The 115343-nt window shown below is 60.3% G+C and carries 105 protein-coding genes and 2 pseudogenes (2 of these 107 cut by a window edge); 63 read left to right on the top strand and 44 right to left on the bottom strand.

Translation table 11 applies throughout. From position 1 onward, the window contains the following. Positions 1–216 (top strand): annotated as a pseudogene (locus K3759_RS13395) (IS3 family transposase) (its annotated part extends 429 nt beyond the left edge of the window); the annotation flags it as partial. 380 nt (positions 217–596) lie between these two features. Here the strand turns inward: K3759_RS13395 and K3759_RS20240 are convergent. Then, the gene (locus tag K3759_RS20240; RefSeq protein ID WP_311199007.1) at positions 597–962 is read right to left on the bottom strand and encodes a hypothetical protein; all 366 of its coding nucleotides are present in this window, start codon (positions 960–962) and stop codon (positions 597–599) included. Between the two features lie 16 nt (positions 963–978). Next, positions 979–1497 (bottom strand): DUF305 domain-containing protein, encoded by a 519-nt coding sequence (locus tag K3759_RS13380; protein WP_259982519.1) that lies wholly within the window; start codon positions 1495–1497, stop codon positions 979–981. A 98-nt stretch (positions 1498–1595) separates the two neighbouring features. On the opposite strand from K3759_RS13380, the gene K3759_RS13375 reads away from it, so the two are divergent. The 13 genes and pseudogenes from K3759_RS13375 to K3759_RS13315 all read left to right on the top strand — a co-directional run bounded on the left by K3759_RS13375 (position 1596) and on the right by K3759_RS13315 (position 13342). Next, a complete protein-coding gene (locus K3759_RS13375; RefSeq protein WP_259982517.1) occupies positions 1596–1868 on the top strand; it encodes a metal-sensitive transcriptional regulator in 273 nt (90 codons plus the stop codon). A 180-nt stretch (positions 1869–2048) separates the two neighbouring features. After that, on the top strand, positions 2049–2429 hold the full coding sequence (locus K3759_RS13370; RefSeq protein ID WP_259982516.1) for a hypothetical protein: 381 nt from the start codon (positions 2049–2051) through the stop codon (positions 2427–2429). Between the two features lie 82 nt (positions 2430–2511). Continuing rightward, positions 2512–2805, top strand: coding sequence for a hypothetical protein (locus K3759_RS13365; protein WP_259982515.1), 294 nt, complete (start codon positions 2512–2514; stop codon positions 2803–2805). Further along, the gene (locus K3759_RS13360) at positions 2805–4268 is read left to right on the top strand and encodes a TolC family protein (protein ID WP_259982514.1); all 1464 of its coding nucleotides are present in this window, start codon (positions 2805–2807) and stop codon (positions 4266–4268) included. Before K3759_RS13365 ends, K3759_RS13360 begins: the two co-directional genes overlap by 1 nt. Positions 4269–4285: 17 nt before the next feature. Continuing rightward, positions 4286–5644 carry a multicopper oxidase family protein gene (locus K3759_RS13355; RefSeq protein WP_259982512.1) on the top strand — a complete coding sequence of 453 codons (1359 nt, stop codon included), beginning with the start codon at positions 4286–4288 and terminating at the stop codon, positions 5642–5644. Positions 5645–5690: 46 nt separating this feature from the next. Continuing rightward, positions 5691–6425 (top strand): copper-binding protein, encoded by a 735-nt coding sequence (locus K3759_RS13350; protein WP_259982510.1) that lies wholly within the window; start codon positions 5691–5693, stop codon positions 6423–6425. Positions 6426–6495: 70 nt separating this feature from the next. Beyond that, positions 6496–7047 (top strand): helix-turn-helix transcriptional regulator, encoded by a 552-nt coding sequence (locus tag K3759_RS13345; RefSeq protein ID WP_259982508.1) that lies wholly within the window; start codon positions 6496–6498, stop codon positions 7045–7047. A gap of 61 nt (positions 7048–7108) precedes the next feature. Beyond that, positions 7109–7558, top strand: a complete 450-nt coding sequence (locus tag K3759_RS13340) for an ion channel (protein ID WP_259982506.1) — start codon at positions 7109–7111, stop codon at positions 7556–7558. 79 nt (positions 7559–7637) lie between these two features. Then, a pseudogene (locus K3759_RS13335) lies at positions 7638–8691 on the top strand (IS3 family transposase). Positions 8692–9449: 758 nt separating this feature from the next. Further along, positions 9450–10289: a hypothetical protein gene (locus K3759_RS13330; protein WP_259982504.1), complete on the top strand. Its 840-nt coding sequence runs from the start codon at positions 9450–9452 to the stop codon at positions 10287–10289. An 84-nt stretch (positions 10290–10373) separates the two neighbouring features. Continuing rightward, entirely contained in the window at positions 10374–11573 is a 1200-nt protein-coding gene (locus tag K3759_RS13325) for a DUF1611 domain-containing protein (protein ID WP_259982502.1), read from the top strand. Next, positions 11570–12691, top strand: coding sequence for an alanine/ornithine racemase family PLP-dependent enzyme (locus K3759_RS13320; RefSeq protein ID WP_259982501.1), 1122 nt, complete (start codon positions 11570–11572; stop codon positions 12689–12691). The genes K3759_RS13325 and K3759_RS13320 overlap by 4 nt, the downstream gene beginning before the upstream one ends. Positions 12692–13063: 372 nt before the next feature. Then, a complete protein-coding gene (locus K3759_RS13315) occupies positions 13064–13342 on the top strand; it encodes a hypothetical protein (protein ID WP_259982499.1) in 279 nt (92 codons plus the stop codon). Positions 13343–13444: 102 nt separating this feature from the next. Here K3759_RS13315 and K3759_RS13310 read toward each other — a convergent pair whose 3' ends face one another. Genes K3759_RS13310 through K3759_RS13295 form a run of 4 tightly spaced genes read right to left on the bottom strand, consistent with a single transcriptional unit; the run spans position 13445 to position 16740 of the window. Then, positions 13445–13600, bottom strand: coding sequence for a hypothetical protein (locus K3759_RS13310; RefSeq protein WP_259982497.1), 156 nt, complete (start codon positions 13598–13600; stop codon positions 13445–13447). Positions 13601–13623: 23 nt separating this feature from the next. Beyond that, the gene (tcuB, locus tag K3759_RS13305) at positions 13624–14688 is read right to left on the bottom strand and encodes a tricarballylate utilization 4Fe-4S protein TcuB (RefSeq protein WP_259982495.1); all 1065 of its coding nucleotides are present in this window, start codon (positions 14686–14688) and stop codon (positions 13624–13626) included. Continuing rightward, entirely contained in the window at positions 14678–16063 is a 1386-nt protein-coding gene (tcuA, locus tag K3759_RS13300; RefSeq protein WP_259982493.1) for an FAD-dependent tricarballylate dehydrogenase TcuA, read from the bottom strand. Before tcuA ends, tcuB begins: the two co-directional genes overlap by 11 nt. After that, positions 16060–16740: a GntR family transcriptional regulator gene (locus tag K3759_RS13295; RefSeq protein WP_259982491.1), complete on the bottom strand. Its 681-nt coding sequence runs from the start codon at positions 16738–16740 to the stop codon at positions 16060–16062. Before K3759_RS13295 ends, tcuA begins: the two co-directional genes overlap by 4 nt. Positions 16741–16830: 90 nt before the next feature. Between K3759_RS13295 and K3759_RS13290 the strand changes: the two genes are divergently transcribed. Then, complete coding sequence (locus K3759_RS13290; RefSeq protein WP_259982489.1) at positions 16831–17877, top strand: AbrB family transcriptional regulator; 1047 nt, start codon at positions 16831–16833, stop codon at positions 17875–17877. Here K3759_RS13290 and K3759_RS13285 read toward each other — a convergent pair. The 6 genes from K3759_RS13285 to K3759_RS13260 form a co-directional block, all read right to left on the bottom strand. Continuing rightward, on the bottom strand, positions 17852–18826 hold the full coding sequence (locus K3759_RS13285) for a D-2-hydroxyacid dehydrogenase family protein (RefSeq protein ID WP_259982488.1): 975 nt from the start codon (positions 18824–18826) through the stop codon (positions 17852–17854). The genes K3759_RS13290 and K3759_RS13285 overlap by 26 nt on opposite strands. 8 nt (positions 18827–18834) lie before the next feature. Further along, the gene (locus K3759_RS13280) at positions 18835–18993 is read right to left on the bottom strand and encodes a hypothetical protein (protein ID WP_162931835.1); all 159 of its coding nucleotides are present in this window, start codon (positions 18991–18993) and stop codon (positions 18835–18837) included. 7 nt (positions 18994–19000) lie between these two features. Continuing rightward, positions 19001–19816, bottom strand: coding sequence for a universal stress protein (locus K3759_RS13275; protein ID WP_259982487.1), 816 nt, complete (start codon positions 19814–19816; stop codon positions 19001–19003). Position 19817: 1 nt separating this feature from the next. After that, positions 19818–20906, bottom strand: coding sequence for a 4-oxalomesaconate tautomerase (locus tag K3759_RS13270; protein WP_259982485.1), 1089 nt, complete (start codon positions 20904–20906; stop codon positions 19818–19820). A gap of 11 nt (positions 20907–20917) precedes the next feature. Then, positions 20918–22948 (bottom strand): tripartite tricarboxylate transporter permease, encoded by a 2031-nt coding sequence (locus K3759_RS13265; RefSeq protein WP_243261316.1) that lies wholly within the window; start codon positions 22946–22948, stop codon positions 20918–20920. A 71-nt stretch (positions 22949–23019) separates the two neighbouring features. Next, positions 23020–24096: a tricarboxylate transporter gene (locus tag K3759_RS13260; RefSeq protein WP_243261315.1), complete on the bottom strand. Its 1077-nt coding sequence runs from the start codon at positions 24094–24096 to the stop codon at positions 23020–23022. A 150-nt stretch (positions 24097–24246) separates the two neighbouring features. On the opposite strand from K3759_RS13260, the gene K3759_RS13255 reads away from it, so the two are divergent. From K3759_RS13255 to K3759_RS13220, 8 genes are all read left to right on the top strand, one after another. Continuing rightward, entirely contained in the window at positions 24247–24918 is a 672-nt protein-coding gene (locus K3759_RS13255; RefSeq protein ID WP_243261314.1) for a response regulator transcription factor, read from the top strand. Beyond that, a complete protein-coding gene (locus tag K3759_RS13250) occupies positions 24915–26285 on the top strand; it encodes a sensor histidine kinase (protein WP_259982482.1) in 1371 nt (456 codons plus the stop codon). Before K3759_RS13255 ends, K3759_RS13250 begins: the two co-directional genes overlap by 4 nt. Before the next feature lie 511 nt (positions 26286–26796). Continuing rightward, a complete protein-coding gene (locus K3759_RS13245) occupies positions 26797–29235 on the top strand; it encodes an FAD-dependent oxidoreductase (protein WP_259982481.1) in 2439 nt (812 codons plus the stop codon). 104 nt (positions 29236–29339) lie between these two features. Then, positions 29340–30353 carry a D-cysteine desulfhydrase gene (locus tag K3759_RS13240; protein ID WP_259982478.1) on the top strand — a complete coding sequence of 338 codons (1014 nt, stop codon included), beginning with the start codon at positions 29340–29342 and terminating at the stop codon, positions 30351–30353. A 15-nt stretch (positions 30354–30368) separates the two neighbouring features. Further along, positions 30369–31562 (top strand): DegT/DnrJ/EryC1/StrS aminotransferase family protein, encoded by a 1194-nt coding sequence (locus K3759_RS13235; protein WP_259982476.1) that lies wholly within the window; start codon positions 30369–30371, stop codon positions 31560–31562. Then, positions 31559–32260, top strand: a complete 702-nt coding sequence (locus K3759_RS13230; protein WP_259982474.1) for an aspartate/glutamate racemase family protein — start codon at positions 31559–31561, stop codon at positions 32258–32260. The genes K3759_RS13235 and K3759_RS13230 overlap by 4 nt, the downstream gene beginning before the upstream one ends. A 4-nt stretch (positions 32261–32264) precedes the next feature. Further along, positions 32265–33542 carry a histidinol dehydrogenase gene (hisD, locus tag K3759_RS13225; RefSeq protein WP_259982472.1) on the top strand — a complete coding sequence of 426 codons (1278 nt, stop codon included), beginning with the start codon at positions 32265–32267 and terminating at the stop codon, positions 33540–33542. A 23-nt stretch (positions 33543–33565) separates the two neighbouring features. Then, on the top strand, positions 33566–34552 hold the full coding sequence (locus K3759_RS13220; RefSeq protein ID WP_259982471.1) for a YeiH family protein: 987 nt from the start codon (positions 33566–33568) through the stop codon (positions 34550–34552). Positions 34553–34770: 218 nt separating this feature from the next. Here K3759_RS13220 and K3759_RS13215 read toward each other — a convergent pair whose 3' ends face one another. Next, the gene (locus K3759_RS13215; protein WP_259982469.1) at positions 34771–35247 is read right to left on the bottom strand and encodes an A24 family peptidase; all 477 of its coding nucleotides are present in this window, start codon (positions 35245–35247) and stop codon (positions 34771–34773) included. A gap of 185 nt (positions 35248–35432) precedes the next feature. Here K3759_RS13215 and K3759_RS13210 point away from each other — a divergent pair, with 185 nt between their 5' ends. Continuing rightward, the gene (locus K3759_RS13210; RefSeq protein WP_259982468.1) at positions 35433–37058 is read left to right on the top strand and encodes a DUF4331 domain-containing protein; all 1626 of its coding nucleotides are present in this window, start codon (positions 35433–35435) and stop codon (positions 37056–37058) included. A 23-nt stretch (positions 37059–37081) separates the two neighbouring features. Next, a complete protein-coding gene (locus K3759_RS13205) occupies positions 37082–37279 on the top strand; it encodes a hypothetical protein (RefSeq protein ID WP_259982467.1) in 198 nt (65 codons plus the stop codon). Between the two features lie 77 nt (positions 37280–37356). Here the strand turns inward: K3759_RS13205 and K3759_RS13200 are convergent, their stop codons facing one another. From K3759_RS13200 to K3759_RS13190, 3 genes are read right to left on the bottom strand one after another with little or no spacing between them, the layout of a single operon-like run. Then, positions 37357–38232: a general secretion pathway protein GspK gene (locus K3759_RS13200; RefSeq protein WP_259982465.1), complete on the bottom strand. Its 876-nt coding sequence runs from the start codon at positions 38230–38232 to the stop codon at positions 37357–37359. Positions 38233–38237: 5 nt separating this feature from the next. Then, complete coding sequence (locus K3759_RS13195) at positions 38238–38765, bottom strand: prepilin-type N-terminal cleavage/methylation domain-containing protein (RefSeq protein WP_259982463.1); 528 nt, start codon at positions 38763–38765, stop codon at positions 38238–38240. Then, entirely contained in the window at positions 38762–39904 is a 1143-nt protein-coding gene (locus K3759_RS13190; RefSeq protein ID WP_259982461.1) for a penicillin-binding protein activator, read from the bottom strand. The genes K3759_RS13195 and K3759_RS13190 overlap by 4 nt, the downstream gene beginning before the upstream one ends. Here K3759_RS13190 and K3759_RS13185 point away from each other — a divergent pair. Then, the gene (locus K3759_RS13185) at positions 39883–40557 is read left to right on the top strand and encodes a type II secretion system protein N (protein WP_259982459.1); all 675 of its coding nucleotides are present in this window, start codon (positions 39883–39885) and stop codon (positions 40555–40557) included. The genes K3759_RS13190 and K3759_RS13185 overlap by 22 nt on opposite strands. On the opposite strand, the gene gspF is transcribed toward K3759_RS13185, so the two are convergent. The 4 genes from gspF to gspL are packed head-to-tail and all read right to left on the bottom strand — an operon-like array spanning position 40554 to position 44780. Continuing rightward, complete coding sequence (gene gspF, locus K3759_RS13180; RefSeq protein WP_259982457.1) at positions 40554–41771, bottom strand: type II secretion system inner membrane protein GspF; 1218 nt, start codon at positions 41769–41771, stop codon at positions 40554–40556. The two genes, K3759_RS13185 and gspF, sit on opposite strands and share 4 nt — an antisense overlap. Further along, positions 41771–43285, bottom strand: a complete 1515-nt coding sequence (locus K3759_RS13175; RefSeq protein ID WP_259982455.1) for a GspE/PulE family protein — start codon at positions 43283–43285, stop codon at positions 41771–41773. The genes gspF and K3759_RS13175 overlap by 1 nt, the downstream gene beginning before the upstream one ends. Beyond that, positions 43282–43728, bottom strand: a complete 447-nt coding sequence (locus K3759_RS13170) for a type II secretion system protein M (RefSeq protein ID WP_259982453.1) — start codon at positions 43726–43728, stop codon at positions 43282–43284. The genes K3759_RS13175 and K3759_RS13170 overlap by 4 nt, the downstream gene beginning before the upstream one ends. Positions 43729–43733: 5 nt before the next feature. Beyond that, complete coding sequence (gene gspL / locus K3759_RS13165; protein WP_259982451.1) at positions 43734–44780, bottom strand: type II secretion system protein GspL; 1047 nt, start codon at positions 44778–44780, stop codon at positions 43734–43736. Between the two features lie 181 nt (positions 44781–44961). Between gspL and gspG the strand changes: the two genes are divergently transcribed. The 5 genes from gspG to gspD are packed head-to-tail and all read left to right on the top strand — an operon-like array spanning position 44962 to position 49097. Continuing rightward, positions 44962–45447 carry a type II secretion system major pseudopilin GspG gene (gspG, locus tag K3759_RS13160; RefSeq protein ID WP_259982449.1) on the top strand — a complete coding sequence of 162 codons (486 nt, stop codon included), beginning with the start codon at positions 44962–44964 and terminating at the stop codon, positions 45445–45447. After that, on the top strand, positions 45444–45926 hold the full coding sequence (locus K3759_RS13155) for a prepilin-type N-terminal cleavage/methylation domain-containing protein (RefSeq protein WP_259982447.1): 483 nt from the start codon (positions 45444–45446) through the stop codon (positions 45924–45926). Before gspG ends, K3759_RS13155 begins: the two co-directional genes overlap by 4 nt. Next, positions 45923–46285 (top strand): type II secretion system minor pseudopilin GspI, encoded by a 363-nt coding sequence (gspI, locus tag K3759_RS13150; RefSeq protein ID WP_259982445.1) that lies wholly within the window; start codon positions 45923–45925, stop codon positions 46283–46285. Before K3759_RS13155 ends, gspI begins: the two co-directional genes overlap by 4 nt. Further along, entirely contained in the window at positions 46282–47157 is an 876-nt protein-coding gene (locus K3759_RS13145; protein WP_259982443.1) for a type II secretion system protein N, read from the top strand. The genes gspI and K3759_RS13145 overlap by 4 nt, the downstream gene beginning before the upstream one ends. After that, positions 47154–49097 carry a type II secretion system secretin GspD gene (gene gspD, locus K3759_RS13140; protein WP_259982441.1) on the top strand — a complete coding sequence of 648 codons (1944 nt, stop codon included), beginning with the start codon at positions 47154–47156 and terminating at the stop codon, positions 49095–49097. The genes K3759_RS13145 and gspD overlap by 4 nt, the downstream gene beginning before the upstream one ends. Positions 49098–49736: 639 nt before the next feature. Here the strand turns inward: gspD and K3759_RS13135 are convergent. The 12 genes from K3759_RS13135 to K3759_RS13080 form a co-directional block, all read right to left on the bottom strand. Further along, complete coding sequence (locus K3759_RS13135) at positions 49737–49958, bottom strand: hypothetical protein (protein ID WP_259982439.1); 222 nt, start codon at positions 49956–49958, stop codon at positions 49737–49739. Positions 49959–50235: 277 nt separating this feature from the next. Beyond that, positions 50236–52020 (bottom strand): TRAP transporter fused permease subunit, encoded by a 1785-nt coding sequence (locus K3759_RS13130; RefSeq protein WP_259982436.1) that lies wholly within the window; start codon positions 52018–52020, stop codon positions 50236–50238. 63 nt (positions 52021–52083) lie between these two features. Next, entirely contained in the window at positions 52084–53037 is a 954-nt protein-coding gene (locus K3759_RS13125; RefSeq protein WP_259982434.1) for a TAXI family TRAP transporter solute-binding subunit, read from the bottom strand. 267 nt (positions 53038–53304) lie between these two features. After that, on the bottom strand, positions 53305–54186 hold the full coding sequence (locus tag K3759_RS13120) for a lytic transglycosylase domain-containing protein (protein WP_259982432.1): 882 nt from the start codon (positions 54184–54186) through the stop codon (positions 53305–53307). 318 nt (positions 54187–54504) lie between these two features. Then, the gene (locus K3759_RS13115; RefSeq protein ID WP_259982430.1) at positions 54505–54897 is read right to left on the bottom strand and encodes a response regulator; all 393 of its coding nucleotides are present in this window, start codon (positions 54895–54897) and stop codon (positions 54505–54507) included. A gap of 38 nt (positions 54898–54935) precedes the next feature. Then, entirely contained in the window at positions 54936–56384 is a 1449-nt protein-coding gene (locus tag K3759_RS13110) for a sensor histidine kinase (protein ID WP_259982429.1), read from the bottom strand. Then, on the bottom strand, positions 56381–57898 hold the full coding sequence (locus K3759_RS13105; RefSeq protein ID WP_259982427.1) for an ATPase domain-containing protein: 1518 nt from the start codon (positions 57896–57898) through the stop codon (positions 56381–56383). The genes K3759_RS13110 and K3759_RS13105 overlap by 4 nt, the downstream gene beginning before the upstream one ends. Before the next feature lie 1233 nt (positions 57899–59131). Continuing rightward, on the bottom strand, positions 59132–60460 hold the full coding sequence (locus K3759_RS13100; RefSeq protein ID WP_259982425.1) for an aspartate aminotransferase family protein: 1329 nt from the start codon (positions 60458–60460) through the stop codon (positions 59132–59134). A gap of 5 nt (positions 60461–60465) precedes the next feature. Next, positions 60466–61578: a phosphotransferase gene (locus tag K3759_RS13095; protein WP_259982423.1), complete on the bottom strand. Its 1113-nt coding sequence runs from the start codon at positions 61576–61578 to the stop codon at positions 60466–60468. After that, the gene (locus K3759_RS13090; protein ID WP_259982422.1) at positions 61575–62864 is read right to left on the bottom strand and encodes an ArgE/DapE family deacylase; all 1290 of its coding nucleotides are present in this window, start codon (positions 62862–62864) and stop codon (positions 61575–61577) included. Before K3759_RS13090 ends, K3759_RS13095 begins: the two co-directional genes overlap by 4 nt. Before the next feature lie 18 nt (positions 62865–62882). Beyond that, entirely contained in the window at positions 62883–64445 is a 1563-nt protein-coding gene (locus tag K3759_RS13085) for an acetolactate synthase large subunit (protein WP_259982420.1), read from the bottom strand. After that, positions 64442–65470 (bottom strand): histone deacetylase family protein, encoded by a 1029-nt coding sequence (locus K3759_RS13080; protein ID WP_259982418.1) that lies wholly within the window; start codon positions 65468–65470, stop codon positions 64442–64444. Before K3759_RS13080 ends, K3759_RS13085 begins: the two co-directional genes overlap by 4 nt. A 123-nt stretch (positions 65471–65593) precedes the next feature. Between K3759_RS13080 and K3759_RS13075 the strand changes: the two genes are divergently transcribed. The 8 genes from K3759_RS13075 to K3759_RS13040 all read left to right on the top strand — a co-directional run bounded on the left by K3759_RS13075 (position 65594) and on the right by K3759_RS13040 (position 75176). Further along, positions 65594–66253 (top strand): GntR family transcriptional regulator, encoded by a 660-nt coding sequence (locus K3759_RS13075; protein WP_259982416.1) that lies wholly within the window; start codon positions 65594–65596, stop codon positions 66251–66253. Positions 66254–66353: 100 nt separating this feature from the next. Next, entirely contained in the window at positions 66354–67928 is a 1575-nt protein-coding gene (locus K3759_RS13070) for an ABC transporter substrate-binding protein (RefSeq protein ID WP_259982414.1), read from the top strand. Positions 67929–68004: 76 nt separating this feature from the next. Continuing rightward, positions 68005–68976 (top strand): ABC transporter permease, encoded by a 972-nt coding sequence (locus K3759_RS13065; protein WP_259982412.1) that lies wholly within the window; start codon positions 68005–68007, stop codon positions 68974–68976. Beyond that, positions 68973–69812 (top strand): ABC transporter permease, encoded by an 840-nt coding sequence (locus K3759_RS13060; protein ID WP_259982410.1) that lies wholly within the window; start codon positions 68973–68975, stop codon positions 69810–69812. The genes K3759_RS13065 and K3759_RS13060 overlap by 4 nt, the downstream gene beginning before the upstream one ends. Further along, positions 69809–71431, top strand: a complete 1623-nt coding sequence (locus K3759_RS13055; protein ID WP_259982408.1) for an ABC transporter ATP-binding protein — start codon at positions 69809–69811, stop codon at positions 71429–71431. Before K3759_RS13060 ends, K3759_RS13055 begins: the two co-directional genes overlap by 4 nt. A gap of 27 nt (positions 71432–71458) precedes the next feature. Beyond that, positions 71459–72217 carry an SDR family NAD(P)-dependent oxidoreductase gene (locus K3759_RS13050; protein ID WP_259982406.1) on the top strand — a complete coding sequence of 253 codons (759 nt, stop codon included), beginning with the start codon at positions 71459–71461 and terminating at the stop codon, positions 72215–72217. A gap of 183 nt (positions 72218–72400) precedes the next feature. Further along, on the top strand, positions 72401–72871 hold the full coding sequence (locus tag K3759_RS13045) for a (2Fe-2S)-binding protein (protein WP_067940853.1): 471 nt from the start codon (positions 72401–72403) through the stop codon (positions 72869–72871). Between the two features lie 4 nt (positions 72872–72875). Then, positions 72876–75176: a xanthine dehydrogenase family protein molybdopterin-binding subunit gene (locus K3759_RS13040; RefSeq protein WP_259982404.1), complete on the top strand. Its 2301-nt coding sequence runs from the start codon at positions 72876–72878 to the stop codon at positions 75174–75176. Between the two features lie 94 nt (positions 75177–75270). Here the strand turns inward: K3759_RS13040 and K3759_RS13035 are convergent, their stop codons facing one another. The 5 genes from K3759_RS13035 to K3759_RS13015 form a co-directional block, all read right to left on the bottom strand. Further along, a complete protein-coding gene (locus K3759_RS13035) occupies positions 75271–76947 on the bottom strand; it encodes an amidohydrolase (protein WP_259982402.1) in 1677 nt (558 codons plus the stop codon). Between the two features lie 76 nt (positions 76948–77023). Continuing rightward, positions 77024–78043, bottom strand: coding sequence for an extracellular solute-binding protein (locus K3759_RS13030; protein ID WP_259982400.1), 1020 nt, complete (start codon positions 78041–78043; stop codon positions 77024–77026). Positions 78044–78063: 20 nt separating this feature from the next. Beyond that, positions 78064–78867 carry an ABC transporter permease gene (locus tag K3759_RS13025; RefSeq protein WP_259982398.1) on the bottom strand — a complete coding sequence of 268 codons (804 nt, stop codon included), beginning with the start codon at positions 78865–78867 and terminating at the stop codon, positions 78064–78066. Further along, the gene (locus K3759_RS13020; RefSeq protein WP_259982396.1) at positions 78860–79771 is read right to left on the bottom strand and encodes an ABC transporter permease; all 912 of its coding nucleotides are present in this window, start codon (positions 79769–79771) and stop codon (positions 78860–78862) included. Before K3759_RS13020 ends, K3759_RS13025 begins: the two co-directional genes overlap by 8 nt. A gap of 3 nt (positions 79772–79774) precedes the next feature. Further along, on the bottom strand, positions 79775–80848 hold the full coding sequence (locus K3759_RS13015; RefSeq protein ID WP_259982394.1) for an ABC transporter ATP-binding protein: 1074 nt from the start codon (positions 80846–80848) through the stop codon (positions 79775–79777). A 136-nt stretch (positions 80849–80984) separates the two neighbouring features. Between K3759_RS13015 and K3759_RS13010 the strand changes: the two genes are divergently transcribed. From K3759_RS13010 to K3759_RS12920, 19 genes are all read left to right on the top strand, one after another. Then, a complete protein-coding gene (locus K3759_RS13010) occupies positions 80985–81782 on the top strand; it encodes a helix-turn-helix transcriptional regulator (protein WP_259982392.1) in 798 nt (265 codons plus the stop codon). A gap of 163 nt (positions 81783–81945) precedes the next feature. Then, complete coding sequence (locus K3759_RS13005; protein WP_259982391.1) at positions 81946–82281, top strand: Hpt domain-containing protein; 336 nt, start codon at positions 81946–81948, stop codon at positions 82279–82281. A gap of 12 nt (positions 82282–82293) precedes the next feature. Continuing rightward, on the top strand, positions 82294–84237 hold the full coding sequence (locus K3759_RS13000) for a beta galactosidase jelly roll domain-containing protein (RefSeq protein ID WP_259982390.1): 1944 nt from the start codon (positions 82294–82296) through the stop codon (positions 84235–84237). Positions 84238–84243: 6 nt separating this feature from the next. After that, the gene (locus tag K3759_RS12995) at positions 84244–86136 is read left to right on the top strand and encodes a glycosyltransferase family 2 protein (RefSeq protein ID WP_259982389.1); all 1893 of its coding nucleotides are present in this window, start codon (positions 84244–84246) and stop codon (positions 86134–86136) included. Next, positions 86133–87548 (top strand): hypothetical protein, encoded by a 1416-nt coding sequence (locus tag K3759_RS12990; RefSeq protein ID WP_259982388.1) that lies wholly within the window; start codon positions 86133–86135, stop codon positions 87546–87548. Before K3759_RS12995 ends, K3759_RS12990 begins: the two co-directional genes overlap by 4 nt. Before the next feature lie 4 nt (positions 87549–87552). Then, positions 87553–88518 carry a response regulator gene (locus K3759_RS12985; protein ID WP_259982386.1) on the top strand — a complete coding sequence of 322 codons (966 nt, stop codon included), beginning with the start codon at positions 87553–87555 and terminating at the stop codon, positions 88516–88518. Beyond that, positions 88505–90508, top strand: a complete 2004-nt coding sequence (locus tag K3759_RS12980; protein ID WP_259982384.1) for an ATP-binding protein — start codon at positions 88505–88507, stop codon at positions 90506–90508. Before K3759_RS12985 ends, K3759_RS12980 begins: the two co-directional genes overlap by 14 nt. Continuing rightward, positions 90505–90864, top strand: a complete 360-nt coding sequence (locus K3759_RS12975) for a response regulator (RefSeq protein WP_259982382.1) — start codon at positions 90505–90507, stop codon at positions 90862–90864. Before K3759_RS12980 ends, K3759_RS12975 begins: the two co-directional genes overlap by 4 nt. Positions 90865–90911: 47 nt before the next feature. After that, on the top strand, positions 90912–91625 hold the full coding sequence (locus K3759_RS12970) for a hypothetical protein (protein ID WP_259982381.1): 714 nt from the start codon (positions 90912–90914) through the stop codon (positions 91623–91625). Positions 91626–92006: 381 nt separating this feature from the next. After that, positions 92007–92987, top strand: a complete 981-nt coding sequence (locus K3759_RS12965; protein ID WP_259982378.1) for a TAXI family TRAP transporter solute-binding subunit — start codon at positions 92007–92009, stop codon at positions 92985–92987. Positions 92988–93075: 88 nt separating this feature from the next. Beyond that, positions 93076–95316 carry a TRAP transporter permease gene (locus K3759_RS12960; RefSeq protein ID WP_259982377.1) on the top strand — a complete coding sequence of 747 codons (2241 nt, stop codon included), beginning with the start codon at positions 93076–93078 and terminating at the stop codon, positions 95314–95316. Between the two features lie 110 nt (positions 95317–95426). Continuing rightward, positions 95427–96338 (top strand): AEC family transporter, encoded by a 912-nt coding sequence (locus tag K3759_RS12955; RefSeq protein ID WP_259982375.1) that lies wholly within the window; start codon positions 95427–95429, stop codon positions 96336–96338. A 120-nt stretch (positions 96339–96458) separates the two neighbouring features. Continuing rightward, the gene (locus K3759_RS12950; RefSeq protein ID WP_259982374.1) at positions 96459–97049 is read left to right on the top strand and encodes a TetR/AcrR family transcriptional regulator; all 591 of its coding nucleotides are present in this window, start codon (positions 96459–96461) and stop codon (positions 97047–97049) included. A gap of 2 nt (positions 97050–97051) precedes the next feature. Further along, the gene (locus K3759_RS12945; protein ID WP_259982373.1) at positions 97052–98125 is read left to right on the top strand and encodes an efflux RND transporter periplasmic adaptor subunit; all 1074 of its coding nucleotides are present in this window, start codon (positions 97052–97054) and stop codon (positions 98123–98125) included. 4 nt (positions 98126–98129) lie between these two features. Continuing rightward, on the top strand, positions 98130–101180 hold the full coding sequence (locus K3759_RS12940; protein WP_259982371.1) for an efflux RND transporter permease subunit: 3051 nt from the start codon (positions 98130–98132) through the stop codon (positions 101178–101180). A 190-nt stretch (positions 101181–101370) separates the two neighbouring features. Beyond that, positions 101371–102285: an ABC transporter substrate-binding protein gene (locus K3759_RS12935; RefSeq protein ID WP_259982369.1), complete on the top strand. Its 915-nt coding sequence runs from the start codon at positions 101371–101373 to the stop codon at positions 102283–102285. Positions 102286–102302: 17 nt separating this feature from the next. After that, a complete protein-coding gene (locus K3759_RS12930) occupies positions 102303–103469 on the top strand; it encodes an ABC transporter permease (protein ID WP_259982368.1) in 1167 nt (388 codons plus the stop codon). Further along, positions 103466–104401 carry an ABC transporter ATP-binding protein gene (locus K3759_RS12925; protein WP_259982366.1) on the top strand — a complete coding sequence of 312 codons (936 nt, stop codon included), beginning with the start codon at positions 103466–103468 and terminating at the stop codon, positions 104399–104401. The genes K3759_RS12930 and K3759_RS12925 overlap by 4 nt, the downstream gene beginning before the upstream one ends. After that, complete coding sequence (locus K3759_RS12920) at positions 104398–105132, top strand: ABC transporter permease (protein ID WP_259982365.1); 735 nt, start codon at positions 104398–104400, stop codon at positions 105130–105132. Before K3759_RS12925 ends, K3759_RS12920 begins: the two co-directional genes overlap by 4 nt. 3 nt (positions 105133–105135) lie before the next feature. Here the strand turns inward: K3759_RS12920 and K3759_RS12915 are convergent, their stop codons facing one another. From K3759_RS12915 to K3759_RS12905, 3 genes are all read right to left on the bottom strand, one after another. Then, a complete protein-coding gene (locus K3759_RS12915; RefSeq protein ID WP_259982364.1) occupies positions 105136–105831 on the bottom strand; it encodes a haloacid dehalogenase type II in 696 nt (231 codons plus the stop codon). Positions 105832–105903: 72 nt separating this feature from the next. Beyond that, on the bottom strand, positions 105904–107214 hold the full coding sequence (locus K3759_RS12910; RefSeq protein ID WP_259982362.1) for an FAD-binding oxidoreductase: 1311 nt from the start codon (positions 107212–107214) through the stop codon (positions 105904–105906). Continuing rightward, a complete protein-coding gene (locus K3759_RS12905) occupies positions 107214–108563 on the bottom strand; it encodes a glutamine synthetase family protein (protein ID WP_259982361.1) in 1350 nt (449 codons plus the stop codon). The genes K3759_RS12910 and K3759_RS12905 overlap by 1 nt, the downstream gene beginning before the upstream one ends. 109 nt (positions 108564–108672) lie before the next feature. Between K3759_RS12905 and K3759_RS12900 the strand changes: the two genes are divergently transcribed. The 3 genes from K3759_RS12900 to K3759_RS12890 all read left to right on the top strand — a co-directional run bounded on the left by K3759_RS12900 (position 108673) and on the right by K3759_RS12890 (position 111608). Further along, entirely contained in the window at positions 108673–109431 is a 759-nt protein-coding gene (locus tag K3759_RS12900; RefSeq protein WP_259982359.1) for a GntR family transcriptional regulator, read from the top strand. A gap of 79 nt (positions 109432–109510) precedes the next feature. Then, a complete protein-coding gene (locus K3759_RS12895) occupies positions 109511–110602 on the top strand; it encodes an alpha/beta hydrolase (RefSeq protein WP_259982357.1) in 1092 nt (363 codons plus the stop codon). Positions 110603–110690: 88 nt separating this feature from the next. Further along, entirely contained in the window at positions 110691–111608 is a 918-nt protein-coding gene (locus tag K3759_RS12890) for an MYG1 family protein (RefSeq protein ID WP_259982355.1), read from the top strand. Positions 111609–111643: 35 nt separating this feature from the next. Here K3759_RS12890 and K3759_RS12885 read toward each other — a convergent pair whose 3' ends face one another. From K3759_RS12885 to motA, 4 genes are all read right to left on the bottom strand, one after another. Beyond that, positions 111644–111982, bottom strand: a complete 339-nt coding sequence (locus K3759_RS12885) for a peptidoglycan-binding protein (RefSeq protein WP_259982353.1) — start codon at positions 111980–111982, stop codon at positions 111644–111646. A 350-nt stretch (positions 111983–112332) separates the two neighbouring features. After that, positions 112333–112758 (bottom strand): hypothetical protein, encoded by a 426-nt coding sequence (locus tag K3759_RS12880; RefSeq protein ID WP_259982351.1) that lies wholly within the window; start codon positions 112756–112758, stop codon positions 112333–112335. Then, a complete protein-coding gene (locus K3759_RS12875) occupies positions 112755–113012 on the bottom strand; it encodes a hypothetical protein (protein ID WP_259982350.1) in 258 nt (85 codons plus the stop codon). The genes K3759_RS12880 and K3759_RS12875 overlap by 4 nt, the downstream gene beginning before the upstream one ends. After that, complete coding sequence (gene motA, locus K3759_RS12870) at positions 113009–113875, bottom strand: flagellar motor stator protein MotA (protein ID WP_259982349.1); 867 nt, start codon at positions 113873–113875, stop codon at positions 113009–113011. The genes K3759_RS12875 and motA overlap by 4 nt, the downstream gene beginning before the upstream one ends. A gap of 93 nt (positions 113876–113968) precedes the next feature. Here motA and K3759_RS12865 point away from each other — a divergent pair, with 93 nt between their 5' ends. Both K3759_RS12865 and K3759_RS12860 read left to right on the top strand, forming a co-directional pair. Next, positions 113969–115069, top strand: coding sequence for a hypothetical protein (locus K3759_RS12865; RefSeq protein ID WP_259982347.1), 1101 nt, complete (start codon positions 113969–113971; stop codon positions 115067–115069). 186 nt (positions 115070–115255) lie between these two features. Continuing rightward, positions 115256–115343 carry the beginning of a MucR family transcriptional regulator gene (locus K3759_RS12860; protein WP_259982346.1) on the top strand. Its footprint extends 380 nt past the window's final position, so only the first 88 of its 468 coding nucleotides appear in the window; the start codon lies at positions 115256–115258; its stop codon lies off the right edge, out of view.

Genomic DNA, 115343 nt, shown 5'->3' with positions numbered 1-115343 from the left:
AATGAGGAGATCTTCGACACTTTGGATGATGCGCGGCGGAAGCTGGCCCTCTGGCGCTACGACTACAACACCGTCAGGCCACACTCATCGCGCGGAAACCAGACGCCAAAGCAAGCGCGGCAGGCGCTTGAGCAATTTGAGAGCTCCGCGCCTGCCGCGCTTGCCCAATCCGGAACCCCCAACTATCAAAACCAAACCTGCAAACTCTCGTTATGAGTGAGGGACCAGTGGGGAGCAGGTCAATGATTTTTGGTTTTGATAGATCGACATGAAGAAGATTTGGGTTCATGTCGATCTGGCCGGAAATCTAATATGATGATTTATTGCGACCTGGCGAGAGGACTGCGCAAATGGACCTATTCGAGATAATGATATCGGCTGGGAGTGTCGCTATTGCACTCTGCGGCCTTTGGTATGTTCGAAAAATCATCCGTACGAGCGGACGGGATCGACCTCATGATCCTGAGCGCGTTCGGCGTTTGGTTGAGAGTACAAAACGTAGGCGAAAATTAAGTTTTGGTTTAATGTCGGACTGAACTCCAAATCTAACTCTGCGGCACTTCGGTCGGCGATGCACAAGACTTTTTGCAGATTTGTCAAAGCAAACTCCACTGTCGGGCTGGTGGCGGCGGCGGCCAGTTTTGCTGCCTACACAATCGCTGTTTGGGCGATGACAGTCGCGCCCTTTGCCCTTTGCCCTTGTCGCTGCCCTGCGCGAGACCTCCACCCTCATTGGGATGGTTGTTGTTTGGGGACACGATGAATGCGTCCACCTCGGACCGCGCGCGGAACAAGCGGTCATCGACCTCGTAGCCTTTGCGCTCCAAAAGCCATCGCGCCTTCTGCCCCGCCGGGCACAGGTGGTTTGGCAGGGCCATGCGGTAGAGCAGGGCGGTTTTTCCGGTCGCTGCGGTCGCCGGGTCAGATGTTACGTCGGCCACATCACGGGTGTCTCTGGGCATGATATGCTCCTTGATCTTAGGGTTTGGTGCGGGGCGTGCCAGGCGCTGCATCCCCGTTGGCTTCGATGTCTTCGATATAGAGCTTCATCTCTTCAATCTCGCTGCGCTGTGCCTTGATGATCGCGTCGGCCAACTCGCGCACGCGCGGATCGGACAGATTTGCGCGTTCGCTGGTCAGGATCGCGATGGAATGGTGCGGGATCATGGCTTTCATCCAGGCCGTGTCGCCCACCGTATCTTGCGAACGGACCAGGTATAGGCCAGCCGCAAAGGCGATGGCGGCTCCGGCGAAAATCGCAAGATTCATTTTTCGATTGGAATACATGCCGAGCATGAAGGCGAGCATGATGATTGCCATCACCCCGCCCATATAGAGCGCCATCCACATCCGCGTCTGCGAGAAGAAGACATGGTCAAGGGCATAAGTGTTAAGATACATCAGGCCATACATCACGACCGTTGAGGTGCCGATCATCGCGAAGAACCGACCATAGCCGCTGCCTGTGCTATCGTCGTGCTTATTCTTTGAATCCATTGTATTGTCCTCCTAATTTGCCAATGTGTGCCTTCGTTTTATACCCATGTGGGGTATATTTTACGATTGGCAACAAATCTCTACTGGAGCGACGCCTCATGAAGGCTAACAAGGAAAAGACGCTGGACCGCCTATCACGGCTCGAAGGACAAGTGCGCGGCATCGCAAAAATGGTTGAGGCCGACCGCTACTGCATGGACATCTTAGCTCAGACTGCGGCCATCCGATCCGCCGTTCTAGGCGTCGAAAAGCTTGTGCTGGAGAACCACGCCCAGCATTGCGTCGAGGCTGCGATTGCCAGCGGTAACCCGGAAGAACAACGCGCCAAGTTTGACGAGCTAATCGGTCTTTTGCAAAAGGCGTCGAAGTAGGCGTTTCGGACCGAATGCCCATCGCGCTTTGGCACCTTAGCCAGCGCCTCTGGCCTCCTCTTTGGGTTAAAACGCCAAACCGCTGCCCCGCACATTAGGCCGGTTTCCGCCAGAAGACCGCAATCCTTCCAGCGCTGGACGCGTTGACAGGCTCTGCGACTTACGACACTGCTAACACCTATGCGTGCTCTGGCAAACATATCCAACCTCTGTCGCGTCCTTCTCGGCGTGGTTTTGGCCTGTGGTCTGTTGCTGCTGCCGCCCTCGTCGGTTCATGCCGAAAACGGGATGCATGACAGCGCGCAGGCGGCGCATCACGCGGGCCATCTGATGGCCACCGCGTCCGAGCCGCACCAGGACGCGGCGGCCATGCCGGACCAGCCAGAAATACCAGACAGTTTTGAAGGCGAGCCTTGCTGTGGTGGTATCTGCTTGACGGCGGCGCTGACCACCTCACAGGATGCAAAAGTGACTGGTGTGCGATCCGTTGAATACACCAGCGTGTCCCATTCTGTCGCCTCTGGCCAACCCGCTGGCCAATTGCGCCCGCCTCGAGCCTGAGTTGATCCCGGCCGACTAACGGCCTTTGCATCCGTCGCCGCTGGCTGCGGGTAAGATCACCTCATTCTCAGGCAAAAAACCAATGAAATTACCACTGATTGCAGGGGCGATATCCCTGACCCTCGGGGCTTGCGCCACGTCGCTCCCCCCGTTTCCCGACATCACTGCCGCCTATGTGCAGCAGCCCACGCCTCTGCCCGAAGTCGCCGCGATGACCGCCGCTGACAACAGCACGCGCGGCAGTGCCACGACCGCCGAAGAGCAACCCTTTGCAGGTTACCGTCGGCGCGGCGTGGTGGAGCCGCTCGATTGGCGACGATTGAACGCTGAACAGGCACCTATGCAAGGGATGGATATGCAGGGGATGAACCACTGATGCGTTGGAAACTCAAAACCGCCGCCGTCATTACACCACTGATCTTGGGCGCCTGCACGACAACGGACCTGCCGGTGAGCTTCTCGGCCCGTGATGCTGGCTTTGCCACCGTAGAGGCACGCACCTCCAAAGCCATCGGCAAACGCACTGTCTGGGCGCAGTCGCAGGCCGAGACCGTCGCCGCCTCCAAACAGGTCCGCGCCATGGTGCAGGGCAAGACTATTAGCGCGGAAACCGCGGTGCAGGTTGCGCTGTTGAACAACAAGGGGCTTCAGGCATCCTATGCGCAGATCGGTCTGTCCGCAGCGGAAGCATGGCAGCAATCTACGCCCGAGAACCCCGTCGTCTCAATCGGCTTACTGGGCATCGGCGCGCCTGAGGTCGGGCTTTACCGTGCCTTGGAAAGCATGATCGCCGTGAACCTGCTTGACGCTCGCACCCGCAAACAGCGCATCGCCGCTGCCGAGGCGGAGTTCCAGCACGCGCAGATGCAGGCGGTGAGCGACACGCTGGCATTGGCCAATGAAACGCGCGAGGCATGGATCAATGCAGTGGCGGCCTTTGAGACGGTCAGCTACCTCAAACGCGCTTCCGTCACCACCGACGCCGCGGCGGAACTGGCGCAGCAATTGGGTAAGACCGGCGCGCTCAACAAGGCCGCGCAGGCCCGGGAGCAGGCCTTCAACGCCGAAATGGCCGGACAGTTGGCGCAGGCGCGGCTGGATGCGCAGTTGGCCAAGGAACAGCTGACCCGGCTTATGGGGCTCTGGGGTCAGGACGTGGCCTATTACGTGCCCGATGCCCTACCGCGTGTGCCGAACACGGTCAGCAGCCACAGGGGCATTGAACGGCTGGCGCTGGCCAATCGTGTTGATTTGGAAGTCGCCCGGCTGGGGTTGGAGGCCACGGCGAAAGCCTACGGTCTGACCGATGCCACCCGCACCCTGACCGACCTCGAAGTTATTGCCGGGGCAGAGATCGAGCGTGAGGAAGAGGACGGAGAAGTCGAGACCAGTATCTCACCTCAGGTCGAGTTCGAGTTCGTCATCCCAATTTTCGACAGCGGCAAGGCGCGGCTGCGCAAGGCCGAACTCAGCTATCTTCAAGCCGCCAATGTGCTGGCCGAACGGGCGGTGAACGTCCGCTCCGAAGCGCGGGCGGCGGCCACGGCCTACCGCTCAAGCCATCAGATCGCACGGCACTACTCGGACGTCGTGCTGCCCCTGCGGCGCACAATCGATGAAGAGGCATTGCTCAGCAACAACGGCATGATCACCAGCACCTTCGATCTGTTGAACGACGCCCGCGAAAAGATCGGAAGCCAGCTTGAGGCGGCCAATGCCAAGCGTGAGTTTTGGCTGGCCTCTGCCGGTCTGACCGCCGCGATCTACGGCGGTGGCAGCGGCGGCGGTGGCGCCGGCGGAGAGGCACAGATTGCCGCCGGTGGCGGCGCAGGACATTGAGACAAGGAAGCAATCAGATGATTAACAGACGTCAACTGCTGGGGGCCGGTGCTGCGGGAGCGACGCTCGTGTCCTCCAAAGCATGGGGCCAGACCATGAATATGGGCCTGCCCGAAGCCGCCGTCATGGACAGCGCGCTGACCCAATCGCCAACCCGCCCCACCAGCGGGCCGGATTACAATCCCGTGGTCACGCTCAACGGCTGGACCCTGCCGCATCGGATGAACAACGGGGTGAAGGAATTCCACCTCGTTGCCGAACCGGTGGAGCGCGAACTGGCTGACGGGATGGTCGCGCGCCTCTGGGGCTATAACGGCCAGTCAACCGGTCCCACCATCGAGGCGGTGGAGGGCGACCGGGTGCGCATCTATGTCACCAACCGCCTGCCCGAACATACCACCGTGCATTGGCACGGGCTGATCCTGCCCTCTGGCATGGACGGTGTCGGCGGGCTCAGCCATCCCGGCATCCCGCCGGGCAAGACCTTTATCTACGAGTTCGATCTGACCAAATCCGGCACCTTCATGTATCACCCGCATGGGGATGAGATGGTACAGATGGCGATGGGGATGATGGGCATGTTCGTGGTCCACCCCAAAGATCCGTACTTCATGCGCGTGGATCGGGACTTCCTGATCATGCTGAACGCCTTCGACATTGATCCGGGTAGCTACATTCCGAAGATCATGACGATGACGGATTTCAACCTGTGGACATGGAACAGCCGGATCTTCCCAGACATCGACCCATTGGTCGTCAACCATGGCGATAAGGTCCGGGTGCGCGTCGGCAACCTGACCATGACCAACCACCCGATCCACATGCATGGCTACGACTTCAAGGTCACCTGCACCGATGGCGGCTGGGTGCCGGAATCGGCGCAATGGCCCGAGGTCTCCATCGACATCCCCGTGGGCGCCATGCGGGCCTATGAGTTCGTGGCCGAGCATCTGGGCGACTGGGCGATCCATTGTCACAAGTCGCACCACACGATGAACGCCATGGGCCATGACGTGCCAACACTGATCGGTACCAACAGTTCCAACATGACACGTCAGGTCCGCCGCGTGCAGCCCGAGTTCATGCCCATGGGCACGGCGGGCATGGCGGATATGGGCGAAATGTCGATGCCGCTGCCCGACAATACCGTGCCGATGATGGCCGGTTGGGGGCCACATGGCCCGCTGGAAATGGGCGGCATGTTTTCGGTCGTGAAGGTGCGCCAAGGCATCGACGCGGACGACTACGAAGATCCCGGCTGGTATGAAAACCCGCCGGGCACCGAAGCGTATGAATGGACGGGCGAACTGCCGGACTTCGCGCAGAACCACAGCCCGAAAACCCAGATTACGCCAAAACCAACCTCCAAGGGCTAAGCGGCCCTTGGACCAAAATGACCTCTAAAACCATACAGGAAACACCATGAACAAACTTCTTCTCTCAACCGCCCTCAGCCTTCTCATCACCGCTCCGGCCTATGCGGCAGGCACCCATGGCGGCGGTCACGCCGATGACGGCCATGGCGACATGCACAAGGAAATGGCCGCAGGCATGCCCGGCAAGGCCGAGGCGGTTGACCGCACGATCGAGGTGACCATGCGCGAAACCGACGACGGCGAGATGATCTTTGAACCCGCCGAGTTCGACATCAAAAAAGGCGAGACCATTCGCTTTGCCGTCACCAACAAAGGCGAGATCGAGCATGAGTTCGTAATCGACACGATGGAAGGCAATGCCAAGCACAAGGAAGCCATGGCCAAGATGGACATGGAGCATGACGACCCAAACTCCGTTCGCCTTGATCCCGGCATGGAGGGCGAGGTGATCTGGACCTTCGCCAATGAAGGTTCCTTCGAGTTCGCCTGCCTGATCCCCGGCCATTACGAATCCGGCATGCATGGCCCGATCACCGTGAAGCAGTCTGATGAGGCCCCCGCGGCGCCCGCCGTCTACTCAACCGGCAAGATCAAGAAAGTCGACGCCAAGGGCAAGAAAGTGACCATCATTCACGGCCCGCTGGAAAACCTCGACATGCCGTCGATGACCATGGTGTTCAAAGCCGATGAGACGCTGATCGCCAATATGAAGGAAGGCCAGAACATCGAATTCGTGGCCGACCGTGTGAAAGGCAAGCTGACCGTCACAGCGATGAAGTAAGCGCCGACAGCAGGGCCGTCGAACGGGCTGGCCCTGCTCTTTCCACCAAAAAAATAAGGCAGTTCGAGCAATGAGAACGCGTGGAACCATCGCCCTTTGGGCCATCGCTGCACTACAGGCCATTGTGGCAATCTTCTTTTCCGTCTGCTTCTTGCTGGACGCTGTCGGACTGGAACCTGAATTTCTGATTTGGCAGAGCCATGAGTATCAGCAGACCGTGTTGGCCATCGGCCTGAACCTCGGTGTGGCGCTTGGCTGGATCGCCCTTAGGACCAGTCTGCAACGTGCGCGGTTGGCCGAAGAGAAGATGCGCAGATGCACCTCGGAGTTCTCGCTGGTGATGACGCAGCATTTCACCGACTGGCGTCTGACGCCCGCAGAGCGGGATGTCGCCGTCTTTCTGGTCAAAGGCCTGAGCACCCGCGACATTGCGGAACTACGCGGCACCTCCGAAGGCACGATCAAGGCGCAGACGAACGCAGTTTATCGCAAGGCTGCCGTCACCGGGCGCACGCAGTTGCTGAGTACTTTCATTGAGGACTTGATGGATGATGCATTGATGCCGGCGGACGCACCGCAAACAGTGGCTGTAAAGAACTCGGATATGGTTGCCGCCGCATGAGCGTCAGCTGTCGCATAGTCGCACGCAGAAATGGCCCTGATACCAAACAGGTGGCCCCTCAATGATCCAAGCAATGCTTCTATCCATTCTGGTCGTCGGCATCTGCACGACAATCCACTATTTCGTCCTTAAGTGGGTTTCCGATACGATTGCGCAGCGCAACAGAACGGCCCAGGGCCGGAACCTAGGATTGGCCGTCGGAGCAATTACGATAGCCCATGTCATTGAGGCTTTTATCTATACGCTCTTCTTTCTCTGGGCGGTGCAGGGGTTACAAATCGGCGCGCTGAACGCCTCCGGCCCGGCAGGTGCGCCGATCACTTTGATGGACTACTTCTATTTCTCACTGGTTAACTTCACCACCTTAGGACGCGGCGACCTGACACCCTTGGGGCACCTGCGTTTCCTCACCGGGATTGAGGCGTTTCACGGCTTTCTCATGATCACGGCGTCTGGAAGCTTTGTGCTGCAGGTCATGGGGGGAGGCGCCCCCCTGTCAAAGGAAGGATGACCCGAATGGTTCGTCCAGATTTCTTGCTCGTAAGAGGGCGCATATGCGCTCCCCACCCGGTCGGCCACTGGCAGTTGAAATCGGCCCCGCTGTTAACAATTTCGCGCTACGGCGGGCGGCGCGCCTGGCTGGGCTTGGTGCAAAGGAATTGTGTCGCAAGCATGGGATCGGCGATGCGACTTTTCACAAGTGGCGGTCGAAGTATGGCGGTATGGAAGTGTCCGACGCGCGGCGTTTGAAGGCGCTGGAAAGCGAGAGCGCTTAGCTGAAGAAGATGCTGGCAGAGCAGATGATGGATGTGGAGACGCTGAAAGAAATGCTCGGAAAAAACTTTTAAGGCCCGGCTCGCAGAGGAAAGCTGTGGACTGGGCGATGAAGACTAAGGGTTACAATCAACGACGCACTTGCGCGTTGGCCGGGATCGATCCGCCTGTGTATCGGCGCAGGTCTAAGCGCCCTGCCGACACGGAACTGCGGACAAGGATGTAAGAATTGGCGTCCGAACGGCGGCGGTTCGGCTATCGACGCCTGCACATCCTGCCGTAGCGCGAGGGGTGGCAAGTGAACTGGAAGAAGCTGTATCGGCTCTACCGGGGAAGAAAGTTTAACCGTTCGCAATTGAGCGGACGCAAGCGCGCAGTGGGCACGAGAACCCCGATGGCAATCCCGCAAGGTCCAAACCAGAGATGGTCGGTCGACTTCGTGTCGGACGCGCTGGAGGATGGCCGTCTTTTCCGCGCGCTAATGTTATTGACGACTTCAGCCGAGAATGTCTGGCCGCTGTGTTCGATACAGCCATCGGCGCCGCACGCGTCGCCCGCGAATTGGATCGGATTGCCGAACTGCGCGGTTATTCTTGTTTAGTGGTCTCGGACAACGGGACGGAGCTGACCAGCAACGCGATGCTCAAATGGCAAGAGCACCGCAAGGTCGGTCGGCATTACATTGCACCGGGCAAGCCAATGCAGAATGGCCTGGTCGACAGTTTCAATGGGCGGATCCGTGAGGAATGCCTAAACGAACACCTGTTCCCGTCTTTGCGCCATGCCTGCCGCATGATTGCGGCATGGTGCGCCGACTACAATCACCACCGGCCTCACTCCAGCCTCGCGGGCCTGACGCCATACGAATAGGCTAACCGGTCAAAGGAATACCAAAACCTGAACAGAGCTAACCTATAAACGCGGACCCCAAGGGGAGCAGGTCATTGTATTTCCGTCTCTTTAAGACTAAGTAGGAGATACGAAGTTGTGGTTCTCTGCGGCATAGGCGCATCAGCCTGCCAGAGCCGACCACAACCTTTCATCATGAAAATTCAGCTGTCACGTCCGTTAGCAGGGATTTGATATTTGGGACTGTTGCCGATGTGATCGCGCACAATCAGGTCGATTATGGCATTCCCCAGCCGCTTACGATCGCGGGACACACGGATGAGCGTTCCGATGATGACTACGAAAATTGGTAGGCGGCGCAGCCATTGAAGGCTTCAGCTCTGCGGCCTGCCGACGAAAAACGACGCTTCTATCTGGTCTATCGGCGCTGGAGAGCAAAGCTTCGCGCAGCGGATCATCGAGGCCTAAAGCTGGCTCTGGCGCAAGATCAGGCGAATGCAATCACGTACTCAATCAAAAACAGTGAGGCGGGGCTTTCGCCGTCAGAGGATCGAAAATGACACTTCCCGGATCGACGAAACCCAGTATTTATAGCGCCGCAGTTGGTGCAGGTGCTGTCTCGAGCCTTGGCCTTGCCCGTGACGGGTTGACCACCTCTTGCGGCACACAGAAGATCGCTGACACCCCTGTGGAAGAACGAGTGACCTTGGACTTAGTGCCGGGCATTAGAGCTTCGAGCCGGGAATTGGCAGTCGCCTGCCCTGCGGGGCTCAAGAGAGATGGATCGTAAATCACAACTCACAGGGCCGCGCGGCCCTCAGGCACTCGCTTTCTGCACCCCTGCGCAGCGCCCCACAATCATCGGCCTATTTGCCGGTTCAATCTTAGCGCTTATGCTTTTTGTGCTGCCTGCATTGGCCCAAAACAGCGCACAACCGATGCCGGAGAACGCCAGTACCAGAAGTTACGGCGATGGATGGGAATGCGATATTGGTTTCCGGCTGAATGAAAAAGCCTGCCTCGCAGTCAATGTCCCGCAAAACGCATATGAAACGAAGCGGTCTTACGGGTCCGGATGGGACTGTCTACATGGGTTTCGCAAAACCGATATGGAAACCTGTGTTGCGGTCGCGGTGCCTGAAGGGGGGTTCCTAGACCCGACAGGCGAACGGTGGGGATGTCTGCGGGGCTACGACAGGGTCGATGACACCTGTAAGGAAATCGTCCTGCCAGCGCATGCGTATTTGGTAGATTCCTCATATGGGTCCACCTGGAGGTGCGAACGTGGGTACGAAGCAACCGGGGGTCAGTGTGCTCAGATTGCGGTTCCGGCCAACGCCTATCTGAATGGAACGGGGTACGGTCAGCCTTGGACGTGTGAGCGTGGCTTCGTTGAACAGGCCGGTCTTTGCAAAGCCGCCGTGATCCCCGAAAATGCCTATTTCGATGGCACAAGCTATGGAAAAGGCTGGAAGTGCGATCGTGGATATGCCGCATCGGGCAAGACATGCGAATTGATAGATATTCCTGAGTACGCGCATCTGGGCAGGTCGGGCAACCGATGGGAATGCAACAGAAATTTCCAGAAATCCAAAGGGCAGTGCGTCCTTAACAACTGAGCGCGAAACATCGCAACACAGGCATCAGCCTGTGGGGCTGCGAACGGGCCTGTCCTTGATGCTAACATAAAAAGAGAGAATAAAATGGAAACGAAATCTGACACTGTCGATACCATCCGCCGTCCGGCCAGCGGTGCGCAAGCGCCGCCAATGAGCCGGAGCGATGCGTCTGTAGCACTATCAAACACGCAGATCGCGGCTCATCCAACAGCGATTGCCTATTGCGAAGGCAACTTTACGCGGATTGATGGCAAGACGGCGAATGGCCTTGTCCGCCATTCCCAAGCGTATCGCATCCTTTCAGTCATCGACAGCACTTATAGCGGACAAGACAGCGGCGTCGTTCTCGATGATAGGGCTAACCAAATACCGATCTTTGGTCATCTCGAAGCAGCGGTGGCCCATGAAGCCGTCACGCCCGATACGCTGATCTATGGGATGGCCCCCTCAACAGGGCGTCTCTCGACTGCGGACCGGGGCGTTGTTCTGAAAGCGATTGAGCTTGGCATGAATATCGTAAGCGGGCTGCATGAATATCTGTGCGATGATACAGAAATAGCCAGTGCTGCATCGGACCTGAATGTCACGATCCGCGACATCCGAAAGCCGAAAGCCAGCAAAGACATGCGCCTCTTTGATGGGAGTGTCGCTGATGTCAAAGCGCTGCGGATTGCCGTTCTCGGCACCGATTGCGCCATCGGGAAGCGGACAACGGCCACCGTCTTGGCGCGGGCGCTGAATGCAAAAGGTATCAAGACCGTGCTTGTTGGCACGGGCCAGACCGGCCTGATGCAGGGCGCAAAATACGGGATCGCAATGGATGCCGTGCCGCCGCAATTCTGCTGTGGCGAGCTTGAGGGCGCGGTAGTTGCCGCGTCTGACGGCGAACAGCCCGATGTGATCCTAATCGAAGGACAGGGCGCCCTGAGCCACCCTGCCTTTTGCACATCGGCCTTCATTCTGCGGGGGAGCCAGCCGGATGCGGTCATCCTGCAGCACGCGCCAAAACGTGCCCATCGCTGCGACTTTCCAACTATGCCGATGCCCACGTCATCAAGTGAGATCGCTTTGATCGAAGCCTTTGCTGATACCAAGGTCATCGGTGTTACGCTCAATCACGAGGGGATGTCTGAGGCCGAGATCACCGATACGATCGCGGCCCAATCACAAGAGCTTGGGCTGCCGGTCACCGATGCATTGGCCAGACCGGTTGCAGAACTGCTTGCGATGGTCACTGCCGCATACCCGGCACTGACGCGAAGGCCTGTTGTGGCAACAGTATGAGTTGCCCACGCATCGAGGTGGACCTATGCAAAATCAGGCACAACACGCAGACATTGGTCAAGCGTTTGGGCCTGCGGGGGGTCGGCGTCACTGGCGTGACGAAGGCTGTCTGCGGGCATCCTGCAATCGCTCAGGCCATGCTCGATGGTGGGGCCACGGCGCTTGCGGATGCACGTATCCGCAATGTGCAAAGGCTACGGTCGACAGGGCTGACAGGCCCGATCACACTGATCCGGACGCCGATGTTAAGTCAGGCTGATGAAGTCGTTCAATCCTGCGAAGCGAGCTATAACACAGAGATTCCAGTCATCTCGGCATTGGCAGCCGCTGCGATCCGCAATGGTTCAGTTCACGGTATCATCCTCATGGTCGAGATGGGGGACCGGCGCGACGGAATATTTCCCGAGAAGCTGGCTGAAATTGCGCAGCAGGTCCGGCAGATGCCCGGGGCCACGCTAGAGGGGATCGGTGCTAACTTTGCTTGTTTGAACGGGCGCGCTCCGACAGCGTCTCAAATGGCCGCGTTAAGCGAGTTGGCGAATGAGATTGAGCGGGGGGGCGGCCCCAGCCTCAAGATCGTATCTGGTGGAGGATCTGCAAACCTACCTTGGGCATTAGGCGGCCACGCAACGGGCCGCGTCAATGACCTCAGGCTGGGCGAGGCGATCCTTCTGGGTGTCGAACCCCTGTCCGGTGAACGGATCGGGGGGATGCATACGGATGCCTTCACACTTGTTGCCGAAGTCATTGAAACGGGTGCAAAACCCGCGCCTTTCCCCATCGCCCTGATCGATCCAACCACGGAACGCCTTCGCATTAAGCCTGCCGGTGGTGCGCCCGCGCTCATGATCCTCGCGCTTGGGCAGCAGGACACCGACATTCAGGGACTTTCATTGCCTGTTGGGACTAAAGTGGTTGGTGCGACCAGCGATCATCTTGTGGTTGGGACGAATCGATCCCCGCTGTCGGTGGGCTCGGAAATGAAAATCCAGATGAACTACAACGCGTTGATGCATGCGATGGCTGCGCCCGACATCGAAGTGAGCCTGTTGGACGATCCACCTACAGGCTTGCCAAAGCGCACCCAAGGCAAGTTTGAACATTTGGTGCCAGTTTAAAAGGGCTCGTTTGGTCCACCTAGGCGTAAACCACAAAGGAAACTGACAATTGTCAAAGCATACAAAAAAGAACCTGTCCAAAGTCTACGCCGCCAAACCGGAAACTCCGATGGAAAAGACGACGCGTGTCGTGAGACAAATGGTCGACGAAGAAGCGGAGCAGCGACATGCGAAGAACTCCAGATTGCGTAACGCTCGCCTCGAAAGAGAAGCGAACACGCCATCCGAGACGACAGTCAAACCACCGCGCAAAACGCGCCGCTCTGAAACTGGTTCATAGTGGCAATCAAGCGCCGACAGCCTTTCTTTAAGTCAGACGCTGAACTGCGCAACAGGGCTACATTCTAACAAACCGTGTTTAAGGTCCCATTCATGACAAACTCCGAGCGTTCACCAGAAAAAATTCACTATATTTGCCAAACGTATGTTGAGGTAAAGGCCGGGCGCAGCGGGCAGACCGGCCTGAAAATTGCCAAGCAGTTTGAGTATCCCTCAGCGCAGGAGGCCCAGAACCGTGCCGAACGGGAGGTTTTATCCGATGATTGTGCAGGTGCCGACGCTTATATGATCTGCGAGGATCCAAACAGCGGAGAGGTCGCCGATCCAAGCTTCATCGTAAGACTGGGGAATGTTCCCGGATTTGACGAATGATAGAACTCAATGCGTCCAGTCAGATAGACACTCGGCATACTTCGTCCTAAGTCCTGCAAGGTGCTCTCCCAAGCTCGAATTGTAGACCGGCACATAGCCCAGTTATACTGCATTAAAAATAAGGTTCTTGGTCAGTTCCGCGCCCTCAGCGGGGTTTGACGCGTCTGGCAAGCCAAAGGAGCGACCCTCTTTACGCGCGCGACGTTTGCCGGTTTCGGTCCAGTTGCGGACCAGCGGCAACCCAATACCAAAGGTCATGCGGTCGATGGTTTTGAGCCTGCCTAATAGTCATGCCGCTGCGCATCCCGCACCAATGCGGCCAGGCGATAGAACCCATGCGCCATCTTGGTGAAAGGTGTCAGCAAGAAAAACGCCAGCACCGCGCCGAGGTGGATGACCAGAAGGCCCGGCATCCAGCCAGAACCGCTTGCCGCATAGAGCAACAGACCACTCAGCCCGACGAACCCCAACAAACCGGTGAAGGCAATCTCACCGCCAAAGGCATTGCTTGCGCCGAGTGATTTGTCCGAGCGCAGCTTGAGCCAAACCATCTTGCTACAGCCCAACACCAATAGAACTCCACCAGAAAGCCCCAAAACCTTGGGCGCCGAAAACAGCCCATAGGGGGCGGGCATATCCAGCAGATAGTGCATCAGAGTTCCCGCGCTGGTCGAAGCGAAGCACAGAAGGAAGCCGTACATGATCGCCTGATGCGCATAGCGCCGTGCATGGGTGAAGCGGTCTTCGTCTTCAAAGTTGCAGCCGTCGCCGTGGCCGCCCTTGAGGTTGCGCATGTTCGCGGCCGAAGCGATGGCTCCGTTTAGGTGAGATAGGCGGACCGGAGCACCACCCACCGTTTGCCAATAGCGCCGCAGGCCGATGGCGATGCTGAGCAGTGGAAACAGAAAGGCGGGTAGAAAGATCGCCACCATCGCATTGTGAGACAACACCGCATAGAAACCTTCGCCCCCCGCAGCGGCCAGCGCAAGGGCAGCCCAGAACAGCAATGCAAAGCCCAAAACAGTGGCGAGCACGATGGCGAGGCCGTTTTTCTGGAAGGCTTTCCCGGCGGCACGTGGAAAGGCGAACTCTTCCCAACTATCTTGGCGCACATCGGCTAAGGCTTGCGGCAGGTTCAGTTCAAACTCATGCGGGGCGGTGTATTGGCAGGCGTAGTAACAGCCCCGGCAATTGTGACAGAGGTTCGCCAGTTGCGTCAGGTCTCCGTCCGAGAAGGCACGTTCGGCCTGTAGGGCCGGGAAGACAGAACAGTAGCCCTCGCAATAGCGACAGGCATTGCAGATTTCGGCCTGACGGCGGGCCTCTTGGAGTAGATCAATTTGCATGGGCCGCGGCCTCCTTGCCTGCGATACGTCCGAATACGGTGCCGATGGTCATGCCAAACCCGGCGAGGTAGCCTTGGCCCAAGATCGAGCCCGCCATGGTTTCGCCCGCCGCCCAGAGGTTGCTGACCAGACGGTCGCCGATGGAGCATTGCGCGTTTTCATCCACCTTCAGCCCGAGATAGGTAAAAGTGACGCCAGTGCGCAGCGAATAGCCGTAGAACGGCGGCTCGGTGATCGGTCGCGCCCAGTTGGTTTTGGGTGGGGTGAGGCCGGAGGTCGCCACGCCATCAAGCTCGGTGGGGTGGAAGGCAGTTTGATCGCCACAGGCTTCGTTGAACGCGGCCACGGTCTGCTCCAGCGCATCACCGGGCAGGCCCATCTTACCCGCCAGTTCCGCCAGCGTATCGGCTTTGATTGGTGGAAAAACCGAAGGCATGAACAGGTTCAGCGATTTCGCGTCGATAATGACATAGCCGACCTGATCGGGCTGGGCGGCCACCAGTCGGCCCCAGATGGCGTAGCGTTTGGGCCAGACATCCTCGCCTTCGTCATAGAACCGCTGTGCGTCTTTGTTCACGACGATGGAGAAGGGCACGCAATCCAGCCGTGTGACGATCCCACCGTCGAACTTCGGCGCGCGCCCGTCGATGGCGACGGCATGGCATTGGGTCGGATCGCCGACCTGTGCGATGCCTTGATCCAGCAGATCCGCCAGAACCACGCCGCGGTTATAGGGCGTGCCGCGGATCAGGAAATTCTTTGCCGCTGGCCCCCATGCGCGTGCCAGCCAGTCGGTATCGGCCTGAAAGCCGCCAGAAGCCACGACGACGGATTTGGGCGAAAGGCTCTTGGCGGCCCCCTCATGGGTATAGTCCACCCGCGTCACCCGGTCGCCTTCCAGTTCGAGATGGGTCACGGCGGCTTCATAGAGCACATCCACGCCCAGCCCTTCGGCGGTGCGATAATAGGCGTTCACGAGGCTTTTGCCACCGCCGCGAAAGAAGGCGTTGGTACGTGCAAGGGATAGGGTGCCCGAGAGCGAAGGCTGAAACCGCACGCCATGTTCTTCCATCCAAGGCAGGCATTCCTCAGAGGTGCGGATGGCAAGGCGCGCAAGATGTTCATCGGTCTTGCCACCCGTCACCTTCATCAGATCGGCAAGATATTCGTCTTCGGTGTAGCTTTCGACCAGCGGCCCCAGTGGCCCGTGGTGCATGCAGCGGAAGTTGCGGGTATGGCGGGAATTGCCGCCCCGGTAGGGTTTCGGTGCCGTTTCAAGGATCAACACGCGGGCGCCCGTTTCGGCGGCGGTGATCGCGGCACAAAGGGCTGCATTGCCGCCGCCGATCACGACGATATCGTAGGCTACGGTCACAGTAGGTCTCCGTCATAGGTCTGATCGCGCGACGGCTGTGCGCGCAGGGCGCGAACACGCACTCGCTGAGCCGCTTCGATATGCGCGCGCATGGCAGCTTCAGCGAGAGTAGCATCGCGGGCCTTGATCGCGTCCAGAACGCCAAAGTGCTCCTCTACCGCTCTCTCGGCGCGGGCAGGGTCGGTGAGGGTTGTCGGGCCGAGGATCATCAGCGTCTTTTGCAGCGTATGGATCGACCGGGTCAGAAAACGGTTCTTTGCGGCGTCCAAGAGGGCTGCGTGAAACTGACGGTTTAGGGTGAAGGCTTCGGGCACATTGCCCAGAGCGGCAAGCTGCTGGTTCATGTCCTGCAGCTCTTCAATCTCGATGTCCGAGGCGGCGCGGGCGGCCAGCCGTGCGGCGGTGCCCTCCAACACGGCGCGCATCTCGTAAAGTTCCATCACCTCGGCGTAGTCGAGCGTGCGGATGCTCGCCCCTTGCCGTGGAATATGCGCCACGACGCCGTCGGCCTCCAACTGGCGGATCGCCTCGCGCACGGGGGTGCGGGAGACGCCCAGACGGTCGGCCAGTTCGGTTTCACGCAGCCTGTCGCCGGGGTTCAGCCGACCGGCACGCAGTTCGTCCATCAGTTGCGCATAGGTAGAGTTGCCCTGCGGTGTGCGGTCTTCATCGCTCATGGAAACGTCCCTAGGTTCGCTATTGCATACAGGTGGATACAATCGTATCCCAAAGGGGTCAAGCCCGGAAGAATGAGTGAGTGGACGCCCATGCGCATTTCCCAATCGACCCTAAGTCGCACGCTGACCCTGATCCTCGCCGGAGGTGGTACTTTGGTCTTTTGGCGGCTTGATCTGCCGCTGCCATTTCTTTTCGGGCCGATGGCAGCCTGCCTTATCGCGGCATTGTCGAACGTACCGATAAAGGGCTTCGGTCAAGTCTCGGTCGCAGCGCGCACGATCCTCGGGGTGGCGGTCGGCGCCTCGATCACGCCTGACCTGTTCCACCAACTCCCGCAAATGGCGATGTCGGTGGCCTTGGTGCCGGTTTTCATTACACTCATTGGCTTGATCGGCGTTCCGTTCTTCCGCCATGTCTGGGGGTTCGACGGGCCAACGGCCTATTACGCTGCCATGCCAGGTGGCCTGCAGGACATGGTGATCTTTGGTGCCGAAGCGGGGGGCGACCCGCGCGCACTGTCCCTGATCCATGCCACGCGGGTGTTGATTATCGTCACCCTTGCGCCTGCCTTTCTGACGCTGGCCTACGGGGCAGGGCTGACCAATCCCATCGGCGCACCGGTGACGGAGCTTCCGGTGAGCGAGATGGCCCTGATGGCCGCCGCGGCCTTGATCGGCTGGAAAGGGGGAGAGCGGATCGGCCTCTTTGGCGCGTCAATCCTTGGCCCCATGATCGTCACCGCTGTCTTGTCGCTCTCCGGTCTGATCCACAGCCGCCCGCCAGCCGAAGCCATCCTTGCCGCGCAGTTTTTCATCGGCTGCGGGATCGGCGTGCATTTTCTGGGCGTGACATGGGGCGAGCTGACGCGGGTGGTGCTGGCGGGCGTCGCCTATGTGCTGGTGCTCGCCGTCTTGGCCGCAGGTTTCACCGGCCTCGTCACCTGGGCCGGGTTGGGCGATCCGGTCGAGGCATTCCTTGCCTTCGCGCCGGGCGGGCAGGCCGAGATGACGGTGCTGGCCATCGTTACCGGGGCGGACTTGGGATTCGTCATCACGCACCACCTAACGCGCATTGTGCTGGTGATCGTCGGCGCGCCGCTGGTCGCGGGGCTTATGGCACGTAGACGGAAGGGTTGATCATATGGATCGGGGCACCCGCCGCATAAGCGTTCACCTGCGCGAAGATATCCGCGAATTGCTTGTCGAATTCGTCTTCGGTGACAAAGCCGATATGCGGGGTGGCGATCAGCTTGGGGTGTGAGAGCAGCGGGTCGTTGGGATCCGTTAGCGGCTCAGTATCAAAGACATCCACCGCCGCCGCGCCGAGATGCCCGGCGTCGAGCGCTTGCAGCAGCGCGCCTTCGGCAATCAGCCCGGCGCGGGAGGTGTTCACCAGTACCGCGCGGGGCGACATGGCGCTGAGGTCTTCCGCGGTGACACTGCCGCGAGTCTCAGGTGTCAGCCGCAGATGCAGAGACACCACGTCGCAGGACCCGAAAAACGTCGCGCGGCTTTCGGCGACGGTCTCGCCATCGGCTTCCGCCCGCGCGCGCCCGGCCTCGGAACTCCACCAGATGACCTCCATCCCGAAGGCGCGGGCATAGTCCGCCACCACACGTCCGATACGCCCATAGCCATAAATCCCCAGCCGCCGCCCGCGCAGGCTGCGCCCGACGCCCATCTGCCAGTTGCCTGCCTTTACGCTCGCCATCTGCTGCGGCAGTTGCCGCATGGCTGAAAGGATCAGTGCAAAGGTGAGTTCAGCTGCCGCATGGTTGGCCCCATCCGCACCTTTGTTGGAACACAGCAGCACGCCCTGATCGGTGCAGGCCGCGACATCCACATGCGGATAGGCGCCGCGCTGCGAAATCAGGCGCAGGTTTGGCAGACGTTCCAGCAACCCCCGCGTCACCTTGGTTCGCTCGCGAAACAGCACCACGCAGTCGGCATCCTGCAAACGGTCGGCCAAGATCGCCTCGTCAGGCTGATGATCTGTCCAGACGGTCACGTCGTGCCCCGCCAGCAGGTCAAAGCAAGGCAACCCGCGCAGCGTGTCGAACCAGTCGTCGAGGATATGAACCTTCATCCCTGCACCTATGCAGACAGCGCGTTGATCGCTTTGCTGACCCGCTCATGCAGGATCAGCAGATCGGGGTCGCGGTCCTTCTGCGTGCCGATGCTGGCAATCAACTCGGCGCGCAGTTTTTCCAGATCACGGCGGGCGACGTGGATTTTCTCGTAATTGGTCATCATTCGCTTCTCAATGGGATAACAGAACGGGAATTTTGATCTTTTCCAGCACCTCGGCGGTCACGCCACCAAGGAAATCTTCGCGGAACTTGGAGTGCTCATAGGCACCGAGGACCAGCAGCGAGGGATCGTGCCTTTCGCAATAGGACAGCAGAGTCTGCGCCACCGGATGGGTGGTGGGAAAGTTCTCATGCACCGCTTCGACGCCGTGGCGGTCGAGATGGGTCATCAGATCGGCGATCGGCCAAGAGGTGCGTTTGCCCACCGTCAGAACGCTGACCCGGCCATCGGCCTCAAGCAAGCGCAGGCTGTCCGACAGCGCCCGCGCGGCGGCGCGTCCGCCGTCCCATGCCAGCGCCGCATGGCTGTGCCGCGCGCCTGCGTCATAGCCCGCGGGCACCACGATCACAGGACGCCCAGATTGCAAGGCGATGCGGTCCGGGTGGTGGGTCACATGAGCGTCGTCACTCTCGGTCCGGGCGCCGACGATCAGCATGTCATAATAGCGCGCGCCCTCTGAAAGCAGCGTGTCGACGCGGCCCGTCTCTTCGCGGAAATCCAGCGCGTCGCCCAGACCGAGGGCGGGGCGGAGTTCTTCGAACCGGCGGGTGACCTCGGCCGAGATTTCGCTGTTGGCTGCCTCCAACAGGGCACGGGCCTCTTCAGGGATCCAACGGGAACGACGGTCGATCACCTCATGCGCGGTATGCGCAAGGATCGCCGTCACATGTGCGCCGCGCTGTTTGGCGAGAGAAGCGGCATAGCGCAGCGCGGCGACGGAGGCGTCGGAGCCGTTGAAGGCGACAAGCAGGTTCATCACGGGCATGTCAGCGACCCTCCCAAATGCGCGAGGGGACAAAGACACAGCCATCCGCCAGCTTGCGCGCCGTCCGCAGCAGCCCGGCGGAGTTCAGCGCGAAGCCGTCGGACGTGTCGTAATCCACCAGCACGTCAATCGTGCCAGAGGCATGTTCGAGCACAACGTCGGCGGGGCTTTGAATGGGGCGTTCCAACAGGCCATCGGCCACACTGCCGGGCGTGAGCGCGCAGGACGCGAGGCATTGCGCCCCGGTCACCGCCATGGAGGGGTGCGTGTTCCACGGCATGAAATAGCGTGTCGCGATGGTGCCGCCCTCGCGGGCAGGGGCCAGCAAGCCGAACTTGGGCGTGACGGATTTCGACACGTCTCCCATGCCCATAGCGGCCCCGGCCTGAAGGCGGATTGCTTCCATACGGGCAAAGAAATCCATGTTCGCGTCGAGTTCGGCGACGCTTTCATACCCCGTCAGGCCAAAGTCCGTCGCGCGGGCGATGACCATCGGCATGGCCACATCCATGCAGGTGACTTCGACCCCGTCAAAGGTATCGCGGATGTTGCCCGTAGGCAAAAACGCCCCGGTCGAAGAGCCGACGACCCCCATGAAGTTTAACGCCACGGCCGCTCCGGCTCCGGGCACACCCGCGATCTGGGTGTCGCCGTCATAGGTGAGCACGCCGCCGGGGGTCAGCACTTTGGAGAGCACCTTGGCCCCAGTGTTGACGGCGTGGATCTTCACATCCGTCACATCGCCGGTGGGTTGGACGAGGCCCAATTCCACCGCCGCAGGGCCGACACCCGACAGGATATTTCCGCAGGTCGGTTTGAAATCGACCAGCCGATCCTCGACCGAGACTTGGGCGAAAAAATAGTCCACATCGGCCCAACTGTCGTCTGAAGGCGATAGCATTGCGACCTTGGTGGTGACCGCCGCGCCGCCGCCGATGCCGTCGATGTTGAGCGGATGGCCAGAGCCCACCACGGCGAGTAGCACTTCGGCCAGCGTTTCGCGGTCTTCCGGCAGATCCGCGCGGTTGAAGTATGGCCCCCGCGAGGTGCCGCCGCGCATGAAGAGATAGGGGATAGCAGTCTGTGTCATCTCTAAGCTCCTCAGTTCAGCGGCCACGGCAGATCGACTGCGCCTTGCAGCAGACCGGGTGGGAAATCACGGTTAAGCGCACCGGCCATGACGCACATCAGCGCGATGCCGCAGGCGGTCAGGATCAGGGTTTTCGGCCAACGTGCTTGTGCCCGGACCCGCAGGAAGCTGACCAAAAAGCCCAAGAGTGCGAGGATGAAGCCGACGAAGTAGGTGGCGATGATCAGCCCCACGAACCAAGCCAGCGTGCCCCACAACCCGTAGGGCGCATCCGCGTCCTCGCCAGAGACTTCCTTGTCGGCAAAGATCGCATCGCTTTCGGGGCGCAGGATCATCTGCACCAGCAGGATCAGCAGCGCGGCCAAGGCGATGCCCCCCACAACCAGCGGCACGATCTTATCGGTCATGTTGTAGTCAGGGATCAGCGAGGCATTGATCAGCGCGGCCACGACGTAGCCCATGATGATCAGCAAAAAGACCAACGGTGCGCGTTTGGATCCTGACTGAACGTCGCCTTCGGCCATGATCGACTTGGCCTGACGCAGGCCCAGCACGACAGAGACCACGGTGACGATCAGCAGCACGATGACGATTGGAGAGAAGATATAGTCCATGCCTTCCTCAAAGGATTTGCGGAACCGAAACGATGCGATCTGAAACGCTTGGTTCGAGAATTTCTCGACCGGGTTGGACAGCACGAAACCGATGAGGAAAGCCGGGCGCGACCAGTCAAAACGGCGCAGGAAGATGCCGATCAGCCCGATCAGGAAGAGCGCGAGGATGTCTTCGAAGTTCTGCCCGGACTGAAATGCCGCGAAGGAGATCAGCATGAAGAGGAACGGTGCGAGGTAGGTGAAGCGGATTGTGGTTAGCTTCGCGATGCCGCCCGAAGCCGCGATGCACAGAAGCGTGCCGACGACATTGGCCAGCGCCAGCAACCAGACGATCGAATAGGTGATGTCGAGGTTGTCGCGCAGCATCGATGGGCCGACTTCGATCTCGCCAGATCCCAACAGCGCGATGGCACCAATGAAGATCGCCATGGAGCCAGAGCCCGGAATGCCGAAGAGCAGGGTAGGGACCAAGCCGCCGCCCTCTTTCGCGTTATTCGAGCTCTCCGGCCCGATCACACCGCGCACTTCGCCTTTGCCGAAGTTCGATTTGTCCTTCGTTGTTTGAACTGCGTGCCCATAGGCGATCCAATCAACGACAGAGCCACCAAGTCCGGGAATAACGCCAACCACCACGCCGATCAGCGAGCAGCGCACCGAGAGCCATTTGTTATCAACCCAGTCCCGCACGCCTTCGCCCCAGCCCGCGCCAAGCTTGGCTTCTTTTGAAATGGCCCGGTCTTGGCGCAGGAGCGATACGATCTCGGGCACGGCAAAGATGCCAAGGCCGACGATCACCAGTTTCAAGCCGTCCGTGAGGTAGGGGATGTCATAGGTCGCCATGCGCAGGGAACCGCCCGCGTCGGCCTCACCGATGGTGCCGATGAGCAGGCCGAGGCCCGCGGCCGCCAGACCTTTGAGCGCCACGCGCCCGGCCAATACCGCGACCATCGACAGGCCAAGGATCGAGATCATCAACATTTCAGGCAGGCCGAAGGACAACACGATGGGCCGCGCGATGACGATGAACATCGTCAGGAACGCCGCGCCGACCAGACCGCCGAAGAGCGATGAGGTGAATGCCGCCGAAAGCGCCCGCGCGGCTTGGCCTTTCTTGGCCATCGGAAAGCCATCGAGCACCGTGGCTTGGCTGGCCGAAGAACCCGGAATGCCCATCAGGACCGAGGCGAAGGTGTCAGAGGTCGGCACCACGGCGACCATGCCGATCATCAGTGCCAGACCCAGCACCGGGTCCATGCCGAACATGAAGGGCAAGAGCAGCGACAGCCCCGCGATCCCGCCAAGACCGGGAAAGACCCCGACAGCCAGGCCCATGACCACGCCCAGCACCAGATATCCCAGAACCATAGGTTGCAGAATGAGAGCCCATGCCTGGCCAAGCGCAGGCAGAGCGGTTGCGAACAGATCCATCGCACCGACCTCGAAATGTTAGATTAAAGGGGGGTAGCCCCGGGGATCGCCCGGGGCCGAGAGGGTTTCGCTTACTTCAGCGAAACGCCATAGGCTTCTTGCAGCCAGTTGGTGACGAAGGCCTTCGCCTCTGCAGAGACAGTCGTGCCGCGCTGTGTTGCCTTGGCTGCGCCTTCGCCTACGAAGACGGGGTATTTCCCGACACGCTTCTCGGCGATCTGGGCGAAATCTTCGCGGTTGCGCACCGCGTCAAAGGCCGCTGTGTAGGTCTCGATCACGTCATCGGGCGTCCCTGCAGGCAGGAAGGCGATCTTTTGCACCGGGAAGCCAGCGATAAAGAAGGCCTTCCACGCGTCCCAAGCCTCACCTTCGGTCTCACAGCCTTCGGTCGCTTCGCAGACTTCTTTAAAGGTCAGGATGTCGGGGAAAGTGGGGTCACGAACGATGTTACCGTCCTCGTCCAGCGCACCCCAGGTCATCATCGGCACGGCTTGACCCTTTTCGACCAAATCGGCAGAGGCACCGAGGTAGCTTGACGAGGTCTGATAGTCGATCGTGGCCTCGCCGCGCTCAAACATCAGACGGCCATCGCCACGGCCCTTGATGCCAAAGACCGGCTCGACATTCATCCCCAGCATCTCCCATGCCAGCAACGGCACGAGGTCAAGGCGCGTGGCCCCCTGCGAGCCGTAGATGAAGTTGACGTCTTTGAGGTTATTGGCAGTGCCGTCGAATTTCTCACCGTCTGTGGGGTTCAGATAGGCGACCCCGCCGGTGCCCGATGCCATGACAGGCTTCCAGTCGCTGTACTCATACCGCACGCGCGGATCGTCCAGCAGATAGGGGAACTGGGTCGAGCCAGAGGTGCCGAAAAGGACCGTGCCCTCGTCATGCTCTTGCTCTTGGAACCAGTTGGCGCCTTTGGTCGAACCAGCACCTGGCATGAACTTGACGACGACGGTGGGGTTGCCGGGCAGTTCTTCGGACAAAAGCGGGGCAAAGAAGTTGGCCCATTTGGCCGAGCCACCCGTTTCCGAGAAGGGGATGACCCACTCGATGGTCTTGCCTGCAAAGTCAACCTCGGCCAGCGCCGGAGCGGCGAGGCAGGCGGCGGATGCAGCGGTTGCGGCGAAATACTTGATAGTCATAGGTGTCCTCCCGTAGACATTCTGTAGCGGTCAGACTTTCACATCTGCCGTCGTTCGGATTTGTTTTAGGGAACGAATCCCTCCTCCAACACGGGCACACTGCCTTTCCAACCTTGCGCGAAACTTGCGCATCAGGATTAAGTTTTAATCATGCGCATAGCAGTCATCGAAGACAATGAGGCCCTTGCTCAAGGAATTGCCCATCGCCTGCGCGATCGCGGCCATGCGGTGGACCTGCTGCACGATGGGGAAGACGCGGATGCTTTTCTGCGCCATGAGGGGGCAGACTTGATTGTACTGGATTGCAATCTGCCCGGTTGCGACGGGCTGGAGGTTCTGACCCGGCTGCGCCGCCGTGGCGATGGCACGCCGGTGATCCTGCTGACCGCGCGGGCGGAGACTTCAGAGCGAGTAGCAGGGCTGGATGCCGGGGCCGATGATTATCTAACCAAGCCCTTCGAGATGGATGAGCTAGAGGCCCGGCTGCGGGCCATGGCGCGGCGCAAAAACCTTGAGTTCGCCGCCCGCGACGCGCTCGGCCCCTTGGTCTTTGACCGAACCAACCGCCAATTGCTGAAGGATGAACAGCCACTGGCCTTCCCCCGCAAAGAACTGGCGACGCTTGAATGCCTGCTGGAGAGGCGCGGGAGGATCGTGTCGAAATCCCAGTTGATCACCCATGTCTACGGCACCGGGGCCGAGCAGGAAGACAGTGCCATCGAACCGCATGTGTCGCGTCTTCGCAAACGGTTGGAGCCCTTCGGCATCCGCATCAAAGCCGCCCGTGGGCTGGGCTATATGCTGGAAGTCGACAGCGCATGACCGCAATGTCGCTGCGCTCGCGGCTTTTCATGCTGATCCTGCCGCCGCTGCTGCTGCTCTCCATCATTCTGGGGTTTTGGCGCTTTGAAGTGGCGCAGCGCACCTCTGAAACCCTGTTCGACCGGAGCCTGCTGGCCGCAGCTTTGGCGATCTCCCGCGATGTGGCGATTTCGGGCGGGGACGCACTGTCCCCCAGCACGCGGGATTTTGTCTCTGACGCGGGGGGCGGCGAGCTTTTCTACCACGTCACCGGCCCCGGTGGCATCTACATTACCGGCTATGCCTATCCGCCCGTATCTAAAGGCCAAACGGACGAGGAAAGGCTCAACTACACGATAGCTGAGTATCGGGGCGAACCTGTACGCGTGTTGCGGATGACGGAGAGCACGACCATCGGGAACCTGACCGGCGACACGATCGTCACGGTTTGGCAAAGGGACAGCGATCGCAATGCCTTTGCCGCGGCATTGGCGCGGCGGGCAGCTGCCCTGATAGCCAGTCTGATGGCAGCCCTTGCCTTGGTGGTCTGGTTCGGCGTGAAGATCGGCCTGCGCCCCTTGAACAATTTGCAAGACGCGATCCAGCACCGGTCCCCCGACGACCTGCGCGATATTCGCCGCGCGGTGCCAGCAGAGGTCTTTGGCATTGTCGCCACGTTGAACCGGCTTTTTGGACAGGTACGGCAAAGCATAGAGGATCATCAGGTCTTTATATCGAATGCCGCGCATCAACTACGCAACCCCGCATCGGCGCTGTTGTCATTGGCCGAGGTTTTGCCGGATGTCAGCGATCCGCAAGAGCGCCGCCAAAGGGAACGCGAATTGATTGCAGCCGCACGTAAATCGGCGCGGCTTGCAAATCAGCTGCTGTCTCTCGAACGGTTACGCTACGACGATGCGCCAACATTCGGTGCGCTTGAGCTCAATGCCCTCGCGGCAGAAGCGTGCAGTGACTTTGCCCCCACGGTCCTGTCGCGGGACATAGATTTCGGCTTTGAACCCTATCCAGACTCGCTACCGGTTAAAGGCGACACTGTGCTGCTCGGTGAGGCGATCACCAATCTACTTGAGAACGCGGTGACCCATGGCGGAACAGGCCTCTCCGCGATCCGCGTGAGGACCATGGTTGAGGGGCAAAATGCAGTTCTGACCGTGGAAGACGACGGCGTGGGCATTCCCGAAGACAGCGCTCAGGCCGCTTTTGAAAGGTTCGGCCAGCTAAGCGAAGGGGAAGGAAGCGGTCTCGGTCTTGCGATCGTTCAGGATGTCCTGCGCCGACACGGCGGCAAAGCTGAGCTAATACCACAAGAAAAGGGGCTGGTGGTTAAGCTAAAAATCCCGTTGGCGTCGCCGCCTGTCGATACCTGATATAAAACCCGCGTCACGGGTTGGCGTAAGCCGCGCAGTAGCATCTTGAGGCGCAGAGCCTTTCAGCTGTCTTTCCGTTATTGAGCTTAGCGAACTATTGATGCCGAAAGCGCTCGGTAACGGCATGGTCCACTCCGAGACCTGCGCTTGCACTTGGCCTTGGACAGCCTATGTCTCCCGCCGGGAGGGTGAGAGTTTATCGGTTTGTCGCTACGGCGCTGCTTATAACTGGAATCCACAGGAGCATCTGATCCGCCGGCAAACGTCATACCCACCTCGGCAACGAACGGGACTAGAGCTGGCATGCTATTCGATTTGTGCCTTCCGATCCAGCGGCGGCGGTGACCCTGCATGTTTCCTCTTGACCCTCGGGGTCGTGCGGAATCGGGGTCCACGAAATTAATCAAACTATCCAAGGTATCCTTGGATGTTCTCGAATATCGAGATGAGCGCTTGCCCTTTTAGGATACCTCTGCCCCTCTGATCCCAATATGTATCGGAGGCTCACCCCATGAAATCTCGGACCAAAGTGGTTGTTATCGGCGGCGGTATCGCCGGCTGCTCGACGCTTTATCATCTCACACAGGAAGGCTGGACAGATGTTGTCTTGGTTGAGCGTGATGAGCTTACCTCAGGCACGACTTGGCATTCGGCGGCGCAGGTCACGAACTTTGGGGCCAATCAAACGATGGTGGGGCTCAAGACCCATTCCATCAACCTATACAAACGCTTGTCCGAAGACCCAGAGTATCCGATCAACTACCATCATGCGGACGGCGGCATCCGACTGGCCAACACCGAAGCGCAGATGCAGGGCTATCGCCATTTTGCCTCAATGGCGCGCGGCATGGATGTGGATCTGGAAGTCATCGACGCTGAAGAATGCGCCCGGCGACACCTGCTGATATCGACCGAGAATCTGCTGGGCGGGCTTTGGGATCCGCTCGATGGCGACATTGATCCCGCGCAGCTTTGTCAGGCTTTGGCCTATCACGCACGCAAAGCCGGGGCCGAGGTCTACCGCAATACGCCGGTCACAGCCCTGACGCAGCACAAAGACGACACTTGGACGGTCCACACCAAACACGGCGATATCGACTGCGATATTGTGGTCAACGCCTGCGGCTACCGGGTGAATGAGGTCGGCAGTATGATGGGGGTGCATCACCCGGTGGCCTCAATGGAGCACCAGTATTTTCTGACCGAGGACATTCCCGCCATCGCCGAGGCCGGGCATCGCATGCCCCTGCTGCGCTGTCCTATTTCCGACTACTACAGCCGTCAGGAAAAGAACGGCCTGCTGGTCGGCTTTTATGAGCAGAACTGCAAAACTTGGGGGATGGACGGGATCGACCCGAATTTCGTCAACGCCCTTTGTCCGGATGATCTTGAACGGGTCATGGACGTGCTCGAAGGCGCCTTTGAGCGCATGCCCGCACTGGCCGAAACCGGCATCCGCTCCATCGTCAACGGACCGATCACCTATACCATCGACGGCGCGCCGCTGGTCGGTCCGATCCCCGGCAAGCGCAACGCCTTTTGCATCATCGGCCTGCGCGCAGGTCTGGGCGAGGGCGGGGGGCACGGTTGGCTTTTGGCTCAGCAGATCGTTCACGGGGAAGCCTGCTATGACACCTGGGTCATTGATCCGCGCCGCTTCACCGGCCATGCCAATGTGGAACTGACGGCGCTCAAGGCCATCGAAGACTACCAGAACGAATTCCGCTTCCACTTCCCGCATGAGCATCGCCCCGCTGCGCGACCCGCCAAGACCACGCCGCTGACCCCGGTGATGGCCGCCGAAGGGGCCGAGTTCACCATGGTCAACGGTTGGGAGCGGGTCGATTACATCAAGCCGTCGCCGGACTTCCACCCAACCTTGAGCTTTGACTTCGACGAGGCTTTTGACGTGGTCGCGGCTGAAGTGAGGAACGTGGCCGAGAATGTCGGCCTCTGCGAGGTCAACGGCTTCAACCGGTTTGAGATCACCGGCAGCGACCGCCACAGCTTCCTTGACCGGATGCTCTGCGGCGTGGTCACAAAACGCGACGGTCGTGTGGGCTTGGGCTACCTACTGAACCACCACGGCATGGTCAAAGGCGAGGCCACAGTCGCCAACTTGCCCGCCTCGGACCGCGGCCCGCAGCGGGTCTGGTACGGTTCGGCAGCCGCCAGCGAATATCACGACATGGACTGGCTCAAACTGCATCTGCGCGACGACGAAGATGTGCAAATCCGCAGCCTCACCAATGACCAAACGATCCTCGTGCTCGCCGGGCCAAAGGCACGCGATGTGCTCAGCGCATGTGCGCGCGGCGACTGGTCGAAAGAGGCGTTCCCATGGCTCAGCCTGCGCGAATGTTTCATCGGATTTGCGCCTGCCACGGTGCTAGGCGTCAGTTTCTCGGGCGAGTTAGCCTATGAAATCCACGTGCCAAACAACGCGCTCTATGCCGCCTATCTGGCCCTGCGCGAGGCTGGCAAGACGCATGGCCTTAAGCTCTTCGGTGCCCGCGCGGTGGAATCGATGCGGATGGAGAAAGGCTTTATGCACTGGAAAGCTGACCTGCTGACCGAGTTCGACCCGTTTGAGACCGCGCTGGACCGTTTCGTAAAACCCGAAAAGCCCGCCGATTTCATTGGGAAGGAGGCGCTTCGCAAGCGCATGGAAGAAGGGCCGCGCAAAAAACTGGTAACGCTCAAGGTCGACGCGACCCATGCCCCGGCCCATGGCGGTGCCTCACTCATGCAAGACGGGAAGGTCGTCGGCACCGTAACCTCAGGCGATTGGGGGCACCGGGTGGGCATGAACCTCGCCTATGCTTTTGTCGATCCGGCGCTGGCCTCCCCCGGCACGCAAATCCCGCTTGATCTCTATGGGGAAATCGTTGGCACCGAGGTGATCGACCCCTCGCCATATGATCCTTCCTATGCGCTAATGCGCGGATAACATGATGGGCAGGGGCCGGTGCAACACTGGCCCCGTCCCGCACCAAGGTCATCCAGCGGCAATGCGTTCCGCTGCACACCCAATAGCTACGACAAGGATTATCCATGCACCTCTCCCGTTTTCCCCGCGTCCACCTTGCCCATCTGCCGACACCGCTTGAGCATATGAAACGGCTGTCAAAAGAGCTTGGCACCGAGATTTGGATCAAGCGGGACGATTGCACCGGCCTCTCCACGGGCGGCAACAAGACCCGCAAGCTGGAATTTCTGATGGCCGAGGCCATCGAGCAGGGCGCTGACATGGTGATGACTCAAGGTGCCACCCAAACCAACCACGGCCGCCAGACCGCTGCCGCTGCGGCGAAGCTGGGGCTTGCCTGTCACATCCTGCTAGAAGACCGCACCGGATATGACGACGCCAACTACAACACCAATGGCAATGTGCTGTTAGATCACCTGCACGGCGCGACGACTGAGAAGTTCCCCGGTGGCCATGACATGCCCGGCGAGATGGAAAAGGCCGCCGAAAAGAAACGGGCCGAGGGTCATAAGGTTTACGTCATCCCCGGCGGGGGCTCGAACCCCACAGGCGCATTGGGCTATGTGAACTGTGCGTTTGAGCTGCTGAACCAAGTGAACACTTCCGGCATGAAGATCGACCGGCTGGTGCACGGCACCGGGTCCTCGGGCACACAGGCGGGGCTTGTCACCGGCATGTGCGCGATGAACGCCCAGATCCCCATTCTCGGCATCGGCACCCGCGCGCCGCAGCCCAAGCAAGAGCAGATGGTCTATGACCTGGCCTGCAAAACCGCCGAGAAGCTGGGCTGTGCCGGCGTGGTCAAGCGCGAGGATGTGATGGCCAACACCGATTATGTTGGCGAGGGCTACGGCTTGCCCACCGACAGCGGCATCGAGGCGATCCAGATGTTTGCCGAGCTGGAAGGCATTCTGCTCGATCCATGCTACTCCGCCAAAGGGGCGGCGGGTCTCATCGATCTTGCACGCAAGGGCGCGTTCAAGGACGAGCGAGTGGTCTTCCTGCACACCGGCGGCGCGGCGGCGCTTGGCGGCTATGACTTCGCCTTTGACACCGCCAATCGCTGGGTCAACCTGTAAGAGAGGGCGGCTCAAGTGGTGCGCAAGTTTACTGGCAGTTTCACCCAGCAAGAGGGGCTTTCCGAAGATGCAATCGCAGCCGCGGTTGAAGTCCTGCGGTCTGGCCGCTTGCACCGCTACAACCTCGCCCCGGGTGAGGCCGGAGAGGTGGCACAGCTTGAGGCCGAATATCGTGATTGGCAGGGCAGCAAGTTCTGCCTTGCCGTCACCTCGGGCGGGCAGGCGTTGCAAATCGCCCTGCGCGCCTGCGATGTAGCGCCGGGCGACAAGGTGTTGACCAATGCCTATACGCTGGCCCCGGTGCCCGGTGCGATCCGGGCGGTGGGCGCTGATGCGGTGCTGGTCGAGATCGACGAGAACCTGAGGCTCGACCTTGATGACCTAGGCGCCAAAATCGCAAGTTCGGGCGCGCGGGTGCTGCTGTTGTCGCATATGCGCGGACACCTGTGTGACATGGAGCGGATGATGTCGATCTGCGATGCGGCGCAGGTGACCGTCGTCGAGGATTGCGCCCACACGATGGGGGCGCGGTGGAACGGCACGCGGTCCGGCAATTTCGGTAAAGTGGCCTGTTTCTCGACCCAGACCTACAAGCACATGAATTCGGGCGAGGGGGGATTGCTTGCCACGGACGACGCCGAGCTTGCCGCCCGCGCAACGATTTTGTCGGGCAGCTACATGCTTTATGAACGCCACGGTGCGGGGCCAACGCCAGAGGCCTTTGCCGATGCGCGCTACGACATGCCTAATTGCTCGGCCCGGATGGACGCATTGCGCGCGGCGATCCTGCGGCCGCAACTGGCCGAGCTTGACACCAACATTGCCCGCTGGAACGCCCGCTATGCATTGGTTAAGAAAAGGTTGGAAGCGCAGCACGGTATTGCGACGATCAAGCTACCCTCCGCCGAAGAACATGTAGGCTCCTCCATTCAATTCCGCCTGCCGGAGTTTACGGCAGAGCAGTGCCGGGCAATGCTGGATGCCGCCGCAGCCCGTGGGGTGGAGCTGAAATGGTTCGGCGCGAAAGAGCCTGCGGGCTTTACCTCAGCGCATCATTCTTGGCGATATGTCCCGGCGCAGAGCCTGCCCACGACAGACCGGATCATGGCGACGCTTTTCGATATGCGCCTACCGCTTAGCTTCTCGCGCGGCGATTGCGCATTGATCGCCGAGTTGATCTGTGACGCGGTGAGCGAGGTGGCATCATGAATCGCCCAGTCGTCGGCGTATTGGGAGGCATGGGGCCAGAGGCCACCATCCTGCTGCAACAGCGGGTGCTTGCTACGGTCAACGCCCAAGACGACGCCGATCACCTGCCGCTTTTGATCGATATGAACCCGCAGGTGCCGTCCCGCATCGCACATCTGATCGAGGGGACTGGAGAAAATCCCACCCCGGTACTGGCTGCAATGGCGCAGCGGTTGGAACGGGCAGGGGCCACGGCCCTCGCCATGCCCTGCAACACGGCACATCACTACGCCCCGGCTATCACGGCGGCGGTTTCCATTCCGTTTCTGAACATGGTGGCCCTGTCGGTCGACCGCGCAGCGGGGCTGCTTCCTGAGGGCGCTTCGGTCGGCATTCTTGCCTCTCCCGCCGTGCGCATGGCGGGGGTGTTTGACGCCGAACTTGACCGCGCCGGGCTGACCGCACTTTGGCCTGCAAATGCCGATCGTATGCTGGCCGCGATCCGGCTCATCAAGACGCAGGGGGTCACTCCGCAGGCGCAGCAGACTCTCTCAGAGGCGGCGACCGAATTGACAGACCAAGGCGCCGGACTTCTCTGCGTCGCCTGTTCGGAATTTTCGTTACTCGCCCCCGCTCTGACCGCCTCGGTTCCGATCCTCGACACGATCGATGTGCTGGCCGAAGCGATCCATCGACATTCCCAAATCCAACCGAGGTAAGATCATGGCCGTCACCTATCTCAAGCAAGTCGAGACCCGCCCGGCCGTTGAGGGTAAGGACATCCGCGGCGTGGTTGCCCAGATGCTTGCCAAGATTGAAGAGGGCGGCGAAGCGGCTGTTCGGGACTATGCACGCGACCTTGATGGCTGGACCGGAAATATCGCTGTCTCTGCAGCAGAGCGGGCCGCTGCCTCTGCACGGGTGCCGCAAGACCTGAAGGACGATATCCGTTTCGCCCATGCCAATATCCGTCGTTTCGCCGAAGCGCAGAAGGCGACAATGGCCGATTGCGAAATTGAAATCATGCCGGGGCTGATCGCGGGGCAGAAACAGATCCCCGTTTCAAGCGCGGGCTGCTATGTGCCCGGCGGACGCTACAGCCATATCGCCAGTGCCCTGATGACGATCACCACCGCCAAAGTCGCAGGCGTGCCGCATATCACAGCCTGCTCGCCCACGCGCCCTGGCGTTGGTATTCCCGATGCGATTGTCTTTGCGATGGACCTTTGCGGGGCGGACCTGATCCTAAACCTCGGGGGGGTGCAGGGGGTCGCGGCCATGGCGAGGGGGCTGTTTGGCGGCGCGCCTGCGGATATCCTCGTCGGTCCCGGCAACAGCTATGTGGCAGAGGCCAAGCGCATGTTGTTTGGCGCTGTGGGGATCGACATGTTCGCCGGTCCGACCGATTCACTTGTCGTCGCCGATCATAGCGCAGACCCGGAAACGGTCGCTTGGGATTTGGTCAGTCAGGCAGAACACGGGGCAGACAGCCCGGTCTGGCTGGTCTCGACAGACCGCAGTCTGGCCGAGACGGTCTTGAGGCGCGCCCCCGAAATGATCGACAGCCTGCCCGAACCCAATGCCAGCGCCGCACATGTGGCTTGGGCCGAACGCGCCGAGGTGGTCTTATGCGATACCCGCGAAGAAGCCGCCCAAGTGGCCGACCGCTATGCGCCGGAGCATCTTCAGGTGCAGGCCGAAGACCTCGACTGGTGGCTGAACCGGCTCACGGCCTATGGGTCGCTGTTTCTTGGGCAAGAGACCACGGTCGCCTTTGGGGACAAGACCTCAGGCCCGAACCATGTTCTGCCCACCAGCGGAGCTGCCCGCTATACGGGCGGGCTGTCCGTTCATAAGTTTACCAAGACCGTGACTTGGCAACGCTGCGATGCGGAAGCCTCGCATGAGCTGGCCTTGCGCACGGCGCGCATCAGCCGGATGGAGGGGATGGAAGGCCATGCCCGTTCTGCCGAGCTCCGGCTGAAACACCAATCGGCCTGACCTGACCGGCCTTAGGAAAACCTATGCTACTGACCGCCAAATCCCGCGTCGCCCCCTATTCCGGGGGGCTGCTGCTTGCCAGTGTCATCGCGGTTGCCGCCACCTTCCTGTCTGACCACTACGGCGCACCGGTCATGCTCTTTGCCTTGCTGCTCGGCATGGCTTTTCATTTCCTGTCGGAAGACAATTCCTGCGCCGTTGGGGTCGACTTTGCCGCCAAGGCGCTCTTGCGCTTTGGGGTCGGACTGCTGGGCCTGCGGTTGGGGTTGGCAGAGGTCATGAGCCTTGGCCTTACCCCCGTCATCGCGATCATCGGGTTCGTTTTAGTGACATTCGGATGCGGTGTGGTGATGGCCCGTATTTTCGGCCGCCGCACCGCCTTTGGTATGCTGGCAGGCGGGTCAGTCGCAATCTGCGGGGCATCGGCGGCGCTGGCGATTACATCGGTCCTTCCCCTGCACAAGGATCGTGAGCAAGACACGCTTTTTGTTGTAATCGGTGTCACAGCGTTGTCGACAATCGCGATGATCGCCTATCCCGTTCTTTTTAAGTCACTGGGGCTGAGCGATATCGAGAGCGGCTTTCTGATTGGCGCCACGATCCATGATGTTGCGCAGGTGGTGGGGGCGGGGTACTCGATCAGTGAAGAAGCAGGTGTTTTTGCCACCTACGTCAAAATCTTGCGGGTCGCGCTGCTCCCGGTGGTGATGCTTGTCGTTATGTTCAGCTTCAGAGGTGCGCAGCAGCAGGCCGTCGGCGTTCCGTGGTTTCTGCTGATGTTCGCAGCCTGCGCGGTTGTAGCGAATGCAGGTGTGCTGCCTCCTGCAATCCTCGCACTGCTGAACGAGCTGTCCCGTTGGTGTTTGGTGATTGCAATTGCGGCCTTGGGGGTAAAGACCAGCCTTGCCAACATGGTGAAGGTGAAGCCGAGCTACAGTATCATACTGGTAGTAGAAACGCTGGTTCTGCTTTCGGTGGCGCTTGCTTTTGTGATGGTGTTCGGGATTTAGGACGGCGGCTATTGGTGTCGCGGCTGGTCTCGATGGGGCGTAGTTTTGGGGGAGTTTCTCAACCTGGCTTCGATGCGTTGCGAAGTGAGATGGGCTGCAGGAATTCCCGAAAATAAAGTCGAATAAATTGCGTGGGCACATCAGTTGCGCGCTTCTTAACGCTTTCAATCGTTACCGAAAGAATCTCCGCCGCGACGCCCACTTCTGATGCCGAACTTCTACCCTGAGAAAAGCCATCTCGCGATCCAAGTGAGAAACAGCCCCCCCGCAAGCCAGGGGCCAAAAGCCAGACGCTGCCCACGCCCGTGACCTGACAAAAGCGCGAAGCCGAGGCCGCCTAGGGCTGACAGCAATACGACCCAAGGCAGGGCGAGAATACCCACCCAAGCGCCTGCTGCGGAGAGTAATTTCGCGTCGCCCAAGCCTAACCCCTCTTGCCCGCGCTGGCGGAAATAGACCGCGCCGATCAACCAGAAGACCGCGTAACCCATGATCGATCCCCAAATGGCCTCTGTCGGCAAAGCGCGTTGCGCCAGCGCATTTGTTATAAGGCCGATCGCAATAAGCGGGAGGGTGTAGCGGTCAGGCAGGCGATGCTCGCGCAGATCGATACGGACAAGCTGCACCAGGACCAAAGCCAATATGGCTGAGGAGAGTAGGAACAAGGGAAGTGGCATGTCAGATCCGGTAAACATCACACACACCTGCAACTCTTGGCTCCGACCGGCAAATCTTTTTTTTTCGCTTAGCTATGAAACTTTCTCGAACGGGCTACGTGACTCGAACAATGCGGGTGGAGGATAGCATTTTTCAAAGCGCGCAGGGCGATCCGATGACCATGGGTCTCGGCACAACAAATATGCCAACTTGGGAGTGAAAAATGTCTATTTCCGTTCGTACCTTGCTACGGGGAAGCTGCGCTACCGCAGTCTGCCTGACGGCAGGCCTCGCCACCGCGTCGTCGCACCGTGAGGCGCCCGGTATTACCGAGCAGCCAAAGATCGACGCGACCGATTTTTACGTCTTCAAAAGCTATGAGGAAGGCCGCGGCGATTATGTAACTCTGATCGCCAACTACCAGCCTCTGCAGGCCCCTTACGGCGGGCCTAACTATTTCACCATGGATCCCGATGCCATCTACGAGATTCACGTCAGCAATGACGCGGATGCCGAAGAAGAAATAACCTTTCAGTTCCAGTTCGACAACAACCTGAAAGATGGCACCGGCATCCAGCTTGAGGTTGGCGGCGAGACTGTCGGCATTCCGCTGCGCGCAGCAGGCCAGATCACGGCCAGCAATCCAACAGCTGCACTTGGTGAGACCGAGAGCTACAGCGTTACCATGATTACTGGCGACCGCCGCAGCGGCGACCGCGCTTCGCTGTCGCATTCCGGCGGCACCACCTTTACTAAACCTCTCGACAATGTCGGCAACAAAACCTTGCCCGATTATGAGGCCTACGCGAACGCCTATATCTACGACAACGTCGAGATCCCGGGCTGCGGGACTGGCCGTGTGTTTGCCGGTCAACGTGCCGAAGCTTTCGCCGTGAATCTGGGCGAGATTTTCGATCTTGTGAATCTGGTGCCGGTGCAGGGGCCAGACAACCCTATGTGGCCGCAGTATAACGATCCGAACTTCAATCCGAACGGCATCGTACAGGACCGCGCCAATGATGACCTGATCGGCAAGGCCAACGTGACCACATTGGCACTCGAGATTCCGATTGAGTGTCTGACACAGGGCGAAGAGCCTGTTATCGGCGCATGGACAACTGCAAGCCTGCCGCAGGGCGAGCTGGAAGACCCGTCGCCGACCTATGAGCAAACGTCGCTCTATGGCGGTGCATGGGTGCAGCAGTCGCGCCTGTCGAACCCGCTGGTCAACGAAGTCGTTATCGGTCTTGCCGACAAGGACCTGTTCAACGCAGCTGAGCCTACGATCGACGAAGCTCTTGCCGTTTATGTGACCAACCCGACGCTGCCGGCGCTGCTGGACATTCTGTTCCGTGATGCTTTAGGTGCATCGGATAACATTGCTCCGAACAACTTCCCGCGGAACGACCTTGTTACGGCCTTCCTCAGTGGTTTCCCGGGTGTGAACCAGCCTGCTGGTTTCGATGCACAGACAGACCTTTCGGAAATGCTGCGTCTGAACACGACTTTCCCGGCAACACCGGTGTCCGAACAGCACACCTTTGGCCTGCTGGCTGAAGACCTTGCCGGCTTCCCCAATGGTCGCCGTCCGGGGGATGACACTGTCGATCTCGCGCTGCGCGTGATGATGGGTCGCCTGTGTCACGACGTGCCGCTTGGTCAGGAACTCAGTGGCGATCCGAGCGCTGAGGACAATGTGAACCTTGGTCTTTGCGGTGCGGGTGATCCCGATGAGACAGCGCCCGCTGGTGAAGTGCCGCTGACAGACGGTGCGCCCCTGCGTGCAACCGAACTGCAGGCCATGTTCCCTTACCTGAACACACCAATCGCCGGTTCGCCCAACAACTAAACCCATAGAATAGGAGAATTCCAATGTTGAAGAGTATCTCAGTTCTTGTGGTTTTGGGTGGCGTTCTCGTCGCCTGTGGCAGCAGCGGGGGGCTTAACGGAATTGCCCAACTGGGGAGCGACTTCGTGCGCGCTTTCAATCAGGACCGCAATGATGAGCCGATTTCGCTTGCAGGTGTCACCCTGCCGCAATTGCCGACGCGGGAACCGTTCAACCCTTGAGGTGGACCTATCCCGCCTGACAAGGGCATGAAAATACCAAACGCGGCTGCCTCATGGGGTGGCCGCGTTTTTCGTTGTCAGGGACGGAACGGCTCCGGGTCCGGCAGGGTGCCGTCCCCTGCAATATGCGCAGAAAAGCTGCGTTCGATTGCGTTGGTGTCTTTTTGCCCCAGCAGGCTTTCCCGGATCAATCGTGAGGTCAGGGTGACCGTAGTACCATCCACCTCCGCCCGGCTCTCCACATCGTAGACATTCGAGGTGAAGCCGATGCCGTTCAATGCGACGATGCCTGCGTCAGACACGTCGCCCTTTGTGAGAAAGCCGCTCTGCTCACGTCGCTTGACCAATTGCCGGGCCGCACTGGGCGAGCCTAGAACCGCCGCGATTACGGCTTCGCTGGCAGTATTGATGTTCACATCCCCCAGCAGCGGCAGCAGGCTGATGTGGGGTGCTAAGGTCGCCCGGGTCTGCGCATCAAGCGTATCCACCTCAGACAGAGACCGCATCGGACCGCGCCGGGTGACGCGGTCAATGATGTCGAGTGCCACTTGGTCGGGCAGGTCGAGCGATGTTACCAGCCGCGCCAAAATCTGCTGCTGCAAAAGCCGTCCCGCTGCCAGCCCATTGAGGTCGAACCGTGCCTGCGCATCGGTCACAGCAATCGCGAAAGTGCCGGTCTTAAGCTGCACCTCTTCCTGCGCAGCCAAGGCCCAGGGTTCGGCCATGTGATCCGTATCGGGTGCGGTCTCCATGTCGCGCCGCAGTGCTGCAATGAGCGAGGCTTCGGCCCCCAGAGCCAGCGCTTCGGCCTGTGTCGCGGCCGCAGCCCGCTGCGTACGTTCCATCAGGTTTTCTTGGGAGGTGAACATCAAAACGACGATGGCCGAGCCCAGAGCCAGCGCCACCAGCACGTTGATCAACACGACCCCGGCTTCGGGATTTCGCCCCTGCAACCTTATCATCTCGGGGCAGGGCGGGTCAGGGGCGACAGACGCCGCAGGCTGCCGATTGCGTTGATTTCGACATGCATGTCCACCGCCAGAGCCTCCCCCCCGCCAGCGGGGTCCGGCCATGTCGAATGCCAGACCCGGTCTTCGTCCAACACACGGAAGGCGAGCGCATCGACATTCTGCACAAGCGATTGCGTCAACAGCGTCTCGGCGTTTGGCGGGCCGATCTCACGGTTCAGAACCGTCTCGGCCAGCAGGTATTGCCGCTTCGTCTTTCCATCATGCCCGACAGTGGAAAGCACCCCGTCTACAAGGTTGAGGGTTCGCGGGTCGGCCTGAACAATGTCCCGACCAAAGATCAGCAGGGCGCGGTCCAGCTGCGCCAGATGTTCCAGCCTGCCGTCAGTGCGTTCGCGCACCTTTAGGATCGTGTCGAGCGTGGTAAAGGAAGCAAGCCCGACCATGGCAAAGAGACTGAGCGCGACGAGCATCTCAACTAGGGTCACCCCCGCCGCCGGGTCCCTTTCCGGGGTCATGCGCCGGTCGAGCCGATCAGGTTGTTGGCACCGGTTGTCACGCTCAGGATGGCCAGTCCGCGCGCGCATTGACCGTCTTTCTGGAAGCGGTAGGGTCCGACCACACCGTCAAACCCGGCTTCGCGGAGCAGCCCCTTGCGGTTCTGTTGACCGATGCGGCCAAGGATGCGCGCCATTTCCACGGCATCGAAGGCCAAACCGCCAAGAACACCGGCCTCGGTTTCGCTGAAGGCAGTGAAAGCGGTGGCGAAGGCCTCGAAACGCACGGGGTCGGGGGCGGCGAACCAACCGTCCTGCAAGGCGTCGATGCGGTAGGGGGTGATCGAAGCCCATTGCTCGGAGCCGAGCAACTGCACGCCCGCGCCCTTGATCGCGGCGGCCTGTTCCTCAAACGGCCCGCCGACGACGGGCAGGTAGACGGCATCTGGAAGATTTCCACCGTTTGCGGCACGGATTTTGTCGATCAGCCCTGCGGCGGAATCCGCGACGATGGGCGCGGGGGTCTTGCCGCCCAGTGTCGCAGCGACGGCCTGCGCAGCTTGTGCCGACAGTGCACCAAAGGGGCCGGGTGGGACGACTGTGACAACGTTGCGTTTGCCACGGGTGGCCGCAAAGCCAAGGATAGCTTTCGCGGATTGCTGCGGGGTGATGCCGAAGACAAAAAGGTTGTCCCCGGCGATGGAACTGTCGTTCGAGAGTGAGACGACAGGTGTACCGCGCCCCACGGCTTCAGCCACCGCCCGGCTTTGCCCGGAAAACAGTGGCCCGAGGAACATCGTGGCCCCTCCGTCGCGCGCTTTCTTCGCCGCCGCAACGGCCATTTCGGGGCTGTCCCCGGCATCGACAACCTCGACTTCGGAGCCCGGCCCCGTTGCGTTGCCGCCAAGGCTTGCAGCCGCCAGCATGATCTGACCTAATGACGCACGCGGGCCGGTGAGCGGGGCCAGCAGAACGGCCTGACCCACCGCGTTTTCCGGCGGCAATGGATCATCCCCGGTCAGAGACAGCCCGCCGCAGCCCGACAAACCAAAGAGCGCCGATGACCCACCAAGACCCCACAATACCCGCCGCCGCGACAGGCGAGAAGAGGCACCGGAAGCCGCGTTATCGCTGGGTGATGTCTGCTGTGCTTTTGGCATGTTTTGCATTCCTCGTTTACGTGGCGGCATTGATTGTCACCCTTCCGGCCAGCGCATTGCGCCGCGTGGCCGTCATCCCTGCACCGATTACTGACCTGTATGGCGGCCTGTGGGAAGGGCGTGCGGTTCTGGACGGTGGATATTCGCTGGATTGGGACCTGCGTGGCTGGTCGCTGTTGACCGCCCGCGCAGTGGCTGACTGGACCTTGCAAGGGCCGGATACGCAACTGACCGGTGTCGCCACGGTCAGCCTTGGCTCCGTGAGTGCGGCGGATGTTGTGGGGCGGATCGGGCCGGGGTTGCTTGATCTGGTGCCTGACGCGGCGTTGAAGGATTGTACCTCGCGCGCCGTCGTTGATGTGCAAAAGGTCGCATGGCGTGAGGGTGCCGCTGCGGCCACGGGCGCGGTGCTGATCACCGAAGGCCGCTGCACTGACCTTTTGGGCCGCGACGCGACCGTGCCCCAGATGACGCTGGACCTCACGACCGAAGGCAATGACGCCCACGCCCGTTTGAAGGACCGCGACAGCAACTTGGCGGAATTCACCGTGACCGGGGACCGGCGGCTCATCGCGCGGATCGAGCCCGAGGGCGCGGTACTCGTACCGGGGATGCCGACAAGCGGGCCGATGATCATCGAATTCCCATTCTAGGTCACCAGATTGTTCAGGTTCACGATCGGCAGCAGGATCGACAGCACCAAGAGCATGACGATACCGCCCATGATCAGCAGAACCGCCGGTTCGACAAGTGCCACAAGCGCCGCGACCAAGGCGTTCAGGTCGCGCTCTTGATCGTCTGCCGCCCGCGTCAGGGTGGTGCCCAGCACGCCGCCCGCTTCGCCGCTGGCGATCATGGCAATCAGCATCGGTGGGAAAACCTTGGCCTCATCCAGCGCCCGTGACAGGGCCATGCCCTCACGCACACGGGCGGTGGCTTGGGCCACCTTTTCGCGGACATGCAGGTTGGGCACGGTCTGGGTCGCGGCGGTCAGCGCGTCGACAAGGGGAACACGGCTGACGGTAAGGGTTGCCAGCGTACCGGCGAACTGCACGGAGTTGGTCTTGAGCGAAAAGTTTCGCGTCAGCACCGAGCGGGAAAGGAAGCGATGCCAGCGCAGGCGGATCGCCGGTTGTCGCAACAGGCTGGCCGCCCCGACACTCAGCCCCGCCAGCCCGCCCAGCATCACCAGCCCCCATGCATTGATGAAATCACTCACCGCGATCAGGGAGCGCGTCAAGAGCGGCAGTTCCGCCCCGCGCGAGGTGAAGACGCGCACGATGTCAGGCACGACGAAGGTCAGCAGCGCGATGATCACCGCAAGCGAGACCACCGCAAGGATGGCAGGATAAAGCAGCGCAAGCTGCACGGTCTGACGGTTCTTAGCGCGGGTTTCCACGAAGCCCGACAGATGTTCCATCACCTGACCCAACTGCCCCGAAGTCTCACCGGCAGCGACCGAGGCGCGGTAGAAGTCCCCGAAAATCTGCGGGTAATCGCCAAGCGCTTGGGCAAAGCTGCGGCCTTCCAGCACGGAGGCCCGCAGATTAAGCAACAGCGAGGTGACATTGGGCTTGTTCTGCTGATCCGCCACCGTCTTCAGTGCCTGTTCGACGCCAATGCCCGAGCCGATCAGCGTGGCCAATTGCCGTGTCAGCAGGGTAAGCGCGCGGCGCGATATCTTGGCCTTGCCGAAACCCGCTGCCTTTGCCGCTGCTCCCTTCTTTGCGACCGTCGGTTCGACGGACAGCGGGGCAAGATTGCGCTGGCGCAGGCTGCTGCGCGCGGCGGCGGCACTGGCGGCTTCAATGATCCCCTTGGTCGATTTCCCTGCCGGGGTGATCGCTTCATAGGCAAAGGCTGGCACTATTCATCCTCTTGCGCTGCGGCGGGTGGGGGCGGCGGCGCGCCGTCATGGATCGCGCGGGCGACCTCCTGCGCGGTGGTCAGCCCCATGCGCATTTTGGCGATGCCATCGTCAAGAATGCTCGGCCCGCGTTCCCGCGCGGCGGCGATCAGATCGGCCTCTGACTGCCCCTCATGCATCTTGCGCTCCAGCGCGCCGTCGACTTCGATGATCTCGTAAAGCGGCAGCCGCCCGCGAAAACCGCTGTCCTGACATTTGTCGCAACCAAGACCCTTTCGGACGATCTCACCCGGTTTGATCTTGCCTCCCAGAAGGTCGCTCTCTGCCTGCGTGATCGCGTGGTCGCCCAGACACTCCGTGCAGTTGCGACGCACCAGCCGCTGCGCGATTAGCCCGCGCAGCATGGGCGCCAGCAAAAACCGCTCAACGCCCATTTCGACCAGCCGCGAGACCGCGCCGATGGCCGTGTTCGTGTGCAGGGTCGAGATTACCAAATGCCCCGTCATGGCCGATTCCACCGCGATCTGGGCCGTCTCGCGGTCGCGGATTTCGCCCACCATGATAACATCGGGGTCCTGGCGCAGAATGGCGCGCAGCCCCCGCGCGAAACTCAGGTCGGTCTTGGCGTTCACCTGCATCTGGCCCACACCGTCCATCGTATATTCAATCGGGTCCTCGACGGTCATGATATTGCGCTGCCGGTCGTTGAGCATGTCGAGCCCGGCATAGAGCGTCGTGGTCTTACCTGAGCCTGTCGGACCGGTCACCAGCACCATGCCATCGGGCAAGGACAGGATGCGCTTCAGCACCGCATTGTCGCGCTCCGACAGACCCAAATGGTCGATCCCGCGCAGGGTTTGCCCCCGGTCGAGCAGACGCAGCACCACACGTTCGCCAAACTGCGAGGGGATCGTCGAAATCCGCACGTCTAGATCATAGCCGCCGACCCTGAGCGAGACGCGACCATCCTGCGGCAGGCGTTTCTCGGCGATGTCGAGTTTGCCCATCACCTTGATCCGGCTCACCAACAGCGGAGCCAGAGCGCGTTTCGGGCTGATCACCTCGCGCAGGATACCGTCCACCCGGAAACGCACCAGCAGGCGGCGCTCTTCGGTCTCGATATGCACGTCCGACGCACCTTCCTTGACCGCCTCCAGCAGCAGGGCATTGATCAGGCGCACCACCGGCGCGTCATCGTTTTGCGCGAGCAGGTCATCGATCGAGGCAGCGGTGTCGGCCAGTGACGCCAGATCATCATCCGCGTCGGCCGCCACCTGCGCGGCCTCCGACGCGGAATCGCGGTAGATCGTGCCAAGGGCTGTTTCAAACTCGGCGGCGGAGATTTCTTCGTATTTAAGCGCCGCACCATAGACGCGCTGCGCCTCAATCAGCGCCTCGAAGGGTGCATCGTGACGGTATTGGCAGCGCGGGCCGTCGGCTTCAGCGGTGAGGATGACACCTTGGCTCTGGGCAAAGCCGTAGGACAGGCGGGGCAGGGGGCTGGCCTCGGTCATCGCGTTGCCCCCAGCAACAACCGCGCCGAGACAAGACCGGGCGCGGGGCGTCGGTCCACCTCAAGCGCTTCCAGCGTCACGTCATGCTGCTCTTCGAGATCGGAGAGCCAGAGCAGCACGGTGGCGAAGGGCGTGTCGTCCAGTGTGACACGGATGCTGTCGTTCTCGGGCTCGATCCGGCGCAGGGTCAGGTTCGCTGCTGTGGCGGATGTCGTGATGCGGGTGGCGAGGGGGGTGTCGTTGGGCGCGGACACGGGGGCGATCGTATCGACAGAGGCCAGCGCGGCGGTGTCCTGCACAAGACGGAAGGCGGAAATATCGGCACGCGCCGCGATCTGTGCGTCCCGCAAGGGGGACCAGAGGAACTGGTACCCCGCCACCAATGCCGCCAGCGGAAGCACGAGGCCGACGAGGCGTTTCTCACGTGGGTTCAGGTTGCTCAAGACGTTCATCCTCCGGCCCCCCGACCGATCCGCATCTCGACCTCCGCACCGCCATTGCCCGCTGTTGCAGCGCCACTGCGCACGGTGAACCCGGCCGTTTCAAGGTCACGCTCTACGCCTTGCAGGTCTTCCAGACCGGGGCTTTGTACCAAGACAACCAGCGTATTTTCCGTCTTGCCCCAAGACATCCGCCGAAACCCGACCGGCGCATCGGCAAGGGTGCGCGACACAGCGCTGAGCAGGGGCAGGAAGCTCCCCTCCGCCGCGACGGCCTGCGTGGGTGTGAGGCGCGAAAGGATCGGCCCGACCTCGCGGGTCAGCGGCATGCCGGGCAGCACAGTGGCGATGGCCTGCTCGGCGGTGCGGCGCTCTGCTTCGGCGATCTGCCGCAGGGCGTGGGCGTTGAAAGCGATGAAACCCAAGTGCAGCATCAGGGCGGCCGCCACGGCGACGGCGGCCCATTTCCACGCCGCAAACCCGCGCGCCGCGTCATGACGGGGCTGGGCGAAGCTGAAGGCGGCATCCGCCGGGTCCGGCGGCGGCGGAGCGTCTGACAGGTCTTCGGCAGGCAGGGCATCGCCTAATGGCTCGCCCAGTGAGCGCAGCGCGGGCTTTCCGGCGCGTTGCCACAGGAGGGGGAGCATGGCCGCCTCGGCGGCAAAACCTGTTCCATCATAGCAGCGTACCACTGCACGGCTGCCCTCCTTCCAGACCGACCAAACCGGGCCTGTATCGGACGAAGGGCGGGGGATCAGGAGATATTCAGGCAAATGCGGCGCGTCGGCCTGCGCGATTTCGGCCATAATATTATTGGACAGGACAAGCGCCAGATGGTCGCCCGGTTTGGCATTGGAAAGCGGTGCCTGAACGATCTGGACCGCATGCAACGGTGCCGCGATCCGCTCTTCGACCGCGAAGGTGATCAGCGCCTGCCGCTGCCGGGCGTTGGACTTGGGAACGTTGACGATGAAACTGCCGACAAGCTCCGCCGCGACGGGCCGCGCGGGCAGGCCATCAACCTTTGGGCAAAATTCCTCTGCGCGGGCCAGCATCGCCGCACTAGGGGTCGCCAGGCGGTTTTCCACAGTGTTGGAAGCGGACAGCCCAACAGGGCGCTCGGAGGCGTTTGAATCTAGCGTAAGGCCTTGGCTAATCACGAAAAATTACCTTTTCAAACTTCCCGTTGTTGCCATAGTATATGGAAAGCCACGCAACAGATAGGGAAACAGTTTCATGCGTCACTGGAAAAAGGTGCTGGACCGCCGCGCGGGCCGAGGCAAGCGCCGCGACGGTGAAGCGGGGGTGACTTTGATCGAGATGATGGTGGTGCTTGTCATCATCGCGCTGGTGGCGGCGATCATCGTGCCCAACGTCATTGGCCGCCCGGATGAAGCACGGGTCACGGTCGCGCAATCGGACATCCGCGCGGTGGGTTCGGCGTTGGAGCTTTACCGGCTGGACAATCGGACCTATCCGACCACGGCCCAGGGGCTCGAAGCGCTGGCCGTGCGCCCCACCGCGCCGCCCGAGCCGCGCAACTGGGTCGCTGGCGGCTATCTGTCTGCTGTCCCAGTCGATCCTTGGGGAAATGATTATCTCTATGCCTCTCCGGGTGCGAATGGCGGGTTCGATCTGGTCTCTCTGGGGGCGGACGGCGCGCCCGGCGGCGAAGGGGCCGCGGCGGACATCGCACATGGGCAGTTGCAGGCGAGCAATTGACGACAGCCGCTGCCAATGCCCGGAACCGGGAGGCCGGTGTCACGCTGGTTGAGGTGCTGGTCGTTCTCGTGCTGGTGGGGATCATGGCCGGTGTCGTGGGGTTGAGCGTTGGTGGCGGACCACGGGGCAATGCGGCGGAGCAGGAGGCCGATCTACTGGTCGCGCGGCTCAATCGGGCGGCGGATGAGGTGATCCTGACCGGGATGCCCGCAGGTTTCGTCTGGGGCGCGGAAGGTTATCGCTTTGATGTCTTTGACGGCGAAGGCTGGGTGCCGCATCATCTGCCCATTCTGAGCGAAGCGCATATGTTGACGGATGGTACGCGGATCGCTGATGGGGCCGGGATGGTCATTGTCTCCAACGATCTGCGCCCGGATGGGGGCGACCCTCTGTCGCTCGAACTGCGGGCGGGACGTGGGGCGGCGGAATATGTTCGTTTCGACGGGATCAACGCCGCACGGCTTGAGGAGGAAGAATGACACGGTCGGGAGAGGCAGGTTTCACCCTGATCGAAGCGCTGGTGGCGATGGCCGTGCTCGCCATGGGCGCGGTGTCGCTTCTGTCCGCAACTGAGGGGCACAGCCGCCGGATCACCGAACTGTCGGACCGTGTGGCGGCGCGTTGGGCGGCTGAGTACCGCCTGTCGGAAGCACGGGTCGGCCTGCCTGGAACGCCGGGGTCGGTTGAGGTTTATGGGATCGAATTCGATGTGCAAGTCACGCGCCGCCCAACGAATGATCCTGACTTGCAGGCCGTTTCCGTCAGCAGTGCGATCTCAGGGACCGATCAAGTGTTGTATATTCTGGATGGCTATGTCGATACGGGAGGCCCGTCATGACGCGCTTTGACCGGGGGGCGAAATGGCTGCGACTGGGGGTGATCCTCGCCGCAGTGTCGAGCGTGGCCGCCGTGGCGGCAGAGACCACCTGGCATGTGCTGGGCCACGACCGCGTCATACCCCCGGCGGCAAAATTGCAAGCGCCTGCGGAAACTCCCACGGCCCCGCCAGACATTGGCCCCGCACTGGCGCTGGCCCCCTTCGGCGCGGCGGACGTTGTCGTGGCAGATGCGCAGGCAGCAGAGGCACCGCAGAATGTGCTGCTCTTGGGGGTCATTGTGCGTGATGATCCGGCGCGCTCTCTGGCGCTGCTGCGGTCGGATGCCTCTGAGGGCAATTATCGCATTGGCGATGAGGTTGTCCCGGGCGTCACGCTCACAGCAATTTTTCAGGACCATGTGACCCTTCTGAGCGGGGAAGGTGAGAGCGCGCTTTACTTCGAGGGGGCTGAACTTGCCTCCGACGGGCCGCAGGTGCCTACGGGGACCGAACGGCTGCTGGCGCTCATCAAGTCGGGGCAGGGCGGTTCGATCAGCGAGCAGGTGGACGCGGCCTCCCGCGCCGAACCTGTCACCACGCAGGATTATATCGACATGTGGCGAGAGCGCATCATTGCCAACCCGGCTGAGGTTCTCGACACGATTGGTTTGGTGCCGGGTGAAAAAGGCTATACGATCGCGGAAAAACACGACGTTGGCGTGAATCGCGCCGGGTTGAGAGCAGGTGACATCGTGACAAGTGTGAATGGCCAGAGTGTTGGCGACGTAGATCAAGACCGTGCGCTTTATGATGTCGTTGCGGAATCCGGTCTTGCGCGGATCGAAGTCGAAAGGGATGGCCGCTTGATCGTTATGTCATTCCCGCTGCAGTGAGCCGACTTCTGCCCCATATCGCGGCCTTTGCCCTTGCAATTCTGCTGCTCCTGCCCGCGCCTGCGCGGGCGCAGGAAACTTTTGTCATCAACTTGCGGGACGCCGATATCTCCCTGTTGGTTGAGCAGATCTCTGAGATTACCGGTCGTACGCTGGTGCTTGATCCCGGTCTTGTAGGCGAGGTGACAGTGGTCTCCGCCGAAGCACTCGATGCCGAGGGGGTCTGGTCCCTGTTCCAATCCATTTTGCGGGTGCGCGGGTTCGTTGCCGTTCAGGCTGGATCGATCTGGCAGGTGGTCCCTGAGGCCGAAGCACGCACCGCGAGCGGGCCGAACCTTGGCGAAGCCGAGGTTGCTGGCAGTCAGGATTTCGTCACTGAGATGCTGCGGCTGAACCGTCTGCCCTCAGCCGAAGCGGTGCGTGTCTTGCGCCCGCTGGTGGCTGAATCTGGATATATCGAAGCGGTGGAGGACCCCAATGGCGTGGTCATCACCGACACCCGTGCCAATGTGGACCGTATCATGGCCATCGCGCGCAGCTTTGACGGCGACGCGCTGGTCCGTTCAGAAGTGCTGCGCTTTCGCAGCGCCGATGCCGCGACCGTGGGCAGTGCCATTCTCGAAGTTTTGGGGCCTGCGGGAACCGGCGCGCGCCTGTCGGTGGATGCGGGATCGAACCTGCTCCTTGTACGCGGCACTCCAGAAGACATCACCGAGATCCGCAACCTTGCCATCGCCATGGACGTGGCCCCCCGCAAGAACCCCCGCGAGGCTGTTGCCACGACGGTATTCAACCTTCAGTACGGCGACGCGCAGATCATCGCGGATATCATCAAGGGCACGGTGGGTGATGCGACGAATATCACCAATGCCGTGGCCGCCGATGTGGGTGCGCAGGCTGCCGAGACCGCAGAGGGGGAGTTCGTCCCGCTCAGCCGTGCCGTCGTGCCCGAAGCGGTCAATATCACCGCCTCGGTCGAGACAAATTCCATCGTGGTGCGCGGTACTGCAGCGCAGGTTCAGGAAGTCGGACAACTCGTTCACGCGCTTGATGTGCGCCGCCCGCAGGTCATGATCGAAGCGGCCATTGTCGAGGTCTCCGGCGAGGTGGCCGAGCGTCTTGGGGTGCAACTTGGGCTCGGTCCGAATGTCCCGAGCGGAGCCATTGCAGCCACGAATTTCTCTAACGGCGGCGGCGTGTCGCTGGGGTCGGTCCTTGCGGCGGTTGGCGTGCCCTCCGGCTCGGCCCTGTCAACGGGGCTGACCCTTGGCGCGGGGGGCAACGACTTTGGCATTCTGGTGCAGGCCCTGTCGCAATCGACAAGCGCCCGTCTGCTGTCGACACCGTCCGTCACCACGCTCGACAATGAACCTGCGACCATCGTCGTCGGCCAGAACGTGCCCTTCCGCACTGGCAGCTTTGCCACCGACGGCAATACCGCCACGCCATTCACCACGATCGAGCGGCGCGACGTCGGCATCACGATGAACGTGGTGCCACGGATTACAGCCGGCGGGGTGGTGCAGCTGGTGATCGAACAGGAAATTTCCAGCCTGACCAATGCCAATGTCGAAGGCGCCGCCGATCTGATAACCAACCGGCGGGTAATCAACACCACTGTCATGGCTGACAACCGCGGCACCGTGGTCCTCGGCGGTCTGATCACCGACGATCGTATCGACGGCAGCAGCAAGGTGCCCGGTCTGGGCGACCTGCCGGTGGTGGGCGAATTGTTCAAAACCCGCAATGGCCGTAATACGCAGCGCACGCTGTTTGTCTTCCTGCGTCCCACCATCCTGCGCAGCCGGGAGGACATCACCGAAGCCTCTGCACGCCGGTTTAACCGCCTGAAAGCGGCCGATGCGACACGGCAGCCAAAAACGATCCTGAAGAAACAAGAAGTGCAGCAGTTGCCGCTGGAGATTCAGGGGTTGTATTGAGGGGGAAATTTTTAAGCTACACAGCAATCATCGTTATCTTATTGATTGAAGCTTAGTAGCTTAGCCAGTCAAACCTTTTCACGCTTCGGGGACAGTTCCTGCACGGCCTGGTCTCGATTGCCGGGGCGCTGGCAATTGGTGTGTCGGTCGGCGCGGCGGGGGGAATTTCTCGGGGCGGTTTGCTGATGCCCTAATGCGCTTTGCCGAGTTCTTTCGAGCCACCCCCAGCGGCTAGAAAAGTGGTAGCATGTTGATTGTATAGCAGCTTCAATTCCGTCACTCCTAAGATTATCGCCATCAGCGCTGCCGCTAGGGCGGGCAGATTTGTTATTGTCTAATCTTAGTTTAGTGATTGATCGGCTCAAGAAGGACCAACAGCAAGGCCAGCCCTAATGCACGGTTGTGCCAACCTATTGCTTAAATTTGGACGAGGGTACGCCTCGCTGTTACTCCTGTGTGTTGTCTGACCCTATGGCCGACGTGCCCTGACGACCCGATCTGGATGCAGGCCAAGTTCCTTACGCCCAATGTCTGACAAAGTGGCCTGAGCTATGCGGGTGTCGCTCGGAGGAACAGGGCGATATGGTAACCAAGTTCAGAGCGCGGATTTGCATTCGCGCTCTCAAATTTTATACAGGCTCAGTTGCGAGGACGGCTACAGATGCCTGCATCATCACAAAAGACGCCAGCAAGCCCCCCAATGATTGCACCATGGTCGCCGTTTTCATCAAGGGCCTTCGCCGCGCCATAGCCGAGAGCCGCGCCGACAATGCCGCGCTCCACGTCGCTATCTAGTGCAACATTCGGGGCGCAGGCGGAGGTCAGCACCGTGGCGGCGACAAGTGGGTAAAGCAATTTCATGTTAGTCTCCTGAGAAGGCCGACAGCCAGTTGTCGACACTATGGGTTTCGGGGGTATGCGGGGCTATCCCATCATATCAAACCGATGCACGTTCCTTATCCCACAGGCCTGCTGTTATCCGATTACGAATTAAGGTTTAGGTGGCGCTATCCAATAACCGCCTGTCGCACCATTCCGTCTCTAGGTCGCTTCTGGTTTCTGCAGGCCGGTCAGGCATAACCTTGCAGGGTGCTTCGGTTAGGGCAGTGTCTGCGCGAATTTCAAGCCGCAATAAGAATCAAAACCAGAGCCCAGAGAAGACGATGGACAAACCACTGGCACAAAGAGCAACAGTCGGAAAAGGCCGCCGCGCACCGATTAATCCGGACGATAGCAGGGTGAGCCCCAAAGCTACTCGTCCCGCCGCCAGTAGAGCTGCAAATGGGGCCTCTGCGAGGCGCAGCATGTCCGGGTTCGCGACCATTCCCAGCGGGATAATGTAGAGGCCAATACCAAGTGCCATAGCCGTAAGAGCGACCTTCAACCAATTCTCGCCGATCATCCCGGCCGCGATAAAGACCGCGCCACAGACCGGAGGCGTGATCGTCGACAGTAGCGCGAACCAGAAGACGAAGAGATGGGCCTGAAGCGGTGAAAGCCCCAGTTCAGTGAGTGCGGGCCCGGCCACCGAAACACAGATCACATAGGCGGCAGTGGTCGGCACCTCCATACCCAAGATCAGACAAGCCAGCGCGGTCAACAGAAGCGACGGCCAGAGCAGGCCGCCAGAGCCCTCAAGAATGAGTGAGGTGATTTTTACGCCGAGGCCGGTGATCGACAGAACGCCGATGATGATCGAGGCACACAGGATGATCGACGCGATCAGCGAGACCTGACGCGCGGCGTTAAGAACTGCGCTTGCCAATCGGATGGCGATCTGGCGCGACAGGAAAGTCAGTTGCGCGTTGAAGAACAAGAGTACCGCCGCCGACAGTATCGCCATAGCTGCCGAATATTCGGGCGTGAACTTCGCGCCGAACATTCCCCAAAGAAGGACGGAGAACGGAACGAGGAAGAACAGCGAAGTGACCACGACATCCCGCAGAGCGGGCCGGTCAGCCTCGGCAATACTTCTGAGCGAAAACCGCCGCGCATAGGCGTTGATACCAACCCAGACCGCGAGGAAGTACAGCAAGGCCGGAAGTGCTGCGGCGGCCATGATGCCGGTGTAGGGCACGCCTGTAAGCTCAACCATGACAAAGGCGCCAGCCCCCATCAAGGGCGGCATGATCTGCCCGCCAGAGGAGGCCACGGCCTCGACCGCTGCGGCGAGCCGTTTGGGATAGCCGAGTTTGGTCATCGCGGGCAGGGTGATCGCGCCGGTGGAGGCGACATTGGCCGAGGCAGAACCGGAAATCGATCCGAACAGGGCCGAGGACAGAACCGAAACCTTCGCCGCGCCGCCCTTAAGACGACCCGCTGCCGCCGCCGCAACATTCATGAACCCTTGGCCTGCCTCGCCCGCATTCAGGACAGCGCCAAAGATCACGAAGATCGCCACAACCGAGACCGAAACCCCGGTGAGCGTGCCCCAGATACCACCTTCAGCAATGGTCAGCGTACCAAAAAAGCTTTCGACAGGCGTGCCTGAATGCCCGAACTCACCGGGAATATACTGTCCAAACAGCCCATAAAGCAGCGCCAGTGCTGCCACCAGCGGCAGCGGCCAGCCTATTACACGCCGGGCCGTTTCCAGCACCACCAAAAGCAGCGTCACTGCCACTGCGAGCTGAAAGTCGCTTTCCAGAAAACCATATTGGTCTCCGAGCGCATTGCTGTTGAAGGCCACCCAAAGTGCTGCGGCAATGCCAATTGGTGCAAGGATGCTCCCCGTGATCCGCCGCAAACGCGTGCCTGCGTCGAGGATCAACGCGAAGGGGAGAATAAAGGCCATATGCAGCGGCCTGCTGATCAGATTCGGCACCAGTCCAGAGAACACCAGGGCCAAATGATAGGCGACCAGTGCGACAGCGAGCGCGATCCAGAAACTCGCCGCCAATCGGCTCTCAGGAAGGTTTGTCATATGGGGGAGGTCCGGCATTGAGTGGAGGCAGGGCGGCGTGAAAAACCCGCGCCGCCCTCCATGTTATTGCGACGCCTTGGTCGCGATCCCGGCTTCTTCGTAATAGCGCAGCGCGCCCGGGTGCAGCTCTGTGGTGATGTTGTTCATCAACTCAGGGGTGACGTTGCCCCACCACGGCGAGGTGTCGGCCATCTTCTCTTTGTTTTCCCAATAGGTCTTGGTCAACTGATAGGCTGTCTCGTCGTCCATCTTTGTGGTCGTAAAGGCGGCAACGGGCAGGGAGGTCGTGGTCACATCCTGCTCTTGGCCCGCATAGGTCCCCGCAGGAATAACAATCCTCGTCCGTTTGGATTGCGTGATCTGCTCATCGCTCAGCGAGATCACGTTGACGGGGGTCGACGCCGCGGCCTCCACGACATTGGGCGCTGGAAAAGACCCTGCGGTTACAAAACCATCGATTTGCCCGTTCTTGAGTGCCGCCACGGCGTTGCTCAGTTCCGCATCGGCAATTTCGACACTGTCCGACAATCCGAACATATCGAGATACTTTTCCCCCTCCGTCGCACCGAAAGATCCTTTGCCCAGCAGGATGCTTTTGCCCTCAAGATCTGCCATTGAGGTGGCTTTGCTGTCTTGAGACATCACAAAGTGCATGGTTAGTGACGGGATGGGAAACAGCGCGCGAATGTCGTCGAACTCCGGCGCGGTTTTGCCCTCAAACATCGCCTTACCCTCTTGGGCCATTCCGACAAGCGACGGCGGGGTGGTAAAGACATAGTCTGCACCGCGCGCGCGTACTTCCATGACGTTCTGAACCGAGCCTTGGCTCTCTTCCACTGTCACCGAAATTTCGCCCCGGCTGCCCGCTTTCATAGCTTCAGCAAGCTCAACACCCATTTGATAGTAGGACGAGCCTGATTTGGCAGACTTATAGGTCACGCGGGTTTCAGCGCTGGCCGCGCCGCCCACGAGCCCTACGGCGAATGCCGCGCAGATAGTTTGTTTTAATACATTCATGTTCTTTTGCTCCTCCAAGCCCAAACGATAACTCCCGCAGCCAACATACAGGTGCGGAAATTGCTTTCGAGGGAAGTTGTGGCAGCACGCTGTGTCTTTGTCGAGAATGTGGATGCGTTGTTGGTTTGGGGGTTGGGGGCTGGGCCGCTACAATATCGAGGCTTGGTGTAGTCGGGGAAAGGTTCCGCGCTAAGGCTCGGCTCACTTGCTGCCTCGCCAACCATCATATTTCCTAGCTTTTGGTAAGTCTCTGATACAAATTCCGCGTCATTTATTTGCGTAAACTGCGCAGTGGCAACCCGAGGCGCGCACTGTTGCGCAGAGTTTGTTCGCAGCCTCGCGGCTGTTGCGCCCAATCCGTGCCATGACGAACCCTTTTTGCCTGCTGGCGCGGTGTTTAACCTTGATATAGTCCGGCTTTTCGCTTGCGAGCGATGCCGCGCATTTGGCAAGACGCCGCGCATAGGCGGTCTGCGCCTGCGCCTGTGTTCGGCCATAGGCGACCTGCGCGCCCCAAGGCTTCAGCGGCGGTTTCGGCAGTTTGAGCGGGGTCAGACGTCGCGCTTTGCCCATGGCGTAGCAGGCGGGCAGGAAATCCTCGGTTTTAGAAAGACGAAAATCGGGGTTCTCAGGGGGTGCATCACGCCATGCATCGGCGTCCAATCCGGTGATGATGGGGACGTAGGCAATTGTTTCAGCGGCGAGCCCGCCGCCTTCCAAAAAGCCCTCAACCCTTCGCTCCCCGCCATTATAGCCGATTGCCGCCAGCCCTTCGTTGCCATAGCGACGCGACATTTCGGCCAGATATTGCGCGGAATGCTCAAGCGCATCGGCGGGGTTGTACGGGTCGGCCAAGCCGCGCAAGGCGGCGGTTGACGGGATGAACTGCGCGATACCGCGGGCGTTTGCGTGGCTTAGGGCATTGGGGTCAAAACGGCTTTCCTGCCAGATCAACCGGGCGAAAAAATCGGCGTTCAGCCCGTGGCGATTGGAAAAGACCGCGATGGCGTTGCAGGTGTCATAGACGAAATGGGCGCCCCGGATGCAATGCGATTGGCCCCATTTCGTGCTGGAGCATTGCCGGTCTGGTGGCTCAGCCCAAGCGGCCTGTGCGCAGAGAAACGCCAGTATGATGAACAATGCTCTCATACTTCGGTGGTGCGGCCTGACGCTGGCTGTGTCAATCGTCTGTCGCGTGGGCAGGCCCACAAGGGTAGATGGGCCCGCTGCATTTGCCGGTTCCCCTTCGCGCGATCATGTGAAAATCCAATACGCGCACCACTTTGTGCCAAATTTTGGTCGGGCACTATTAATCGGCTTCTTCCTCGCCACGCGCAGCATGCCGAGGGTGAAATATCCGGCAGGTCAGCTTTATTTGAGGTAAGGGCGCGATTGGGATTGCATGTGGGGTGGAAGTTACCTTCATCCCACCCGCAATTGGATAATCTCTAGCCGCCTAATGCGGCCTCAGCCGCCCTGCACATGCGCCGCCGAGATAGTCTCCATATCCCTCACGATCTGGCTGGTCGCATAGGGTTTGGCATAGAACTTCGACCCTTTCGGCATTTTTTCATCCGTTACGCCCACGACGCCGGAGGCGATGAGGATCGAGATTGCAGGCCAATCCGAATGCACGCAGGCCGCAAGGCTGAGCCCATCCATGGAGCCTGGCATATCGATGTCTGTGAACAGGATACCGATATCGTCACTGTTGCGGATCACTTCCAAAGCTTCATCGGCGGACCCGGCCTGATAGGTCTTGAAACCTGCGTCTTCGATCATGTCGACGGCATCCATGCGCAGCAGGGGCTCGTCTTCTACAACAAGAACGGCAGTACGTTGGGGGGTCTCAGAATACATTGAAAAGCTCATAATCTCGTTTTGCAGCGTAGAGAACTTCAGGACAGCAAACCGGAGTAGGGCGCACTGAGTCTGAATCGCAAACCCTCAGGGTCGAAGGAAAGTTCCACCTGACCCTGAAAATATGCGGCAAGCGCTTGTTCGATCATCCGACTGCCAAAGCCGCGCTTGGTCGGGGCCGTGACAGTGGGACCGTTGGTTTCGGCCCAAGTAAAGGTAAAGCGGTCGCCGGTCTGCTCCCAGTAAATGCGTACCTTGCCGCCCTTTACTGAAAGCGCCCCGTATTTGCCTGCGTTGGTGCAAAGCTCATGCAGCGCCATGGTCATGGCCAAGGCCTGTTTCGAGCCCACGGCCACATCGGGCCCTTCGATGGAAAAGCGGCCCTCTCCGGTGCGGTGTGGGGCGAGGGCGGCATCGATCACTTCGGGCATTCGGGTTTCCGCCCAGGAGGCTGCAATCAGCCGGTCATGGGCCTGCGCCATCATGGAGATGCGCGACTGCAACGCGGTCTGCGCGTCGCGCAGGTTATCCGACAGGCGCAGGGTTTGCGAGACCATCACATTGACCATGGCAAGCGTGTTTTTCACCCGGTGGTTCATCTCGCCTAACATTAACTGGCGCTGCTCTTCCGCCACTTTGATCTCATGAATATCGGTGCAACTGCCGTACCAACGCAGGATGGTGCCATCTTGGCCGCGCACGGGTTTGGCCCGGCCCAGCACCCAGCGGTAGTCGCCCGAGCGGTGGCGTAGGCGGTATTCGATCTCGTAACTCTCGCCAGTGGTAAGACTGTGTCGCCAGCGTTGCCACGCCCGCTCTTGGTCATCTGGGTGGAACATCCCGTTCCACCCTTCGCCATCGGTAGTGCCTTCGGGGACGCCGGTAAACTCATACCAACGGTCGTTATAGTAGTCGTGAAACCCGTCCGGCAGGGTGGACCAGATCATCTGATCCACCGAGTTGGCAATGGCCTGAAACTTGGCTTCGCTCTCAAACAGCTGGCGCTCGCGCAGTTGCAATTCTTCCAACTGCCGACGCGCTTGATGCTGCCTGCTGCGGGCCGTCAAAGCGGATCGCACAGCGCGGATCAGCTCCTCCGCATGGAGCGGGCGCGACAACAGCACGGCGTTGCTCAGGCTGTCCATGCGCTTTGCGGCCGTTTCGCTGCGGTTATGTGTGGTGCCATTGGCAAGCACGATAAACGGCACGTCTGACCATGACGGCTGTGCGTCCAAGGCTTGGGCTAGCGCCTCTGTATCCGCGCTGCCCAAGGCTTCTTCGGTGATCAACACCGCGCCGACATGCTGGGTGATCAAATCACAGAGCGCCGCTAGCGTAGGTACGGATAGCGTGGCAATGTCGTCTTTCGCTAAGACTTGACGCGCCACGGCATCATCACGCCCGCGCGGGGCCATGACCGCGACGGACGCAAGAATATCAGACGGCGCCTCTTCCTCGGCTTCCGCAGGCGACGATAGGCTGGTCAACTGGAGCCATCCTGATCGCTCGTCTGAAGCGACATCAGATCACCCTTTGACTGGTTGTAGACTGGTGTCCCGGACAGGATAGAGGAAAATCCGCGGATCGGCTCGCCGATGGTGATGCCGTTGTGATCAATCTTGAACTCACGAATGCTGCGCTCATGGGCCGAGGTTCGCGTTTTGATAACAGAGATAGACTTCCGAATTTCGCCTTCAGCCTCAAAGAACCGCATCATCAACACGCTATCCGCAAGATAGCTGATGTCGACATCCGAACGCAGATCACCGGTGATCCCGTGTTGGCCGAGTACCATTATGGACACCACCCCTTGCTGGGCAAGATAGCTCAGCAATTCATGCATTTGGAGCACCAGAAAGTTATCGCTGGGCATCGCATGCAGATAGGCATTCAAACTGTCGATGACCACGACGCTTGCATCGTCGACTTCAACCGCGCTGCGCACCGCATGGGCAAACTGACCGGGAGAGAGCTCCGCCGGGTCGATCTGGCGGATCTGAAGCGTGCCACTGTCGATAAAGGGCTGCAGGTCCATGCCGAGCGCCTTGGACCGGATCAGCAAAGTAGACAGGCGCTCATCAAAGAGAAAATAGGCCGCATTCTGTCCACGCTTCAGCGCCGCAATCATACAACGCACTGCTGTTGTCGTCTTGCCCACACCAGCGGGTCCGGCCAACAACGCGTTGGTGCCGGGAAACAGACCGTCGCCCAAAAGCGCGTCGAGTTCCTTAAGACCAGTGGTGACAGGTTCCGTCGAATGCGGGCGGTGATGCTGTGCTGCGACCAGACGCGGATAGACGCAGATGCCACCGCGTTCGATCGTGAAGTCATGATAGCCGCCAAGATACTGTAGCCCGCGCATTTTGATCACCCGCAAACGCCGCCGCTCCGAGCCGAAGTCATTTGCCAAATGCTCCAGCGAGATAACGCCATGCGCAATGGAATGCAGTTGCAGATCACCCGGTTCCGCTGTGCGATCATCCAACATCAAAACGGTGCACTTCCGGCGCGCGAAGAAATGCTTCAACGCAAGGATTTGTCGCCGATAGCGCAATGGGTTCTGCGCCAATAGCCGCAGTTCTGACAGACTGTCGAGCACCACCCGGTCGGGATTGGTTTTCTCGACCAAGTCAATAATCCCGCGCACGGTCTCCCCAAGCTCGACTTCGCTGGGGTGTAGCAAAGACTGCTCATTGTCCGAGCTGAACTCATCCTCAGCCACCATCTCAAACAGAGCAATGTCATCGAGGGTCCAGCCATGCGATTGCGCCACTGCGGTCAACTCGTTCACCGTCTCGGACAGGGTGATATAGAGCCCCTGACTGCCCGACGCGCGCCCCTCCATCAGGAACTTCAGCGCCAGCGTCGTCTTGCCCGATCCCGGCGTGCCCTCAACCAGATAAAGCCGTTCCGGAGAAATGCCGCCCCGCAGCACGCTGTCCAGACCTAAAGTCCCGGTGGATAATCTCGGCACTGCATCAGCCGTCTTGGTGTCGTTCATACTGTGTTATGTCCACTCGGATCTTGGGAATCAGTTAGGGCGTTCGTTGAGAGAGTAAACGTAGTATTTGGAAGCAGCTATCAAGAGGTTTTAGAAGTTTTCGTGGGTTTGTTCTTCTCTGGGCTGAGACTGATGGTCGCCACCTAGAGATTGAAGTGGAAGCCAAGGGCTGCAGAGTGGATACGATCCTTTTTCAAAATTAACCGTATGAAGGCATCAAGGACTATACCCCCCCCAGTCCTGCCGGCTAATTTCACGGAATTGTTAAAAAATGTCTATCCGCAACAAAGTTCTGTCGCGTTTTGCTTGGATATCTATACTTCTGGCCGCAGCACGGGCGCGTCACATAACAAAGATAATGAAACGGGGTAAACCACTGCAAACGAATGCTTGCCAGCCAAGAACGCGCTGCCGTTAGACAGCATTATGGCTCGGCGCGATTGCATGCAGAGCCTAAAGTACTGGCCGATTTAAACCTCACCTTTCCGCGCAACCAAACCGTGGCTTTGGTTGAGGGAGAGCGGGTCAGGTCAATCCACCTTCATGCGGGTGATCGCGTGCTTGCTGCTTCTTCTAATTGGCGGTTTTCCAGAACGACGGCCCGCATTAAAAGAGCCGCAGTTGGCTAGGCGCTCGGCGACGAAGTGGCGCAATGTACGAATGATCTAGCAGTCGGCGGATGCATCACTTAACCCAAAACTCTTTCTTGTGGGGTTTTAGTCTGGCCCTTACGGAAGTGTACCGGCTACAAAGTGCGGAAGCTACGTGCATGTGGTGGCGAATTGATGGATTTGGGTGATCTTTAGCGCGCGGTTTGCATCGCAAATCCAGCGAGCTTTCCGGTGGCTAAAAGCAACGCGTGGGTATCGCCCGTGCACTGTCCGCCAAAGCAGAGGTTATCATCAGCAACGATGTGATTAGCGCTGTGGATTAGCCCGCAGCCGAGGGTAAACTGCGGCCATTAGTCAAGCTGCAAACCGAATGAGACCTGACCCTTATATTTATTACCCGTAATTTGGCCACAGTAGACGCAAGCGTGTTTAGGATGATCGTGATGAAAGATGGCAGGAACATCAAGTAAGGTGGACACAATCACATCTTTGGCGCGTCGCAACATGCCGATACCAAGCAGCTGCTTGCCTCGGTGCTGCAGTTGGACCTTGAATGGCCAACTCCTGCGCGGGAGGTGGGCGTGCTTTGCACGAGGCATAGGAGGAGCTCGGAGGACGGACGCTACCCCTTGGCCTCCGCTGCGGCAAAGGCCACCTCGACCGCATCAAGGAACATCTGCGCCTCTGGCTGCTGCAGCACAAGCGGCGGGCGGATTTTCAGCACATTGGCGCCCGGTCCGGTGGCGCTGATCAAAACACCGTTCTCACGCAGGTGGTTGACCACGAACTTGGCGCGGGCCGCGTCGGGCGCGTTGGTCTCGCGCGAGGTGACGCATTCGACCGCCAGAAACAGCCCCGCGCCGCGCACATGACCGATTTCGGGATAGCGCGTGGCGATGTCCTGCAATCCGCCCTTGAGGAAGTCACCGACCTTCGCGGCATTGGCCTGCAAGCCCTCATCCGCGATCACATCAAGCACCGCCATGCCAGCAGCGGCGGCCACGGGATTGCCGCCAAAGGTGTTGAAATAGCGGGCCTTCTCGCCAAACTCTTTCACCAATTCCGGGCGCATCGCAGTGCCTGACAGGGGAAAGCCGTTGCCCATAGGTTTGCCCATGGTCACCATATCGGGGACCAGCCCGTGGCGCTGGAAACCCCAGAAGGCCTCGCCGGTGCGGGCAAAGCCGGGTTGTACCTCGTCGGCAATGAAAAGCCCGCCTTCGGCACGGATCAGATCAACCGCCGGTTTCAGAAACCCCGCCGGATCAGGGTGCAGCCCGTCGCTGGAAAAGATCGTATCGACGATGAAGGCCGCAGGCTCGATCCCATCGGCGCGCATCTCGGCAATCGCTTGGGCGAGATCGGCGGCAAGGTTGGCACCTTGCTCGGCTGTCGGAATGCGCAGCGTATCGGGCGCGTCGATCAGTCGGATGCGCGGGCTGCGCGGGGTGAAGTCACCCAAGGACGGAGACAGTTCCGCGACAGCCTCGGTCAGCCCGTGGTAGGCAAGCCGGGTGACGATCACGCCTTCGCGCCGGGTATAGCTGCGGGCAATGCGCAGGGCGATGTCATTCGCCTCGGACCCGGTGCAGGTGAACATCACATGGCCAAGCGCCTCGGGCATGGTTGCTAGCAGCCGTTCGGCATAGGTCACTACGTCTTCGTGCAGATAGCGGGTGTGGGTATTGAGAACGCCCAATTGCCGGGTGATGGCCTCGACAACGCGGGGGTGGCAATGGCCGACAGAGGCGACGTTGTTATAGGCGTCGAGGTATTTGCGTCCGTCCTTATCCCAGAGCCAAACCCCTGAGCTGCGTTGGATGTGCAGTGGTTGATCGTAAAATAGCCGGTACGCTGGGCCGAGCGCCTTGGCGCGGCGCGCGATCAGCGCACGGTCGGCTGCCATCAGGGCATCGGCTTGGGCGCTGTCATAGGCGTTGATCATGGTCATGGGGGTCACTCCGTTCCCGCAGCATGCTGTAGGGCTTTGATCGCGGCGATGTCGCCGACATGGTCCAATGCAGCCAGCCCGCGCTGAGAGGCGGCGGCGTTGCGCAGAATATAGGGGGCGTTGTCGGGATAGCGCCGCGCGCGTGAGGCGCCGATCGCCAAGGTGGTGGCATGGCGCAGCCGGATCAGGCTTGGCAGAAGCGCTATTTCATCCGGCTCAAGCGGCAGGCGTTTGGCAAAGCCTGTGACCATCTCGCAAACATCTTGCAGCGGGTCCGCGCCTTGGCCGAGCTGATAGGAACAGGCCACCGCCAGATCGCAGGCCAGCGGCGTATGCACCATGTCGCCGAAATCAATCAGCCCGACGGGATGCTGCGCCTCCTGCCCATCGACCAGAATATTATGCGGATTAAAATCGTTATGTACGACCTGTGCCCGCAGATGCGGCAATTGAGGCGCGACTTCTGCATCAAAGTGATCAAGGATACGCTCCAGTTCGGCACGCAATGCGGCATCCTGCACATCCGTCAGCAGGGGGCGCAGATGGCCCGCCTGTTTGATGTCCCATTGCAGGAAATGCCCCCCCGCCGGATGGAAAAAACCGCGCAGCCCCAGTGCCACCCGCGCATGAAAATCCCCCAAAGCGCGGTGAAGGCCGGGCCGGGGCGTGGCATTGCTGAGGACGGTGCCGCCAAGGAAGGTCATCAGGCGCACGACATGGGACTGACCATCGGCGGCGGTGGCAACCTCGGCTGCTTTGCCGCTGAGGCTGGCGCAGATGCGCTGCACGGGGAGGTCGGGGTCGGCGGCGGCCAGATGCATCAACGCGGCAGTCTGCATATCGGTTACAGCACGCTCTTCGGCGGCATTGGTGATCTTCAGCAACGCCTTTTGCCCCGTGAGCAGGGTGATCAGGAAATTTGCATCCTTTTCCGCCGCCAGTGGCTTGATCTCACCCGAGATACCATAGCGTTGCAAGGCGACTTCAGCCGCAAGTGCCGCGTCAAAAGCGGGCGGGTCTTGCGCCAGAAGATCGGTCTTTTTGCCGCTCTCTTCGACCAGCACCCCGCTGAGGAAGGGGGGCAGGCCTCCCTGAGGCGTGATCCCGACCTCGGTCATGGGGCGATATCCTCGGTCCCGCACCATTCCGCGATAAAGAGCGCCATGGCCTGCGTGATCCTTTTCACCGAACTGAGACTGACGGATTCATTGATCCCATGGATGTTGCGCGATTTTGGCCCGTAGCAGAGCGCCGGGATTTTGTTGTAAAGCGCATAGACCCGCGTATCGAGATAGCCCGCCGTCATGAAGGATTGAAGCGGCGCGCCGATGGCCTCTTCATGGGCGCGTTCCAGCACGGCTTCGGCATCGCTGCCGGGCTCCAGCACATAGCCTTCGGCGTGAAAGCCGTTGAAGACCACCCTGGGCGGGTTGTTCGACAGGAAGTTGTCGCTTTGGGCGAAGGCCTTGACCCGCTCTGTGATCTCCCGCGCGGCATCCTCGGCGCTGCGGCCCGGGTAGATGGAAACGCGGCAATCGATGTTACACCATGACGGCACCGAAGACGCCCAATCACCGCCTTCGATCTTGCCGATGTTGAGGTTAATGGGATGGGCTTCGTCTTCAAAATGCGGGTGGTCGCCTTTCTCGGCGTTCCAGTCTTCCTCCATCTCGCGCAAGGCGGTGATGACGCGGGTGGCCGCGTCAATCGCATTGGCCCCTTCGCCCATTTCGCGCACATGGACGGGCACGCCGCGTACTTGTACCTGAAACCAAATGACACCGGTGTTGGCGCGGACCAGCATCTCTTCTTCGGGTTCGGGGATGAAGACCGCATCGGCGGTGTAGCCTTGTAGGAAGGTTTGGAGCGCGCCGTTGCCAGTGGATTCTTCCTCCACCACAGATTGCACATAGACGGTCGCTGCCGGTTGCAGCCCGATGCGGCGCAGCGCGTCGAGCGCAAAGATATTCGCCGCTGCCCCCGCCTTCATATCGCCCGCGCCCCGGCCATACATCCAGTCGCCGTCGATCTTGGCCGACAGGGGCGGATCATCCCACATGTCGTGCAGCCCTTCGGGGACCACATCGAGATGTGATTGTAGGATCAGCGACCGGCCAACCTCATCGCGCGGACGGTGGATGCCGACGACGATGGGCGCGTCGGAGTGTTGGTCGGAATATTTCGAGCCACCGGGATGCGCCTCAATCGCGGCGCGGTCCATTTTGAAGCGGTCCATCGCATAGCCACGGCTCTGCAAGCTGCGAAACAGCAGGTCTTGGATCGCATGTTCATGGCTGCGTTGGGAAGGGGTTTGCACGAGTTGCTGGGTAAAGCTCACTTGCTCAGCGAAACCGTCTTCAACGGCCTGAAGGATGCGGGATTTCAGATCAGGATCGAGGGTCATGTCGTGTCCTTTCGAGGGTTAAAGCATCGCTTCGATGAGGAAGGGGCCGGGTTCTTTCGCCGCGGCTTCGATGGCGCGCATCAGATCGGCAATGTCCTCAACCCGTTTGCCCGGCACGCCCATACCTTTGGCCATTGCCACAAAGTCCAACTCGGGGCGGTCAAGGTTCAACATGCTCAGCGCGTCGGGGCCGGGTTGGGCGCCGACGTTGTGCAACTCGCCCTTGAGGATCTCATAGGACTGGTTGGCGAGGATGATCGTGGTGACGTTGGAGTTCTCGCGCGCTTGGGTCCAAAGCCCTTGGATCGTGTACATCGCCGATCCATCCGCTTGCAGCGTGATGACCGGACGGTCGGGGCAGGCGATGGCCGCTCCGGCAGAGAGGGGGATGCCGATGCCGATCGACCCGCCGGTGATGGCCAGCCAAGAGTTTGGCGCGGCGCTGTCGCCTGCGGGGAAGGTGGCCCCGCCAGAGGATACGGCTTCATCCACCACAATCGCATCTTCGGGCAGCGCGTTCGCCAAGGCCGCGCCGAGGTTTTGCAAGCTGATGCCGCCTGCCTGCGGTGGGGCGGGCCTGTCGTGCTGGGGCGGCGTGGCGGGTTTGGCACCGATCCGATCCGCCAGTGCGGCAATGGCCTCAGACCCGTTACCATCAACCGCCGCCAATGTGACGGTATGGCAATCGACCGGCAGCAGCAGGCTCGGCTTGCCGGGATAGGCAAAGAAGGCGACGGGGGGCGGGGTCTCGATCAGGATTGCGCGGCTGTAGGGAGCAAGGCATTCAAGGGCCGCGTTGATCGGATAGGGGACTTTGTTGATCGCAAAGCGGCCCTGTCCGCGCTCCATTCGGCGGTTCGAGGTGGGCGCGAGGATATCGGCCCCGGTCTTGTTTGCAATGCCGTGCAACAGCGCCATTGCTTCTTGGCTTTCCAGCACCGCGCTGCCGACGAGTAGAACGGTTTTCTCACCGCTCTCCAAAGCCTTGATCGCGGCATCTAGCGCGTGTTCATCCAGCGGAGCAGGGGCGGCGGGGGCCACGGCCTCGGCCATTTTGCCGCCCGCATCCCAGCCGATATCCGCAGGGGCGATCAGTGTGGCGACCTTGCCGGGCTTGCTTTGCGCCACGGCGAGGGCGGTCATCGCATCCGCCGCAAAGCTGCCCGCATCACGGCCCGAACGCACCCAATCGCTGAAGGGCGCGCAAGCGCCTTCGACATCTGCCGAGAGGGGGGCGTCGTATTTTTGGTGCCGCAGCGCGTGATCGCCCACAAGGTTCACCATCGGCACCCGCGCCTTGCGGGCGTTGTGCAGATTGGCGGCGGCGTTGGCAAAGCCGGGCGCGAGGTGCAGCAGGGTCACCGCTGGTTTGCCCGCCATGCGCGCATAGCCATCGGCGGCCCCCGTCACCACGCCTTCGAACAGGCCCAAGACGCAACGCATCAGCTTGGTGCGGTCCAGCGCGTCGACGAATTGCATCTCGGAGGTGCCGGGGTTGGCGAAACAAACCTCCACACCGCCCGCGTGCAGGCTGCGGACAACGCTTTCGGCGCCGTTCATCTCTTTGGGTGTCGCGCTCATGCTGTGGCCTCGCGGAATGTCGTGAGAAAAGCTTTGGCGTTGTCGGCCAGCGACGGGCCGAGGTAGCCGCCCTCTTGGATCAATGCCGTGGGAAGGTTCAGCGCCGCCAAGCGCCGCGCCATTTCGGCAAAGCCATCGGGGTAGACGTTTACGGCGGCCAGCGGATCATCGGCGGCCATGTCAAAGCCCAGTGAGATCACCAGCGCCTCGGCCCCAAAGTCACGGATTGCGGCGATGCCTTTGTCGAGCAAGGCCAGCACGTCATCTTGGCTTGCCCCCTGTTCCAGCAGCAGGTTCAGCGATTTACCCGCACCGTCGCCTTCGCCCGTTTCATCGTCATGGCCGAGATAGAAGGTGGGGTAGGTGGCCGGATCGGGATGCAGCGAGCAGAAGAAGATGTCGCCGCGTTCATAGAGGATGTCGAGCGAGCCATTGCCGGTGTGCACATCAATGTCGATCAAAGCGACCTTCTTGTAGGTCTGGGTCAGGTGATGCGCGGCGATGCAGGCGTTGTTGAAAAAGCAAAACCCGTTTGAGCAATCGCGCATCGCGTGGTGGCCGGGCGGACGACAAAGCGCATAGGCCGCACGATCGCCGCCAGCGACGGCCTCGGCGGTTTCCACTGCGGTTTGCGCAGACCAATAGGCCGCATCCCATGAGCCTTCGGTCAGCGGGGTTGAGGTGTCCGTCATCCACCAGCCCAACTGGCCGTGAATGTCCTTGGGTTCTTTTCCGCGGCGCACGCCCGGATGCATCGTGGGAATCGCCAGCGCATCGGGGCCCGCACTTTCGACGAAACGGGCATGGGCGTCGGGCAGGAAATCCACGTAATCGGGGTTGTGCACCGCCTTGATCGGCGCCAGCCCGTGATCTTGGGGCCTGGTGATCTCAAACCCTTCGCCGATTAACATATCGCGTAAAATTTCAGCACGTTGCGGCTGTTCTTGATGCGGCATGGCCGCGCCCCGCCGAAAGTAATGGGTCGGCGCGTGGCCAAGCTGGCGTTCATCGAAAAAGACTTTCATCACATTCCCTGTGGTCTGATGTCGTTGCGGCAGAGCATTGCAGTTTTAATTTGCAGGCTCAATAGAAATGATGCATCATGCATCAAAACTGGCCATGGTTCGGTCGGTAAGGACGAGGGCGCGATGGCCGAGATCAGTCAAGTTTCATTGGGCGATGCGATCTATGATCGGGTCTGTCAGGACTTGGTAGAAGGCAAGCTGCGCCCGAATGAAAAGGTCACCATTCGCGGGTTGGCTGAGCGGTTGGGCACCAGTTCGACCCCGGTACGCGACGCGGTGCAGCGGCTTTTGCGGGACGAGGCTTTGGTCCAGCGCAGCATGCGCGATGTGCGCGTGCCGGTGCTGACCACGGCGCAGTACCTCGAAATCGCAAGCATCCGGCGCGAGTTAGAGGGTTTCGCCGCAGGCCGCGCTGCTGAGATGGTGGGCCCCAAGGAGATCCGCCACCTTAAAAGGATCGTGGAGAGGAATGAAGCCGCAGCCGTGGCCGGGCGCTGGCCGCAGGCGGTGAAATACAATCAGGAATTCCACTTCGCGCTGGTAGAGGCGGCGGAAATGCCGATCCTTCTGGCCATTCTCAGCGGGCTGTGGCTGCGTATGGGGCCGCTGATTGCCGGATACTACGGGCGCGAGAAGCTGGGGCTGGTTCGACATCATCAGGCGATCATTGCAGCCTGTGAGAAACGCGACCCCGCTGCCGCCGCTGCGGAAATGCGCGCCGACATAGATGACGCAAAGGAGGGGATCATCAGATACATCGAATCGTTCACCATAGGTGAATGAGTTTTCCAAGTCCTGCGCACCGCGCGGCCTTGTCCCAATTGACTGCAAGAAGCCGACCTCAGATCGGACGCTTTCAAAGGGCCAAGATTCAACACAACCAATGGGGATTGAAATGCTTAACACTACCAAATTAACCGCAGCCGTTCTGGCGCTGGCACTGGCTGGACCACTGGCCGCGCAGGATGGCGAGCCGAAATCCGGCGGCACGTTGAACGTCGTGATCCAGCCCGAACCGCCCAGCCTGATGATCGGCCTTGTGCAGAACGGCCCGACGCAGATGGTTGGCGGCGATATTTATGAAAGCCTGCTGCGCTATGACTTCGATCTGAAGCCCGAAGGCCAATTGGCGGAATCTTGGGAGATTTCAGAGGACGGCAAGACCTATACCTTCAAACTGCGCGAAGGCGTAGTGTTCCATGACGGAGAGCCTTTCACCTCGGCAGATGTCGAATTCTCCATGGATAAGTTTCTGCGCGAGAGCCACTCGCGGATGCGGACCTATATGGAGCATGTCGAGAGCATCGAGACGCCGGATGAATATACGGTTGTCTTCAACTTGAAGCAGCCCTTCGGCCCCTTCATCGGCATCTTTGAGCCGGGCACCGCGCCGATGATCCCAAAACACATCTACGAAGGCACGGATTTCGCAAACAATGAAGCGAACAACACGCCTATCGGCACCGGCCCCTTCAAGTTCGACAAATGGGAGAAAGGCAGCTTCATCCATCTGGTGAAGAACGAAGACTACTACATGGAGGGCAAGCCCTACGTCGACGAAGTCTATTACCACGTGATCCCCGATGCGGCGTCGCGCGCGGTGGCCTATGAGACCGGCAAGGTCGACGTGCTGCCCGGCGGCTCGGTCGAGAACTTCGACGTGGCGCGCATTCAGGCGATGGACAACACCTGCATCACTGACAAGGGCTGGGAATACTTCGGCCCGCTGTCTTGGATGTGGGTGAACAACGACAACAAGCCGCTTGATGATGTGAAAGTGCGCAAGGCGATCATGCATGGCGTCGACCGTCAATTCGCCAAGGACGCGCTTTGGAATGGTCTGGGCAAGGTTTCGACCGGGCCGCTGTCATCCTCCACCCGCTTTTATGACGGCGATACGCCGGATATCTCCTATGATCCGGAAAAGGCCAAAACCCTGCTCGAAGAAAGCAGCTATGATGGCGAAACCATCCGCATTCTGGGTTTGCCTTACGGTGAGACTTGGCAGCGCTGGGCCGAGGCCGTCAAACAAAACCTGAGCGAGATCGGCATGACGACCGAGATCGTGCCGTCGGACGTGGCGGGTTGGAACCAGAAGGTCGCAGACCGCGACTTTGATCTCGCCTTTACCTACCTCTACCAATACGGCGATCCGGCGCTCGGCGTTTCGCGGACCTATATGGGCGACAATGCCGCTCCCGGTTCGCCTTGGAACAACGTGGCAAACTATCAAAATGCCGAAACGGACAAGCTGTTCGCCGAAGCGGCACTGATGGCCAGCCCCGAAGAGCGCAAGGCCGCCTATAAGGAAATCCAAGACAAAATCGTCGAGGACGTGCCGAACATTTGGCTCTTGGAACTGGGTTTCCCCACGATCTACCGCTGTGACATCAAAAACCCCGTCAACACTGCCTTTGGTGTGAACGACGGTTTCCGTGACGTGTGGATCGACAAATAAAAAGAGCGACAACGCTCAAGGTCCGAGCCGTTTCGGCGGCTTGGGCTCACTTTAGAACAAGAACGGGGCGGATAGCGTGATACGTTTCATATTGGGCAGGTTGATCAAGGCAGTGTTTATCCTGCTGGCGATCCTTGTCTTCAATTTCCTGCTGATCCATGCGGCACCGGGTGACCCTGCGGCGGTCATGGCGGGCGAAGCCGGGGCAGCGGATGAGAAATTTCTTGCAGACCTGCGGGCGCGTTTCGGGCTGGACCAGCCGCTCTACATGCAGCTTTGGCTCTACATCAAAGGCGCGGTGCAGCTTGATCTGGGCTATTCCTTCCGCCAGCAGATGCCAGTGGCCGAGATGATCGGCGACCGCCTGCCAGCGACACTTTTGCTGACCGGCGTGGCCTTTGTGCTGTCGCTGGTGCTGGGCGTGACCGCCGGTGTCGCGGCATCCGCCCGGCAGGGGCGGTGGGGTGACACGATTATCTCCACCTTCGCGCTGCTGTTTTATGCCACGCCGCTGTTCTGGGTGGCGCTGATGGCGACGCTGGTCTTCTCCGTCTGGCTCGAATGGTTGCCGGGCTTTGGCTATTCCACCATCGGCGCGGGTTATACGGGGTTTGCCCATGTGCTCGACGTGGCCAAGCACCTCGTCCTTCCGGCCAGTACCTTGGGCCTGTTCTTCACCGCAATTTATATGCGCATGACGCGGGCCTCGATGCTGGAAGTTTCGCGGCTCGATTTCGTCAAAACTGCCCGCGCCAAAGGGTTGACCCGCGGCGTGATCCAACGGCGGCATATCCTGCGCAATGCGCTTTTGCCAGTCATTACGCTTGCGGGGCTTCAGGCGGGGCAGATCTTTGGCGGGGCGATCCTGACCGAGACCGTTTTCGCATGGCCCGGCATTGGGCGGCTGATGTTCGAGGCGATCAACCAGCGGGATTACAACGTGATCCTCGGGGTCTTTTACATCTCGGCGGCCATGGTGCTGCTGTTCAACCTGATCACGGATGTCATCTATGTCATTGTTGATCCGCGGATAAGGCTGACAACATGATGAGCTTTTGGAAACGTTTCAGCTATAACCGTGGTGCGGTGATCGGTCTGGTCATTCTGACCTTCGTCATCGCCGCTGCCATCCTTGCGCCCATCCTCTTCCCGCAAAGCCCGTGGAAAATGGTGCAGCGCCCCTTCCTGCCGCCATTTACCCAAGAGGGGCTGATGCTGGGCACCGATGCGCTTGGCCGCAATGTGCTGGCAGGGCTGGCACATGGGGCTTATGTGAGCCTGCTGGTTGGGCTGGTCTCGACCATCGTGGCGTTGTCCATCGGCGTGCCGGTGGGGGCCGCGGCGGGGTATTTTGCGGGGCGGATTGACGACGCGCTCATGCGGTTTACCGAGTTCTTTCAGACCATCCCCAGCTTTGCGCTGGCGATCGTGCTCTTGGCGATTTTCCAGCCCAGTCTGACCTTTGTGATCATCGCGATCTCCATCGTGTCATGGCCCCCGGTGGCGCGTTTGGTGCGCGGCGAAGTGCTGTCGCTCAGGACCCGCGAGTTTGTCGAAGCGGCGAGCCTGTCCGGCCTCGGCAACCTTCAGATCATCACCCGCCACATCCTGCCCAACGCGCTGCCGCCGATTATCGTGCTGGCCTCGCTCATGGTGGCGCAGGCGATCTTGCTCGAAAGCTCGCTGTCCTTTCTGGGGCTGGGCGATCCGAACATCATGTCTTGGGGCTATATGATCGGGGCTGCACGCACCGTGATCCGCACGGCATGGTGGCTGTCCTTCCTGCCGGGCATGGCGATCCTTCTGACCGTGCTGGCGCTGAACCTGATCGGTGAAGGCCTGAATGACGCGCTGAACCCGCGATTGACGAGGAAATCCGAATGACCCTGCTTCGCATCCGTGATCTGTCTATCGCTTTGCCCATGGGGGCGGATCGGCTCTATGCCGCGAAGGACATCAACTTCGACCTCGCACCGGGAGAGATCCTCTGCATTGTCGGCGAAAGCGGGTCTGGCAAATCCATGTCGGCCAATGCGGTGATGGGGCTGCTGCCGCAGGGGGTTGTGCCCGACAAGGGCAGCATCACCTTTGACGGGCAATCGATCCTTGGCCTGTCTGAGAAAGAGATGCTGAGCCTGCGTGGCAGCCGCATTTCGATGATCTTTCAAGAACCCCTCAGCGCGCTGAACCCGCTGATGCGTGTCGGCGCGCAGATCGCTGAGGTGTTTGAGGCACATGGCGCGCTTGCCAAGGCCGAACGCCGTGCCCGTGCGCTGAAGCTTTTGGAAGAGGTGGGTATCCCCGACCCCCAAGCGGCGATCCGGGCCTATCCTTTCCAACTGTCGGGCGGGCAGCGACAAAGGGTCATGATTGCGATGGCCTTGGCGCTCGAGCCTGACATCCTGATTGCGGATGAGCCGACCACGGCGCTCGATGTGACCACACAGGCGCAGATCCTCAAACTCATCGAAGACCTGCGCCGCAAGCGCGGTATGGCAGTGATCTTTATCACCCATGACTTTGGCGTGGTGGCCGATATCGCCGACCGAGTCATCGTCATGAAAAAGGGTGAGATCGTTGAGTCTGGCCCGGCGCAAGAGGTGCTGTTGAAGCCCCAGCACCCCTATACCCGCGCCCTGATCGACGCGATCCCCCGGCTGACCCAGAGCGAGGCACCTGAGCTAATCGACCGCACCGCATTGCTAAAAGTCGAAGGGTTGCAAAAGACCTTTTCGACCGGCTCTGGCACGCTCTTCGGCAAGCGCCGCGTGGTGAAGGCCGTGCAGGACGTGAGCTTTGACCTCTACGCAGGCGAGACGATTGGCATCGTCGGAGAGTCCGGGTCGGGCAAATCCACCGTCGGGCGCTGTCTGGTGCGTCTGCTCGATCCTGATGGCGGCAGGGTGTTGATGGACGGCGTCGATATCGCGGATATGTCAGGCGCGGAACTGCGCGCGCAGAGGCGCAAGTTGCAAATGATTTTCCAAGACCCGTTTTCGTCACTCAACCCCCGCGCCCGCGTGTCCCGCATCCTCACCGAGGGGCTAATCGCCTATGGCACGCCGGATAAAGAGGCGAAGGCCAAAGCGCGTGAACTGCTGGAACTAGTTGGGCTGGACGAAAGCGCGATGAAACGGTTCCCGCACGAGTTCTCCGGCGGGCAACGGCAGCGGATCGGCATTGCCCGTGCGCTGGCGCTGGAGCCGTCGATCATTATCGCGGATGAGGCCGTCTCGGCGCTCGACGTGTCTATTCAGGCGCAGGTGCTTGATCTGCTGGCGGAGTTGAAGACCCGGCTTAACCTGTCGATGCTTTTCATCACCCACGACCTGCGCGTCGCGGCGCGGATTTGTGACCGGATCATCGTCATGCAAAAGGGCCAGATCGTCGAAGCGGGGCCGGTTGGCAAAGTGCTGCACGATCCCGATACCGCCTATACGCGCAGCCTGCTCGACGCTATTCCGGGGCAGGACTACGAACGCGCTCTGGCCGCTGCGGACTAGGGCGCTTTTTCAGGCATTGCGCCAGATATGGATCAAGCGATGGATACTGCGGTTCACGACCAAAAGACGCTGCTTCTGACCGGGGCAAGCCGGGGCATCGGCCATGCCACGGCCAAGGCTTTCGCGGGCAAGGGCTGGCGGGTGATCGGCTGTTCCCGGCAGGCGTTCTCGCCCGAATGCCCTTGGCCCGGTGGGGCACAGGATCATGTGCAGGTTGATCTTAGCGACCCGAACCAGACCATAGAGGCCGTCGCACAGGTCAAGCGGCTGTTGAACGGGAACCCCTTACATGCGCTGGTCAACAATGCAGGCATTTCGCCAAAGGGTGAGGGCGGGGCAAGGCTTAGCACACTCGACACCGATTTGCGGACGTGGGGGCAGGTGTTTCATGTAAATTTCTTCGCCTCAGTGGTGCTGGCGCGCGGGCTTCAGGATGAACTGTCCGCCGGGCGCGGGTCGGTGGTGAATGTGACCTCAATCGCCGGGTACCGGGTGCATCCATTCGCCGGGGCGGCCTATGCCACGTCAAAGGCGGCGCTTGCCGCGCTGACCCGTGAGATGGCCCATGACTTCGGCCCGCTCGGCGTTCGGGTCAATGCAATCGCACCGGGCGAGGTGGAAACCGCGATCCTCAGCGAAGGCACCGATAAGATCGTGAGCGGCATCCCCATGCGCCGCCTTGGCCAACCCGATGAAGTCGCGCGGGCGATCTATTTTCTATGCAGCGAAGAAAGCTCTTATGTCTCGGGGACCGAGATTGAGATCAATGGCGGGCAGCACGTCTAAAACGCGCGCAGGAACTGCCCTAAGGCCGGGAACTGCGCGCGGTCGCCCGGTCTGACAATTATGTGATCGGGGCAGTCTGCGGCTGTCATTGCCGGGCATTAGACCTATGTACAGCCCCTAACGTCAGGGCAGCTATACGCGCGCTCCCCTCAGGCAAAGCATACCCCAAGGGACAACAACTTCATGATAAAATTCGAATTGAACGGGCGGCAGATCTCTGTCGACGCAGACCCGGACATGCCCCTGTTGTGGGCGATCCGCGACGAAATCGGCCTCACCGGCACCAAGTTTGGCTGCGGCATCGGGGCCTGCGGCGCTTGTACCGTGCATATCGACGGCACCGCCACACGGTCCTGCATCACCTATCTGGCGGATGTAGAGGGCCTGTCGGTCACCACCATCGAAGGGCTGGACGAAGAGGGCAAGCACCCCGTTCAAGAAGCATGGCGCAACCTGCGCGTGCCGCAATGCGGCTACTGCCAGTCGGGTCAGATCATGCAGGCAGCATCGCTGTTGCAAGACACGCCCAACCCCAGTGACGAAGACATCGACGCGGTGATGACCGGCAACCTTTGCCGTTGCATGACCTATCCCCGTATCCGTCAAGCCGTGCGCGACGCCGCCACCGCAATGGGAGGCTCCGACAATGGCTAATCTGATGTCCCGCCTGAAAGGCTCCGACAATCAATCGCAAATGACCCGCCGTGGGTTTTTGGTGTCCATGACCGCCGCTGGCGTTGCCTTTGGCTTCCCACAAGCGTCGAACGCCGCGATGAACCCCGCCGTGCCAGATGGCACGCCGATCACTCCGAACGGCCAGCCGTTTGAGCCGTCGATGTGGTACTGGATCGACGCCGATGGTCAGGTCAACGTCAACATCATTCGCGCCGAAATGGGCCAGCACGTCGGCACCGCCATCGCGCGTATTCTGGCGGATGAGTTGGAAGTTGCTTGGGAGAATGTGCACATCACCCATGTCGACACGGCTGAGAAATGGGGCCTGATGGTCACCGGCGGCAGCTGGTCGATCTGGCAAAGCTGGCCGGTCTACCGTCAGGCCGGCGCTGCCGGGCGCACTGCGCTAATCGAAGCGGCGGCGGCCAAATGGGGCGTCGATGCCTCTGGTCTGACCGCGCGCGACGGTGCCGTGACCGATGGCACGCAAAGCATCAGCTATGGCGATCTGGTGGCCGAAGGGCTCGACCGGAGCTTTACTGAAGATGAATTGGCAGCCCTGCCGCTGAAACCCCATGCCGATCTGCGGCTCGTGGGTCAGGATGTACATCCGCTTGATCTGGATACCAAGACGACCGGTCAGGCGATCTATGGTCTGGATGCCAAGGTCGACGGCATGGTCTACGGCGTTCCGATGCTGCCGCCGACGCGCTATGGCTCCAAGGTTAATTCAGTCGATGACAGCGCCGCGAAAGAGGTCAAAGGCTATCTTGAAACCGTGGTGCTGGATGACCCGTCGGGCACCGTGCCGGGCTGGGTTGTGGTGTTGGGCAAAACGCTCCACGCCGCGCGGATGGCCACCTATGAGATCAGCGTCGATTGGACCGCAGGCGAGACGGCAAATGTGTCAGAGGATGACATCCAAGCCCGTTCGCGCGAGTTGATCGCAAGCGACGCCGGGTCGATCCTGCACACCGAACAGCCCGAGACCAGCGCCGTTTTCGACGCCGCTGCCGAGACGCTGGAGGCCGAGTACACCACGCAATCCGTGCTGCACTTCCAGATGGAGCCGGTGAACGCGACCGTCTTCCAAAACGCTGACGGCATTTGGGAAACCCATGCGGGCAACCAGTGGCAATCGCTGATCCTGCCGACGCTGTCCACGGCGCTTGAGGTGCCTGCCGATAAGATCGTGATGCGCAGCTATATGCTGGGCGGTGGCTTTGGCCGTCGTTTGAATGGCGACTACATCGTGCCTGCCGCGCTGGCGTCCAAAGCTGTCGGCAAGCCGGTGAAGCTGGTCTTCTCCCGCGAGGAAGACGCCCAGTTCGACAGCATCCGGTCACCTTCGGTGCAGAAGCTGCGCATGGCGTTTGATGATGCAAAGGCCGTCACGGGGATGGAACACCACGCCGCCGCCGGTTGGCCAACGCAGGTGATGGCACCGGGCTTCATGCCGAAAGGTGTCAACGAAGAGCCTTACGATCCCTTTGCAATCGACGGTGCCGATCACTGGTACAGCGTCGGCGCGCACCGCGTGCGGGCGATCTCGAACGATTTGGCAAACGCGACCTTCCGCCCCGGTTGGCTGCGCTCGGTCGGGCCGGGCTGGACGAACTTTGCCGTGGAAAGCTTCATGGATGAAGCCGCGCATAAGGTCGGTGCCGATCCGTTGCAGTTCCGTTTGGATCACCTGAAGGCCGAAGGCATCAACGCAGGCTCTGCGCCCAACGCGGTCGGCGGCGCATCGCGCCAAGCGACCGTTCTGCAGCGCGTGGCAGAGATGTCGGGCTATGGCAAGACCGACCTGCCCGAGGGCACCGCAATCGGCATCGCCACGACCTTTGGCCAATCGCGCAGCATGCCGACGTGGACCGCTGCCGCCGTCAAGCTGGCGGTGGATGCCGAGACGGGTGAGGTGGCTGTGCAGAAGATGTGGCTCGCGTTCGATTGCGGCACGGTTGTCGACCCCGACGGGGCGCACGCGCAATGCGTTGGCGCGGCGCTTTGGGGCCTTTCCATGGCGCTGCACGAAGGCACACGGATCGAAAACGGCAATGTTGTCGACCTTAACCTCGGCTCCTACACGCCGCTGCGGATGGTCGATGTGCCAGATGTCGAAGTGGCTTTTGTCGAGAGCACGGAAGCGCCCGTGGGTCTTGGCGAGCCGGGCACCACGGTCATCGCGCCCGCCATCGCCAATGCGATCTTCAACGCGACGGGCGCACGGGTTCGGCATTTGCCGATCACCCCAGATGCGATCCTTGCTGCGCTGGAAAGCTGAAAAACAACAGACGGGCGCGACATGTCGCGCCCGTCTCATCGCTCAGCCGATCAATAGGTTGCTTTCGCGCATGTCGGACCGTTGGGCTTTATACTCATCTCTGAAACGTCACCTCACCGCCCATGATGGTGGCACGGGCTTCGGCTTCGGTAATGTTTTCGGGTGCCAATCGCGTCAAATCGTGGCTCAGCACGGCCACATCGGCGTCCATGCCGGGTTTAAGCCTGCCGCGCCTGTCTTCAGCAAACTCAACCCAAGCGTTGTCACGGGTATAGCTCGCGAGCGTGTCTGTCAGGCTCTGGCTCTGATCCGTCCATTCTTTGCCAAGGTCCAGCGGCGCAATCGCGGCTTTTACGCTGCGCATGACATCCACGGGGATCACCGGCCAATCGGTTGAAAAGACGACCTTTGCGCCGCTTTCACGGATCGACTGCCACGCATAGGCGCCGGGGATTTGGTCGGGGTGCAGGTAGTTTGTGACCCCCTCGGGAGGAAAGATGTGGCCGCGCGGCGCGTGACCGGGCTGCAGCGAAGCGACGATGCCCAACTCAGATAGACGGGGCAGGTCGTCCAGATGCATTACTTCGATATGTTCAATCCGGTGGCGGCTGTCGCGTGTGCCATTGGCCTTTTGCGCGGCCTCAAAGGCATCAATGGTGCGCCGTACGGCAGCGTCACCGATCGCATGAACCGCAATTTGAAAGCCGAGCCGATCGGCCTCCTCGCAGGCCGCGACAAAATGTTCTTGGGTAAAGACCTCATCGCCGATGTTGCCACCTGCACCCAGATCGCCGGGGTAGGGGCGCAGCATCAGCGCGGTGCCGCTTTCGATCACGCCGTCGATGAACATTTTTACATGGATGCAGCGCAGTTTGTCGCCTTGATAATCGGCGCGCATGGCGGGGGCTTCTTCGGTCAGCCGCGAGACGGGATCGGTGCCTTTAAGGTGAAAGGGCACGGTGCAGCGGCAGATCAAACGCCTTTCGGCCTCAAGCTCAGACAGCAGTTCAAGCTGGTAGCGGTTGCCATCCATCAGGTGCAAGCCGGTGATGCCTTGCGCGGCGCAATGGGCAAGGCCACGGGCGATGACATCTTTGTCCATCTCGCGTTGCTGTGCGGTTGCGGGCGGCACCGGGTCTTTGCCGCTGGTCAGCCCCAGCATATCGCGCCCACCGTGGCGGGTGAGGGCAAGGACCGGACTATAGGCACCGGGTTCCAGCAGCTCACCGCTTGCCAGTCCATCCGGGCCCATCACAATCTCCGAGCCCGAATCGACTTCGCCCCCTTCAAGCAGCCCTGCTGCCTTGAGCGCGGTGGTATTGGCCCAGACAGTGTGATGGTCAGGTGCGAACATGGCGAGGGGGCGGTCGGGCAGGATGGTGTCCAGATCCTGCCGCGTCAGTGTGCTGCCGGTGCCAAGAATGCCGTAGTCTGCCATCACACAAAACAGCAGTTTGTCATCAGGATTGGCCTCGGCATAGGGCAGGATCAGGCGGCGCATCTCGTCCAAACCTTTGACGCCATAAAGGTTGAGGTATTCCAGTTCGACCGAGCCACCAAAGAGATGCACATGGCTGTCGATGAACCCTGGCAACACGGTGCCGCCCTGCGCGTCGATGACGCGGGTATCAGGACCGATCTGCACCATCACCTCGGCGTCCGAGCCGACATGGGTGATCTTACCGCCGCTTATGGCCAGTGCAGCCGCATTAGGCTGGGCGTCATCGAAGGTCATCAAAGCCCCGTTGTGGATGACGATATCTGCCGGCATGGGGGAGGTTCCTTTGTCTTGAATGGGGGTCGTTGAGGTGCAGGCGGACCAAAGCCCGCCTGCACCGGCGTTACGCTTACTTCTGAAGGTCAGTCCAGAGCGCGGTGTAGAGTTTTTGCGCCTCGGGTGGGCAGACCTTGGCCACATAGGCAGCACCCTTCAACTCTTCCGGCACCACAACTTCGGGTGCGCTCTTCATGTCTTCGGGCATGAACTCTTCCGAGCCTTTGATGCCGTTCGCATAGCGCGCGAACTCAGACAGCATCGCGGCGTTTTCCGGGTCCATCACGAAGTTAAGGAAGGTTTTCGCCTCTTCCACATTGGTGGCGTCGGCAAGGATCGCGGCGTTGTCCATCCAGACCGGATAGCCCTCTTGCGGGTAGCCGAAGGCGATGTCGGGGTTCTGGTTGCGCGCGCGGAATGAAGCGCCGTTCCAGTTCACCCCGGCGGCAAGGTCACCCTTGGCGTATTTCTCGATGTTGCCATAGTCCATCGACAGCCAGTTCGGCTTGGCCGCGCGCAGGATATCGCGCACCTTTTTAAGGACTTCCTTGTCGGCGGTGCATTGATCGCCGCCTGCATAGTGGATTGCCATGCCCATCACATCGTTCATCTCTGGCACCACGTTGATCTTGCCTTTCAACTCTTCTGGCGGGTCAAAGATCACGGCGGCAGTATTAATGTCACCATCATAGACCGAGGTGTTCACGGTGACGCCCACGGTCCCCCACTGCCATGGCACAGTATAATTGCGGCCCGGATCGAATTCGACGTCGACCCACTGGGGGTCCATATGTTTAAAATTCTCCATCTCGTTAGGCTTGCTCTCCATCAGCAGCCCTTCACCGATGAAGATCGGCACATAGGTGCCTGAGGGCACAACGATGTCAAAGCCATGACCACCCGCCTTGATCTTAGCCAGTGCGGTGTCGTTGCTGTCATAGTCGGTAATGGTGACCTTGATGCCGGTCTCTTTCTCGAACTTCTCGATCATCTCAGGGCTGGTGTAATTGCCCCAGTTGTAGAGGTTCAGTTCCCCTTCGGCCAAGGCTGGCCCGGCGAGGACAAGGCCGATTGCTGTCAGTGTCTTTTTCATCTTAAGCTCCCTTTGGTTGATTATTTTTTGGTTCTGCTGAGCAGGGTATAGGCGATCACCATCGCTACCGAGATCATCAAAAGCACGGTCGAAATCGCGTTGATCTCTGGTGTCACCACCCGCCGTAATTGGCCCAGCATGTAGGTTGGCAGCGTATCCTGCCCGGCGGATTTCACAAACTCTGTAATCACCACGTCATCGAGGCTGATGACGAATGCCAGCATCGCCCCGGCAAGGATGCCGGGCCAAAGTTGCGGCAATGTCACCCGGCGGAAAACCTGAAACGGCGTGGCGTAAAGATCGGCTGCGGCTTGTTCGAGGCTGAGGTCCATCCCCTGCAGACGCGCGCGGATCGGCAGGTAGGCGAAAGGGATGCAAAAGGCCGAATGCGCGATGATGAGATACATTAAACCTGTGTATCCGGTGATGACTTTGATAGAGGCAAAGAAGATCAAGAGCGCTACCGCCGTCACAATCTCGGGCACCATCAGCGGTTGGTGGATCAGTGCAAAGACTGCCGTTTGCCCGCGAAACTTGCGGTTGCGGGTGGTGGCCAAAGCCGCGAGCACCGCCGCGGTGGTGGCGATGGCGGCAGCAGACAGCGCGATAATCAGGCTGCGCACCGTTGCCTCTTGCACCATCTCATTATCCCAAGCCGAGACATACCAGCGCCACGAGAACCCCTCCCAAATCGCGATGGAGGTGCCTGCATTGAAGGAATAGACAACCAAAAGCACAATGGGCATGTAAAGCATGACGAAACAGGCCATGGCGATGCCGGAAAAGCCCCGAAGCTTGCGAATGTCAAAACCGCGTTTAGCCATGACGGACCTCCTCATTTCCCGCCGCGCGTACATAGGCCAACAGGGCCACCATCACGATCGCCAGTAGGGTGATCGACAGCGCAGCGCCCAAGGGCCAGTTGCGCCCCTGTCCGAACTGAAGCTCAATCAGATTGCCCAGCATCAACTGGTTGCCGCCCCCCATGACGCGCGGTGTTACATAGGCACCCAGCGACGGCACCAGCACGAGGATTGACCCCGCGATCACCCCCGGTTTGACCAGTGGCAGGATCACCCGGCGCAGCACGTTGAACCGAGTCGCATAAAGATCATACCCCGCCTCAACGAGCCGGAAGTCCAACCGCTCAAGTGAAGCATAGATCGGCAAGACCATCAGCGGCAGATAGACATAGACCATGCCAAGGATGATCGAGAACTCAGTGAATAGCATCTGGATCGGCTCATCAATGATGCCCAGAGCCATCAGCACAGTGTTGATCGTGCCCTCGTTGCGGATCAGTTCCAGAATGGCAAAGGTGCGGATCAGCAGATTTGTCCAGAAAGGGATTATGATCAGCAACATCCAGAATTCGCGCTGCTTTTTGGGCCGGGTGGCGATAAAATAGGCCGTCGGAAAGCCAAAGAAGAGACAGGCGATGGTGGTCAGAACCGACAGTTTGACCGATCGCCAGAGGATGCTGAGATGCGCGTCGGACCAGCCGAGGGTGTCGTCAAAGATGTCGCGCTGCATCAGCACGCCAAACCATGCGTCGGTCGAAAACTCCCACTCCACGCCGCCGTAGTCGCCGGGGGTGAGGAAGGAATAGAACAGCGTGATGAGCAGCGGGCCACTGGCGGCGAAAATCAAGATGATCAGCGCCGGGGTCAGCAGCAGCCAGCGGTTGCGCGCGGCGCGTTTTGCGGTGGGGTTGGAAAGCTCTGCCATAGCTCAATCCCTCAACACTTGGGCGGCCCCGGCGGGGAAGGTCAGCCCGACCCGGTCGCCGGTTGCAAAACCATCATCCTCGGTCGGGGAGTTCTGACGTCGCAGGACGAAATCGCTGCCATCATCAAGAGTAACATGAAAATGCGTATCAGTGCCGAAATAGACCACTTCACGCAGCATGCCGGACAGTAGCCCCGCGCCGTCGGCAGTGAGCTCGGCGTGCTCGGGCCGAAGCGCCAGCGTGACTTTGCCTTTCGCACCGTCATTGGCGTGCGCCTCCACCTCTTTCCCGGAGGCGAGACGCAAGCGGGCTGTTTCCCCGGTGATTGCGATGACCTCGGCGGGCAGGAAGTTCGTATCCCCGATAAAGTCAGCGACAAATCGGTCGGCGGGCCGATCATAGATCTCGCGGGGGCGGCCGATCTGGCGAATGGCACCGTTCGACATGACCGCGATCCGGTCTGACATGGTCAGCGCTTCTTCTTGGTCGTGGGTCACAAAGATAAAAGTGATACCAGTTTCAGTTTGTAGGCGCTTCAATTCTAACTGCATCTGCTTGCGCAGCTTAAAATCCAGCGCGCTGAGCGGTTCATCCAACAACAGGATTTTGGGGCGAGGGGCCAAGGCGCGGGCCAGAGCCACACGCTGCTGCTGCCCGCCGGAGATTTGACTGGTCTGACGGTCTGCCAGATGAGACATCTGCACCAGCTCCATCATCTCACCCACTGTCGCCTTAACCGAGGCTTTGGGCGTGCCGAGCATCTGCAGTCCGAAGGCGATGTTTTCCGCCACCGTCATATGCGGGAATAGCGCGTAGTTCTGAAAAACCGTGTTGATGGGCCGTTTGTAGGGCGGTGCGTCAAGCAGGCTTTCACCGAACATATCAAGCGTGCCAGAGGTCGGATGCTCAAACCCCGCGATCAGCCTCAGTAGGGTGGTCTTGCCGCAACCGGATGGCCCCAGCAGCGTGAAGAATTCGTTATCTTCAATCTCAACGTCGATGCTTGCCAGCGCTTCTACCGGAGGATTGCCCGGATATACCTTGCGCAGCGATTGCGCGGTGATTGCCTTGGTCATCAAACCCCCTGTCTGTTTGGCCTGCGTTATTTGATCAAACAAGCTCACACCCGCATGATTGCGGCAATGCGCCTGACAATATATACCCCCACTGGGGTAGTAAATTTGACCATATTGTCCGAAAGGTGAGTATTTTTTGAACGATAGTTTGACTGCTGGCGAAGTTTCCCTGCTCCGCGACGCAATGCGCGCGGTCGGCACCCCGGCCTTTTTCGAGATTTACCAAGCACTGTTTCGCGGGCGGGCCGCCTTTGGCACTTTTCTCATGATGCGGTTCGACCCCGGTCAGCCACCCGGTCTTCTCGACCATTGGATAGAGCCCGGTCGTCTGCGCCCAACTGCGCTGGCTGAGTATCTTGAAAGCACCTATGCGTTTGACCCGTTTTTCCAGTACCGCGACCGCGTTGAAGAGGGCGGGGTGTTTCGCCTGTCTGAAGTCGCGCCGGACCGCTTCTTTTCCAGCGAGTATTACCTGCACTATTACCGGGGATCGGGCCTTTGTGATGAGGTTGGGCTGCTGGCGCCACTGGCGCGGGGAGGGGTGGCGCATCTGTCGATGAGCAGGCGCGACGCGCAAGGGCCTTTCCGTCGGGCAGAGCTTCGCTTTCTGCGCAAATATGCGCCTTTGTTACTCGAATTGCTGACACAGCATTGCAACCTGATGGCGCCGGTCCAGCAAGATGGGGCGGTGGCAACCCGCCCGCCTTTGGCCGATTTGATACGCAATCACGCAAAGGACGTGTTGCACTTTGCCCTGACAGCACGCGAGGCGCAGATCGCGGGTCTTGTTTTGCAGGGCCATTCCAATGGCTCCGCTGCCAAGACCCTTGAGATCGCCACCGAGACTTGCAAGGTTCATCGCCGCAATCTTTACCGCAAGCTGAACATCTCTTCGCAGCGCGACCTGTTTGGCTTGTTCAAACATCTGCTTTAAGCTCCCACAGGGCGGGGCTGCCAAAGTTGGATCGGCGAGAATCTACTCGTTTTCGCTGGAAATCCCAAGAAGAGGAGTGCCGCGCCATAATTCTGCCAAGTTTCGAACATTAACTAAAATTGGCTATTTTTGCTCCTTTGCGGGCTGATACGAAGGACAATCTGTGGCACCTACCGAGACATATGAACAACGTGTTGCGGCAACGCGAAAGCGCTTTATCGAGGGGCTGCCGGCGCGGTTGCAGGCCGTCTCTGACGCGCTGCACGAGACAGAAGCAGCTGACCCGCGCGAGACGAAGGCGCGGAAGATCCACCGGATGATGCACGATCTGGCCGGAAACGCCGCGATGCTGGAATACACCGAGGTTGAGGACTGTCTGCGCAAAGGGCTGCGCGTCGCGGAAGATGCGGACAATGGGTCTTCGACCTTGTCAGTGGATGATGTTCGTATCATTGAAGCAGCCCTAGCCGATGCCAATGGCGTCGTTGAAAAAATCTAAGAAAGCCTCTTCATGAAGTATCCCGCAATTGGATTGTTCGCGGCCTTGCTGCCGTTTCAAGTTCACGCCCAAACGACTGCGGTTGAGGATGGTTCAACTATCGCGGCACCTCAGGTCCAAGAGGGGCAGATTACCCGTAAATTTGACCTGTCAGAGCTGGGTTTTCAAAACGGCATCTCTTTCCGGCAACTCTCTGGAAACGCGACGATCTATATCCCTCTGCCAGACGCCGCGGCCTTGACGTCCGGCACGCTGCAGCTTGAGCTTCGACATGCCTCTACCGCTGAGGTGGACCGCTATTTGCAGATTTCCGTGGCGGGACGGCCCGTGTCCTCCCAAGCGCTCCCCGATGGGGCGGGGCGCCTCAGTGTGCCGGTGCCGCTGCGCCCTGAGGACGTGTCGGGTGGGTTCATCGCGGTCGGCCTGACTTACTCCGGGGCTTTCAGTGATCGGGTCTGCGTGGACGAGCGCGCCTCGGGTGATTTTCTTGAAATCGCGGCGGCATCTTCTGTGACGTTGCAATTGGATCAAAGGGCGATCGACACTTCGGCGGCCTTCGCGGGTCTGCGCCCTGCAGATACGCGTCTTGCGATTAACGGAAGTGATTCCTTGGCTGCGCTGGCCGCAGCGACCCGCGCCGCGGCGCTGTTTGATGCGGAGGCCGGGCGCCTGCGCTTTGGCGCGGCAGAGGCGGGCGCTGCAGGCGCGTGGTCCGAAGGGGTTATCCAGCTTGACGTGACCTCCTCTGGGGCGGCGAGCGAGATGACCGTGAATGGCCAATCGAGCCTGCCTGTGTTGAACCTGCGCGGCAGCGATCCGCAGGTGGGTTTGTGGCAGTTGGTGTCTGAGTGGTCGGCCCTGTCAAACAACGATGCGACCATCGTAGATGTGGCTGGCGGCCCGGTCATGGTCGACGACCGTCTGCCGCTGTCTGGGTTGAACGCCGATCTGAACCCGCGGCCCGTCGTCTCGACTCAGGATTTCCTGATCCCATTCCAATCCTCTGACCTGCCCGTGGGCAAGGCCGTTTCCGGCGTCAGTCTGCAGATTGCCGCAGCCCTTGACCCGGAAGGGCGGGGGGCGACGGCCTCGGTCTTCCTGAACGACTCGCTTTTGGGGAATCGCCCGCTTGCCAGTGGCCAGCCCGAGCAGTTGAGCTTTTCCGTCCCCGAAGGGCTGTTGGGCCGCGACAATCTGTTGCGCGTGTCTATTCAACGTCAGCCCACGGGCGGCGAATGCCGTTTCAAACCGCAGGGCTATCCGGCGCAAATCCTGCCCGGCAGCGCCTTGGTGCTTTCAGATGCAGAACCGCAGGACCGCGACTTTTTCGCGTTGAGACAGGCGTTTGGCGATGGTGTTCAGGTCGTGCTTGACCCCGCGCTTTCGCTTGACTTTGAGCAGACTTTGCCGTGGTTGGCGGGTGTTGCGGGCAGCGTCATTCCCGATCGGGCGCCCATCCTGCCGCGCGCCTCTGTTGATGCGCTTGAGGGGGATGCCCCCTTCTTTGTGATCTCTGACCAAAACCCCGGCGATGGGGAGCCGCTAATCACCTTCGATCAGGGCCGTATCGAAGTGCGCGATACCCAAGATAAGCTGATCTACTCGGGCGAAGACCTGTCGCGCCTCGGCGTGGTCCAGATCGTCACCCGCGGTGAGACACGCGGCCTGTGGCTGCGTCCGGGTACCGGCCCTGCGCCGGAATTGACACCTCAACAGCCGATGGTGCTGGACCGGGGCGATCTTGCCTTGATCGGGCAGGAGGGGGTGATCCTCGCCACCGCCACAGACCGCAGCCCGCTGGTTGATGTCGTCTACCCCGACCGCACCAGCTTTGCGCAGATGTTGTCCAAGTACCGTCCGTGGATTGTCGGGGGCATTTGGGTGCTGATCACATTGTTTGTGCTGATCGCCTTTCAGCGCATCTACCGTGCGCGTCGCGGCAAGGACGAGACGTAAGCCACCGTGGCGCTGGATGCCGAAAGCGAAGCCATCGGTTCTTTGCTGCTTGACCGTGGCGCGCTGACGGTTGAACAGCTCGACGCGGCGGAGGATCTGGCCGAGGACTGGAATGTCTCTCTGGTAAAGGTTCTTCTGTCGCGTCGCTGGCTGACAACGCGTGACCTCTACCGCGAGATTGCCTTTTATCATGGGCTGACGCTGGTTGATCTGATCGAGAACCGTGCGGATGATGATCTGATCCGGCAATATGATCCGGTCATCATGAATAATTACATGACGGTGCCGACTGGCCGGGATGAGGAGGGCACGCTTACGATTGCGACCTCGCGCCCCGGTCCACGCACGCTGCTACATATCCGCGAGGTCTATGGCACGGGCGTGACCATCGTCGTCGCCTCGCATTTCGATGTGTCATGGTCGTTGCAGCGCGCCTTCCGCGAGAAACACTCTCATGAGGCAGTCTTTGCTTTGGCGGAGCTTGACCCGGATATGTCGGCGCAGAAAGTGGTGACGCCGCCGCAGATTTTGGTGCTCTATCTCTTAGTCTCGGCAGTGCTGCTGGGGCTGGCCTTTGCGCCGGTGGCGACGCTCATCGTATTGAACGTCTTTTTGACGGTTTTCTACACTGGGAATTTTTTGTTCAAGGCGCTGCTGGTCTGGCTCGGGGGTGCCGCGCAGGAGACCTCATCGCGGGCCATCGCGGCTGAGGCGTCGCTGCTGCGCGACGATGACCTGCCGATCTATACCGTGCTGGTGCCGATGTTCCGCGAGCCCGAGGTGCTGCCGATCCTTGCGCAAGCGCTGCGGAATCTTGACTACCCGCTGGCCAAGCTCGACATCAAGATCGTGCTGGAGGAGGGCGATCACGAGACCATCGACGCGGCCCGCAAGCTGGACCTTGAAGGCGTGTTCGAGATCATCCGCGTGCCGGCTTCGCATCCGCAGACCAAGCCCAAGGCCTGTAACTTTGCGCTGCGCTATGCGCAGGGGGATTTCTTGGTGATCTTTGACGCCGAGGATAAGCCCGAACCGGATCAGTTGAAAAAGGTCATCGCCGCCTTCAACCAATCCGCACCCAATACCGCCTGCATTCAGTGCCGCCTAAACTACTACAACGCCCGGGAAAACTGGCTGACGCGGATGTTCACCTTGGACTATTCGCTGTGGTTTGACCTGATGCTGCCGGGGTTGGAGCGATTGGGCGTGCCGATCCCTCTGGGCGGCACCTCGAACCACTTCCGCATGGACGTGCTGCGCGAGTTGAACGCATGGGATCCCTTCAACGTGACCGAGGACGCCGATCTGGGCATTCGTCTCACGCAGAAGGGCTACCGCGTGGGGGTCATCGATTCCACCACATTTGAAGAGGCCAATGTCTCGATCCCGAACTGGGTGCGCCAGCGTTCGCGCTGGATCAAAGGCTATATGCAGACCTTCCTCGTCCACAGTCGCAGACCGATCCATCTGTGGCAGTCAGTCGGCAGCGCAGGGGTCTTTGGCTTTATATTCTTCATCGGGGGCACGGTGCTGTCGGGCCTGTTGAACCCGGTGTTCTGGTCGATCTTTGCCATTTGGCTGATCTTCGGGACCGAGGTGATCACCCCCTATTTTCCGCTGCCGGTGCTGTATCTTTCGCTGGTGAACCTCTTGGCGGGCAACGGGCTGTTGATCTACCTCACGATGGTCGCGCCCTTCCGGCGCAGGTGGACCGATCTGGCCCCTTGGGGGATCACCGTGGTGGGGTATTGGGTACTGATGACCGTGGCCTCCTACAAGGCGCTGTCGCAGCTGATCTTTAATCCTTTCTACTGGGAGAAGACGCAGCACGGCCTGTCCAAACACACCGCCAATGAGGTCGCCGAAGCCAGCGCCGAAGCGACAGAGGCTGCACAATGATCCGCACCGCTTCTTGGTCCTTTGGCTTTGTCGCGCTCGCGCTTGTGCTGTTGCTGAGCCTTGGCTGGACCGAAGCGAATGGTTTCATCTCTGTGGATGTGACGGACCTATGGGCCAAGTCCATCGTGCAGATTGAAGGCCCGGCGCAGTTCAAGGCCACCGATGCCTTCTATCCGCCCGTGCCCTATGCGCTGTCCCTCTTGGGGCAGGCTATCTTGCCCGATACACAGGTGCCGGTGCCCTTCGTGCTGTCTGCTCTGGTGGGCGCGGGGCTGCTGGTCCTGTGGTTTCTGAACCTAAGGGATACGGGCCAGTTTTCGGGCCTCACCTCGGCGGTTGTGGTGCTGCTTTTAGCACCGAACCCCTTCTTTTTGCGCGCCTTGGCCGATGGGCCGGAAACAATGTTTTGCATCTTGGGCACATGGTTGTTTGCGCGCGGGATCGTCAATTTGCGGCTGACCGGCAACGCGCCTGACATGATGAAGGTCGCGGTGGGGCTGTTGGTGGTGGCCTTGTCGGACAGTTTCGGACTGATGCTTTGCCTTGGTGCGATGCCCTTTATGATCGTGGCGGCGCGGCCAAGCATGATCGCGGCCTCTTCTACAGGGTATCTTGTGGCGATGTTCTACCCCGTGCTTGCCGCCGTGGGGTCGCTGATGTTTGTCAGTATGATATTCGACAGCCGCCTTGTCCCGCTTTTGTCTGAAACGGCGACACCGCTTACCCTGCGCGAGCATCTGGTCATCCTGCTGGGGCTTGGGCCTGCGGCGTTTGTCGCAATCTTGCGCAACATCTTGATCCCGCGCCTGTTCATGCCACTGCTGGCCGCTGTGGGCGCGGTGCTGGGCGGTTACACGCTCAACACGTTTTTCCATGTCGAAGGGGATCCGGCCATGGCGCTTGCGCCCATGCTTGGGGTCTTGGTCGCGGCGATCCGCTTTTGGCCAAACCTGCCACTGCGTGAGCCGATTGCCATCGCTTTGTTGTCTTTGTCGCTGCTGACCTCGATCACAGTGATGCGCCATGTGGCGCATGACGAAACCCGCGCTTGGGCCAATGCGATGGTCGGAATTCAGAACGCAGCGTCCCAACCGACACATGAGGTCGTTTCATTCTTGCGCGACAAGTCTGAAATTATGGTAGACGTTGAAAGAAATCCCGAAATCGTTATCGGTTTTGGTACTATTGACCGGCTAGTGATCGCCGGAGAGCCAGCCTACGACTGGGCGCTTGAGGGGGGCGTGCCGCGGACAAGGTACATTGTGGTGCCGCGGCAGGCGGAGGGGCAGGCCACAGCAGACAGAATTCTGCGCAGGTTCCCGCAGCTGAGGAAATTGCAGCTGGCGGGGTATGAAGAGGTTTTTCAAAACAGCCAATGGCGCGTTTTTGAAAGAATGAACGAGTGGGACTAAAACCATGAGCCAACGAATTATTGCAGTTGACGATTCAGACATTGCGCAGGACTTCATTAACGCGACGCTTTCGGACCTTGGGTTTGAAGACGTTGTTAGCTTTATCGATCCACGTGCAGCGCTCAGCGCCATTGAAAGCGATGAGGCCACCGCCGATTTGATCCTGATGGACATAATGATGCCCGATATCGATGGTATCGAACTTTGCGCCCGTATCCGCGCTTTGGAAAAATGGAGCGATGTGCCGATCATTATGCTGACCAGCCGGACAGATATGGGATCGCTTTCTGAGGCCTTTCTTGCGGGGGCCAATGACTATGTCACCAAACCATTTAACCGGATTGAGCTTCAGGCCCGTATGCGCAGTTGCCTGCGCCTGAAGTCTGAGCTGGACCGCCGCCGCTCGGGTGAGAGCCGCGGCATCCGCCGCCGCGCGGTGCAGGCCTTCTCCGAAGCGACCGTGCCCAGCCTTTTCGGCAGCAAGGCCGGGTTCCAAGGCAGTCTCATGTCACTATCGTCTGCAATGCAAAAAGACCTAGGGCTGATCGTCTTTAAAATAGACGGGGACCGGGAACAGTTGGATGCCACAGGAACGCAGCGGCAAGAGCTTCAGCGCCTTGTGGCGGGGCTGTTTGGCAAGGTCGACATTCCCGCGCGGGACAGTCTGGCCCATTGGGAGGATGATCTTTTCGTCTATGGCTCGCTCCATGCGGATCGCGCGCAACTTGAAGCTCGCGCCCGGCAGTTTATCTCTGCTGTGGCAGAGGCCTCTGCCAGCGTGAAAGAGGGCTGGACATCCCGCCCGTTGAGCGTCAGTGCCTGTATCGTTCCGCCCTCCGATGGGGCCGTTGCTGCGTCACTCGCGCAGGGCATTCAGGGCGTAGAGACTGCGGGAAAAACAGGCGCGGCGGGCACGATTTGCTTTGCCGCTGATGAGATAGGATATCCACCAGAGAATGGTCAGCACTGAGCCCACCAACAAAGGCGAGGCGGAAACGTCATCCCGCTCGCAAACTCTTTTCTGGGGTCTGATCACGACTGTCGTTGTGATGTATTTCGTCGGGCTCGCATTCCTCACATGGTCTGACTACAACCGCGCCACGACCCGCGCGGAAGTGGAGCTTGAGCATTTCGCCGAACTCTATGAGCAGGCGGTCGATGCCTCCCTTTCGGTTGCAAATGTTCGCATGTGGGGGCTGATTGATGAATTGTCGACGGCGCTTTTAAATGATCCCGATCAATTCGAAGCGCAATATGGCGCGCTGATGAACTCTGCAGTGGAGTCGATCAAACAGGTCGATGCTCTTGTTCTTATCGGTGCGGACGGCGTTGTCCTTTGGGCCACAGCGGAACCTCTTTTGGGGCAATACCTTGGCGACCGCGCCTATTTTCAGGCCGCAAGTGGTCTTGGCGTTGATGAATACACGGTCGGGGTGCCCATCGTGTCGCGGGCGACGGGCCGACGGCTAACGCCGATTGCATGGCCGCTGATCGGCATAGACGGAAAGGTGCGGGGGGTTTTGGCATCCTCTTTGGGTGAGGATTACTACTCTCAACTGCTCGCAGCAGATGGGCTGCAGCAGAACATGTATGTTGAGGTTGTGACCTCTAATGGGGAACGCGCCTTTACCTCCGGGGGGGAGATACGCGACCCTGATACGCCCGTGTTCCGTGCGCGCCAAGAGCTTCCGGCGCTTGACCTTTATATCGACGTGACACGCAGCAAAGCGGCGGTCATGCGCGGCTATTGGCAACGCACCTTGGTCTTTGCCGGTCTTGCGACGGTCCTGTTCCTGACGGTGATCAACGCGGCAATCCGGGCCAGACGGCAGTCAACCAAATTGGCGCAGGCCCTGCGCAATTCCGAGCGCGACCGCGAGCGCATCCGCGTGGCACAGAGCGAATTTGACGCCATCTTTGAAAATGTTGGCGACGGGCTGATTGTCTATAACGATAACAACAAGCTGCACCGGTCCAACCGCAAGGCGCGGGAGCTTATGGGGGTTTCGTCAGACATCCAGGCCGTCGAGCAACTGCGCAGCATCGTCCCGCCTTTCTCGCAAATGGATGAAGACGTGGCCGTGCACCGTATTCATGTCCGCAACGCCGAAAATGAAAGCGTGGCCGTTCAATGCCGGGTGATGAAAATGCACCTGCATGGGGACTACATCGCCTATAACGTGCTTCAAGACATCTCTGCCGAGGAGCGTCTGGTGGCAGCGCGAACGGCTTTCGTAACTTCGGTAAACCATGAGCTGCGCACGCCGCTGACGTCACTGGCCGGGTCGCTTGAGATTCTGCACGAGCGGTTTGGCGAAGACATGCCAACGAACGCGAGCAAGCTTTTGTCGATGGCCACACGCAATGCGGATCGCCTGCTGGTATTGGTCAATGACATCCTGACCCTTCAGGCAATCGACCAGCAGCAACTCAGCATCCAGACCGAAAGGGTCTCGGTCTCAGACGTATTGTCCGAAGCGATTGCAGCCAACACCGGGTATGGGGTTAACCGCGATGTGCAACTTGATATCCATACCGCTCCCAAGGCGTCAGAGCAGGCCTATGTTCAGGTCGATACGGTCCGGATGCAGCAGATTTTTTCAAACCTGATCTCCAACGCGGTGAAATACACGCCGCGCGGCGGCACCGTAAAAATCGGCGCTGAGGTGGACGATGATATTGTCACGTTCTATGTCTGCGATGCGGGGCCGGGCATTCCTAAGTCCGCGCATGATCGTATGTTCAAAAGGTTTGCCGACCCTGTGCACTCTCGCGATAACCAAGCGAACGGCACGGGGCTTGGGCTGGCCATCACGCGGGAGTTGGTGTTGCGACAAGACGGCGAAATAAGCTTTAAGACACGCTCTGAAGAAGACGGTGACGAAAACCCCGGCACCACATTCTCTGTGCGGTTTGCCCGTGACGATGTCGCTGCGACTAAGCAGGGAGCGCCCGCATGAAGGTGCTATTCGTCGATGACGAGGATGACATCCGCGAACTGATCGAGTTTGCGATTATGACCGAAGAAGACATTGAGCCTACCTTCGCCGCAAGCGGATTTGACGCGATTGCCGCGATGGAAACCCAATCCTTCGACGTGATCATGCTGGATGTGATGATGCCGCCCCCTGACGGGATGGAGGTACTGCGCTGCGCGCGGGCCAATGCGGATCTGGACGACACAAAGATCGTCATGTGCACGGCCAAGACCTCGGCTGAAGCAGAAAAGACGTTTCGCGCCCTTGGCGCGGATCATATTCTGCACAAGCCGTTTAAACCGCTCAAACTGGCGGATTTTATCAGGTCGATCGTCTGACACCTCACGGCTCAGCCCCTGGCGGCTTTGAACACGCGGAATCCATCATGCCTAGAACAGCGAATATCCCATCAGCATCCTATCAGCGCATGCGGTCCGGTCTTTGTTTCCTTGCAGCCCTTGCGGCACTGACCGTATGGTCGGGGGAGGCGGCATCGGCTGCTTGGCCGCGCGGTGAAGACAAAAGCTTCGTCACGCTTTCATATGAATCCACCGTTGACGGCCCTGACTTTGGCGATTTCGCTTCGTTCTATTATGAATACGGTCTGACCGAAAAACTGACGTTCGGACTGGACATCGGCAAGAGCCAGCGTGCCGGTCAGGTCAACGCCATCGCCTTCCTGCGCTACCCGCTGGAATTGTCGGGTGGCGATGATGTCTTTGCTGCCGAACTGGGCGTCGGCTGGACCGAGCGGGATGGCGGTGCGGTGGCCGTCCTTCGGCCCGGCGTCTCATGGGGCCGCCCCGTGGAGGGGGCTTGGGGCAAGGGCTGGCTGGGCGTTGAGAGCACCTATGCGATTTACGAAGACGGCGGCGGGCTGGGCAAGATCGACAGCAGCTTTGGCATCAACCACTCGAATGGAAACCTTTCGATTTTCAAGCTGGAGTTCGCAGCCCCCTCTGACGGTGATGAAACGTTGGCCTTCGCGCCGTCGCATGTGGTCAAAGTGGCCGAAAACAGCTTACTTGAGTTCGGTGTCTCGCATGAATTCACTGAATCGGTGACCAAGCTGAAAGTCGGGGTTTGGCATAGTTTTTGATGGCGCTGCAGCTTTGATATGGTTGCGCGGGTTGCCAAGATAGGCGACCAAGATCCGTGGCCCTGAATAATGACGCAGTGACAGAGAGAATATAGGGCGAACGACGCAGGTCGGTCGCCCAGTTTCGTCTATTATGGCTGTGCAACCGGGGCAGTTGGGTGATCACGGTTCTTCGCAACTCCGCTCATTGAGAAAGACGAGGGACATTTTGACCCATTCTTTCCGCAGGTTGGGTCTTTGCTCCCCATCTGGGGGGCTATGGCATTTTCGGCCTTGCTTCCAAGGGTTGGAGTACATTTAACTGGCAAGACAAGCTGAACACAGCAGCTGAGCGCGGCATCCTATGTCGACGCCCGGTAAGATCAACCAAGGGAGAGAGACATGAAATTCACCGCAATCCTCGCCGCAAGCACTATTCTGGCGGGCGCTGCCGTCGCACAAGACGTCGATAAATCCGACTGGCCCAGCAGCTTCACCGTTGGCACAGCCAGCCAAGGCGGCACCTATTTCGCCTATGGCTCTGGCTGGGCGAACCTTGTGGCCAAAGAACTGGGTCTGACAGGCGGCGGCGAAGTCACCGGCGGCCCGATGCAGAACATGGCGCTGGTCCACACCGGCGAAGCGGCCTTCGGCATGACCACAATGGGCCCGGCGGCGGAATCGCTGGCAGGCACCAACCCCATCGCGCCCGGTCTGGAAATGACCCAAGCCTGCGCGATGTTCCCGATGTACCAGACACCGTTCTCGGTCACCGCTCTGGCATCTTCGGGCATCGAAAAGGTCAGCGATATCCCGGCAGGCGCCAAGATCGGCTTTGGCCCGGCAGGCTCCACTTCTGACACTTATTTCCCGCGCATGATGGACACGCTCGGCGTGGAATATGAGCGCCGCAACGGCGGTTGGACCGATCTGGGTGGCCAGTTGCAGGATGGTCTGCTGGACGTGATCGCTTTTGCCGCAGGCGTGCCTGTGCCCGCGGTCAGCCAGTTGGAAGTGCAGACCGACGTGAACATCATCGAGTTCACCGAAGAAGAGCAAGCCAAATTGCTTGAGGAATTCCCGGTATCTGACTTCTCGATCAAAGCCAGCACCTACACCACGCTGGAAGCAGACGCGCGGTCGGTCTCCATGTGGAACTTCGCGATTGCCAATTGCGATCTGCCGGAATCCTTCGTGAAGGCAGCTGTCGACGTGGTCATGTCTGACAATGAGCGTATGACAGGCATCCACAAAGCGGCGGCGTCGACCCTGCCTGAGAACTGGGACAAAAACAAAGTCCTGAAATGGCACCCCGGTGCAGCGGCATGGTTCAAAGAGAACGCAGACGCCGACATTTCTGACGACATGATCTACGGCAACTAAGCTAACGCCTAGACAAACTTGCATGCCGTCCCTAATCGGGGCGGCATCTTGCCATCATCCCGCATGATCGTCGGGAAAGGGAGCTTCCATGACAGACCAGCATAGCGCCGACCCTCAAGGCCCGATTGTCGCTGAAGGGGTTGATGACGAACCCGTAGAAAGCAACCGTCGCATATTCACCGGGCGCACCTATCTGGTCGTCGCGGCCATGTCGGCCATCTATGCGTTCTTCCACATGGCCGCGTTGAACGGCATGTCGATTGGCGAGTTGACCGGCATCCGCATCCCGCTTTTGCCGACCTTCCCGATGGAGACATGGAACTTCCGCATCGTGCACATCGCAGGCGCGCTGATCCTTGGTTTCACGCTCTATTCCGCGCGGGGATTTGTCGATGAGGGCACAGGGCAGGGCCGTCATCCGCTGGATTTCGTGGCATGGGCTGCAATGATCCCCGCGCTTTATGCCATCTGGACTGCCTGGGGCATCGCAAGTCAGATCAACTCTGGGGTGCAGTGGAACGGCATGAGCCCCGAGTTCAAGAACCTCGAAGTTTACCACTATGGTCTGCCGCTGGTGGCGGCGACGGCCATTGGTATCGTTGTCGGCTGGCTGCGGGGCCGTGAGCGGGGGCAAGTCTCCCCTGCGGACCTGCTTTTGTCTGTCTGTGGCGTCGCGGTGGCGATCTATCTTATCACCATGTACAGCACCTTGATGCGCAACTCGACGGGCACGCCTTTCGCGCCAATCGGCATCTCCATCGCCGCTGTCGCAGGCACTGCGTTGATCATGGAACTAACGCGCCGCGTGGCGGGGCTGGCGCTGATCGTGATCTCAGGCATCTTCCTGATCTATGTCTTTGTGGGGGACATGCTGCCGGGCTTCCTGAATGCGCCCAACATCCAGTGGACGCGGTTCTTTAGCCAAGTCTACACCGATGCGGGCATTCTTGGGCCAACCACGGCGGTATCCTCGACCTATATCATCCTGTTCATCATCTTCGCTGCCTTCCTTCAGGCGTCGAAAGTGGGCGACTACTTCGTCAATTTCGCCTTTGCTGCGGCGGGCCGTTCGCGCGGGGGGCCTGCAAAGGTTGCGATCTTCGCCTCGGGCCTTATGGGCATGATCAACGGCACTTCGGCGGGCAATGTGGTGGCGACAGGGTCACTGACGATCCCGCTGATGAAAAAAGTCGGCTACCCGGCCCGTACCGCAGGCGCGGTTGAGGCTGCGGCCTCGACCGGTGGGCAGATCATGCCGCCGATCATGGGGGCAGGTGCATTTATCATGGCCGAGATCACGGGCATTCCTTACACCGACATCGCTGTGGCGGCGATCATCCCGGCGGTGCTCTACTTCGTGTCGATCTACTTCATGGTGGATTTCGAAGCGGCCAAGCTGGGCATGCGCGGGATGCGTTCTGAAGAGCTGCCCAAGCTCAACGACATGATGCGCCGGGTGTTTCTGTTCATCCCGATCATCATACTGATCTATGCGCTGTTCATGGGCTATTCGATCATCCGTGCAGGCACGCTGGCGACAGCGGCGGCGGCGGTGGTGTCGTGGTTCACGCCCTTCCGCATGGGGGTACGGAGCATTGTCAAAGCCTTTGATCTTGCCGGGATTATGTCGATCCAGATCATCGCGGTCTGTGCCTGTGCCGGTATCATCGTGGGTGTCATCAGCCTGACAGGCGTCGGCGCGCGTTTCTCTTCGGTGCTGCTGGGTCTGGCGGAGGCAAGCCAATTCCTCGCCCTGTTCTTTGCCATGTGTATCGCCATTCTGCTCGGCATGGGCATGCCCACCACGGCGGCCTATGCCGTGGCGGCGTCGGTCGTGGCGCCGGGGCTGGTGCAACTGGGCATTCCGCTGCTAACGGCACACTTCTTTGTCTTCTACTTCGCCGTCGTCTCCGCCATCACGCCCCCCGTGGCGCTGGCCAGTTATGCGGCGGCAGGGATATCGGGGGCCAACCCGATGGAGACTTCAGTGGCGTCCTTCAAGATCGGCATCTCGGCCTTCATCGTGCCCTTCATGTTCTTCTACAACGGCGCAATCCTGATGGACGGCACATGGTTCGAGGTGATCCGTGCGGGGGTTACTGCGATCTTTGGCGTCTATCTGCTGTCCTCGGGCATGCAGGGATGGTTCGCGGGCAGCGGGGCCGCGTGGTTCATCCGGTTGGGCCTGATCCTTGGCGCGCTGTGCATGATTGCGGGCGGGCTGGTGACTGACTTGATCGGCATCGCGATTGCGGCGTTGATCTTTGTCATCCAGCTGAAGTTCCGCCCCGCCGCAGACGCCCAGATCGCCGTGCGCGGCAGCGATTGATCGAAGCTCCGGCCCTTCGGGGCCGGGGTGCCTCCAATTGAGGCAGCGGCCCCTGTTGCATCCGGGCCAAGCGCCGCCTAGGGTCCGCGCGATCCTTCCGGGCGGTTAATATGTTCACTATCTTTCTGGCCATTGCGCCGGTCTTTGCGCTGATCCTGATGGGCTATGGCCTGCGGCGCGGCGGCATTCCTTCGACCAAGTTCTGGAACCTGAATGACCGGCTGGTCTATTGGGTGCTGATGCCCGCGCTGTTCTTCGCCAAGATCTCGGCAGCGGACCTCAGCGGGGGGCTGGGGGACTATGCCCTGCTGCTCTACGCCGGTTTCTTTGCGGCGATCCTTTGTGGGTGGCTCTTTGGCCGGGCCTATGCCGCGCCGCAGGGCAGTTCGCTGATGCAGGGCAGTGCGCGGTTCAACACCTTCATTGGCCTTGCGATAGCCGAGGCCGTATTTGGCACGGCAGGCCTACAGATCGCCGTGCTCGGTTCGGCGCTGCTGGTGCCGGTGGTGAATGTAACTGTGGTAACGCTGATGACCCGACAGTTGGGCGGGGGCGGTAAGTCGATCCTTAAAGGGCTGATCAAGAACCCGCTGATCCTTGGCATCCTTGCGGGTGTGCTTTTCAACTTCGCCGGTCTGCACGAAGTGCCGGTCCTGCACGAAAGCGCGCGGATTTTGGGCGATGCGGCTCTGCCGATCATGCTGCTCTGTGTCGGGGCCAATCTGCGGCTGCGCGGGCTGTCGGGGTCTGTCTCGGTCATCGCGCTGTCGATTGTCGGCAAACATCTGGTGAACCCGCTGGCGGTTTTGCTGGCGGCGCTGGTGCTGAACCCCGCGCCGCTGACGCTGCAAATTGCGCTGATCTTTGCGGCTCTGCCGACCGGGGTGGCCAGCTATACGCTGGCGCGTGAGATGCGCGGCGATGCGCCCTTGATGGCGGCGATCATCACCACGCAGACGCTGCTCAGCTTTTTCACCCTGCCACTTACGCTCTATCTGGGAAGCCTCATTTCCGCGCCCTAGTCCTTGTTGCATGCGCAAAACGCGATCGTGATCTGCACGGGCTGCATGGCCGCTGTTTTACAGGTTGACATATTCGGTTCAAATGTCCAATTGCGCCTTGACGATAGTCAAGGAGCCCGCATGACCGAACTTGAAAAGACCGTGCTCGACGCTGCGCTGCATGTCTTTTCCCGCTACGGGGTCAAGCGCACCAGCATGGGCGATCTCTGCGAAGAAGCCGGTGTCTCGCGTCAGACCCTCTACAATCGATTTCGCAACAAAGACGATATTCTGCGCGGGCTAATTGGCCGCTATACCGAACTTGCGCTGCAAGAGATCGCCGAAGAGATGCCCAACACCCCCGACCTGGCGGCTCAGCTCGATCTGATCTTTGATCGGATGGTGGTGCGGGGCTATGACACGATGCAGGCCATGCCTAACGCGGAGGATTTTATCGCCGGGGCCAATGCGGTGAGCCAGGAGGCGCTGCAATGTTCTGCAGGTCGTTTCCGCACCGTCATTGCCGAGGTGCTGACCCCCTATGAGACCCCTATTAACCGCGCCGGCATGACCGTCGACGCACTTTCCGATTTCATCCAGCGTTCTGCCAAGGCCGCCGGTATGCACGCGCAGGGCCGTGCACATTTTCTCGCGCAGTTGCGCACACTTAAACAACTTTGTCTGACCGCCGCCCTTGGGCCCGTGCCGGATGCTACACATAAGGAAGACTGACCATGGCCAAGAGGCTTATTGAGACGGCGCGCGGCGCGGGCGCGGGGCGGCTGTTGGGGCTTGCATTGGCCTTGACCGTCGGGATGGCCACGCCAATCGCCGCCGAGGTGCCCGTGGTGAAGCTGGAAACGGTGAAGGTCAGCAACGCAGAGATGAATCGGGTGTTCTTTGGCAAGGTGGTTGCACGTGAAACCGTGGACCTTGCTTTTCAAGTTGGCGGGCAGATCGAGGAATTCTCGGTCGAAGAGGGGACCACAGTCAGCAAGAATTCGGTCGTGGCCCGGATGGATCTTGAACCGTTTCAACTGGCACTGGAGCAAGCACAGGCCAATGATGCGCAGGCCCGCCGGACGATGGAGCGCTATCAAAAACTCGCTGGTTCTTCGGTGGCAGAGGTCAATCTGCAAGACGCCGAAACCGCCGTGACCGTAAACGATATCGCCGTGCGCAACGCCGAACGTGATCTGGAGAGCGCCACCCTGCACGCGCCTTTCGATGCGATTGTGGCTTCGCGGTTGGTGCCTAACTACTCAACCGTCAACGCGGGAACGCCCGTGGTGCGTCTGCACGATATGTCCGAGCTTCGGGTCGAGATTGATGTGCCCGAGACCTTGTTCTTGCGCGCAGGACGGGATCCGAACGTGCGCTTTGTAGCCAAGTTCCCAGCCAATTCGGAAAGCTACTCGATGCAGATCCGCGAGTATAATGCCGAGACTGCAGATATCGGGCAGACCTATAGCATAACCCTTGGGGCCGAATTGCCCGAGGATTTCGTGCCGCTGCCCGGTGCCTCGGTCGAGGTGCGCGCGACGCTGAATATCGGCGGGCAAAGCATCATCGTCCCGGATTCCGCGATCGTCGTCGGCAATAATCGCGACACCTATGTCATGGTCTTTGATCCCACCGGCGCACGCGAGGGGACGGTCACCCGCACCAAGGTCGATATCACCCCCACCGCGCGGGGCGATGTAACGGTCAACGCGGGTCTATCAGACGGGCAAGAAATCGTGGTGAGTGGCGCAAGCCAGCTTGAAGACGGCGCCGCCGTGCGCCGCTTCGTCGGCTTCGGAGACTGAGCGCATGGATATCGCACGCCTGTCCATCAACCGTCCGATCTATACGTGGATCATCATGCTGATCTGTCTTTTGGGCGGCATCTGGGGTTTTGCGACCCTTGGCCGTCTCGAAGACCCGGCATTCACCATCAAAACCGCGGTGGTCGTCACCCAATACCCTGGTGCCTCAGCCGAGGAGGTGGCGCTTGAGGTCACCGAGCCGCTGGAATCGCAGATCCAAAAGATGTCCGAGATCAAGGACATCGAATCCATGAACCAGCCCGGTCTGTCGTGGATCACCGTCAATATGCAAGACACCTTTGACGGGTCCGAACTCCCGGAGATTTGGACCAAGCTCCGCAATCGCGTGAATGAGGCCGCCTTGCCCAGCGGGGCGTCTCGGCCGTTTGTGAACGACGGGTTTGGCGATGTATACGGGCTTTACTATGCCGTTACGGCAGAGGGCTATTCGGATGCAGAGGTCAATGAGCTATCAAGCTACCTGCGGCGGGAATTGCTGCTGGTTGATGGCGTGTCCGATGTGGCACTCTCGGGCGTGCCCAATGAGGTCATCTATGTCGAGCCGCAGCTTGCACTCAGCACCACGCTGGGCATTCCGCCCACGGCGATTGTCGGCGCGGTTTCCAGCGCCAATGAAATTGTCGATGGAGGTGCCATTCAAGGCGATAAGGGGCGCACACTGGTCCAGCGGCCCGAAGGCTCTGACAGCGTGTCTGAGATTGCGGCGCTCTCGGTGGGGGTCGGCGGTCAGGTGATCAATCTCGCCGACGTCACTAATATCTACCGCACCCGCGAAGCCGACCCCGAACTCGTGATCCGGCACAATGGGCATGAGGCGTTCACGGTAGGCGTTGCTGGGATCGCAACCGAGAATATCGTCGACATCGGCAAGCGTGTAGACGACAAGCTCGCGCAGTTGCGCGAAACGCTGCCCTTGGGCATCTCGATTGAATCGATTTACCGCCAGCATACGGTGGTCGAAGAAGCGTCGAACGCCTTCTTGATAAACCTTGCCATGTCGGTGGCCATCGTGGTTGCAGTGCTCGCCGTTTTCATGGGCTGGCGCGCGGCGGTTGTTGTGGGCTCCACGCTCCTGCTGACGGTGGTGGGGACGCTCTTTTTCATGGCGCTTGGCGCGATTGAGATGGAGCGTATCTCGCTCGGGGCGTTGATCATTGCGATGGGGATGCTTGTCGACAACGCGATCGTTGTGGCCGAGGGGATGCAGATCTCTATGGCGCAGGGCAAGACCTCTCGCGATGCGGCGACGGAGGCAGCAAGCAAGACGCAGATCCCGCTTTTGGGGGCGACTGTGATCGGGATCATGGCCTTTGCCGGGATTGGGCTCAGCCCGGACGCAACGGGCGAGTTCCTTTTCTCGCTCTTTGCCGTGATCGGGATTTCGCTGCTGCTCTCTTGGGTGCTGGCCATCACAGCCACGCCGCTGCTGGGGCACTACTTCTTTAAACGCGGGGCCGAAGGCGGCGCGGGCAGTTATGACGGGGCGATCTTCAAAGGCTATGCCGCCGTTCTGCGCGCATCGCTCAAACTGCGGTGGCTGGTGGTTGTCGCGCTAATTGCAGGCACGGCTGTGTGCTACGCCCTCTTTGGGCAGATCAAGCAGCAGTTCTTTCCAGACAGCAATACGCCGCTCTATTTCGTGCATTACAAGCTTCCGCAGGGGTCGTCGATCCACCAGACCTCCAACGATTTGGCCGTGCTCGAAGACTGGTTGGTGGCGCGGGACAATGTGGTCAACGTGACCTCCTATGCAGGGCAGGGGGCGGCGCGCTTTATGCTGACCTATCAGGCTGAGGATCCTAACCCCAGCTATGGCCATCTGATTGTTCGGGTCTCTGCACTTGAGGTGATCCAAGACGAGATGAACGCACTGGAGGATTTCGCCGTTGATGCACTGCCACAGGGTGAATTCCGGGCCAAACGCCTTGCCTTCGGGCCGGGCGGCGGCGCACCGATTGAGGTGCGTTTCTCAGGCCGGAATCCTGATGTGCTGCGGGATCTGGCGGATGAGGCCATGGCGAGGATGCAGGCGGCGTCGGACAATATCATCACCCCGCGACAGGATTGGCGCGAGCGTGAATTGGTGCTGCGTCCGATCTATGCCGAGGAGCGCGCGCAGGATGCGGGCATCTCTCGGACCGAGATCACGGAGACGTTGAAGTTTGCCACCGAAGGCACCAGCGGTGGGACCTTCCGCGAGCGGGATCGTCAGATTCCCATCATCATCCGCGCCCCACGGGACGCTGACTTGGCGCTGACGGACCATGTTCTGTATGAGCAAAACACCGGTGCGCTGGTCCCGATGGAGCAGGTGATTGATGGTTTTAGGTTCGAGCCGCAGGACACGTTGCTCTACCGCCGCGACCGGGCGGACGTTATTACCGTGGGGGCCGATATCCCACGCGGTGTGACAGCGGCGCAAGTGCAGGCTGAAATTCAAGAAACCATCGAAGCGATGGCGATCCCCGAGGGCTATGCCATGGAATGGGGCGGTGAATTGGAAAGCGCGGGCGAGGCGCAGGCCGCTTTGGGCAAGCAGTTGCCGTTCAGTCTTATCATCATGGTGCTGATCTCGGTCCTGCTGTTCAACGCGCTGAAACAGCCGATCATCATCTGGCTCTTGGTGCCGATGGCGGTTAACGGGGTGAGCCTTGCGCTGCTCGGGACGGGGCTGCCCTTCACCTTTACCGCGCTTCTGGGGCTACTGTCGCTCTCGGGGATGTTGATCAAGAACGGCATCGTTCTGGTCGAAGAGATTGACCTTACCCGTGCTGCTGATCCGACCATGGATTTAAAAGAGGCCATCGTGCTTGCGTCGACCTCGCGTTTGCGCCCGGTGTTCTTGGCTGCGGCCACAACCATTCTGGGAATGCTGCCGCTGTTGTCGGATGCGTTTTTCCAGTCGATGGCGGCGACGATCATGGGTGGATTGGCATTTGCTTCGGTCCTGACGCTGATCGCGGCACCGGTGCTGTACTTCATCTTCTTCAAGCGCAGCGCCGCGCGCGAAGCCGAGGCAGCGAAGGCTGTCTAAATAAAGCGTTAATGAGAAAAAGGGCGCCTTTGGTCATGCCGGGGGCGCCCTTTTCCATGAGCGCTACCTAGCAGAAAAATGACAGCACCACCGGTTTTCCTTCTTGGTTTCGGTGACCTGCCCGCTACCTTACCGTTTTCAAATGGCGCTTCGCCGTGTCTGTTCATTGCTGTCAAGGAGTCCTCTTCCCATGGGTACCCGTATTTTCTCTACTGCCGCCGCCGCTGGCCTCGCCGCCGCGCTGGCCTCTGCCGCTTCTGCCGAGATTACCGTTTCGTCGAAGATCGACACCGAGGGCGGCCTTTTGGGCAACGTCATCGCGCTGGCGCTCGAAGACGCCGGTCTCCCCGTCGAGCGCCGCTTGCAACTGGGCGGGACGCAGGTGGTGCGCGAAGCGATCTTGTCGGATCAGATCGATATCTACCCAGAATACACCGGCAACGCCGCCTTCTTCTTTAACGAAGCGGAAAGCGATGTCTGGAAGGATGCAGCCAAGGCCCATGCCCGCGCCAAGGAACTGGATGGCGGCGAGAACAAGATCACATGGCTCGACTCCGCACCGGCCAACAACACTTGGGCCATCGCCGTGACCGGCCCGCTGGCCGAAGAAAACAACCTCACCACCATGTCCGATTTCGGCGCATGGGTGGCAGAGGGCGGTGAGGTGAAGCTTGCCGCCTCGACCGAGTTCGTGTCCTCCCCCGCCGTTTTGCCCGCGATGCAAGCGACATATGGCTTCGAACTGACCCAAGATCAGACCGTCATCCTGTCGGGCGGCGACACGGCAGCGACCATTCAGGCGGCGGCGCGCGGCACATCGGGCGTAAACGCGGCGATGGTCTACGGCACCGATGGGGGCGTTGGTGCCACGGGCCTTGTGGTGATGGAGGACGACAAAGGTGTGCAGCCGGTCTATGAGCCCGCGCCCATCGTCCGCGCCGAAGTGCTGGAGAAGTACCCCCAGATCGCCGAGGTGCTGAACCCGATCTTCGCCGGGCTTGATATGGCCACTCTGCAAAAGCTCAACGGCCGTATTCAGGTCGGCGGGGAGCCTGCTGAGGCCGTGGCACGTGATTATCTGACCGAAACCGGGGTTCTGGACTGATCTCCGCCATCCGGACATTGACCGGCCCCGGCGCAGCAATTTCTGCGCCGGGGCTTTTGTTCGCCGTGTTGGGCGCGGCGGCGCTGTTGACCCCTTTCATGACGCTGGCGGCCAACCGCATCGTCGCGGGTGAGGGGGTGATGGCATGTGGCGTGGCCTCTTTGCCGATGGTGCTGCCGGGACTTATCGCCATTGGGGCGGGGCTTGTTATGGGGCTGCCTGCGGGCCGCAATCGCCTGCGCACCGGGGGCGCGGTTCTGGGCTTGGGCGGGTTGCTTTGGCTGTTGACCCAAGGCGCGTCTGGCCTGCTGGTTGAGGCCGGTGAATACGCGCGTGTATCGCCCTCCGTAGGGTTTTGGTGCCTGCTGATTGTTTTCATGCTGCTGATGGCCGATGCGCTGGCCGCGCTGGCACCGGGGCCGTTGATGCGGGGCGGGGTGTTGGTGGCTGTGTTGGCGGTGCTGGGGGTGATCTTGTGGTCGGGCGCGCTGTCGGATCTGTCGGTGATGCAAGAATATGCCAGCCGCGCGGATGCTTTCGGGCGGGAATTCATGCGCCATCTTGGCTTGGCCTTCGGCTCGCTCGCCGCAGCGGCGGTGATTGGCTTTCCGCTTGGCGTACTTTGCCACCGCCTTGCCAGCCTGCGCGGCGCCACGCTGCCAGTGCTGAGCTTTCTGCAAACCATTCCGTCGCTTGCCATGTTCGGCCTGATGATCCCGATCCTCGGCTGGGTGGGGGCCAATCTGCCGGGCGCGCGGGCGCTTGGCATCGCGGGCATTGGCTTTGCCCCGGCCTTTCTGGCGCTGGTGCTCTATTCGCTGCTGCCTGTGGTCGGCAATACCGTGGCGGGGCTTGCCTCTGCTCCTCCGGCGGCGCTTGAGGCTGCGCGGGGCATGGGGATGACGCCGCTGCAGCGTCTGTTGCGGGTGGAGTTGCCGCTGGGCCTGCCGATCATCCTCACGGGCCTGCGCATCGTTCTAGTGCAGAACATCGGTCTGGCCGTGATCGCCGGGCTAATCGGCGGCGGCGGTTTCGGGACGTTTGTTTTTCAAGGGCTGAACCAAACCGCGACCGACCTGATCCTGTTGGGCGCACTGCCGACCGTGGTGCTGGCGCTGACAGCGGCCATCGTGATGGACATTTTGGTCGAGCTGACCCGCAAGACCCCAAAGGACCGCGCATGATTGAGATTGACCGCATCACCAAGACCTACGCGGGCATTCGCGCGGTCGACGCAGTGTCGATGACCGTGGAGACGGGGACGATCACGGTGATCGTCGGCACCTCCGGCTCGGGTAAGACGACGCTTTTGCGAATGATCAACCGGTTGGAGGAACCCACCTCGGGCGAGGTGCGGATCAACGGCGAGTCTACGTTATCGGTCAAGCCGCATATCCTGCGACGGCGTATCGGCTATGCCATTCAGGGGCATGGGCTGTTCCCGCATCATACGGTCGGGCGCAACATCGGCGCGGTGCCGCAACTGTTGGGGTGGCCGCGTGACAAGATCGCGGCGCGGGTGGATGAACTGCTTGAGCTTTTTTCCATGGACCCCGCGCAGTTTCGCAACCGCTATCCGGCAGAGCTTTCGGGCGGGCAGCAGCAGCGGGTCGGCGTGGCGCGGGCCTTGGCCTCGCGGCCTGATTTGCTGTTGATGGACGAACCCTTTGGCGCGCTGGATCCGATCATCCGCACCCGCGCGCAGGAGGATTTGCGGCGCATTCAGCAGCAGCTTGGCTCCACCATCATGCTGGTCACCCATGACATGGAAGAGGCGATCCGGCTGGGAGACCGCGTGGCGGTGATGGACGGTGGCAAGTTGGTGCAGCATGGCACGCCGGCTGAAATCATCGCCGCGCCCGCGACCGACTTCGTCGCGGATATGGTCGGCGATGTGGAGCGTCCCCTGCGGCTTCTCTCATTGATCCCCGTCGCCGAATTGGTGGAAGAGGGCAGCGCCGAAGGCGAAGCGCTGTCCGCCGACGCCAGCCTGCGCGACGCGCTCTCGGCCTGTCTTTGGACGGGGCGCGAGGCGGTGCCGGTCGCGAAAGACTGGGTGCCGATAGGCCGGGTGACCCTTGATGCGATCCGCGCCCGGGCAGGGCAGCACGCATGAGGATCGGGTGGATCCTGCGGCCCTTGTTGATTGCGATCCTGCTGGCCTTGGTCCTGCGGCCTGAGTGGTTCACGCCGCTGCTGGCGCCCTTGGCTCCGACGGGAGGCCCGGTGATCTATGAGCGCGCTTCGCTTCTGTCGCTTTCGCTCAGCCATCTGGCGCTGGTCGCCATGGCCTCGGCTGCGGCGACTGTGGTGGCGGTGACATTGGCGATCCTCGTCACCCGCCCGGCGGGGGCGGCGTTCCGGCCGCTGTCGCGCACCATCACCAACATGGGCCAGACCTTCCCCCCCGTCGCCGTGCTGGCACTGGCCGTGCCGGCCTTGGGCTTTGGCGCGGGGCCGACGCTGGTGGCGCTGTTTCTCTATGGTCTGCTGCCGATCTTCGAGAATGCGGTGACGGGGTTGACCAATCTGCCCCCCGCCACGATGGAGGCGGCGCGGGGCATTGGGCTCAGCCGTTGGCAGCGGCTTTGGCAGGTGGAGCTGCCTTTGGCCCTGCCGGTGACGCTGACGGGCATCCGTCTCTCAATCGTCATCGCGCTTGGCACGGCGACCATTGGCTCTACCGTCGCCGCGCGGACCTTGGGTGAGGTGATCATCGCCGGGCTTTTGACCAACAACACCGCCTTTGTCGTTCAGGGCGGGCTGGCGGTTGGGCTGTTTGCAGTGCTGATTTATGACGCGATGGTGCAGTTGGAAACCCGGCTGGCGCGGCGCATGGGCGGTTGAGGATCAGGCGCGGTTCGCGGCGATGATCTGGTCGGCTAGATCAACCAAATCGTCTGAGACATAATGCGGCTGTGGCACGTTTCCAGCGGCAATCAGGTTGTTGTTGGGGCGGGTCAGAAAAGCCCCCTGGCACCCCGCCGCCTGTGCGCCGATGGTGTCCCACAAGTGACAAGCCACCATGCAAAGATCTTCAGTTTCCAGATCAAGCGCTTCGGCCACCATTTGGTAGGTCGCCGGATGGGGTTTGAACTTTTCCACCTCATCCACGCTAAAACTGCGCTCAAAGAAGTCGGCGATCCCGGCTTTCTCAAGCGGTGTTGGCGCGGGGGAGGGGGGTGAGTTGGTTAATGTGACCAGCCGGAAGCCCGCCTCTTGCAGTTTGCGCAGGGCGGGGGCGGCATCGGGATGGGCGGGCATGGAGCCGATGAGAGATTTTAATTCGGCCACGTCACCATCCGTCACCGTCATGCCCTTATTCGCGCCGACCATCCGCAAGACGCCGCCCGCCAGTGCGCCAAAGGGCGCGTAGCGGCCCGAGAGGGTCATGGTTTGGGAATAAAGGATCAGTTCCGCAAACCACTCCCGCAGAACGGAGGCTTTGCCAAACACACGCAGGAACAGGGGCTCTAGCGTGGTGATGTCGAGGAGGGTCTCATTGACGTCGAAGACGATTGTCGAGACGGGCTTTTGATCGGGCATGGGGGTCCTTCCGCTTATGACGGGCAATGCGCCCCGTTACTGTGAAGAAACCCCCCGTTCTGTCAAAAGGTTTCAGACGCCCAGGCGGTCGCGCAGCCCGTACCACCAAGAGCCCATCACCGAATAGGGCACCCGAAGCATGCGCCCTCCGGGGAAGGGGAACCATGGCACATTGGCGAAAACGTCAAAGCGGGTCAGATCGCCGTCGATCGCCTCGGACAGGATACGCCCGAAAGTATGCGAGCCGGTGACGCCGTGACCGCTGTAGCCATGGGCGAAATAGGTGTTGTCACCAATCCGGCCCATCTGCGGCACGCGGCTAAAGGATAGGGCGAAATTCCCGCTCCACGCGTAGTCGATCTTCACGTCTTTCAACTGGGGAAAGACCTTGTCCATGTTGCGTTTCAGCTTGGCCTTAATGTCGCGCGGGTCCGCGCCGCCATAGACCGTGCCGCCGCCAAAGAGCATGCGTTTGTCGCCCGACAAGCGATAGTAGTCGAGGATATAGCGGATATCTTCAACGCAGGCATCGGTGGGCAGCAGCGCATGGGCCTGTGCTTCGCTGAGTGGTTCCGTGGCCATGACTTGGGTCGAAACGGGCATCACGCGCGGTGTTAGCGCGGGCACCACATGGCCGAGGTAGGCATTGCCGCAGAGCACCAGCGTCTTGCAGGTCATCGTGCCCTTGGCAGTTCTGACCACGGGGCGGGCGGCGGTGTGATCCACATCCGTGACGGGGGACCTCTCGTAAATCGTACCGCCGTTTTTCTCAAACGCCACAGCCTCGCCAAGGGCAAGGTTCAGCGGGTGCATGTGACCGCCCGAATGGTCGATCAGCCCGCCTTCATAGAGGTCGGAATTGATGTGGGCGCGCAACTGGTCCTTGTCCAGCATCTCTTGGTTGTCGATGCCGTAGCTCTGCCAGAGCTTCTGACGCTCCTCCAACTCGCGCAAATGCGCGGCCGTGAGGCCGGTGAAGATGTTCTTTTCCTTGAGATCGCATTCGATGTCATAGGTGCGGACCCGCTCGCGGATGATCTCGCCGCCTTCTTGCACCAACCCGGCCACGAAGGTCGCCGTGTCCTGACCGTAGCGGCGCTTGATCGTTTGCAGGCTAGCGTTCAACCCGTTGACGATCTGCCCGCCGTTGCGCCCCGAGGCCCCCCAGCCTACGCGCGCGCCTTCGATGATGGCGACCTTATAGCCCTTTTCGGCCAGATGCAGACCCGTCGACAGCCCGCTATAGCCTGCCCCGACGATGCAGACGTCAATCTCGTGATCGCCCTTCAGTTCTGGGCGTTCGGGCGACGGGTTGGCCGAGGCCGCGTAGTAGCTTGACGTATGGCTGCCGTCACCGGCGTAGGGGTGGCTTTGGCGAGACATCAGACGATCTCCAGATAGGTGTCATATTCGAAATGGGTCACTTGGCGCGCGAATTTGCGCAGCTCTTGGGTCTTGCATTCGACCATCATGGTTTGCAAGCGTGCGGAGAAGATGGCGGGCACATCCGGCCCTTTGCGGAAGGCATCAATCGCCGTGGCCCAGTCGAGCGGCAGGTTGTCGAGCTTCATCGTATAGGCGTCGCCGGTGATCGGGGCGACAGGCTGCATGTCCTGCTCGATCCCCAAAAGCGCGCCGCCTAAGATGCTGGTCAGCACCAGATAGGGGTTGGCATCGGCCCCGGCGACGCGGTGTTCGATGCGCCGGGCCTTACCTTCGCCGCCCGGAATTCGGATTGCCGCGGTACGGTTTTCATAGCCCCAAGCGACATTGGTCGGCGCATGGGCACCGGGCAGCAAGCGACGGTAGGAGTTCTCATGCGGCGCGAAGGTCAGCGTGTTTTGCTGCATCGTCGCCAACAGACCGGCCACGGCGTTGAGCATCAGGGGCGTGCCCTCATCCCCACCATTGTCAAATACGTTAACGCCGTTCTCATCCACCAGTGAGAAATGCACGTGAAAACCGCTGCCTGCCAGATCGCCATAGGGTTTAGCCATGAAGGTGGCGGCGAACCCGTGTTTGCGGGCGATACCGCGCACCAGCCGCTTGAACAGCACCGCATCATCTGCCGCGCGCAGCGGGTCATCGACATGGCGCATGTTGATCTCAAACTGACCTGCCCCGTTTTCCGAGATTGCCGCGTCTGCCGGGATGCCCTGCAATTCGCAGGCGTCATAGACCTCGTTCAGGAACTCATCGAAATGCTGCAACTCATCGAGCGACATTGCCCCATCGGAGTCCAGCCGCTTGCCGGTGACAGGGGAGCAGGGTGCCTGCGGGTGATCCTCGGACGGGTCGACAAGGTAGAACTCCAACTCTGTCGCGACCACGGGGGTCAGCCCGCGCGCTTTGAATTTTGCGGCCACTTCTGCCAGCGCCCGGCGCGGATCGCCGGGGAAGGGCGCGCCGTTTTCCTGACGCATCCACAGCATCGCCAGCGCGGTCGGGCGCGAGGTCCATGTGATGGGCATGAGGGGGCGGCCCGTGAAATCGCACAGCCCGTCGGAATCCCCGGTTTCAAACACCAGTTCGCTGTTTTCGACATCTTCGCCCCAGATATCCATGCCGACGATGGACAGGGGCATTCGCAAACCACCCTCAACGACCTTGGAGACTTGATCGGCAGGCACCCGTTTGCCGCGCATGGTGCCGTTGAGGTCGCAGACGCAGGCGAAGATCGATTCGATCTCAGGATGTTGCGCCAACCAGGCTTCGGCTTTGCTCTCAGACATGGGGTCCCTTTCGATATCGAAGTTAAAAATGTGATACCATTATACGAAACGTCATACCACTATTCGCTTGTCTGTCAATTGGCCATCCGCGTATGGTTGGAGCTAAGAGATGAAGGGCGGCGAGATGATCGAGACGGAAAACGACGCACTGAATATTCCCGAGATCCCTGAGATTCCGGGGGCGACGACGCAGGAATATGTCTATGAGCGGCTGCGCAATGCAATCATGCTGGGCGCAATCACGCCCGGCACATCGCTGACCATGCGTGGCATCGCAGAGCGGCTGAACCTGAGCCCGACCCCGGTGCGCGAAGCGGTCCGGCGGTTGAGTTCGGAACATGCAATCCAGATCAAAGATAACCGCCGCCTGACCGTGCCGTTGATGACGCTTGATCGGTTCGAGGAACTGGTCGCCCTGCGCATCTCGGTTGAGACCCACGCCGCCCTGCGCGCCTTGCCCTATATCTCTGATATTGTGATCGGTAAGCTGACCGAGATTGACGGCAGCATGGATCGGTTTGTGGCAGAACGGGATTCGGATCAACTCACGCTGATGAACCAAGCCTTTCACCGCATGCTCTATACGGTGAACCCGGCGCAGTCGTCCTTGCCGATGATCGAAAGCATCTGGCTGCAGCTTGGCCCGTTCCAACGGCAGGTCATCACTGAGGTCGCGGAATACTATCAGATTGACCGGCACAAAGAGGTGCTGGCCGCGCTGACCCTGCGCGACGGCGATGCGCTGAGCGCGGCGATTGCCAATGACATCCGTGACGGGGTTTTGGACACGGGGCGCAAGTTGCTGGCGGCGGAAGAGGGCGGAGACGCGGCTTTGTCTGAGGTCTGGGCCATGCCCGGCGCCTCCTGATGCGCGGTCAGCTGCTGCCTTTGGCCTATGATTTTGCTGGACGATCAGGCTAGAACTGCGCCGAGCGATGGGGGCGGGGATGCGCGACGGATACAATCATAGCTTTGTCGGCAGGGGGCTACGCGGCCTTTGTGCTCTGGCGATTGTTATCCTCTCGGCCTGCGTGCCGCGGCCGGGAGAGGAAACCTTGACGGTGGTTCCAGCGGGTGAGAGCACGCGCTCGGTGGCGATCAGCGTGGCATCTACGCGGGGACGCGATCCGCAGTCGGGCAATTATACCAACGCCCGTGCATCAAAGCTGAGCTTCGAACGGTTCACCATCGCGATCCCGCCCAACCACGAGGCCAGCAAGATCGAATGGCCCGGGGAAGAACCGGATCCGAGCCGCAGCTTTGCAGTGACAGCCCGCGATCCATTGCCGGCGCTTGATATCCAGCCTGAGGGCGGGGCGCGGCAGGACGTTATGGTTTTCGTGCACGGGTACAATCAGACCTTCCCTGAATCACTGTTCCGCTTGGCGCAGGTGGCCGCAGATGGGCATTTGTCAGAGCAGCCGATTCTCTTCGCTTGGCCCTCTGCCGGGACGGTGGTGGGCTATGTCGCAGACAAAGATGCCGCCGCTTTCTCGCGCGATGAATTGGTCGCCTTACTCAGCACCCTCGCCGCCGATCCTGACGTGGGGGACATCACGCTTTTCGGTCACAGCATGGGCGGTTGGCTGGTGGCTGAGGCCCTGCGGCAATTGCGCCTGTCAGCAGAGGACGCAGTGATCGCGCGGCTCAGCGATGTGGTCCTTGCGGCACCGGATATCGACGTGGATGTGTTCCGCAAACAGATTGAGGTTATCGGCCCTCTTGAGCTGCCGATGGCGATTTTGGTTGCGCCTGATGACCGGGCGCTGCGTATCTCGGCAGGTCTTGCAGGGGCGCGGCCTCGGGTCGGGCGGACCAATGCCAGCGCCCCAGCTGTACAGGCGCTTGCCAAACGACACGGTGTTCTATTGGTCGACATCTCGGCGATCGGCGCGGTAGACGGGACACATCACAACCGCTTTGCGGCACTCGTGCAGTTGATCCCCGAACGGCGCGATGGGCTGGCGCAGACCCGTGCGCAGGTGGGGGCGTTTATCCTTGACCCTGTCTCGGCCACGCTGGTCGCGCTGTCGCGCTAGGGCAGGGCGGCTTGCACTAGGGCCGCGCCCCGCAGTATTGGGGCGCAAGCGATTACCCTTACCCCCAGCCCGAGCGGAGCCAGCCCCCATGACCATTACCCATCTCGTCACCCATTCGGGGGGATTTCACGCAGATGAGCTTTTGTCCTCCGTCATTCTCACCCGCCTCTACCCTGAGGCCGCGCTGCTGCGCAGCCGCGATGCAGATTGGATCACCCCGGGCGCGGGGCGGATTATTTATGACGTGGGCCGCGATTATGATCCTGAGGGGCTGATCTTTGACCACCATCAGCGCCCCGGACCGCTGCGCGAGGATGGCCAGCCTTTCAGCTCTTTCGGGCTGATCTGGCAGCACTATGGCCATGATTATCTGCGCAGCTTTGACGTCCCAGAGGCGGATCTTGTGGATATTCACCGCAGTTTTGATCAAGGCTTCGTCCTGCCTGTGGACCTGATCGACAATGGCGCATTGGAACCTTCGGTGGCAGGGCCGCTAGCGGGCATGACCCTCCCGGTGTTGCTGGAGACGCTGAAGCCGGTCTTCGACGAACGCGGCGAGGATGCCGACGACCGCGCCTTTATGGCCGCTTTGCCAGTGGCGCGGGCCTTTGTCGAAGCCGCGATCAAGGGCAAGGCTGCCAAGGGCCGGGCCGAGGCGATGGTCATGCAGGCAATTGAGGCCGCAGGCGACGGGCGTGTCTTAGAGCTGCCAAATGGCATGCCCTTCCGCGGGGCGGTGGAGAAAGCGGGGGCGGATCACCTGTTGTTCGTCGTGCATCCGCGCGGCGAAGATTGGGCCCTGACCACGATCCGCAAGAGCGGCGACAGCTTTGAAGCCCGTGCCGACCTGCCTGAAGCTTGGGCCGGGCTGACAGATGCCGAGTTTGAGGCCGCAAGCGGGGTGCCAGGGGCGAAATTCTGTCATAACGCGCGGTTCATCGCGGTGGCCGCAAGCCGCGAGGCTGTGTTGCGGATGGCTGATCTGGCGGTGCAGGCAGCGGCGTAAGTAAGACCGAGGCCCGCAAAGGGCCCCGGCGCGGCCTACATGTAAGCGTCAGAGGTCAGGAAGAACATCGTTTCGCTGACCTGAATAGGGTAGGCAAATGTCCAAGTCTGGGCATGGCGCAGATAGCGGTCGGAGGCCATGAGCGCGCGAAAGGCGGCTTCGGTCCCCGGCCCCCAAGCGCCATCAATTGCACCCTTATAGTAGCCTTCGTGTTTAAGGCTGTCTTGCACCATGCGGCGCGCACCGAGGTCGCGGCTTTGGAACAGGTCACGCACATCGACAAGGGTAACCTCAGCCGATTGCGCATAGGCTGGGTTAACACTGAGCGATGCGGCACTAATGGCGGCGGCGGCAAAAAATCCTCTTCGCTTCATTTCAAATCCTTACTGGTTAAATATAGGGCCAGAAATGCGACCCCGTGACAGGTTCAGGCAGGCCAGACGTGTGTGTGGATATCATCGCGGCGAAAAGACCGCAGATGATTGACGCCGGCCAAGTAACTAGTGCGCAGTCATTGCCTTGGCGTGGATGATCGCGGTGGTAAGGCTGGGGGCATCGGTCATGCGCAGTATCCTCTATAGACAAAACTTTCACGCAGACGCCGTCGTGATGGCGACGCATGGAATGCGGCTTTGATGGAATAGAATTGCGGCGTTTTTCTGACTGCTATTCGCCATTTAAGAGAAATTTACGATAAACCTCCCGTAATGCGATAATTGGCTTACTACCTCTGGTCCTCAAGCCAGGTGGATAGGAACCCTTCGGCCTGCGCGGCGGTCTCAGCGTCTTGGATCGCCTGCCTGCGCGTCTCGGCGCGGCGGGTGCGGATCAGGTCGATGCGCTTGGCTTCGGCGAAAAGCCCGTTCAGGCGGTCATGGATGCCTGCACTGTCCGCGCGCAGCCGTTCGGCTTCGGCGTCCTTCCGGTGAATCGTTTCCGAGACGTTGCGGATGAAGGCGGAAACGACGCGTGTGGCCTCTACGGCGTCGGGATCGCCCCGGTCGTTCAATTGCTCCATGAGGGCGTGGCGATCGTTTTCGATCTGGCTCAGGGCGCGGTTTACCTCGACCATTTCCAGGGCCACATTCTCCATCTCAAAGCGTTTTAGCCGTGAAAGCACAGCCAGCCCGTCACCGCGCCGGGGTTTCACTGGCCCGCGCCTTGCGACAGGATAATCAGCCGCTCGCGCATGCGTTCCAGCACCTCGGGATCAAAAAGCGGCAGTCCCTCCATCGGAGGGACATGGCCGATCACCCCATGGCGGCGCATGGAATTGGGAAGCTTCGCCTCTTCGGCTGCGGCTTTGTCGTCCTTCTCTCCGCCCTCTTTCTTAGGCTCGCTAGCTGCGAAGCCCGGCCCGGCAAGCAATGCCATGAGCGCGATCAGGGGCAGGGGGCGGATCATACCGCAGGCAGTTCGCGCTGCGAGGCCTCCACGGCGGAGAAGTTCGGCTGTTTCGTAGTGGGAATATTGCCGCGGCCCAGCTCGATGCAGATGCTCGGCGGGTGGCCTGCCACGATGGCAACGATGACATCGCGGATCACCGTATACATGGCGCTGTCCTCCTCTTCGATCTGCTCCAACCGGCCCGCGATGGGCTGCACCATACAGTAGGCGAGGAAAACCCCAAGGAACGTGCCCACCAACGCGCCGCCAATCATCGCGCCCAGGATCTCTGGTGGTTTGTCGATGGAGGACATGGTTTTGATCACGCCCAGAACCGCCGCAACAATGCCGATGGCGGGCAGGCCGTCGGCCATGCTTTGGATCGCGCTGGCTGAGACCAGTGACTCATGGTGATGCTTCTTGATCTTGCGGTTCAACACGTCTTCCATTTGGAAGCGGTCATCGAATTGCATCGACATCATGCGGAAACTGTCGGCGATAAGGTCTGTGACGAAGTGGTCCTTCATCAGCTTGGGATAACGCTGGAAGATCGGGCTGGCCTCTGGGTTTTCGATATGTTCGTCCATCGCAACGATGCCCTTGGTCTTATAAAGACGCGCCAGTTCAAACATGAGCGCCAGCAGATCGTTGTAATCCGCCGCCTTCCAGCGCGGCCCTTTGATGACCCGCAGGACCCCGCCTAGCGATGATTTCACCACCGAGAAAGAATTGGCGATCACAAAGGCGCCCAGAGAGGCGCCACCGATCATCATGCCTTCATAGGGTAGGGCGTGCAGGACGATGTCCATATTCCCTCCCGACAGCATGAAGCCGCCAAAGACCAGACCGAAGACCATTACAAGACCAAGCAAGAGTGTCATTGCTGCACACGCCTCCAAAAAGAAACTATTCTTACTTTATCCTTGAGTGGATGCGCCTATACAAGTATTATCTAGGAAAGAACTTGGGTTTCTATGATGAATAGTGGTTTTTCGGTCAAAGAAGAGTTGAAGGATGATGTCGACGCTCTGCAAGAGCCCGATGCCTTTGCCTATTTCGTCGATCCCTCTGAGCTTTCGGTGCTCGTGCAGGGCTGGCCCAAGGAAATGCGGCTGCTGCTTTGTATGGACGCCGCCGGTCTTTGCGAGTTCGTGGTCTTCCATAATGATGAGGAACACGCGGTTTTCGACCGGGTTTCCGACATTCTAGATCGCCCCGTCGGCAGCTTTGCCGTGAGCCCTGAGGTTGAAGGGCATCCCTGCCGCAGGCTGCTGTTTTCTGAGGAAAACGCACTGTTGAAGGCCATTCAGGAAAGCAAGACGCTTGAAGAAACGGCGGCGGATTACCTTATCAACTACAACTTCGCCCGCGAAGAAGGGTTGGATTTCGACGAGTTGATGCGCCAGCGCCCGGAGTTGGATCAGTTTCAGCGCGTCAGCACCAACAAGATCTTCCCCATCGGCACGCGCAAGCGCCGCAAGCTGCGCTCTGGCCCGCCCGAGGGCTATATGTCATCCGCTGAGGTTCAGCCCGGGGAATGCTTCTACGTCAGCCTTGAGATGTGGCTTGCCGGGGGGAGGATGCGAATCGCGGCCACTCCGGAAAAGCCCTTGCCCATGGTCCCGACCTTGGTGCGTGACATCGCGTTTCGTGATGATTTTGCATCAGTCTACATCCCGCGCGATACGCTCGCGGCAGAGTGGCGGCCCAAGGATAACATGGTGATCGATATACCGGCTGAGCTTTTCCCTGCTGGGTTTAGCGACAGTTGTGAGCGGCGCGAAGTGAAGGTCGCAGTCATGCCGCGCGGTATCTTTGTTGAGTTTGGCGCGCCGATTGATGTGCCTGAAATGCCAGAGCCAGAACTGCTCGACCCCACAACATTGACGCCGCAGCCACCTGCGCCCCGCAAAAGTCTGTGGAAGTCGCTGCATATCCCGCTAATCGCGGTCGCGGGGTTGGGCGTGACCGGGCTGTTCAGCACGATCATTGCGCAGACTACGGGGAATGATACAGCCCCCAATCCGGCCCCCAAGAGCGCGATCTTCAAAACAGTCGCTCAGATGGAGCCGTGATGCATTTTTCACAATGTGGCGGAAAAGTGCTTGTCAATGCTTGTGCGGGTTCCAAATATAGTTCGAATCGTGATAAGAATAAACTGCGAAGAATAATTTATCTTTGCTGCGTCACTTGCGAAGCCCTTCGTTGGCATTTCGCGAACCTTGCAGAAGGCAAGATTAACTTAACAAGGAAGTTGCCTCATGCCTAATGTTCCCCCCAAGCAAAACCTAAGCGATACCGCGATTGCGACCATCGTTTCCGGTTTCGCCAGCCGCAGCGATGTGACGA

Source organism: Sulfitobacter sp. W027 (assembly GCF_025143985.1).
Classification (GTDB): domain Bacteria; phylum Pseudomonadota; class Alphaproteobacteria; order Rhodobacterales; family Rhodobacteraceae; genus Sulfitobacter.
The sequence above is the reverse complement of the archived record's forward strand: the minus strand, read 5'-3'. Positions and strand labels throughout refer to the sequence as shown.

Excerpts from the sequence above, each read along its gene's own strand:
- K3759_RS20240 (WP_311199007.1), bottom strand. The coding sequence starts at position 962 with ATGCCCAGAGACACCCGTGATGTGGCCGACGTAACATCTGACCCGGCG.
- K3759_RS13380 (WP_259982519.1), bottom strand. The coding sequence starts at position 1,497 with ATGGATTCAAAGAATAAGCACGACGATAGCACAGGCAGCGGCTATGGT.
- K3759_RS13375 (WP_259982517.1), top strand. The coding sequence starts at position 1,596 with ATGAAGGCTAACAAGGAAAAGACGCTGGACCGCCTATCACGGCTCGAA.
- K3759_RS13370 (WP_259982516.1), top strand. The coding sequence starts at position 2,049 with ATGCGTGCTCTGGCAAACATATCCAACCTCTGTCGCGTCCTTCTCGGC.
- K3759_RS13365 (WP_259982515.1), top strand. The coding sequence starts at position 2,512 with ATGAAATTACCACTGATTGCAGGGGCGATATCCCTGACCCTCGGGGCT.
- K3759_RS13360 (WP_259982514.1), top strand. The coding sequence starts at position 2,805 with ATGCGTTGGAAACTCAAAACCGCCGCCGTCATTACACCACTGATCTTG.
- K3759_RS13355 (WP_259982512.1), top strand. The coding sequence starts at position 4,286 with ATGATTAACAGACGTCAACTGCTGGGGGCCGGTGCTGCGGGAGCGACG.
- K3759_RS13350 (WP_259982510.1), top strand. The coding sequence starts at position 5,691 with ATGAACAAACTTCTTCTCTCAACCGCCCTCAGCCTTCTCATCACCGCT.
- K3759_RS13345 (WP_259982508.1), top strand. The coding sequence starts at position 6,496 with ATGAGAACGCGTGGAACCATCGCCCTTTGGGCCATCGCTGCACTACAG.
- K3759_RS13340 (WP_259982506.1), top strand. The coding sequence starts at position 7,109 with ATGATCCAAGCAATGCTTCTATCCATTCTGGTCGTCGGCATCTGCACG.
- K3759_RS13330 (WP_259982504.1), top strand. The coding sequence starts at position 9,450 with ATGGATCGTAAATCACAACTCACAGGGCCGCGCGGCCCTCAGGCACTC.
- K3759_RS13325 (WP_259982502.1), top strand. The coding sequence starts at position 10,374 with ATGGAAACGAAATCTGACACTGTCGATACCATCCGCCGTCCGGCCAGC.
- K3759_RS13320 (WP_259982501.1), top strand. The coding sequence starts at position 11,570 with ATGAGTTGCCCACGCATCGAGGTGGACCTATGCAAAATCAGGCACAAC.
- K3759_RS13315 (WP_259982499.1), top strand. The coding sequence starts at position 13,064 with ATGACAAACTCCGAGCGTTCACCAGAAAAAATTCACTATATTTGCCAA.
- K3759_RS13310 (WP_259982497.1), bottom strand. The coding sequence starts at position 13,600 with ATGACCTTTGGTATTGGGTTGCCGCTGGTCCGCAACTGGACCGAAACC.
- tcuB (WP_259982495.1), bottom strand. The coding sequence starts at position 14,688 with ATGCAAATTGATCTACTCCAAGAGGCCCGCCGTCAGGCCGAAATCTGC.
- K3759_RS13295 (WP_259982491.1), bottom strand. The coding sequence starts at position 16,740 with ATGAGCGATGAAGACCGCACACCGCAGGGCAACTCTACCTATGCGCAA.
- K3759_RS13290 (WP_259982489.1), top strand. The coding sequence starts at position 16,831 with ATGCGCATTTCCCAATCGACCCTAAGTCGCACGCTGACCCTGATCCTC.
- K3759_RS13285 (WP_259982488.1), bottom strand. The coding sequence starts at position 18,826 with ATGAAGGTTCATATCCTCGACGACTGGTTCGACACGCTGCGCGGGTTG.
- K3759_RS13280 (WP_162931835.1), bottom strand. The coding sequence starts at position 18,993 with ATGATGACCAATTACGAGAAAATCCACGTCGCCCGCCGTGATCTGGAA.
- K3759_RS13275 (WP_259982487.1), bottom strand. The coding sequence starts at position 19,816 with ATGCCCGTGATGAACCTGCTTGTCGCCTTCAACGGCTCCGACGCCTCC.
- K3759_RS13270 (WP_259982485.1), bottom strand. The coding sequence starts at position 20,906 with ATGACACAGACTGCTATCCCCTATCTCTTCATGCGCGGCGGCACCTCG.
- K3759_RS13265 (WP_243261316.1), bottom strand. The coding sequence starts at position 22,948 with ATGGATCTGTTCGCAACCGCTCTGCCTGCGCTTGGCCAGGCATGGGCT.
- K3759_RS13260 (WP_243261315.1), bottom strand. The coding sequence starts at position 24,096 with ATGACTATCAAGTATTTCGCCGCAACCGCTGCATCCGCCGCCTGCCTC.
- K3759_RS13255 (WP_243261314.1), top strand. The coding sequence starts at position 24,247 with ATGCGCATAGCAGTCATCGAAGACAATGAGGCCCTTGCTCAAGGAATT.
- K3759_RS13250 (WP_259982482.1), top strand. The coding sequence starts at position 24,915 with ATGACCGCAATGTCGCTGCGCTCGCGGCTTTTCATGCTGATCCTGCCG.
- K3759_RS13245 (WP_259982481.1), top strand. The coding sequence starts at position 26,797 with ATGAAATCTCGGACCAAAGTGGTTGTTATCGGCGGCGGTATCGCCGGC.
- K3759_RS13240 (WP_259982478.1), top strand. The coding sequence starts at position 29,340 with ATGCACCTCTCCCGTTTTCCCCGCGTCCACCTTGCCCATCTGCCGACA.
- K3759_RS13230 (WP_259982474.1), top strand. The coding sequence starts at position 31,559 with ATGAATCGCCCAGTCGTCGGCGTATTGGGAGGCATGGGGCCAGAGGCC.
- hisD (WP_259982472.1), top strand. The coding sequence starts at position 32,265 with ATGGCCGTCACCTATCTCAAGCAAGTCGAGACCCGCCCGGCCGTTGAG.
- K3759_RS13220 (WP_259982471.1), top strand. The coding sequence starts at position 33,566 with ATGCTACTGACCGCCAAATCCCGCGTCGCCCCCTATTCCGGGGGGCTG.
- K3759_RS13215 (WP_259982469.1), bottom strand. The coding sequence starts at position 35,247 with ATGTTTACCGGATCTGACATGCCACTTCCCTTGTTCCTACTCTCCTCA.
- K3759_RS13210 (WP_259982468.1), top strand. The coding sequence starts at position 35,433 with ATGTCTATTTCCGTTCGTACCTTGCTACGGGGAAGCTGCGCTACCGCA.
- K3759_RS13205 (WP_259982467.1), top strand. The coding sequence starts at position 37,082 with ATGTTGAAGAGTATCTCAGTTCTTGTGGTTTTGGGTGGCGTTCTCGTC.
- K3759_RS13195 (WP_259982463.1), bottom strand. The coding sequence starts at position 38,765 with ATGACCCCGGAAAGGGACCCGGCGGCGGGGGTGACCCTAGTTGAGATG.
- K3759_RS13185 (WP_259982459.1), top strand. The coding sequence starts at position 39,883 with ATGTCTGCTGTGCTTTTGGCATGTTTTGCATTCCTCGTTTACGTGGCG.
- K3759_RS13190 (WP_259982461.1), bottom strand. The coding sequence starts at position 39,904 with ATGCCAAAAGCACAGCAGACATCACCCAGCGATAACGCGGCTTCCGGT.
- K3759_RS13175 (WP_259982455.1), bottom strand. The coding sequence starts at position 43,285 with ATGACCGAGGCCAGCCCCCTGCCCCGCCTGTCCTACGGCTTTGCCCAG.
- gspL (WP_259982451.1), bottom strand. The coding sequence starts at position 44,780 with ATGCTGGCCCGCGCAGAGGAATTTTGCCCAAAGGTTGATGGCCTGCCC.
- gspG (WP_259982449.1), top strand. The coding sequence starts at position 44,962 with ATGCGTCACTGGAAAAAGGTGCTGGACCGCCGCGCGGGCCGAGGCAAG.
- gspI (WP_259982445.1), top strand. The coding sequence starts at position 45,923 with ATGACACGGTCGGGAGAGGCAGGTTTCACCCTGATCGAAGCGCTGGTG.
- K3759_RS13145 (WP_259982443.1), top strand. The coding sequence starts at position 46,282 with ATGACGCGCTTTGACCGGGGGGCGAAATGGCTGCGACTGGGGGTGATC.
- K3759_RS13135 (WP_259982439.1), bottom strand. The coding sequence starts at position 49,958 with ATGAAATTGCTTTACCCACTTGTCGCCGCCACGGTGCTGACCTCCGCC.
- K3759_RS13130 (WP_259982436.1), bottom strand. The coding sequence starts at position 52,020 with ATGACAAACCTTCCTGAGAGCCGATTGGCGGCGAGTTTCTGGATCGCG.
- K3759_RS13125 (WP_259982434.1), bottom strand. The coding sequence starts at position 53,037 with ATGAATGTATTAAAACAAACTATCTGCGCGGCATTCGCCGTAGGGCTC.
- K3759_RS13120 (WP_259982432.1), bottom strand. The coding sequence starts at position 54,186 with ATGAGAGCATTGTTCATCATACTGGCGTTTCTCTGCGCACAGGCCGCT.
- K3759_RS13115 (WP_259982430.1), bottom strand. The coding sequence starts at position 54,897 with ATGTATTCTGAGACCCCCCAACGTACTGCCGTTCTTGTTGTAGAAGAC.
- K3759_RS13105 (WP_259982427.1), bottom strand. The coding sequence starts at position 57,898 with ATGAACGACACCAAGACGGCTGATGCAGTGCCGAGATTATCCACCGGG.
- K3759_RS13100 (WP_259982425.1), bottom strand. The coding sequence starts at position 60,460 with ATGACCATGATCAACGCCTATGACAGCGCCCAAGCCGATGCCCTGATG.
- K3759_RS13095 (WP_259982423.1), bottom strand. The coding sequence starts at position 61,578 with ATGACCGAGGTCGGGATCACGCCTCAGGGAGGCCTGCCCCCCTTCCTC.
- K3759_RS13090 (WP_259982422.1), bottom strand. The coding sequence starts at position 62,864 with ATGACCCTCGATCCTGATCTGAAATCCCGCATCCTTCAGGCCGTTGAA.
- K3759_RS13085 (WP_259982420.1), bottom strand. The coding sequence starts at position 64,445 with ATGAGCGCGACACCCAAAGAGATGAACGGCGCCGAAAGCGTTGTCCGC.
- K3759_RS13080 (WP_259982418.1), bottom strand. The coding sequence starts at position 65,470 with ATGAAAGTCTTTTTCGATGAACGCCAGCTTGGCCACGCGCCGACCCAT.
- K3759_RS13075 (WP_259982416.1), top strand. The coding sequence starts at position 65,594 with ATGGCCGAGATCAGTCAAGTTTCATTGGGCGATGCGATCTATGATCGG.
- K3759_RS13070 (WP_259982414.1), top strand. The coding sequence starts at position 66,354 with ATGGGGATTGAAATGCTTAACACTACCAAATTAACCGCAGCCGTTCTG.
- K3759_RS13060 (WP_259982410.1), top strand. The coding sequence starts at position 68,973 with ATGATGAGCTTTTGGAAACGTTTCAGCTATAACCGTGGTGCGGTGATC.
- K3759_RS13055 (WP_259982408.1), top strand. The coding sequence starts at position 69,809 with ATGACCCTGCTTCGCATCCGTGATCTGTCTATCGCTTTGCCCATGGGG.
- K3759_RS13050 (WP_259982406.1), top strand. The coding sequence starts at position 71,459 with ATGGATCAAGCGATGGATACTGCGGTTCACGACCAAAAGACGCTGCTT.
- K3759_RS13045 (WP_067940853.1), top strand. The coding sequence starts at position 72,401 with ATGATAAAATTCGAATTGAACGGGCGGCAGATCTCTGTCGACGCAGAC.
- K3759_RS13040 (WP_259982404.1), top strand. The coding sequence starts at position 72,876 with ATGTCCCGCCTGAAAGGCTCCGACAATCAATCGCAAATGACCCGCCGT.
- K3759_RS13035 (WP_259982402.1), bottom strand. The coding sequence starts at position 76,947 with ATGCCGGCAGATATCGTCATCCACAACGGGGCTTTGATGACCTTCGAT.
- K3759_RS13030 (WP_259982400.1), bottom strand. The coding sequence starts at position 78,043 with ATGAAAAAGACACTGACAGCAATCGGCCTTGTCCTCGCCGGGCCAGCC.
- K3759_RS13025 (WP_259982398.1), bottom strand. The coding sequence starts at position 78,867 with ATGGCTAAACGCGGTTTTGACATTCGCAAGCTTCGGGGCTTTTCCGGC.
- K3759_RS13020 (WP_259982396.1), bottom strand. The coding sequence starts at position 79,771 with ATGGCAGAGCTTTCCAACCCCACCGCAAAACGCGCCGCGCGCAACCGC.
- K3759_RS13015 (WP_259982394.1), bottom strand. The coding sequence starts at position 80,848 with ATGACCAAGGCAATCACCGCGCAATCGCTGCGCAAGGTATATCCGGGC.
- K3759_RS13000 (WP_259982390.1), top strand. The coding sequence starts at position 82,294 with ATGAAGTATCCCGCAATTGGATTGTTCGCGGCCTTGCTGCCGTTTCAA.
- K3759_RS12990 (WP_259982388.1), top strand. The coding sequence starts at position 86,133 with ATGATCCGCACCGCTTCTTGGTCCTTTGGCTTTGTCGCGCTCGCGCTT.
- K3759_RS12985 (WP_259982386.1), top strand. The coding sequence starts at position 87,553 with ATGAGCCAACGAATTATTGCAGTTGACGATTCAGACATTGCGCAGGAC.
- K3759_RS12980 (WP_259982384.1), top strand. The coding sequence starts at position 88,505 with ATGGTCAGCACTGAGCCCACCAACAAAGGCGAGGCGGAAACGTCATCC.
- K3759_RS12975 (WP_259982382.1), top strand. The coding sequence starts at position 90,505 with ATGAAGGTGCTATTCGTCGATGACGAGGATGACATCCGCGAACTGATC.
- K3759_RS12970 (WP_259982381.1), top strand. The coding sequence starts at position 90,912 with ATGCCTAGAACAGCGAATATCCCATCAGCATCCTATCAGCGCATGCGG.
- K3759_RS12965 (WP_259982378.1), top strand. The coding sequence starts at position 92,007 with ATGAAATTCACCGCAATCCTCGCCGCAAGCACTATTCTGGCGGGCGCT.
- K3759_RS12960 (WP_259982377.1), top strand. The coding sequence starts at position 93,076 with ATGACAGACCAGCATAGCGCCGACCCTCAAGGCCCGATTGTCGCTGAA.
- K3759_RS12955 (WP_259982375.1), top strand. The coding sequence starts at position 95,427 with ATGTTCACTATCTTTCTGGCCATTGCGCCGGTCTTTGCGCTGATCCTG.
- K3759_RS12950 (WP_259982374.1), top strand. The coding sequence starts at position 96,459 with ATGACCGAACTTGAAAAGACCGTGCTCGACGCTGCGCTGCATGTCTTT.
- K3759_RS12945 (WP_259982373.1), top strand. The coding sequence starts at position 97,052 with ATGGCCAAGAGGCTTATTGAGACGGCGCGCGGCGCGGGCGCGGGGCGG.
- K3759_RS12940 (WP_259982371.1), top strand. The coding sequence starts at position 98,130 with ATGGATATCGCACGCCTGTCCATCAACCGTCCGATCTATACGTGGATC.
- K3759_RS12935 (WP_259982369.1), top strand. The coding sequence starts at position 101,371 with ATGGGTACCCGTATTTTCTCTACTGCCGCCGCCGCTGGCCTCGCCGCC.
- K3759_RS12925 (WP_259982366.1), top strand. The coding sequence starts at position 103,466 with ATGATTGAGATTGACCGCATCACCAAGACCTACGCGGGCATTCGCGCG.
- K3759_RS12920 (WP_259982365.1), top strand. The coding sequence starts at position 104,398 with ATGAGGATCGGGTGGATCCTGCGGCCCTTGTTGATTGCGATCCTGCTG.
- K3759_RS12915 (WP_259982364.1), bottom strand. The coding sequence starts at position 105,831 with ATGCCCGATCAAAAGCCCGTCTCGACAATCGTCTTCGACGTCAATGAG.
- K3759_RS12910 (WP_259982362.1), bottom strand. The coding sequence starts at position 107,214 with ATGTCTCGCCAAAGCCACCCCTACGCCGGTGACGGCAGCCATACGTCA.
- K3759_RS12905 (WP_259982361.1), bottom strand. The coding sequence starts at position 108,563 with ATGTCTGAGAGCAAAGCCGAAGCCTGGTTGGCGCAACATCCTGAGATC.
- K3759_RS12900 (WP_259982359.1), top strand. The coding sequence starts at position 108,673 with ATGAAGGGCGGCGAGATGATCGAGACGGAAAACGACGCACTGAATATT.
- K3759_RS12895 (WP_259982357.1), top strand. The coding sequence starts at position 109,511 with ATGCGCGACGGATACAATCATAGCTTTGTCGGCAGGGGGCTACGCGGC.
- K3759_RS12890 (WP_259982355.1), top strand. The coding sequence starts at position 110,691 with ATGACCATTACCCATCTCGTCACCCATTCGGGGGGATTTCACGCAGAT.
- K3759_RS12885 (WP_259982353.1), bottom strand. The coding sequence starts at position 111,982 with ATGAAGCGAAGAGGATTTTTTGCCGCCGCCGCCATTAGTGCCGCATCG.
- K3759_RS12875 (WP_259982350.1), bottom strand. The coding sequence starts at position 113,012 with ATGATCCGCCCCCTGCCCCTGATCGCGCTCATGGCATTGCTTGCCGGG.
- motA (WP_259982349.1), bottom strand. The coding sequence starts at position 113,875 with ATGACACTCTTGCTTGGTCTTGTAATGGTCTTCGGTCTGGTCTTTGGC.
- K3759_RS12865 (WP_259982347.1), top strand. The coding sequence starts at position 113,969 with ATGATGAATAGTGGTTTTTCGGTCAAAGAAGAGTTGAAGGATGATGTC.